99 protein-coding genes and 2 pseudogenes (1 of these 101 running past the window's edge) are annotated in these 115,343 nt (G+C 71.9%); 40 read left to right on the top strand and 61 right to left on the bottom strand.

The window, feature by feature from the left end; all coding sequences use genetic code 11:
• A partial coding sequence (locus BLS95_RS45185; protein WP_143044155.1) for a Clp protease N-terminal domain-containing protein occupies positions 1–877 on the bottom strand: 877 nt, incomplete at its 3' end.
• 452 nt (positions 878–1,329) lie between these two features.
• On the opposite strand from BLS95_RS45185, the gene BLS95_RS45190 reads away from it, so the two are divergent.
• The 4 genes from BLS95_RS45190 to BLS95_RS54950 all read left to right on the top strand — a co-directional run bounded on the left by BLS95_RS45190 (position 1,330) and on the right by BLS95_RS54950 (position 6,649).
• Positions 1,330–2,079: a carbonic anhydrase gene (locus BLS95_RS45190; RefSeq protein WP_176993727.1), complete on the top strand. Its 750-nt coding sequence runs from the start codon at positions 1,330–1,332 to the stop codon at positions 2,077–2,079.
• Between the two features lie 243 nt (positions 2,080–2,322).
• The gene (locus tag BLS95_RS45195; RefSeq protein WP_245765681.1) at positions 2,323–5,118 is read left to right on the top strand and encodes a glycosyl hydrolase family 95 catalytic domain-containing protein; all 2,796 of its coding nucleotides are present in this window, start codon (positions 2,323–2,325) and stop codon (positions 5,116–5,118) included.
• A 209-nt stretch (positions 5,119–5,327) separates the two neighbouring features.
• A complete protein-coding gene (locus BLS95_RS45200) occupies positions 5,328–6,080 on the top strand; it encodes a helix-turn-helix transcriptional regulator (RefSeq protein ID WP_090945798.1) in 753 nt (250 codons plus the stop codon).
• A 377-nt stretch (positions 6,081–6,457) separates the two neighbouring features.
• On the top strand, positions 6,458–6,649 hold the full coding sequence (locus BLS95_RS54950) for a hypothetical protein (protein ID WP_143044156.1): 192 nt from the start codon (positions 6,458–6,460) through the stop codon (positions 6,647–6,649).
• 58 nt (positions 6,650–6,707) lie between these two features.
• Here the strand turns inward: BLS95_RS54950 and BLS95_RS45205 are convergent, their stop codons facing one another.
• The 10 genes from BLS95_RS45205 to BLS95_RS45250 all read right to left on the bottom strand — a co-directional run bounded on the left by BLS95_RS45205 (position 6,708) and on the right by BLS95_RS45250 (position 19,452).
• A complete protein-coding gene (locus tag BLS95_RS45205; RefSeq protein WP_218136298.1) occupies positions 6,708–7,136 on the bottom strand; it encodes a VOC family protein in 429 nt (142 codons plus the stop codon).
• A gap of 111 nt (positions 7,137–7,247) precedes the next feature.
• Positions 7,248–8,387 (bottom strand): thiopeptide maturation pyridine synthase, encoded by a 1,140-nt coding sequence (locus BLS95_RS45210; RefSeq protein WP_090945800.1) that lies wholly within the window; start codon positions 8,385–8,387, stop codon positions 7,248–7,250.
• A 6-nt stretch (positions 8,388–8,393) separates the two neighbouring features.
• Positions 8,394–9,530: a lantibiotic dehydratase C-terminal domain-containing protein gene (locus tag BLS95_RS45215; protein ID WP_090945801.1), complete on the bottom strand. Its 1,137-nt coding sequence runs from the start codon at positions 9,528–9,530 to the stop codon at positions 8,394–8,396.
• A complete protein-coding gene (locus tag BLS95_RS45220) occupies positions 9,527–12,115 on the bottom strand; it encodes a lantibiotic dehydratase (protein WP_143044157.1) in 2,589 nt (862 codons plus the stop codon). The genes BLS95_RS45215 and BLS95_RS45220 overlap by 4 nt, the downstream gene beginning before the upstream one ends.
• 110 nt (positions 12,116–12,225) lie before the next feature.
• A complete protein-coding gene (locus tag BLS95_RS45225; RefSeq protein ID WP_090945803.1) occupies positions 12,226–12,405 on the bottom strand; it encodes a thiopeptide-type bacteriocin in 180 nt (59 codons plus the stop codon).
• Positions 12,406–12,450: 45 nt separating this feature from the next.
• The gene (locus BLS95_RS45230) at positions 12,451–14,127 is read right to left on the bottom strand and encodes a SagB family peptide dehydrogenase (RefSeq protein WP_090945804.1); all 1,677 of its coding nucleotides are present in this window, start codon (positions 14,125–14,127) and stop codon (positions 12,451–12,453) included.
• A gap of 43 nt (positions 14,128–14,170) precedes the next feature.
• On the bottom strand, positions 14,171–15,979 hold the full coding sequence (locus tag BLS95_RS45235; RefSeq protein ID WP_176993728.1) for a TOMM precursor leader peptide-binding protein: 1,809 nt from the start codon (positions 15,977–15,979) through the stop codon (positions 14,171–14,173).
• A gap of 214 nt (positions 15,980–16,193) precedes the next feature.
• A complete protein-coding gene (locus tag BLS95_RS45240) occupies positions 16,194–18,143 on the bottom strand; it encodes a hypothetical protein (protein WP_143044158.1) in 1,950 nt (649 codons plus the stop codon).
• A 336-nt stretch (positions 18,144–18,479) separates the two neighbouring features.
• Positions 18,480–18,809 (bottom strand): cupin domain-containing protein, encoded by a 330-nt coding sequence (locus BLS95_RS45245; protein ID WP_090945807.1) that lies wholly within the window; start codon positions 18,807–18,809, stop codon positions 18,480–18,482.
• 157 nt (positions 18,810–18,966) lie between these two features.
• Positions 18,967–19,452, bottom strand: a complete 486-nt coding sequence (locus BLS95_RS45250) for a winged helix-turn-helix transcriptional regulator (RefSeq protein WP_090945808.1) — start codon at positions 19,450–19,452, stop codon at positions 18,967–18,969.
• Positions 19,453–19,512: 60 nt separating this feature from the next.
• On the opposite strand from BLS95_RS45250, the gene BLS95_RS45255 reads away from it, so the two are divergent.
• The gene (locus BLS95_RS45255) at positions 19,513–20,934 is read left to right on the top strand and encodes an MFS transporter (RefSeq protein WP_090945809.1); all 1,422 of its coding nucleotides are present in this window, start codon (positions 19,513–19,515) and stop codon (positions 20,932–20,934) included.
• 122 nt (positions 20,935–21,056) lie between these two features.
• Here BLS95_RS45255 and BLS95_RS45260 read toward each other — a convergent pair whose 3' ends face one another.
• Positions 21,057–21,683, bottom strand: coding sequence for a LysE family translocator (locus BLS95_RS45260; RefSeq protein WP_281250114.1), 627 nt, complete (start codon positions 21,681–21,683; stop codon positions 21,057–21,059).
• Between the two features lie 194 nt (positions 21,684–21,877).
• Between BLS95_RS45260 and BLS95_RS45265 the strand changes: the two genes are divergently transcribed.
• Positions 21,878–23,557, top strand: a complete 1,680-nt coding sequence (locus BLS95_RS45265; RefSeq protein ID WP_176993729.1) for an MBL fold metallo-hydrolase — start codon at positions 21,878–21,880, stop codon at positions 23,555–23,557.
• Here BLS95_RS45265 and BLS95_RS45270 read toward each other — a convergent pair.
• Both BLS95_RS45270 and BLS95_RS45275 read right to left on the bottom strand, forming a co-directional pair.
• Positions 23,515–24,024 (bottom strand): winged helix-turn-helix transcriptional regulator, encoded by a 510-nt coding sequence (locus BLS95_RS45270; RefSeq protein ID WP_245765682.1) that lies wholly within the window; start codon positions 24,022–24,024, stop codon positions 23,515–23,517. The genes BLS95_RS45265 and BLS95_RS45270 overlap by 43 nt on opposite strands.
• A gap of 184 nt (positions 24,025–24,208) precedes the next feature.
• Entirely contained in the window at positions 24,209–24,457 is a 249-nt protein-coding gene (locus BLS95_RS45275) for a hypothetical protein (protein ID WP_090945813.1), read from the bottom strand.
• Positions 24,458–24,685: 228 nt separating this feature from the next.
• On the opposite strand from BLS95_RS45275, the gene BLS95_RS45285 reads away from it, so the two are divergent.
• Positions 24,686–26,935, top strand: coding sequence for an SCO7613 C-terminal domain-containing membrane protein (locus BLS95_RS45285; RefSeq protein WP_176993730.1), 2,250 nt, complete (start codon positions 24,686–24,688; stop codon positions 26,933–26,935).
• Between the two features lie 68 nt (positions 26,936–27,003).
• Here BLS95_RS45285 and BLS95_RS45290 read toward each other — a convergent pair whose 3' ends face one another.
• Genes BLS95_RS45290 through BLS95_RS45315 form a run of 6 tightly spaced genes read right to left on the bottom strand, consistent with a single transcriptional unit; the run spans position 27,004 to position 34,575 of the window.
• Entirely contained in the window at positions 27,004–27,807 is an 804-nt protein-coding gene (locus BLS95_RS45290) for an HpcH/HpaI aldolase family protein (protein ID WP_090945815.1), read from the bottom strand.
• Entirely contained in the window at positions 27,792–28,577 is a 786-nt protein-coding gene (gene hpaH, locus BLS95_RS45295) for a 2-oxo-hept-4-ene-1,7-dioate hydratase (RefSeq protein ID WP_090945816.1), read from the bottom strand. Before hpaH ends, BLS95_RS45290 begins: the two co-directional genes overlap by 16 nt.
• A gap of 37 nt (positions 28,578–28,614) precedes the next feature.
• Positions 28,615–29,775 (bottom strand): 3,4-dihydroxyphenylacetate 2,3-dioxygenase, encoded by a 1,161-nt coding sequence (hpaD, locus tag BLS95_RS45300; RefSeq protein WP_090945817.1) that lies wholly within the window; start codon positions 29,773–29,775, stop codon positions 28,615–28,617.
• Between the two features lie 41 nt (positions 29,776–29,816).
• Positions 29,817–31,325, bottom strand: coding sequence for a 5-carboxymethyl-2-hydroxymuconate semialdehyde dehydrogenase (hpaE, locus tag BLS95_RS45305; RefSeq protein WP_090945890.1), 1,509 nt, complete (start codon positions 31,323–31,325; stop codon positions 29,817–29,819).
• 41 nt (positions 31,326–31,366) lie between these two features.
• On the bottom strand, positions 31,367–32,839 hold the full coding sequence (locus BLS95_RS45310) for a fumarylacetoacetate hydrolase family protein (RefSeq protein ID WP_090945818.1): 1,473 nt from the start codon (positions 32,837–32,839) through the stop codon (positions 31,367–31,369).
• Positions 32,840–32,880: 41 nt separating this feature from the next.
• Entirely contained in the window at positions 32,881–34,575 is a 1,695-nt protein-coding gene (locus BLS95_RS45315) for an FAD-dependent monooxygenase (RefSeq protein WP_090945819.1), read from the bottom strand.
• Positions 34,576–34,787: 212 nt separating this feature from the next.
• Between BLS95_RS45315 and BLS95_RS45320 the strand changes: the two genes are divergently transcribed.
• The 5 genes from BLS95_RS45320 (at position 34,788) to BLS95_RS45340 (ending at position 41,599) form a co-directional block, all read left to right on the top strand.
• Positions 34,788–35,744: a LysR family transcriptional regulator gene (locus tag BLS95_RS45320; protein ID WP_090945820.1), complete on the top strand. Its 957-nt coding sequence runs from the start codon at positions 34,788–34,790 to the stop codon at positions 35,742–35,744.
• Positions 35,745–35,953: 209 nt separating this feature from the next.
• Positions 35,954–37,027 carry a histidinol-phosphate transaminase gene (gene hisC / locus BLS95_RS45325; protein ID WP_090945821.1) on the top strand — a complete coding sequence of 358 codons (1,074 nt, stop codon included), beginning with the start codon at positions 35,954–35,956 and terminating at the stop codon, positions 37,025–37,027.
• Positions 37,028–37,063: 36 nt separating this feature from the next.
• Positions 37,064–38,380 carry an MFS transporter gene (locus BLS95_RS45330; protein WP_090945822.1) on the top strand — a complete coding sequence of 439 codons (1,317 nt, stop codon included), beginning with the start codon at positions 37,064–37,066 and terminating at the stop codon, positions 38,378–38,380.
• 99 nt (positions 38,381–38,479) lie between these two features.
• Positions 38,480–40,090 carry a thiamine pyrophosphate-binding protein gene (locus tag BLS95_RS45335; protein ID WP_090945823.1) on the top strand — a complete coding sequence of 537 codons (1,611 nt, stop codon included), beginning with the start codon at positions 38,480–38,482 and terminating at the stop codon, positions 40,088–40,090.
• 66 nt (positions 40,091–40,156) lie between these two features.
• Positions 40,157–41,599 carry an aldehyde dehydrogenase family protein gene (locus BLS95_RS45340; RefSeq protein WP_090945824.1) on the top strand — a complete coding sequence of 481 codons (1,443 nt, stop codon included), beginning with the start codon at positions 40,157–40,159 and terminating at the stop codon, positions 41,597–41,599.
• A 3-nt stretch (positions 41,600–41,602) separates the two neighbouring features.
• On the opposite strand, the gene BLS95_RS45345 is transcribed toward BLS95_RS45340, so the two are convergent.
• The 15 genes from BLS95_RS45345 to BLS95_RS45415 form a co-directional block, all read right to left on the bottom strand.
• On the bottom strand, positions 41,603–41,863 hold the full coding sequence (locus BLS95_RS45345; RefSeq protein WP_218136290.1) for a GH12 family glycosyl hydrolase domain-containing protein: 261 nt from the start codon (positions 41,861–41,863) through the stop codon (positions 41,603–41,605).
• Between the two features lie 143 nt (positions 41,864–42,006).
• Complete coding sequence (locus BLS95_RS45350) at positions 42,007–43,071, bottom strand: glycerophosphodiester phosphodiesterase family protein (protein WP_090945826.1); 1,065 nt, start codon at positions 43,069–43,071, stop codon at positions 42,007–42,009.
• Positions 43,072–43,176: 105 nt separating this feature from the next.
• Positions 43,177–43,824: a peptide chain release factor H gene (prfH, locus tag BLS95_RS45355; RefSeq protein WP_090945827.1), complete on the bottom strand. Its 648-nt coding sequence runs from the start codon at positions 43,822–43,824 to the stop codon at positions 43,177–43,179.
• Positions 43,821–44,993: an RNA ligase RtcB family protein gene (locus BLS95_RS45360; protein ID WP_090945828.1), complete on the bottom strand. Its 1,173-nt coding sequence runs from the start codon at positions 44,991–44,993 to the stop codon at positions 43,821–43,823. Before BLS95_RS45360 ends, prfH begins: the two co-directional genes overlap by 4 nt.
• Before the next feature lie 226 nt (positions 44,994–45,219).
• Entirely contained in the window at positions 45,220–45,648 is a 429-nt protein-coding gene (locus tag BLS95_RS45365) for a GNAT family N-acetyltransferase (RefSeq protein WP_245765683.1), read from the bottom strand.
• A 69-nt stretch (positions 45,649–45,717) separates the two neighbouring features.
• Positions 45,718–48,108 (bottom strand): DUF4132 domain-containing protein, encoded by a 2,391-nt coding sequence (locus BLS95_RS45370; RefSeq protein ID WP_090945830.1) that lies wholly within the window; start codon positions 48,106–48,108, stop codon positions 45,718–45,720.
• Between the two features lies 1 nt (position 48,109).
• Positions 48,110–48,502 carry a hypothetical protein gene (locus tag BLS95_RS45375; RefSeq protein ID WP_090945831.1) on the bottom strand — a complete coding sequence of 131 codons (393 nt, stop codon included), beginning with the start codon at positions 48,500–48,502 and terminating at the stop codon, positions 48,110–48,112.
• 84 nt (positions 48,503–48,586) lie between these two features.
• Positions 48,587–49,894, bottom strand: coding sequence for an aspartate aminotransferase family protein (locus BLS95_RS45380; RefSeq protein ID WP_090945832.1), 1,308 nt, complete (start codon positions 49,892–49,894; stop codon positions 48,587–48,589).
• A 71-nt stretch (positions 49,895–49,965) separates the two neighbouring features.
• Positions 49,966–50,925 carry a hypothetical protein gene (locus BLS95_RS45385; protein ID WP_090945833.1) on the bottom strand — a complete coding sequence of 320 codons (960 nt, stop codon included), beginning with the start codon at positions 50,923–50,925 and terminating at the stop codon, positions 49,966–49,968.
• Position 50,926: 1 nt separating this feature from the next.
• Positions 50,927–51,337 carry a hypothetical protein gene (locus BLS95_RS45390; protein WP_090945834.1) on the bottom strand — a complete coding sequence of 137 codons (411 nt, stop codon included), beginning with the start codon at positions 51,335–51,337 and terminating at the stop codon, positions 50,927–50,929.
• Entirely contained in the window at positions 51,334–54,048 is a 2,715-nt protein-coding gene (locus BLS95_RS45395) for a CHAT domain-containing protein (protein ID WP_090945891.1), read from the bottom strand. The genes BLS95_RS45390 and BLS95_RS45395 overlap by 4 nt, the downstream gene beginning before the upstream one ends.
• 23 nt (positions 54,049–54,071) lie before the next feature.
• Positions 54,072–55,040, bottom strand: coding sequence for a hypothetical protein (locus tag BLS95_RS45400; protein ID WP_090945835.1), 969 nt, complete (start codon positions 55,038–55,040; stop codon positions 54,072–54,074).
• A 1-nt stretch (position 55,041) separates the two neighbouring features.
• Positions 55,042–56,085, bottom strand: a complete 1,044-nt coding sequence (locus BLS95_RS45405) for a TRAFAC clade GTPase domain-containing protein (protein WP_090945836.1) — start codon at positions 56,083–56,085, stop codon at positions 55,042–55,044.
• Positions 56,082–58,283: a hypothetical protein gene (locus BLS95_RS45410; protein WP_090945837.1), complete on the bottom strand. Its 2,202-nt coding sequence runs from the start codon at positions 58,281–58,283 to the stop codon at positions 56,082–56,084. Before BLS95_RS45410 ends, BLS95_RS45405 begins: the two co-directional genes overlap by 4 nt.
• A 104-nt stretch (positions 58,284–58,387) precedes the next feature.
• Complete coding sequence (locus tag BLS95_RS45415) at positions 58,388–58,894, bottom strand: MarR family winged helix-turn-helix transcriptional regulator (RefSeq protein ID WP_218136291.1); 507 nt, start codon at positions 58,892–58,894, stop codon at positions 58,388–58,390.
• A 112-nt stretch (positions 58,895–59,006) separates the two neighbouring features.
• Here BLS95_RS45415 and BLS95_RS45420 point away from each other — a divergent pair, with 112 nt between their 5' ends.
• Positions 59,007–59,576, top strand: coding sequence for an NADPH-dependent FMN reductase (locus tag BLS95_RS45420; RefSeq protein WP_342742829.1), 570 nt, complete (start codon positions 59,007–59,009; stop codon positions 59,574–59,576).
• Positions 59,577–59,838: 262 nt separating this feature from the next.
• Here the strand turns inward: BLS95_RS45420 and BLS95_RS45425 are convergent, their stop codons facing one another.
• The gene (locus tag BLS95_RS45425; protein WP_090945840.1) at positions 59,839–61,062 is read right to left on the bottom strand and encodes an MFS transporter; all 1,224 of its coding nucleotides are present in this window, start codon (positions 61,060–61,062) and stop codon (positions 59,839–59,841) included.
• Positions 61,063–61,554: 492 nt separating this feature from the next.
• Here BLS95_RS45425 and BLS95_RS45430 point away from each other — a divergent pair, with 492 nt between their 5' ends.
• The 13 genes from BLS95_RS45430 to BLS95_RS45480 all read left to right on the top strand — a co-directional run bounded on the left by BLS95_RS45430 (position 61,555) and on the right by BLS95_RS45480 (position 75,526).
• Positions 61,555–62,379 carry a S1C family serine protease gene (locus BLS95_RS45430; protein ID WP_245765684.1) on the top strand — a complete coding sequence of 275 codons (825 nt, stop codon included), beginning with the start codon at positions 61,555–61,557 and terminating at the stop codon, positions 62,377–62,379.
• 25 nt (positions 62,380–62,404) lie between these two features.
• The gene (locus BLS95_RS45435) at positions 62,405–63,394 is read left to right on the top strand and encodes an AAA family ATPase (protein ID WP_090945842.1); all 990 of its coding nucleotides are present in this window, start codon (positions 62,405–62,407) and stop codon (positions 63,392–63,394) included.
• Between the two features lie 3 nt (positions 63,395–63,397).
• Positions 63,398–64,282 carry a DUF58 domain-containing protein gene (locus BLS95_RS45440; protein ID WP_090945843.1) on the top strand — a complete coding sequence of 295 codons (885 nt, stop codon included), beginning with the start codon at positions 63,398–63,400 and terminating at the stop codon, positions 64,280–64,282.
• Between the two features lie 40 nt (positions 64,283–64,322).
• Positions 64,323–65,273 (top strand): VWA domain-containing protein, encoded by a 951-nt coding sequence (locus BLS95_RS45445; protein ID WP_090945844.1) that lies wholly within the window; start codon positions 64,323–64,325, stop codon positions 65,271–65,273.
• Complete coding sequence (locus tag BLS95_RS45450; RefSeq protein WP_090945845.1) at positions 65,273–66,328, top strand: VWA domain-containing protein; 1,056 nt, start codon at positions 65,273–65,275, stop codon at positions 66,326–66,328. Before BLS95_RS45445 ends, BLS95_RS45450 begins: the two co-directional genes overlap by 1 nt.
• A 325-nt stretch (positions 66,329–66,653) precedes the next feature.
• Positions 66,654–68,003 carry a sugar transferase gene (locus BLS95_RS45455; RefSeq protein ID WP_143044160.1) on the top strand — a complete coding sequence of 450 codons (1,350 nt, stop codon included), beginning with the start codon at positions 66,654–66,656 and terminating at the stop codon, positions 68,001–68,003.
• A gap of 2 nt (positions 68,004–68,005) precedes the next feature.
• Complete coding sequence (locus BLS95_RS57260) at positions 68,006–69,295, top strand: O-antigen ligase family protein (RefSeq protein WP_218136292.1); 1,290 nt, start codon at positions 68,006–68,008, stop codon at positions 69,293–69,295.
• Complete coding sequence (locus BLS95_RS57265; RefSeq protein WP_218136293.1) at positions 69,292–70,800, top strand: lipid II flippase MurJ; 1,509 nt, start codon at positions 69,292–69,294, stop codon at positions 70,798–70,800. The genes BLS95_RS57260 and BLS95_RS57265 overlap by 4 nt, the downstream gene beginning before the upstream one ends.
• A 5-nt stretch (positions 70,801–70,805) precedes the next feature.
• Complete coding sequence (locus BLS95_RS45465) at positions 70,806–71,498, top strand: polysaccharide deacetylase family protein (protein WP_218136300.1); 693 nt, start codon at positions 70,806–70,808, stop codon at positions 71,496–71,498.
• Positions 71,495–72,595, top strand: a complete 1,101-nt coding sequence (locus tag BLS95_RS45470) for a glycosyltransferase (RefSeq protein ID WP_090945892.1) — start codon at positions 71,495–71,497, stop codon at positions 72,593–72,595. Before BLS95_RS45465 ends, BLS95_RS45470 begins: the two co-directional genes overlap by 4 nt.
• Positions 72,592–73,152 (top strand): YveK family protein, encoded by a 561-nt coding sequence (locus BLS95_RS54955; RefSeq protein WP_143044161.1) that lies wholly within the window; start codon positions 72,592–72,594, stop codon positions 73,150–73,152. The genes BLS95_RS45470 and BLS95_RS54955 overlap by 4 nt, the downstream gene beginning before the upstream one ends.
• Positions 73,149–74,282 carry a GNAT family N-acetyltransferase gene (locus BLS95_RS45475; protein WP_143044162.1) on the top strand — a complete coding sequence of 378 codons (1,134 nt, stop codon included), beginning with the start codon at positions 73,149–73,151 and terminating at the stop codon, positions 74,280–74,282. The genes BLS95_RS54955 and BLS95_RS45475 overlap by 4 nt, the downstream gene beginning before the upstream one ends.
• Positions 74,273–75,526, top strand: a complete 1,254-nt coding sequence (locus BLS95_RS45480; RefSeq protein ID WP_176993731.1) for a glycosyltransferase — start codon at positions 74,273–74,275, stop codon at positions 75,524–75,526. Before BLS95_RS45475 ends, BLS95_RS45480 begins: the two co-directional genes overlap by 10 nt.
• Positions 75,527–75,744: 218 nt before the next feature.
• Here BLS95_RS45480 and BLS95_RS60040 read toward each other — a convergent pair.
• A pseudogene (locus BLS95_RS60040) lies at positions 75,745–76,101 on the bottom strand (glycosyl hydrolase); the annotation flags it as partial.
• On the opposite strand from BLS95_RS60040, the gene BLS95_RS56330 reads away from it, so the two are divergent.
• The 4 genes from BLS95_RS56330 to BLS95_RS45495 all read left to right on the top strand — a co-directional run bounded on the left by BLS95_RS56330 (position 76,046) and on the right by BLS95_RS45495 (position 80,290).
• Positions 76,046–76,213 carry a hypothetical protein gene (locus BLS95_RS56330; protein WP_176993726.1) on the top strand — a complete coding sequence of 56 codons (168 nt, stop codon included), beginning with the start codon at positions 76,046–76,048 and terminating at the stop codon, positions 76,211–76,213. The pseudogene BLS95_RS60040 and the gene BLS95_RS56330 overlap by 56 nt on opposite strands.
• A 341-nt stretch (positions 76,214–76,554) precedes the next feature.
• The gene (locus BLS95_RS45485) at positions 76,555–77,715 is read left to right on the top strand and encodes a carboxylate--amine ligase (protein ID WP_090945849.1); all 1,161 of its coding nucleotides are present in this window, start codon (positions 76,555–76,557) and stop codon (positions 77,713–77,715) included.
• 24 nt (positions 77,716–77,739) lie between these two features.
• Positions 77,740–78,936 (top strand): NAD(P)-binding domain-containing protein, encoded by a 1,197-nt coding sequence (locus BLS95_RS45490; protein WP_176993732.1) that lies wholly within the window; start codon positions 77,740–77,742, stop codon positions 78,934–78,936.
• Between the two features lie 52 nt (positions 78,937–78,988).
• Positions 78,989–80,290, top strand: coding sequence for a GEVED domain-containing protein (locus tag BLS95_RS45495; RefSeq protein ID WP_143044163.1), 1,302 nt, complete (start codon positions 78,989–78,991; stop codon positions 80,288–80,290).
• A 33-nt stretch (positions 80,291–80,323) separates the two neighbouring features.
• Here BLS95_RS45495 and BLS95_RS45500 read toward each other — a convergent pair whose 3' ends face one another.
• Both BLS95_RS45500 and BLS95_RS45505 read right to left on the bottom strand, forming a co-directional pair.
• A complete protein-coding gene (locus BLS95_RS45500; RefSeq protein ID WP_143044164.1) occupies positions 80,324–80,920 on the bottom strand; it encodes a hypothetical protein in 597 nt (198 codons plus the stop codon).
• Positions 80,921–80,933: 13 nt separating this feature from the next.
• A complete protein-coding gene (locus tag BLS95_RS45505) occupies positions 80,934–81,296 on the bottom strand; it encodes a hypothetical protein (protein WP_090945853.1) in 363 nt (120 codons plus the stop codon).
• Between the two features lie 197 nt (positions 81,297–81,493).
• Here BLS95_RS45505 and BLS95_RS45510 point away from each other — a divergent pair, with 197 nt between their 5' ends.
• Positions 81,494–81,745 carry a hypothetical protein gene (locus BLS95_RS45510; RefSeq protein WP_143044165.1) on the top strand — a complete coding sequence of 84 codons (252 nt, stop codon included), beginning with the start codon at positions 81,494–81,496 and terminating at the stop codon, positions 81,743–81,745.
• Between the two features lie 21 nt (positions 81,746–81,766).
• On the opposite strand, the gene BLS95_RS45515 is transcribed toward BLS95_RS45510, so the two are convergent.
• The gene (locus BLS95_RS45515) at positions 81,767–82,711 is read right to left on the bottom strand and encodes a GH25 family lysozyme (RefSeq protein ID WP_090945855.1); all 945 of its coding nucleotides are present in this window, start codon (positions 82,709–82,711) and stop codon (positions 81,767–81,769) included.
• Positions 82,712–83,113: 402 nt separating this feature from the next.
• On the opposite strand from BLS95_RS45515, the gene BLS95_RS56335 reads away from it, so the two are divergent.
• Positions 83,114–83,281 (top strand): hypothetical protein, encoded by a 168-nt coding sequence (locus BLS95_RS56335; RefSeq protein ID WP_176993733.1) that lies wholly within the window; start codon positions 83,114–83,116, stop codon positions 83,279–83,281.
• Positions 83,278–83,997: a CHAP domain-containing protein gene (locus tag BLS95_RS45520; RefSeq protein ID WP_090945856.1), complete on the top strand. Its 720-nt coding sequence runs from the start codon at positions 83,278–83,280 to the stop codon at positions 83,995–83,997. The genes BLS95_RS56335 and BLS95_RS45520 overlap by 4 nt, the downstream gene beginning before the upstream one ends.
• A 175-nt stretch (positions 83,998–84,172) precedes the next feature.
• On the opposite strand, the gene BLS95_RS45525 is transcribed toward BLS95_RS45520, so the two are convergent.
• The 14 genes from BLS95_RS45525 to BLS95_RS45590 form a co-directional block, all read right to left on the bottom strand.
• Entirely contained in the window at positions 84,173–85,063 is an 891-nt protein-coding gene (locus BLS95_RS45525) for a Pvc16 family protein (protein ID WP_090945857.1), read from the bottom strand.
• Positions 85,060–87,453 (bottom strand): hypothetical protein, encoded by a 2,394-nt coding sequence (locus BLS95_RS45530; protein ID WP_090945858.1) that lies wholly within the window; start codon positions 87,451–87,453, stop codon positions 85,060–85,062. Before BLS95_RS45530 ends, BLS95_RS45525 begins: the two co-directional genes overlap by 4 nt.
• A complete protein-coding gene (locus BLS95_RS45535; protein WP_218136294.1) occupies positions 87,446–89,500 on the bottom strand; it encodes an ATP-binding protein in 2,055 nt (684 codons plus the stop codon). Before BLS95_RS45535 ends, BLS95_RS45530 begins: the two co-directional genes overlap by 8 nt.
• Complete coding sequence (locus BLS95_RS45540) at positions 89,500–91,503, bottom strand: hypothetical protein (protein WP_090945859.1); 2,004 nt, start codon at positions 91,501–91,503, stop codon at positions 89,500–89,502. The genes BLS95_RS45535 and BLS95_RS45540 overlap by 1 nt, the downstream gene beginning before the upstream one ends.
• Before the next feature lie 17 nt (positions 91,504–91,520).
• Positions 91,521–93,071 carry a phage tail protein gene (locus BLS95_RS45545; protein WP_176993734.1) on the bottom strand — a complete coding sequence of 517 codons (1,551 nt, stop codon included), beginning with the start codon at positions 93,069–93,071 and terminating at the stop codon, positions 91,521–91,523.
• A complete protein-coding gene (locus tag BLS95_RS45550; protein ID WP_090945861.1) occupies positions 93,068–95,173 on the bottom strand; it encodes a baseplate J/gp47 family protein in 2,106 nt (701 codons plus the stop codon). The genes BLS95_RS45545 and BLS95_RS45550 overlap by 4 nt, the downstream gene beginning before the upstream one ends.
• Positions 95,170–95,550 (bottom strand): GPW/gp25 family protein, encoded by a 381-nt coding sequence (locus tag BLS95_RS45555; RefSeq protein WP_218136295.1) that lies wholly within the window; start codon positions 95,548–95,550, stop codon positions 95,170–95,172. The genes BLS95_RS45550 and BLS95_RS45555 overlap by 4 nt, the downstream gene beginning before the upstream one ends.
• A gap of 2 nt (positions 95,551–95,552) precedes the next feature.
• Positions 95,553–95,939 carry a hypothetical protein gene (locus BLS95_RS45560; RefSeq protein WP_143044166.1) on the bottom strand — a complete coding sequence of 129 codons (387 nt, stop codon included), beginning with the start codon at positions 95,937–95,939 and terminating at the stop codon, positions 95,553–95,555.
• Positions 95,936–97,498 carry a phage baseplate assembly protein V gene (locus BLS95_RS45565; protein ID WP_090945864.1) on the bottom strand — a complete coding sequence of 521 codons (1,563 nt, stop codon included), beginning with the start codon at positions 97,496–97,498 and terminating at the stop codon, positions 95,936–95,938. The genes BLS95_RS45560 and BLS95_RS45565 overlap by 4 nt, the downstream gene beginning before the upstream one ends.
• A gap of 3 nt (positions 97,499–97,501) precedes the next feature.
• Positions 97,502–98,119 (bottom strand): CIS tube protein, encoded by a 618-nt coding sequence (locus BLS95_RS45570; protein ID WP_090945865.1) that lies wholly within the window; start codon positions 98,117–98,119, stop codon positions 97,502–97,504.
• 2 nt (positions 98,120–98,121) lie between these two features.
• Positions 98,122–98,988: an eCIS core domain-containing protein gene (locus BLS95_RS45575; RefSeq protein WP_090945866.1), complete on the bottom strand. Its 867-nt coding sequence runs from the start codon at positions 98,986–98,988 to the stop codon at positions 98,122–98,124.
• 71 nt (positions 98,989–99,059) lie between these two features.
• On the bottom strand, positions 99,060–99,512 hold the full coding sequence (locus tag BLS95_RS45580) for a hypothetical protein (RefSeq protein WP_218136296.1): 453 nt from the start codon (positions 99,510–99,512) through the stop codon (positions 99,060–99,062).
• Positions 99,513–99,514: 2 nt separating this feature from the next.
• Positions 99,515–99,958, bottom strand: a complete 444-nt coding sequence (locus BLS95_RS45585) for a phage tail protein (RefSeq protein ID WP_090945867.1) — start codon at positions 99,956–99,958, stop codon at positions 99,515–99,517.
• Positions 99,959–99,964: 6 nt separating this feature from the next.
• Positions 99,965–101,854 carry a phage tail sheath subtilisin-like domain-containing protein gene (locus BLS95_RS45590; RefSeq protein WP_176993735.1) on the bottom strand — a complete coding sequence of 630 codons (1,890 nt, stop codon included), beginning with the start codon at positions 101,852–101,854 and terminating at the stop codon, positions 99,965–99,967.
• 220 nt (positions 101,855–102,074) lie between these two features.
• On the opposite strand from BLS95_RS45590, the gene BLS95_RS45595 reads away from it, so the two are divergent.
• Positions 102,075–103,163: a zinc metalloprotease gene (locus BLS95_RS45595; RefSeq protein ID WP_218136297.1), complete on the top strand. Its 1,089-nt coding sequence runs from the start codon at positions 102,075–102,077 to the stop codon at positions 103,161–103,163.
• 14 nt (positions 103,164–103,177) lie between these two features.
• Positions 103,178–103,495 (top strand): hypothetical protein, encoded by a 318-nt coding sequence (locus BLS95_RS45600; RefSeq protein WP_143044167.1) that lies wholly within the window; start codon positions 103,178–103,180, stop codon positions 103,493–103,495.
• A gap of 41 nt (positions 103,496–103,536) precedes the next feature.
• Here the strand turns inward: BLS95_RS45600 and BLS95_RS45605 are convergent, their stop codons facing one another.
• The 4 genes from BLS95_RS45605 to BLS95_RS45620 all read right to left on the bottom strand — a co-directional run bounded on the left by BLS95_RS45605 (position 103,537) and on the right by BLS95_RS45620 (position 106,495).
• Positions 103,537–104,121 carry a carboxymuconolactone decarboxylase family protein gene (locus BLS95_RS45605; protein WP_090945870.1) on the bottom strand — a complete coding sequence of 195 codons (585 nt, stop codon included), beginning with the start codon at positions 104,119–104,121 and terminating at the stop codon, positions 103,537–103,539.
• Between the two features lie 105 nt (positions 104,122–104,226).
• A complete protein-coding gene (locus BLS95_RS45610) occupies positions 104,227–105,003 on the bottom strand; it encodes an Fpg/Nei family DNA glycosylase (RefSeq protein WP_090945871.1) in 777 nt (258 codons plus the stop codon).
• A 72-nt stretch (positions 105,004–105,075) separates the two neighbouring features.
• Complete coding sequence (locus tag BLS95_RS45615) at positions 105,076–105,996, bottom strand: NADP-dependent oxidoreductase (protein ID WP_090945872.1); 921 nt, start codon at positions 105,994–105,996, stop codon at positions 105,076–105,078.
• 124 nt (positions 105,997–106,120) lie between these two features.
• The gene (locus tag BLS95_RS45620; RefSeq protein WP_090945873.1) at positions 106,121–106,495 is read right to left on the bottom strand and encodes a nitroreductase family deazaflavin-dependent oxidoreductase; all 375 of its coding nucleotides are present in this window, start codon (positions 106,493–106,495) and stop codon (positions 106,121–106,123) included.
• 161 nt (positions 106,496–106,656) lie between these two features.
• On the opposite strand from BLS95_RS45620, the gene BLS95_RS45625 reads away from it, so the two are divergent.
• Positions 106,657–107,292, top strand: coding sequence for a TetR/AcrR family transcriptional regulator (locus tag BLS95_RS45625; RefSeq protein ID WP_090945874.1), 636 nt, complete (start codon positions 106,657–106,659; stop codon positions 107,290–107,292).
• 65 nt (positions 107,293–107,357) lie between these two features.
• Here the strand turns inward: BLS95_RS45625 and BLS95_RS45630 are convergent, their stop codons facing one another.
• Positions 107,358–108,725, bottom strand: coding sequence for an MFS transporter (locus tag BLS95_RS45630; protein ID WP_090945875.1), 1,368 nt, complete (start codon positions 108,723–108,725; stop codon positions 107,358–107,360).
• Between the two features lie 384 nt (positions 108,726–109,109).
• On the opposite strand from BLS95_RS45630, the pseudogene BLS95_RS60045 reads away from it, so the two are divergent.
• The 3 genes and pseudogenes from BLS95_RS60045 to BLS95_RS45645 form a co-directional block, all read left to right on the top strand.
• Positions 109,110–109,595, top strand: a pseudogene (locus BLS95_RS60045) (acyl-homoserine-lactone synthase); the annotation flags it as partial.
• Between the two features lie 77 nt (positions 109,596–109,672).
• Complete coding sequence (locus BLS95_RS45640) at positions 109,673–110,089, top strand: STAS domain-containing protein (protein WP_090945877.1); 417 nt, start codon at positions 109,673–109,675, stop codon at positions 110,087–110,089.
• 130 nt (positions 110,090–110,219) lie between these two features.
• A complete protein-coding gene (locus BLS95_RS45645; protein WP_176993736.1) occupies positions 110,220–110,597 on the top strand; it encodes an ATP-binding protein in 378 nt (125 codons plus the stop codon).
• A gap of 62 nt (positions 110,598–110,659) precedes the next feature.
• Here BLS95_RS45645 and BLS95_RS45650 read toward each other — a convergent pair whose 3' ends face one another.
• A complete protein-coding gene (locus BLS95_RS45650) occupies positions 110,660–110,983 on the bottom strand; it encodes an STAS domain-containing protein (protein ID WP_090945879.1) in 324 nt (107 codons plus the stop codon).
• Positions 110,967–115,127, bottom strand: a complete 4,161-nt coding sequence (locus BLS95_RS45655; protein ID WP_245765685.1) for a SpoIIE family protein phosphatase — start codon at positions 115,125–115,127, stop codon at positions 110,967–110,969. The genes BLS95_RS45650 and BLS95_RS45655 overlap by 17 nt, the downstream gene beginning before the upstream one ends.
• Before the next feature lie 201 nt (positions 115,128–115,328).
• On the opposite strand from BLS95_RS45655, the gene BLS95_RS45660 reads away from it, so the two are divergent.
• A protein-coding gene (locus BLS95_RS45660) for an RNA polymerase sigma factor (RefSeq protein WP_090945881.1) crosses the window boundary here: on the top strand, positions 115,329–115,343 show its start. Its footprint extends 534 nt past the window's final position; 15 of the gene's 549 nt are visible here — the first part of the coding sequence; it begins with the start codon at positions 115,329–115,331; the stop codon falls past the right edge of the window.

Here is a 115,343-nt window from a genome sequence, read left to right on the forward strand (position 1 = left end):
CGCCCGCACCCACGAGCGTGTGCAGCTCGTCGATGAACAGGATGATGTCGCCGCGCGTGCGGATCTCCTTGAGCACCTTCTTCAGGCGCTCCTCGAAGTCACCGCGGTAACGGGAGCCGGCGACCAGGGCGCCGAGGTCAAGCGTGTAGAGCTGCTTGTCCTTCAGCGTCTCGGGCACCTCGCCCCTGACGATCTTCTGCGACAGGCCCTCGACGACGGCGGTCTTGCCGACGCCGGGCTCGCCGATGAGAACGGGGTTGTTCTTGGTCCTCCGAGAGAGGACCTGCATGACCCGCTCGATCTCCTCCTCACGGCCGATGACCGGATCCAGCTTGCCCGCGCGGGCCGCCTGGGTCAGGTTGCGGCCGAACTGGTCCAGCGTTGCGGAGGTCGCCCGGGCCGACTCCTCGAAAACGACGGGCGTCGCCGTCTCGTCGTCGCCTCGGCCGGCGAGCGACTGCAGGACCCAGTCCCGCAGGCGTGTGGGATCGGCCTCCATCTTGACCAGCACCTGAGTGGCCACCCCCGCACCCTCGCGGACGAGTCCGAGCAGGATGTGCTCGGTGCCGATGTAGTCGTGACCCAGCCGCGCGGCCTCACGAGCCGACAGCTCCAGAACCTTCTTGGCCCGCAGGGTGAACGGAATGTGCGCCGACTCGGCCGGCAACCCCGTGCCGATGATCTCCTCGACCTGGTGGCGCACACCCTCAAGGCTGACTCCGAGGCTCTCCAGGGCCTTGGCGGCCAATCCCTCACCTTCATGGATCAGACCAAGAAGGATGTGCTCGGTGCCGATGAAATTGTGGTTGAGCGTCCTGGCCTCTTCCCGAGCCAGGACCACGACATGCCGCGCTTGGTCGGTGAACTTCTCGAACATGTCAAGCCTCCTGGCGGAGCGGGATATGCCGGAGGAGCCTGACCAGAACGCCCAGACCGGGGCACCGTCCGGATTTCCCGAGGCGTGACCGTCGTCACCGCGCCGGCCGTCGGCCATGATGCCCCCAGGTAGATCCCACGCGTTCCACGGAACGGGCGGTGTGATCACCGCTCGACATCGTCCGGCGTACTGAGTCGGCGACTGCTGGCCTTCGCATGGGTCTGCGTGGGCGACCTCGTCGGGCTCCGGCGGATTTCCCCGCCTAGTTACCACCCTAGTACTGATTGTGGTGATTCCTCCGAATTCCGCCACCGGCCGAACGAGCCAGATGCGCACCGACACCGAATTGCTTGGTCGAATACTTAGCGTTACATTATCCTTACTTTCAGTTGTCGAGGACGGCCCTTTGGCGGTTCATGTGCCGTCAGCGTGATCCTTGGAGACGGCAGGTCATGAGCATTCGAGCCGATGGTCCGGGGCGGCGAGCGCTGCTCACGGGAAGTGCGTCCCTGGCAGCGGCCTTCCTGGCCGGCTGCTCATCGACCGAGCCGATCGACGGGACGTACAAGGCGGGGCTCGCGCCTTCCGCAGGACCGCCTCCCGGCACGCCGAAGGCCGCCTACGAACGGCTGATGGAGGGCAACGGACGCTGGGTGACCAACGCGCTCCGGCATCCGGACCGCGACCCCACCCGCCGCCAGTTGCTGGCCACCAGCCAGCAGCCCTATGGAGCGGTGCTGTCATGCATCGATTCCCGGGTGCCGCCCGAGCTCGTCTTCGACACCGGCCTGGGCGATCTGTTCGTCATGCGTAGCGGCGGGGCGGCGGTGGGGCCCGTCATCACCGGCTCCATCGAGTACGGGCCGATGACCAGCGGGACCCCGTTGATCGTCGTTCTCGGTCACCAGCGGTGCGGCGCGGTCTCCGCTGTGTACGAGGCCCTGCGGGAAGGTAAGCAGTTGCCGGGCAACCTCCAGGCGATCACGGAGGCTCTGCGCCCGGCCTACGAACAGTCCGTACGGGAGAGCCACGCCGACCCCGCAGAGGCGATGGCCAAGGCCCAGGTGAAGCTGACCGCGGACGCCCTGCGCGGCAACCGGGACCTCGCGCCGCTGGTGGGCAAGGGAGCCCTGGCCGTGGTCAGCGCGTACTACTCCCTGGACACCGGCGTGGTCGAGGTCCTCAACGGCGCACCTGCATGAGCCGGCCTTGAAGTGCGGGATGCATCCGATCTATCTTTCGTGATCATCACTCCGATCCACGGGCCGAAGGTCGAGCAGCGCCCTTTCTGGCTATTTCATCTGCGCGGATTCCCTTTGGCGCGGCGTCGGGCGAAATATCGACCTCATTCGCGAGGCCACAAAACATCGGATGTCGGGTCTTGTTTCGTACTGATTTCGGTGTTATTTCCTTGCTTAAGCCCTCACTGATCGGAGGACTCTGTGGTGAACAAGTACCCGTGCCCCAGATTGCGCATCGCCCTGTTAGGCATGGTCGTGATGCTCGCCGGCATGACCATGCCGACCTCGGCGCAAGCTCTGGCCCTCCCGCCGACCGACGACCTGACCCTCTGGTACACCTCGCCGGCAACCGACTGGGAGACCCAGGCACTGCCGATCGGCAACGGCCCTCTGGGAGCCAAGCTCTTCGGCGGCGTCGCGACCGAACAGATCCAGTTCAACGAGAAGACCCTGTGGACCGGCGGCCCGGGTTCCTCCGGCTACAACTTCGGCAACTGGACCTCGCCGAGGCCGGGCGCGATCGACGCCGTTCAGGCGCAGATCGACCGGGACGCCAGGATGGCGCCGAGCAGCGTCGCCTCGGCGCTCGGCCAGGGCAAGACGAACTTCGGTTCCTACCAGACCTTCGGTGACCTGTTCCTCGACTTCGCCAACCCGCCGTCGAGCACCAGCCAGTACCGGCGCGAGCTGAGCCTGCGTGAAGCCGTGGCCAGGGTCGGCTACACGGCGGGCGGGGTCGAATACACCCGCGAGTACTTCGCCAGCAACCCCGGCAACGTCATCGTCGCCCGGCTGTCGGCCAGCCAGAACGGCCGAGTCTCGTTCACGCTGCGGCACACCTCGCCGCGCAACGACAAGTCCGTCACCGCCGCCAACGGGCGGCTTACCATCCGCGGAACGCTGGCCAACAACGGCATGAGGTTCGAAGCCCAGGTGCAGGTGGTCAACCAGGGCGGCACCCGCACCGATTCCGGAGATCGGGTCACCGTCTCCGGGGCCAACAGCGTGATGCTGGTGTTGTCGGCGGGCACCAACTATTCCGACGCCTACCCGACCTACCGAGGCGGCGACCCGGCGAGCGCGGTCACCTCCCGGGTGACCACGGCGGCGGCCAGGAGCTACGACGAGTTGAAGGCCGCGCACGTCGCCGACTACCGCAACCTCTTCGACCGGGTCAAGCTGAACATCGGGCAGACCAACCCCACGATCCCGACAAACCAGCTCCGCAGTGGCTACACGGGCGGGTCGTCATCGCAGGACCGGGCGCTTGAGGCGATGTTCTTCGCCTACGGACGGTACCTGCTGATCTCCTCGTCGCGGGAGAACGACATCCTGCCGGCCAACCTCCAGGGCGTGTGGAACAACGTCACCAATCCTCCCTGGGACGCGGACTACCACGTCAACATCAACCTGCAGATGAACTACTGGCCGGCCGAGCAGACCAACCTGCGCGAGACGACCCGGCCCTATGACCGCTACATCTCCAGCATGGTCGCCCCCGGCCGGGTGACGGCCGGCAACATGTACGGCGCCCGGGGCTGGGTGGTGAACAACGAGACCAACCCCTACGGCTTCACCGGCGTGCACAACTGGGCGACGTCGTTCTGGTTCCCGGAAGCCGCCGCCTGGACGACCCAGCACATGTACGACAGCTACCGGTTCAGCCGCGATCTGAACTACCTGCGTAACACGGCCTACCCCGTGATCAAGGGCGCTGCCGAGTTCTGGCTGGACTTCCTGCACACCGACCCCCGCGACGGGAAGCTCGTCGTCTCGCCCAGCTACTCCCCGGAGAACGGCGACTTCTCGGCCGGCGCGTCGATGTCGCAGCAGATCGTCCGCGAGGTGTTCACCAACGCCCTGGCCGCCGCCCGGGCCCTCAACGTCGACACCTCGTTCCAGAACGAGGTGAGCACCGCCCTGTCGCGGCTCGACCCGGGCCTGCGCATCGGCCGCTGGGGCCAGCTCCAGGAGTGGAAGAGCGACTGGGATTCCCAGACCGACACCCACCGGCACGTCTCGCACCTGTTCGCCCTGCACCCCGGCAACCAGATCCTTCCGGGTACGGCCGAGGCGCAGGCCGCCCGGGTCTCGCTGAACGCGCGTGGTGACGGCGGCACCGGCTGGTCGAAGGCATGGAAGATCAACTTCTGGGCCCGCCTGCTCGACGGCAACCGGGCCCACAAGCTGCTTGGCGAGCAGTTGAAGTCGTCCACCCTGGACAACCTGTGGGACACCCACCCGCCGTTCCAGATCGACGGCAACTTCGGCGCGACCTCGGGCATCGCCGAGATGCTCGTGCAGAGCCAGCACGACACCGTCCACGTGCTCCCTGCGCTGCCGAGCGCGTGGCCGACCGGGTCGGTGACCGGGCTGCGGGCGCGGGGCGACGTGACCGTGGACACCACCTGGAGGTCGGGCGCCGCCGAGACGATCACCTTGCGGACAGGAAAGTCCGCGCCGATCAAGGTCAGGACCGCCGCGGCCACCGGCGCCTACCATGTAAGGGACGAGTCGGGCGCCACCGTCACCGCCACCCGTACCGGTGACACGCTGGGCTGGAACGCCACGGTAGGCAAGACCTACACGGTCACCTTCCAGACTTCCGGCGGGAACGGCCAGACGGTGGAGGGCGAGGCGTTCACCTCGCAGTCCGGCGTCCAGCGAGCCGACCACCCGGGGGCCAGCGGCGGCGCTTCGGCGGGCTACATCCAGAACGGCGACTGGGCCGCGTACTCAGGGGTCAACACCGCCGGGCTGCGGAGCTTCAGCGCTCGGGTGTCATCCGCCGGATCCGGCGGGACGATCCAGATCCGTTCGGGGTCGGCTACCGGCACGTTGCTGGGGTCGGTCGCGGTGTCGCCCACGGGTGGCTGGGACACCTACGCGACGGTGTCGACGACCTTGAGCGGGTCGGCGTCAGGGCCGTTGTACCTGGTCTTCGTCGGCAGCGGCACCAACTACCTGTTCGACGTCGACACCTTCACCGTCAGGACATGAGATGACGGCGGGCCATCCTCGGGCGGTCGCCGCCCGGGGATGGTGCCCGCATCTGCCGCATCCGTCATCATCGCGACCGCGAGCGTTCTGGGACATAGTCGTTCGAAACCGGATCATTGGCCAAGTAACAGATAGTCAGCCGGGCGTTACGGAATGCTTGGGGTGAGGCGAGAACGACGCAGCCCGCCGTACTGGCTGCCCCCGAAGCGATGAACGAGCGCGATGGCGGATCCGTGGAACAGCTGGAATACCGAAAGCTCATCAAGGTGCTGGAGCAGGTGGCCGCGGCTCGGCAGGAGGCGCTCTATCCCGCGCTGGCCGAGGCCCTGGCCGTCCATCTCGGGTGGATCGACGCGTTCGTGGCCGAGAATCCCGCGTATCTGGCGCCGGGGCGCGATGGCGAGGAGCAGTACCTCACCATGTTCCGGCCGGCCTTCGTGGAGGAATACGTCGAGCGGTGGCGCTGGAACAATCCGTTCGCCTCGCGCGACGGGGTGACCTGCCTGACCCGCCACGGTGTGGCGACCCTCGGACGGCTCCGCCTGCGGGCAACCGGTCCGGAGCGGGACTTCGCCGACCAATTTCTGCGCCGCAACGGCATCGACGACATGCTGAAGATCGTCATCAGGTCCCCGGCCACGGGTGCGGTCAGCACGCTGGGGATACCGTTCGACGGCGCGCGGCGCGCCATCGAGCCGGGCGACCGGCTGATGGCGGCCACGCTGGGCCCTTTGCTGAGCCCGTACTTCGGGACGGAGCTCGTGCCCGTCTCCGCGCCGGATCTCACCGCAGGCGAGCGCGACGTGGCCGAACTGGTGGCGCTCGGGCTGGCTCACACGCACATCGCGCGGCGGCTGAACGTCAGCGAAAGCGCGGTCGAGAAACACCTCACCCTCATCCTGGAGAAGACGGGATGCGGCAACCTGACTGAGCTGACCGCCCAGTGGAAACGCCGTGGCTGAGGTGGAGGCCCGCGCCACGCCGACGTGTCGCAGCCTTCGAGATTTTGCATGTGACCCTCGCCACAACGGCCCTGTCGCGCTCTGTGACGGCTCGGTAGCGGACGATAGACGGAGGGCCATCATGCGGTGCATGACAAATACCACCAGGTCATCACCATTGATGCATTCCTATCTAACCGACAAAGTCGCTGGTCAGACAGGTAGGCGCCGCCGTCACGGGAACACGCGATCGGAGGTCGGGTGGGACGCAGTAAGTTCAGTTTCGTCACTTCAAGTGACGGCCTCTGCTCACGACAGGGGATCACCAACGACTAATCCATGACAAGGACGTCGGCATGAGCTCACAATCGGGTCAACCAGCTCCAGAGACTCTCGGCTTGAACAACGCCTCAGGTGAGAAAGCCCTGCTGTCCGTTCGCTCGGCCCTGATCTTCACGATCGCGGCTATGATCGGCGCCGCCGCGGGCGTGCTCAGCCTGTGGGCCGAGTTCTCCACTCCTGTGTCGATCATCGCGGCGTGCACCGCGTTCAGCTCCGCCGTGGCCTTTCTCAACGCGATCATCAGTTGACGTGCCTCGGCCGCTCCCGCAGAAGGCTCCCCCCATTGTGCGGTCCCTTCGGCGGCCTTCAGGTGAGCTGCTGGGCCAGCCCGACGATGATGCCCTCGGGGCCGCGGACGTAGCAGAGCCGATAGACGCCCTCGTACTCCGCCAGTTCGCCGACGAGTTCGGCGCCGTGGGTGCGCAGGCGGGCGACCACGTCCTCGATGTCATCGACGGCGAACATGATGCGACGAATGCCCAGGGTGTTCGCCGGTGCGTCTTTCGGCTCGGTGCTGATCGCCTTCGGCGTGTGGAACATCGCCAGCTCGATCCGGCCATGGCCGTCGGGGGTCCGCAGCATTGCGACGTCCTGCCGGACGTCGTCGATCCCGATGACCCGCTCCACCCAACGTCCCTCGATCGGCGCCTTGCCGCCCTCCAGCTCCATGCCTAGTTCGACGAAGAACGAAATGACAGCGTCAAGGTCGTCGACCACGATGAGCACGTTGTCCATCCGCTGGATCGTCATGCCGTGTCCTTTCGGTGTGGTGTGGCCACGGTGGCCGCATCCATTCCTGGGACGGAGCCGCAGGCTCGTTCTCGACATCCTCCGCGACCCCTTCCTCTAGAACCTCTCCGGGTCACTCGCCTGGTTCTTGCCGCCGGCGAACTGGCGCAGGGCGTCCAGGCCCGACAGGTCATAGACGTCCTCCACCGCGTTCGCCAGCAGGTGGCAGGTCCTGAACCGGTCGAGGGGGGTGAGCCCGAGGCGGGTCAGGTGCAGATAGGTGTAGTTGAGGAGGACCCGGTAGCGCAGGAAGCGCGGGTCGTTGAAGACCGCCTCGTGGTAGGCCGGGTTGTCGTAGATCAGGCGTTGGAGCTCGTTCGGCTCGCGGTGGGGAGCGGGCGGGTCGCCTGGCCGCGCTCGGAACGCGTCGCCGGGCTCGAACGTCGGCTGCACCAGCCGGCCGCTGTCCAGCAGCGCTCCGGCCCGTCGCCGGTACTCCTCCAGCAGCGCCGCCCATTCCCGTACGAACGGCACGGGTGGGGCGGCGGGGTCGTCCAGGGCGGCGACGGCGTCCCGCACGCGCTTCGTCAGCGCGGTGCGCCGGTCCCGGAAGTCCCGCTCGAAAGCCGCGCGGGCGCCCTCAGGGTCGGCCGCCCACGTGATGAACCCCTCCGCGTGCATCCGGTACGACAAGTAGCTGCGCCTGATGTGCTGCGAGGTGTGCGCGACGGTCAGCATGAGGCTCAGCGCCAGCCCGACCTTGCCGTCACCGCCCGCGCGCACGTGCTCCAGCATGCCGAACAGCAGCGGGGTGGCATCGGCGTAGAACGCGGTGAGCAGGTCCACCGCCTCGTCACTGCCGAGTACGTGCCGGCGGGAGTCGTACGGGGCGTCGCGGATGGAGTTGTCCGGCGGCCACGGCGTGAGCGGCCCGCGTTCCTGTTCCCGTACGGCGAGCAGGCGGTGCCTGGCCAGGCTCGCGGCCGGGTCGAGCGCGGCGGTCGAGGGGTGTTCGCGCAGGTAGGCGCCGATGACCTCGTCCACCCGCGGGCGCACGACCTGCTCCCAGACGGCCGGGGCCGCCTTGACGTTGATCCGCAGGTGCGGGCCCTGCCGCCAGTGGCGCAGCACGTACGCCGCCGCGACCTGGCCGCGCAGTCCGTCGAACAGTGGCCGCACGGCGTCCAGCAGCAGGCCGTCCTTGTCGGCCGCATGGTAGTGGACGTGCACGCAGTGCCAGGTGGGAGCCTCGGGCACGGGAGATCACCTCCGGGAGTCGGCGAGGCCCGCGATGCCGCGGGCCGCCAGGTACGACACGTGACGCTCGGTCCCGGCGCGCAGCCCCAGCCGGTTGTGGAACAGGTGGACGCAGCGCATCAGGATCAGGGACACCGTGCGCCGCTCCGGCGGCGCGACCAGGGCGAGGGACGCGTGCGGCGAGCCCGAGTCGAGCGGCGCGCACCGGCCGGCGGCGTGCAGGAGGTCGAGGTCGTCACGCAGCGCACGCAGCGACGCCGCCCACGCGGCCAGCAGGTCGCCGCCGGAGTCGGGCGCGTCCCACAGCCTGCGCGTCTGGGCGAGCACGGCACCCTCCCGGCGCCGCCAGTCGTCCTCGCTCGCCGCACTGTTCTCGGCCTTCCGCGTGACGTGGCGTGGCAGGTCGTCCTTGCTCGCCGCGCTGTTCTCGCCCTTCGGGGCGTCGTGGCGTGTCCGGTCGTCCGTGCTCGCCGCGCCGTTCCTGGCCTCTTGCGCGTCGTGGCCCTTGTTCACCTTGCCGTTCCTGGTCTCCTGCGCGTCGCGGGCGGCTGCGGCCAGGCGGTGGGCGGCGGTGGGGAGGTCCGGCTCGCACACGGCGGCCGCGGCCGTCAGCGCGGCCAGTCCGATCGCCGCGCGCCGGCCCATCTCCGTCCGGGCCCGTAGCACGTCCAGCGCGAGCCGGCTCGACACGGCGAAGTGCCGTTCGGCGGCGGCCACGCAGGCGGCGTCGCCGTACGCCTCGTACTCGGGCCGGTAGCCGAGGAACGCCACCGAGCCGGCGGGATGCAGCCGATCGTCGTAGGACGTACGCCGCTCGCCCGCGGCCATGGCGGACGCGAACGCGCGGTAGGCCGCCGCGTCGACCGAGGGCGACGGGTGCGTGGCGAAGTGCGCCGCCGCCCGCTCACGCACCAGGTCACGTACGCGCGGCGCCCGCGCCGGGTCCGGCACCTCCAGCCGCAGGCGTACGTGCTGGCCGCCCTCCCAGTAACGCAGGAAGAACGAGCGGCCCGCGGTGCCGTCCGCCGCCAGCTCCCGCGTCACCGGGTCCACCACGTCGGTGATCAGCGGGTCGAGGTCGCCGAAATGGAACAGGTGCGCGCCGATCCAGTGACCGCCCGTGTCCGTCTGCGCCGCCGTCATCGGGCCGGCCGCGCGGAGACCTGGACGACGTACTCGGTGACCCGCCGGCCGGGGCCGTACCGGGGCGCTTGGGAGGGGTCGGGCAGGGCCTCCTCGATCACCAGCAGCGCGCCGGGGTCGCGCAGCGTGCGCAGAAACCCGGTCAGCAGCAGCGTGTCGGTGACGTCCACGTACATCGGCTTGCGGTCCTTGCTCAGCAGCCCCACGTGCAGGCCCTCCCGCAGGCTCACCACCCGGGCGAAGAACCTGCGTGGCACCTCGTGCAGTGCCAGCCACCCGGCCAGCCTGGGCAGGTACGCGGCCTCGCCCTCGCCCTTGGCCGGCACCGGGAAGGCACCGGCCCGCAGCCGCCACGCCGCCCGGGCGAACGTCACCCGCCCGAGGTCCATCCGCGGCCACCGTTCGACCACGCCCGCATCCGGTCCCTCGCCCCGGGTGCGGAACACCCAGCCGGGCACCATCGCCGTGGACGGCTCGCCGAACGTCCGCACCAGGAACTGCAGCCACGGCGGCAGCCAGTACTGGGCGGTCATGCCCAGGTGGACCGGCCGGACCGGGCGGCCGGCGCCGTCGAACAAGGTCAGCCGGTCACCTCCGGCGTCGTAGCCGACCATGAGCTCCGCCGGCGAGACGTGCGGGAGCCGCGTGTCCGGGGCGGTGAAGGGATGCTCGAGGGCGAGGTCGGCCGTGGCCGGGCGGGCGTTGAGACCGCCGCCGACCAGCCCGCGGCACTCGGCCACCAGAACGTCGCCCTGCGCGGCGCGGAGTTCGTCGGCGGGCGGCGCCTCACCGCCGGCCAGCACGACCAGCCGGTGCAGCCGCGACAGACCGCGCCCGTACCCGGCGGAGATCGAGTTGACGACCGCGCGCATGCCGCCTGGCCCCGGCACCGCCTGGAGGTAACAGCAGATCGACCCCGGGGGCCGGACGAAGCTCGGCCAGTCGTCCGCCATCGCGGCCAGGCGGGCGGGCGTCAGGTCGACCACCGGCTCCCGCGCGCCGGCCTGTTCCCAGAAGGTCCGCCGCAGCTCGGTGAGCCGTACCAGGCCGGGTGGGGGTTCGGCGTCCGGGATCGCCCGCGTGCCCCCGATGGGGTCGCGCAGCATGCCGCGCAGCAGCGCCCCGCCCTCGCCCGGGGCCTCCCGGTGGATCTCGCGGTAGAGGTCCAGAGCGGGAAGCCGGCCGCCGGGGCCGTACCGGTCCAGGAAGAACGCGGTGGCGGCGACCTTGACGGGCAGGTCCGGGTCGAACAGGCCGAGCAATCCGCGCAGTTTGTCGAGGTCGTCGCACACGCCGCGCCAGGCCGTCGCGCTCAGCCGTCCCGCGACGCCGGGGATGACGGCGCTGTGCCAGAGCAGGTTCCTGTCGGGCAGCGACGGCCCGGGCGGCAGCACCTCCCGCAGCGCCTCCCGTACGACCACGGCCGCCTGCTCGCCGTCGCCGGGCCGGGTGACGCCGTCGCGCAGTGCCGCGGCGACCCGGCCGACGGCCTGTGTGTACGGCGCCTGGCCGTCCTCCGCCAGCCAGGACGCCAGCCGGCCCACCGGGTCGTCGCCCTGCTCGTCATACGGCGCGACGAACTCCAGCAGCCCCGCGTCGGCCAGCGGCTCGATCCCCGGGGCGGCGGCGAGAGTGGGGAAGGGATGGCCGCGTACCCAATCGAGGGCCGCCCGCACCTCCGGGCTCGCGGGCACCCCGGACAGGGGCTCGCCCTGGCCTGCGCCGAGGAACCAGATCCGGTCGCCGTCGTCGGAGGCGGACGGGTTGACGCGCAGGCGGGCGCGCTCCCGTACGCGCCGATGCCGCGTGAGCGCCGCCCACAGCGGGCGCAGGACCGCCCGGTCCAGCTCGACCACGACGTGCCAGGCGGGTTCGCCGCCGGTCCGCACCGCGGGACCGTCCGCCTCCCACCGGCCCAGGCCGCTGAGGGTGAACGTGGCGTACGGGCTGGTTTTGACGGCCGCCCGGGCGAGATAGCGGGCCAGCCGCAGCAACTCCTGCCGTTCCGGCGGGCGGTCGGCGGGGCCGGCGAGCCAGGCGTCGAGGCGGCCGGCCAGCACCGGGCTGCCCTGGGCCAGGCCATGCCGGAAACCGGCGTCGGACACCGTCTCGCGCAGCAGCGCCGTCTTCTCCCGTGATTCCTCCGCCAGCACGGCGGGCAGCGCCGCGCGCAGCTCGTCCGCGCGGCGCCGCACGGCGGTCCACGCGCCGACGCGGGCGGCCAGGTCCTCGGGGAGGGCCGCCAGCACCTCGGCGGAGGCGGCCCCGCCGCTCAGGCGGCGTCCGGAGAACACCGCGCGCCGCAGCGCCAGCAGCCCGGACCTGAGCGGTCCGGGCGCCGTGCCGCCGATCACGTCGTGCAGCGGATCGGACAGGTCCGCGCCCTCGGTTCGCAGCCAGGCCGAGACGTTCACGAGCTCGTCCACCAGCCGCCACGTCCGGGTGCAGCGCATCCGGTCCAGCCCGGCCACCGGCAGCCCCGCGACGCGGACGGCGAAGACAGGCGACACGGCATAATCGGGATCAGCGAGCCTTGCCAGGTCGCCGTCCCCGGCGACGGGGACGGCGGGCGTTACATGGGTCAATCGAACGCGCTCCTCGTGAGGGTTCGCCAGGGGCCGAGGGCGCCCACGGCACGGGCGCCCTCGGCCCTGCTCGTCATACCGGTTTCACCGGCGGGCCGACGACGCCGGCGTTACTCTTCCGGAGCCCAGCAGCTGGTGGCCGTCAGGTAGGACGAGCAGTAGCCCAGGGCGGAGGAGGCGCCGGTCTCGATGGCGCCGTGGCCCTCCACCACGATGGAGTCGGCCGACACGACGTCAATGGAGTCGACGTCCAGGCCGCGCAGGTCGAGGGTGAAGTTCTCAGCGGACATGTGTGTCTCCTTCTGATGTGAAAGGGATTGTCGATTCCGTACGGGTCACGATGTCGTCGGGACGGGCATCACCTCCTCGCGTACCAGGGCCGGCACGGGGCGGGCCACCAGCGGCCCGCCGGTCGGGGGAGTGCCCAACACCAGGAAGGACAGGCTCCGCAAGGGGGTTCCCGCGAGGGTGAGCACCTCGTCGGTGGTCTCGTTGGCTCCGTCGGAGTGGATGCGCGCGGCCAGGCCCAGCGCGACGGCGGCCAGCGTGGCCCGCTGGGCGACCAGGCCCGCCTCCATCTGCTGCATGCGATACCACCGGTCGCCGAACAGACGCGCGCCCGCGACCGGATCGCCCACGGGGACCAGTACGGCGGCTGCCCCGCGCAGCGCTACCCGGGTGTTGGCCAGCAGCCGGCCGGTGGCCACGGCGTCCACCTGCTCGGCGCCGGCCAGCTCGTGGAGGGTGTGCCGGGCCGGGTCGTACCAGTAGGCGCCGCGCGGCAGGCCCTCCACCCGCAGCGAGAGCAGGCACAGCGCGGTCATGGCGGGGCCCGCCGCGGCGCCCGGCAGGTCGGCCGGGTAGCCGCCGCCCGCGGCGGCGAGCACGGCGCCGAGTGCCGCCCCCATGAGCGGAACCGGCCGGTAGCCGGCCAGCGGGGACGTGCGGCGCGGCACTCCCGAGGCGGCTGCCTGGATTCCGGTGGCGGGCCCGGGAGCCGGGACGGCCCGGCCTGGCCGCGCCGGCAGCCTCGGGCGCAGCGCCTCTGCCTCGGCCGGCTCGGGTGGGCCCGTGGGGGAGGTGGGGGAGGTGGAGGTGCAGGCCCGGTGCAGGGCCGCGGCGAGGCCGTCGGGCATGGCCTTGGGCAGCGGCGTGCTCTCCCCGGCCACCGGGCGCGCCATCAGCTCGCCGGCGGAGGGGGAGGGCGGGGGTGGCTCGGCGTCCGGGGGTTCGGCGTCCGGGGGTCTGGCGTACGGAGGTCCGGCGTCCGGGGGTTTGGCGTTCGGGTGCCGCGTGTTGCCGGGTGGCAGGGACAGTGTGAGTACGGCCAGCGCGGCCTCCCGGGTGCCGTCGAGCCCAAGGAGGCGGTTCACCTCGCCGTCCGGGAACCGGAGGCAGGCCCGGCCCGCCAGCCCCAGCCGCCCGCCCACGGCCAGCGCCTGGGCGATGAGCACGCCGGTCTCCTGGCAGATCAGGCGGTAGCCGAAGTCGCCGTACTTGAACATCGACCGCCAGAACACCCCGGACAGGACGACCACCACGTCCGCCACCGGGCCGTCCGCGAGCAGGCCGGCCAGCGCCGGGACGTGGTCGCCGCCGCGTACGCGCTCCAGCACGTGGTGTACCGGGTCGTAGTGGTACAGGGCGGAGGGCAGGCCGGGCACGCCCGCGGCCACGTACGCCTCGATCGGGTACAGCCCGCCGCCCGACGGCGCCGGCCGGCCGGTGATGAGCATGGGGGGCCGCCCCAGCGGTTCGCCGCGGTCGTCCAACTGGTGTGACCACACGAGCCTGGTCATGCCGAGCAGGTCCCGGAGCAGCTCGCCGATCAGGCCGAGGGCGGAGCCGTCGCCGGCGGCCCAGGGGAGCCGCGCGCGTGCGGCGCCCGGGTAGCGCTTGTGCCTGGTCGGCGCGCCCGCCCAGTCGATGACCAGCGGCCCCCGGTCCCGCATGGCGGCCAGGTAACGGCGGGTGGCCGCGCCGGCCTCGCTCGCCGCCGTGGTCGTGTGCATCCGGGTCTGCCTCGCTTCCTGCGTCGTGCCCGTGGAACCGGGGTCAGGGGAACGGGTGAGGGTACGGGTTCAGCTCTTCGGGCCTCAGGTCGCGGCCCTGGTGACCGAGGAGCCGCGGCAGGCTCAGCAACCGTGGCAGGCCGTGGACGCGCCGATAGCGGTGCCCGAACGTCATGGGCGTCGTACCCGGCACGATGACCTTCGCGGCGGACATGCCGCACGCCTTCGCCTCGGGCGAGGTGATGTCGACGGCTATCACGTCGAGCCCGCCGGCCAGGAAGCGCCCGGCCAGCTCGGCCACGTCCGCGCGGAGGTCGTCGTGCTCGGGCCAGCCGACCCGGGCCGTCACCTCGGCCACGGTCAGCGCGGGCCCGTCCAGCGGCAGGAAGTCCAGCCGGTCGTACGCGTCCGGGTGGCCGTAGGTCAGCGGATGGTGCTCCAGCAGCCGTACCTGCTCGGGGTCGGCCGCCAGCGGGGCCGACACCGCCGGGTCGTAGCGTTCGACGTGGCCCGCCAGCATCGGGCCCAGGTCCTCGAGTGCCCTGCGGAGCGCCCGTTCCGGCGCCAGGTGCGAGGCGGAGCCGCACAGCACCCGCGGCCGGTCCGGCCGGCCCAGCGCGTCCACGGCCATCACCCAGAACACCGGCACCCGCTGCTCCAGCAGCGCGGCGAACGCGTGCACGTCGTAGCCGAGCCTGTCCCGTACTCGCTGGGCGAGCATCGGGATGCGGCGGTCGGCCGCCGAGCTTAGGTCCACTCGCGGGATGGGCATCCGGGCATACCACGTGGCCAGGGCCGCGTCCCGCTCGGCCACCTCCAGCAGGCCGTACAGGATCGCCTCGGCCGGGTGGCCGCCGAGGGCGCAGCCGTTGGAGCACTCGTAGGCGAATCCGAGGTCGTCCGCCGGGCGGGGGCCGAAGAAGGCGTAGCTCTCCGGCACCAGCAGCGGCGCGTCCCGAGCGAACGAGTACGCCCACACCCAGGACGTGGGCCGATCCGGACGGAAGCGGGTGAACAGGAAGCCGGGCCGGTCGTACCAGTCGTCGGGGTAGAGGCCCAGCAGGCGCGGGTCGAGGGCGTGGTCGGCGACGTCGTCGTAGGCGGCGTGCACGACGGTCCGCCGGCCGCGCGGGGCGATGCCGGCGATCCGCTCCAGGGCCTCGGCGACGGCGGTGGCCCTGGCGGATGCGAAGTCGTCGCTGCGGCCGTAGCCATGGTGGCTCTCGTGCTGGGTGCGGGCCGGGCTGAGCCGGGCGACGGCGATCGCGCCGCCTCCGCGCTCATGCGCGACCAGGGCCTGGACGATGCCGGTCTCGGGGTCGACGAATCGTTGTTCCAGCTCCGCTGCCCGGTGGCTGATGCCGCCCACCCGGAAGGTCATGGGGTCCGGCTTGGGCGCGGGGCGGGGGAGGTACCGCCCCGCATGCGGACCGTCGTCGGGCCGCGTGCCGCAGTCGGGGCAGAACGGGTCGGGGAGGAACGGGTGGCGGCGTACTTCTGCGGTCGGCAGGCGGACCTTCAGCAGCGCGCCGGTGGTACGCGCTGATCCGGGGTCGTGACGGAGCCGGTGCACCTCATCGGCGACCAGCGCGGCGACCGTATGCGCGACGAGCGGTGTCAGCAGCGCGCTGGGGCGGGAGTCGAGGTCCGCGGCCCACCGCGCACGCAGCGCGTCACGGGCCACCGCGTCCGGCCGGTTGGCGGCGCGCCTGCGTTCGACGCAGGTCGGGCAGCCGGGCAGGGGCGGGCGCGCGGCCGGGCCCACCAGCGCCCAGCCCGCCTCGACGCGTACGGGCAGCCACGGCACGCCGCGTTCGGCCGCGCACCGCGCCACCACCGGGTACGACCGCACGTCGTCAGCATCACTCGCGACCACAATCGCACCGCCTCCCGGAGCCACGCCGCCTCCCGGAGCCGCGGTGTCTCCCGGAGCCGCGGTGTCTCGTGGAGTCGCGCCGCCTCCCGGAGTCGCGGTTGAGGCGAGGGCCGCGCGGATGGCCATGTGCAGGCGGCCCTCACCCAGCACTGTCACCGGGGCGGGGTGCGCGGCCGTGGTGATGGCGGTCTCAGTCATCGAGCAGCGCGACGTAGGTGACGAAGGGAAGCAACCGGGCCGCCTCGGGGTCCTCGTCGAGTGGCACCGCCACCGGCACCTTGCCCGCGCGGCGCAGTGCGCCGGCCATCGTCCGTACGGCTTCGGGGGCGTCGCCGTCCGGTGGCCAGAAGGGGCGGGCCTCGGCGTACGCGTGCTGCCGGGCGGTCCGGGACTGCCAGCGGAGCAGCAGCCGTTCCAGACCGTCGCGCAGCGCCGCCGGGGCGGTGGCGGCCACGGACACGACCGTCTCCTGGCCGGGGACGGTGAGGGAGAAGGCGGGCACGCCGAGGACGGGCGTGTGATCGCGTACCCACGGTGGCTCGCCGGCCAGCACGAGCTGCCGCAGCAACGCTTCGGCGATCGGCCCCACCGGCGCGCCCATCCCGTTCGCTCCCTCCGGGCCGGTCGGGGCGGCGTGATCGGCCCGCGTGGCCAGCAGGTGCTCGCAGCGGGCCCGCAAACCGGCGGCCAGCGCCTCCGTCCAGCTCAGCCCGGCACCGGTGCCCACCGGCGGACGGGATGTGCCGAGGCCGGTGAGCCGGAGTTCGGATGCCGGCACGGGACGCGGCCGGCCCTCCGGCAGTTCCACGCCCCATACCACCCCCTCGTCGGCGTCGGGACCGACGGCGAGCACCCCGTACGTGCCCAGGGCGGCGAGCAGACAGCGCAGCCGGGCCGTCCGCTGGTCCGGCCCCCAGCCGAACACCCGCGGCGGCGGCGCCCAGCCGGGCAGCGCCCCGAACGGGTCGGAGACGGTCGCCTGGCACACCGCCAGCGGGGACTGCGCCAGCGCCTGCTCGTCCAGCATGCCGAGCAGCCCCAGCCGGGAGTCGACCAGCTCGGTGGCGAGGCCGAGCAGGCTCTCCGCCTCGATCGGCGGGGCCGTCGCCAGGGCCGCGGCCCGTTCCCTGATCGCCTCCTGGCCTGTGCCAGGACGGGCGCCCGTACGCGGCCGGGCCAGGAACCGGTGCGGGAGCGTGTCGAGATTGCGCAGGTCCACCCGGGTGAGGAGGAGCTCCTGGTCCGTGTCGAGCCCGGTCACGTGTGAGAAGCAGGCGAGCGCCAGCATGGCGGCGACCACCGTGGGCACCGGCCCTGTCAGCCAGTCCTCGTCCGATGAGGCCGGACCCGCGGCGGGCAGCGCGGCCAGCCGGTGCCAGCCCGACGCCGCGGCCGTCACGGAGGGCCTTCCCACCCTGCTCAGCCAGACCTCCGCCGGGCCGACGAGGGCCTGCCCCAGCACGACGTCGCCCGCCTCACCGGCGCGGGCCGTCGCCACCAGCTCGTGGAGATCCGCACTCACCTGGAGCACGACGTCGGCGTCCCCGGCGATCGCCCGGCCGAGCGCGTCGCCGTCGGGGGAGAGCGTCCGGATCTGCTGGCCGGGGTCGCGACGGGCGGCGTTCGCGGCCCGGCCGGCCGCCGCGCCGTCGGGAGAGATGACGGTGATGCTCCGCCAGCCCGTGCCGGCACACGCTCCCGCCAGCGCCTCCAGCAGCGGACCCGCACCCGCCAGCACCAGGCGGGCGCTGCGGATTCGCTCGAATCGCGCCTCCGGCGAATCCAGGGCGTAACCGATGAAGGCGATCTCCTCCGCGTACGCACGCAGCTCCGCGCCGGTCAGCCCGTGTGGCCGCGCGTGCCGGTCATCCACCACGAACCGCTGCTCGGCGAGCCGGCTCACGAGGCTCTCGACCATGGCCCGCTTGTCGCCGGGGAGGTTCGCCGAGAGCTCGGCCAGGGTGTGCCGGCCGGTCAGCGCGGGCGCCAGCCTGGCGAGCCAGTCGTATGCCTGCCGTCCACGTAGTGTGCACGCCCCGTAGTCGCTGTGCACGTAGGCCCCGTCGGGGCATTCCACGAACCGTACGTCATCGCGTAGCCGCGGTCTCATCGCCGCATCGAGGTTTGGGAGCGCTCCCATGGCCCCGATCGTATGAACTGAGGCCATTTATGTAAACCCAAAATCGGCCCTATTCTGGACGCCAATTCGTAGCTATAATTCCAAAATTCCCCGGTTGAATTACGGATTGTCACTTACCCGATGAATTGCCGCATGGCTCGCTTGTAGTCATTAGCGGCGCGACTTCAGTTGCATGCCAATGACGGTGACGCCGCCTTGGGCTTCAGGCTCTTCGGGAACAATGACAAGCGGGGCAGTTCCGCGGAAGGGTGCTGCTGATCTCCGCTTGGCGCTGATTGCGCGGTCCCGGCGCCGTAGCCTTCGTCGAGATCGGTCAGAGGGTCGGCCGGCTGAATGTCACTCCCGCGAGCCGTAGGCGGGGCCGAACACCACCAGCAGCGCCAGATCCTCGGTGATGTCGACGAAGCGGTGCTCCTCGCCCGCCGGGACGAAGACGACCGCTCCGGGCCCGACCTCCGCCTCGCCGCTCGCCGCCACGATCCGGGCTCGACCGGCGGTCACCACGTAGATCTCGTCCTCGGTGTGCGGGCTCTGGCCGTCGACCCCGCCGGCCGGGATGCAGTACGTCCCGACGGACAGGTGCGGCACTCTGAGCTGCTCCACCCAGTCGCCCTCGGCCCCGGGCGCGGGCTGTGCCCACGTGCCCGCACCCTTGATGATCTCCATGGCGGTCAGCGTACCCGCGAATCCGGTGGTACTGAACGGCAGCTGAGGGCGCGCGGACAGCCGCGACGGCGGGCGCGCACGGCCAGGTCAGGGTGTCTGCCGCGCCACCGCTGCCGAGGCGCGGCGAGAGCGGCCACGCGCCGAGGAGGGCCCGGCCTCATGCTGCGGGCGGTTCGTGGCCGGCGTCGGTCCAGTGGGGGATTCGGGTCTCGCGGGTGAGGTCGGCGGGGTCGGCGAGCTCGCCGCAGGTCGTGCAGATCGTGGCGGGCGCGAGCGGGTGGTCGTGATGCAGCATGCGCATCGGCGGTGAGGTCACGGCCCACCTGTCGCCCCATGCGAGCAGGGTCCGCAGAACGGGGGCGAGGTCCCGGCCGGCCTCGGTGAGGTGGTAGCCCTCGTACCGAGGGTCGTGTTCCGAGGGGCGCCGCTCCAGCACGCCGGCTTGGACCAGGCCCTTGAGGCGCGCCGACAGCCGGTCGCGCGGGGCGCCGGTGTTGCGGGCGATCTCGCCGAACCGGTGGTTGCCGAACATCACTTCCCGGATCGCGAGAAGCGACCATCGGTCGCCGACGATCTCAAGGGCCGAGGCGATGGAGCACGGGCGTCCGGGCAGCGAGGTCGGGTCGATAGGTGGACGGGGCATGTCTGAAGCTTGCCAGCTGACGGTTTGCTTATCAAACCACGACCGGGCTATGGTCCCAGCATGCCTGAAGCAGTTGGAGTATCAAACCGCTCCCGCGTCGCGGCCGTCATCGTGTTGGCGGCCGTTTTCATGACGAACCTGGATCTGTGGATCGTCAACGTCGCCTTGCCGGCCGTGGGCGCGGACTTCTCCCGCGACGGGCATCCGACGTCCCTGGCCGACCTGTCCTGGGTGCTCAACGCCTACGCGATCACCCTGGCCGCGCTGCTCGTCCTGGCCGGGCGGCTCGGCGACCGCTTCGGGCAGCGGCCGGTGTTCCTGGCAGGCGTCGTCGTGTTCACCGTCGCCTCGATCGGCTGCGCGCTCGCCCCGGATCTGTGGTGGCTGGTGCTGGCCAGGGTGGTTCAGGCGGCCGGCGCCGCCGCGCAACTGCCGACCTCGCTGGCCCTGCTGCTCGCCGCCGTTCCCGAGGGGCGTCGGACCGGCGCGACCCGTACCTGGGCTGCCGTCGGTGGACTGGCGGCGGCCGCCGGTCCGGTCGCGGGTGGGCTGCTGGTGCAGGTCGACTGGCGCTGGGTCTTCGTGGTCAACGTGCCGATCGGCCTGATCACCGTACTCGCCGGCCTGACCGGGCTGCCACGACCGGCGGCCCGGGAGCGGGGCGCGTTGCCGGACCTGTGGGGTGCGGTGCTCGTCACCGTGGCCATCGCAGCCCTGTCCGGAGCCCTGGTGCAGGCCCCCGAGTGGGGCTGGGGCTCATGGCGCATCCTCGCGCTGTTCGCGGTGGCCGCGGTGGGTCTGGCGTGGTTCGGCGTCCGCTGCGCCCGGCACGCGCGCCCGCTGCTGGAGCTGCACCTGCTGCGCCTGCCACGTTTCGGTACGGCCGGCGCCGGCACCTTCGTCTTCGGCGTGGCCTTCGCGATCATGCTGCTGTCGAACGTGCTGTGGTGTCAGGAGGTCTGGCACTGGGACGCCCTGACCACCGGCCTGGCCCTGGTGCCCGGCCCCGCCCTGGTTCCCGTGGTGACCGCGCTCACCGCCCGGACCGCCGGCCGCTACGGGCACGGCCCGCTGATCGTGGCGGGCGGCCTGCTGTTCGCCGCCGGGATGCTCTGGCGTACCGTCTTCGCCGCCACCGTCCCCGACTACGCGCGTGACCTGCTGCCCAGCCTGCTCCTCGGCGGCGCGGGCGTTGGGCTGGCCATCGGCACGCTGATCGCCGCCGGCGTGCAGTCGCTCCCCGCTGGCCGGGCCGCGACGGGATCGGCCCTGGTGAACTCCTTCCGGCAGATCTCCTCCGCGCTCGGCGTCGCCGTCCTGATCACCATTCTCGGGAGCCGGGTGAACGCCGGATCGGTCGGCGACTTCCACCTCGCCTGGATCGTCGCCGCCGTGCTCGCGCTGGCCACGTCGGCGGTCGGCGCGCTGCTCATGCGGCCGGCGGCTGCCGTGCCCGCACCCGCCGCCGACCCGGCGACGTGACCCCGGCGCCGACCTGGCGACGTGACCCCGGCGCCGGCCCGGCGACGTGACCCCGGCGCCGCCGTCACAGGGAGGGCTCTGCCGGCATGTCCGTCGCCTCGCATGCCAGGTGGGAGTCCCGCTCAGCGGTCGGTGACGGCCAGTCGTGCTCCGAAGGCGATCAGCAGGCACCCGCTCACTGCGTCCAGGGTTCTGCGCACACCCGCACGGGCGAACCACGCCCGCGCCCGGCCGATCGCGAGGCTGTAGAGCGCCAGCCAGGCAAAGGTCAGCAGGCAGAACAGCAGGCCAAGCCCCAGCATCGCGGCGAACGCCCCGCCGCCCGCCGGGGCGAACTGCGGCAGCAGGCTCATGAAGAACGCCGCCATCTTGGGGTTGGCCAGGTCGTTGATCAGTCCCTGTCGCAGCGACCGGCCGGCGGTGAGCCGCTGCTGGACGACTTCGGGCGCGTGCGGCGCGCCGCCGCCGCGCCAGGCGGAACGCAGCGACTGCAGTCCCAGGTAGCACAGGTACGCGGCGCCGGCGTACTTCAGTGTCAGGAACGCCGGCGCGGAGGCGTGGACCAGGCCGGCGACGCCCAGGCTCGCGGCAACCGTCCAGACGGCCTGCCCCAGTGCGACCCCCGCGGCGGTCCAGATCCCACTGCGCTGGCCGCCGGAGAAGGCGTTGCGCATGGTCAACACGGTGTCAGGCCCAGGTGTGCAGATGACGACAACGGAAACGCCGATGAATGCGATCAAAGCTGTCACCGTCAGAGTATGCGTTCACACCCGGCCCTCAGGTAAGCCCAGCGGGGATGAGCTTGGACGGGCGCAGCAGGCGCAGCACGGCGGAAAACCACCGATGGCTAGCCGATCCTGCTCGATTGCATGATGCAAGTAACAAGCTCTATGGTTGCTTGCATCACGCTATTTACTGGGCCTCCCTACCTGAAGGAGATGCCGTGAAACAGAGCAGGGCATTGCTCCGCGCCACCCGATGGCCAGGCGTATCCGATCGGCTGCTGGCCTTGCTGGCCGTTCAGCTGCTGTCGGCGCGCCGCTACCGTGAAGGGCTTGAGCACTTCGCCGCTCTCAGTGCCGAGCGGCCGGATTCCGCTCTGGCTCAGAGCCTGACCGGCGTCTTCAAGGCCCACCTCGAAGGGCCGGTCGAGGAGGCGCTCGCCGATCTGGATCGCGCGACCGAGCGCGACCTCGGCCTGCCGCACTTCTTCAGGGGCACCACGCTGGCGGGTTTCCCCGACTGCGCCGGCCGGGCCGAGACCGTCATCGCGGACCTGGAGTTCGTGCTCGCGGTGCGCGACCAATTCCCCCCGGGGTTCATGCACGCGGTCCACCGGTCGCTGGCCCGCGGCTACGAGTGCGCGGGCCGTACGCAGGACGCGCTGGACGCCCAGGAGCGGGTGGGGCACGGCTATGACGTGGCGCTGGTCACCGACTATCTGGCCGACGCCGACCACGGACTGCGCTTCGGCCCGCCCCGCCTGGTGGAGGCGGCACCCGGGGTCCATGTCGCGCAGGGGTACGACTTCGCCGACTTCGCCTTCGTCATCACCGGCACGGGCGTCGTCGCGATCGACGCCGGGAGCGATCCCCGCCACGTGGAAGCCGCCTTGAGGGACCTGCGCGCGATCACGGAGGAGCCGATCACCCACGTGATCCTCACCCACGCGCACTTCGATCACGTCGGCGGCCTGGAAGCGCTCACCAAGGACGGTGGCCAGGTCATCGCCCAGGCCGGCTTTCCCGACGAGCTCAGGCTGCAGGCGGCGAGCCCGCCGCCGTTCCCGTACCTTCTGCCGCGCGACACGGATCACCGCAAGCAGGTCGTGCCGGACCGGCTCGTGAGCCGGGCCGAGGCGGTGACCATCGGTGGGGTCGAGTTCGGCCTCATCCCGATCCGCGGCGGGGAGAGCGCCGACGGGCTGCTCATCCACCTGCCGGGTCAGGACGTGGTGTTCACCGGAGACATGTGCATGCCCTACCTCGGCGCGCCGTTCTTCCCGGAAGGCTCGGCCGAGGGCCTGTTCGAGGCCATCCAGACGGTCCAGGACCTGCGGCCCCAGGTGCTGGTCCACGGGCACACCGCGCTGACCGTCAACTTCACGGCCGAGACCTTCCCCGGCCTGCTGGCCGCCCTGCGCGACCTGCACGCCGCCGTCCTGGCGGGCATCGCCGACGGACGCCCGCTGGTCGAACTGCTCGACCTCGACCACCTGCCCGAGGTCCTACGCGACCACCCCGCCGCGATCAACCCGTACCTGGTCATGCGCGACGGCTTCGTCCAGCGCGTGCACCATCAGGCGACGGGTTACTGGCATTCCGACGGGACGGGGGTGGAGCACTTCTCCGCCGAGGAGTGGGCCGGCGCGCTGGACCTGCTGGGCGGCGGAAACCCGGACGCCTTCGCCACAGCGGGCGAGGAACTGCTGGACCGCGGTGAGCCCGCTCTGGCACTGCGGATCACCGAGTACGGGCTGCTCCGCCACCCGCTCGCCCCGGCTCTCGCCTCCCTGCGGGAGCGGCTTCTGCTCGCGCTCGTCGAGCGGAACCAGTTTTTCGACCCGTTCAAGTTCGCCTACTACGCCGGGCTCGCCGGGCTGACGCTGGCCCCCGCCGGCTGAGCTCCCGGTCCCGGCTCCATGTCGCAGTCCAGCGGCCCGAGCGGCTTGCCGCAGCGGCCGCAGGTGAGCCCGGGCTGCAGCGGCCCGCCGCAGCCTCGGTGCAGCACCAGCAGCGGCGGGCCGTCGGGCGCCCGGTGCTGGTCGCCCCACAGCAGCAACGACATGATCACTGGCCACAGGTCCAGGCCGGCGGAGGTCACGCGGTACTCGTAACGATCCGGCCTGGTCTGGTAGAGGCACCGCTCCAGGATGCCCGCCTCGCAGAGCTTGCCGAGGCGATCGGACAGGATGTTGTGCGCGATGCCGAGGGCGGCCCGGAAATCCTCGAACCTGCGGGTACCGCGCAGCGCGTCGCGCATGATCAGCAGGCTCCAGCGCTCGCCGACCACCTCCAGCGTGCGGGCGATCGAGCAGACCTGTCCTTCGTAGGTGCGCGGCAACATGCCCTCATCGTACGTCGATTGCATCACGCAAATGTTGGGGCCAGGGGTGTCTTCGTCCACTTCGCGCAGGGTGGTGGCGGTGGTGGTCGCTCATGGATCCCCGTGATAGCGCTTCGCAAGGGTGTCGCGGTGATATGTGGGTCATCTCGACACGGTGAACGGAGTGTTGGTGCGTGGAAGCATGAGATGTCCGGACTGCGGTGCGGACCTATCCGCAGCCGGGTCCCAGGAGCCGGAGTTCAGGTGCCCGGGGTGTGCGCTGCCGCTGCGGGGTCCTGTGGCGCACGAGCTCTGGCAGGTGGACCAGGCTCTCGCCGGGCTGAGCGATCAACAGGCGCGGCTGCAGGCCCGCCGTACGGAACTGATTCGCGCCCTGCGTGCCGGCGCGGATGCCGTGGGTGAGGCGGCGCCAGGCGCGGATGCGGCGGGTCAGGCGGCGGCGGGCACGGTGGGTCATCGGGCGGCGGGCACGGTTGCCGGGGGTCAGGGGGCGGCGGGCGCGGACGCTGTGGGGCAGCGGCCTGCGGGGGCGGTGCCTCCTGGTGCGGGTGCGCCGCCGCCGTACCCGGCGGCGGTGGCCGGGTCCGGGGTTGCGGGGCCCGGGGTTGCAGGGTCGGGAGTTGCGGGGGCCGGGGTTGCGGGGGCCGGGCCTGGGGTTGTGGGGGCCGGTGGGCCGACGCGGGAGGTGTCTTCCGGTGCTGCGAAGAATGTCCTGCTCATCCTCGGTGGTCTGCTGCTGACGGTGGCGGCGGTGGTGTTCACCGTGGTGAGCTGGGGGCGGCTGGGCATCGGCGGGCGCGCGGCCGTGCTGGCCGCGTTCACCGCGCTGGTCATGCTGGCGCCGGTCCTGCTGATCCGGCGAAGGCTCACCGCGACGGCCGAGACGGTGGCAGGGCTCGCGGTCGTACTGTTGCTGCTCGACGGCTACGCGGCCAGGCGGGTGGGGTTCCTCGGGATCGACGCCCTCGACGTGCTGCACTACACGGCCGGGGTGCTCGGGCTCACCGCGCTCATCCTGGCGGCCTATGCCCGGGTCACCCGGCTTCGCGGGCCCGCTCCGGTCGCCGTGGTGCTGGCGCAGCCGATCCTGCCGCTGCTGGCCGGCGACTGGTCGGAGACGTGGCTGCTGGCCATGCTGGTGGCCACGGCGGCGCTGGACGTCGCACTGGTCCGCTACGGCCGGGAAGCGGTGCGGGTGACGGCCGCCCTGGCCGGCAGCGGGGTCACGACCCTCGCCCTGCTCGGCGGCGTGCCGTACGCGCTGGGGTCTCCGTCCGTCGATCAGGCCCTGGTCAGATCGGCGCCGCTGGTCGCGCTGGCTCTGCTCGGCGGGTTCGTGACATGGCTGCTGGCCAGGCCGGGCAGGGCCGAAGGGGAGACCTGGGCCGCCGGGGTCACCGCCGGAACCGCGCTCACGCTGATCGCCGTGCCGGCCGCGCTCGTGCAGCCGATGCTGGACGGTCCGGGCACGGACTGGCGCCCTCTGGCCTACCTCGTCCCGGCACTCGCGGTGGTGCTCGCCGCCGCCTGGCTGCCCTGGCGAAAGGTACGGCTGGCGGCCATGGCCACCGGCGGACTGGTGGCGCTGCTGACCACGCTGACCCTGCTGCCTCGGCTCGCGGTCACGCTGGCGGCGCCGCTCGCCTGGCTGGACGTGCTCTGGACGGGCACGTGGAACGGACGGCAGTGGGAGCCGTTCGAGATGGCCTCACCGGCGGACGTGGTGCTGCTGGGCACGGTGGCGGCCGGCCTCCTGGCTGCGGCGGTCGTGCACGGCACCCGCGGGTGGCCGGTGAGGGCGGCGGCGGTCGGGCCGGGGACCGGCGGGCCGGTGAAGGCAGCGGCAGCCGGGTCCGGGGCTGGTGAGTCGGGGAAGGCGGCGGCCGGGCCCGGGACTGGTGAGCCGGTGAAGGTGGGGGCGGTCTTGGGCGGCGCCGGTGGGTGGCCGGTGAGGGCGGCGGTGGTTGGGGCGTTGGGGTTCGGGGTGCTCATGGTCGCGGTCGCCACCCATGCCTTCGTGACGCCCTACCCGGCCGCGGTGGTGGTGCAGGTGGTGCTGGCCGTCGGTCTTGCCGTGGTCGCCACACTGAGCCGAGCGCCCTGGTGGGGGATGGCGTGCGCGATCGTCGCCGGTCCGGCCGCGGTGCGGGCGGCGGCGTACGCGTTCGGGAGTGAGCCGGCGACGCTGATCGTGCTGCCGATCCTGGCGGTGGCCGCCCTGGCCATGGCGCTGGGGGGCAGGCTGAAGGAGCTGCGGGTTTGGGGGCTGGGCTTCGCCGCGCTGTTCCTCGGGCTGGAGGCGGTGGCAGCGGGCTTCTCGCTCGGCCTGCGCGTCCTGGTCGCGGTGAGTGTGGGATTCGCCGTGGCCGGGGTGCTGGTGCTGCTCATGTCGCCGCGGACGGGTCCGGTCGTCCGAGGCGGCGTGAACGGCCTCAGGTACACCGGCGCGTTCCTGCTGTTGCTGGCCTCGTGGCTGCGGCTGGGGGCGGACGAGGTCACCGTCGTCGAGGCGTACACGGTGCCGTGCTCGCTGGTCCTGCTGGGAGCCGGCTGGTGGCGGCGGCGCGGCGGCGCACCGGTCTCGTCCTGGGCGGCCTACGGCGCGGGACTCTCCTTCACGATGCTGCCCAGCCTGGTGGCGGTCTACGCGGACGTGGAATGGCGACGGTCGCTGGCGCTCGGCGTGCTTGCGCTGGCGGTGCTGTTCGCCGGGGCCCGGTTCCGGCTCCAGGCGCCCACGGCGGTCGGAGCCGTCGTGGTGGCCGGGGTCGCGGTGCGGGAGCTGGCCCCGTACGTGTCGGAGATGCTCCTCACGGTGCCGCGCTGGGTGCCGATCGCCGTGGGCGGGCTGCTGCTCGTGGTGGTCGGGGCGACGTACGAGGCCCGCATGCGGGACCTGCGCCGGTTGCGCGACACCCTGACGAGAATGGGTTGACGATCCGACGGCCCGCCGATGACGAGATCCGGTGCCGGCCACCAGAGTGGCGCGGCACGGATATGTGGTCAGTACGAGGCGCGTGCCGCGTCGGCCGGGCCGTGGATAAAGGTGGCCGCGAGGGCCTCGGAAGCGCGGGCGACCAGGGCGACGTCGGCGCCGACGAGCACGAAGCGCGCCCCGGCGTCCGCGTAGGCGCGTGCCGTGTCCGGGTCGAAGGCGTTGACGCCGACCGGCTTCCCCGCGGCGGCGACGCCGTCGAAGGCGCGGCGGACGGTGGCGACGACGTCGGGGTGCGTCTGCTGCCCCAGGACGCCCATGGAGGCGGCGAGGTCGCTCGGACCGACGAAGACGCCGTCGATGCCGGGGGTCGACGCGATCGCCTCCGCCGCCGCGGCGCCCTCGGCCGTCTCGATCTGCACGAACACGGAGACGTGGTCGGCGGCGTTCTGGAGGTAGCCGTCGACGCGGTTCCAGCGGGCGGAGCGGGCGAGGGCGCTTCCGACGCCGCGACGGCCCGCGGGCGGGTACTGCGTCGCCTCCGCGACGGCTCCGGCCTCGTCGGGGGTCGAGATCATCGGCACGAGGATCGTCTGGGCGCCGAGGTCGAGGACCTGCTTGATCATCACGGGGTCGGCGGCGGGGACGCGCACCACGGGCGTGACGGGGTAGGCCGAGACGGCGTACAGCTGCGCGAGCGTGGACTCCAGGCCGTTGGGGGAGTGCTCCATGTCGATGAGCACCCAGTCGAGGCCCGAGCCCGCCATGATCTCGGCCATGACGGGGGAGCCGGAGCACACCCATCCGCCGAACAGCGGACGCTCGGCCGCGGCGAGACGATCGCGGAGGGTCGGGTTCAGACGAAGCGGCATGAGATGGTCCCCATCGGTCCGTAGTCGGCCAGCACGGTGTCGCCCTTGTCCACCCATACGGGACGGGTGAACGAGCCGGCGAGGATGATCTCCCCGGCTTCCAGGCGATCGCCGTGCCGGTGCGTCTTGTTGGCGAGCCACGCGACCCCCGACGCCGGGTGGTTCAGGACCCCGGCGGCCACGCCCGTCTCCTCGATCGTCTCGTTGCGGTAGAGGAGGGCCGCCACCCACCGCAGATCGACCGCGTCGGGCCGCACCGGATTGCCCCCGAGTACGAGCCCGCCATAGGCGGCGTTGTCGGAGATGGTGTCGACGATCGTGCGGCCTTCGAGCTCGATGTGGGAGTTGAGCACCTCCAGAGCGGGCGTGACGTACTCCGTCGCGCGCAGGACGTCGAACAGCGTGCAGTCCGGGCCCTCCAGCGGCTCCTTCAGGACGAAGGCGAGCTCGACCTCGATGCGGACGTTGGAGAAGCGGTCGTGCGGGATGCGCGCGCCGTTCTCCCACACGGTGTCGTCGAACATGACGCCGTAGTCGGGCTCCGTGATGCCGGTCGCGGCCTGCATGGCGCGGGAGGTGAGCCCGATCTTGCGGCCGACGAGGCGACGCCCGGCCGCGAGGTTCTTCTCCTTCCACACCGCCTGGATGGCGTAGGAGTCCTCGATCGTGGCCTCGGGGAACCGCGCGGTGATGCGCGGTATGACCCCGTGCGTCCGCTCCGCCTCCGCGAGCTCCTCCGCGAGGGACGTGATGGTGTCTTTCGTCAGCATGATGACTCTTCCGTGAGAAGGCGGCGCGGGGGACCTCTTAGAGCTGGTGGCCCAGCTTGTACTCGCCCTGCTTGTACTCGGGCATCCCCTCGGTGTCGTCCTTGCGGGTGTAGGAGAAGCCGTCGGCGCCGATCGTGACCGCCATCTCGCTCGCGTCGGTACGGGCGACGACGGGCTGCGGGTTGCCGTCGAGGTCGAGTACGAGCGAGGCTTCGGTGTACCAGCTCGGCACGACCGGGTTGCCCCACCAGTCGCGGCGCTGGTTGTCGTGCACGTCCCACGTGATGACGGGGTTGTCGGGGTCGCCCGTGTAGTAGTCCTGGGTGTAGATCTCGACGCGGTGGCCGTCGGGGTCGCGCAGGTAGAGGTAGAACGCGTTCGAGACGCCGTGCCGGCCGGGGCCGCGCTCGATGGCGTCGGAGCGGCGCAGCGCGCCGAGCTTGTCGCAGATGGCGAGGATGTTGTGCTTCTCGTGCGTGGCGAACGCCACGTGGTGCATACGGGGACCGTCGCCGCCCGTCGTCGCGGTGTCGTGGACGGTGGGCTTGCGGCGCATCCACGCGGCGTAGACGACGCCGTCGGAGTCCTGGATGTCCTCCGTGACGCGGAACCCGAGGTCCTGGTAGTGCCGGACGGCCTTGGGCACGTCGGGCGTGACCTGGTTGAAGTGGTCGAGGCGGACGATGGAGGCGGGCGTGTGGAGGTCGTAACGCCAGGCGAGGCGCTCGACGTGCTCGACGGCGTGGAAGAACTCGTACGGGAAGCCGAGCGGGTCCTCCACGCGCACGGAGTCACCGATGCCCTTGACGAAGCCGTCCGCCCGGCGTTCGACGCGGCATCCCAGCTCGCTGTAGAAGGCGACGGCCTTGTCCAGGTCCTCGGGGGTCCGGACCCGGTACGAGAACGCCGCGACGGCGGCGACGGGCCCCTTGCGCAGCACGAGGTTGTGGTGGATGAACTCCTCCAGCGAGCGCAGGTAGATCGCCTCGTCGTCCTCCTCCGTGACGGTCAGGCCCAGCACGTCGACGTAGAACTCGCGGGAGGCGGCCAGGTCGGTGACGACGAGCTCCATGTAGGCGCAGCGCAGGATGTCGGGCGCGGGCGAGGAGGGCGTGGGGACGGGGTTCTCCGCGTGGATCGGAGCTTCCTGGCTGACGGAGAAGCCGGAGGAGGTCGGGGTACGGTCGTGGACGGTCATGTCAGCGTCCTTGCTTTCGTGACGGATGGGGGGCGTGCTGCCTACTTGCCGAAGGTGGGGTTGTGGACCTCGCCGAGCGTGATGTGCACGGCCTGCTGGTCGGTGTAGAAGTCGATCGAGCGGTAGCCGCCCTCGTGTCCGAGGCCCGACGCCTTGACACCGCCGAAGGGCGTACGCAGGTCGCGGACGTTGTTGGAGTTGAGCCACACCATGCCCGCCTCGATGGCCTGGGCGAAGTTGTGGGCGCGCTTGAGGTCATTCGTCCAGACGTAGGCGGCGAGACCGTATTTCGTGTCGTTCGCGAGCGCGAGCGCCTCCTCCTCCGTGTCGAAGGGCGTGATCGCGACGACCGGGCCGAAGATCTCCTCCTGGAAGATGCGGGCGCCGGGGGCCACGTCGGCGAACACGGTCGGGGCGACGAAGTTGCCGGACTCGAAGCCCTCGGGGCGTCCGCCTCCCGCCACCAGGCGGCCCTCGCCCTTGCCGAGCTCGACGTAGCTCATGACCTTCTCGAAGTGCTCGGGGTGCACGAGCGCGCCGACCTCGGTGGCGGGGTCGTGCGGGTAGCCGACCTTCACGCGCTTGGCCTGCGCGGCGTACCGCTCGACGAACTCCTCGTACACCTCGCGCTGGACTAGGATGCGGCTGCCCGCCGTGCAGCGCTCGCCGTTGAGCGAGAAGACCCCGAAGATGGTCGCGTCGATCGCGGCGTCGAGGTCGGCGTCGGCGAAGACGATGGCGGGCGACTTGCCGCCGAGCTCCATCGACAGGCCCTTGAGGTGCGGGGCGGCGTTGGCGAAGATGATCTGCCCCGTACGGCTCTCGCCCGTGAACGAGATGAGGGGCACGTCGGCGTGCCTCACGAGCGCGTCGCCGGCGTCCTCCCCGAGGCCGTTGACCAGGTTGAAGACGCCCTGGGGAAGCCCCGCCTCCTCGAAGATCCCCGCCCACAGCGAAGCCGACAGCGGCGTGAACTCGGCCGGCTTGAGCACGACGGTGTTGCCCGTCGCGAGGGCGGGGCCGAGCTTCCAGCTCTCCAGCATGAAGGGCGTGTTCCACGGCGTGATCAGTCCCGCGACGCCGATCGGCTTGCGGTTGACGTAGTTGATCTGGCGGCCGGGGACCTTGAAGGTGTCGTCGGCCTGCGCGACGACCAGGTCGGCGAAGAACCGGAAGTTCTCGGCCGCGCGGCGCGCCTGGCCGAGCGCCTGCGTGATCGGCAGACCCGAGTCGAACGACTCGAGCTCGGCGAGGCGGGCGTCGCGGGACTCGACGAGGTCGGCGATGCGGTGCAGCACGCGCGAGCGCTCGCGCGGCAGCATCCGGGGCCACGGGCCCTCCCTGAACGCCCGGCGGGCCGCCGCCACGGCGCGGTCGATGTCGGCCTTCTTGCCGGCCGCGGCCTGCGCGTACACCTCGTTCGATACGGGATCAAGCACGTCGAACGTGTCGCCGTCGAGCGAGTCGACGAACTCTCCGTCGATGTAGTGCCGGATGCGCGCGGGCAGGTCGGCGGGGACGTGCCGGACGGAGGTCGCGGTGTCGGTCATGTGATCTTCCCGTTCGGAGGTGAGCTGAGAGTGGACGGTCATCAGGCCCTGGCCCTGGCGGCTGCCTCGTACTTCGCGCGCCATTCCGCGTTCATGGGGAACAGGCCGTCGACGGGGTGACCGGCGGCGACCTGCTCGGCGATCCACGCGTCCTCGGTCTCCTGGGCGAGCGCGGCGTCGGCCACCTCCTCGGCGATCGCCGGGGGGATCACCACGACCCCGTCGTCGTCACCCACGACGATGTCGCCCGGCTGGACCGTGGCGCCGCCGCACGCGATCGTGAGGTCGGCGTCCCACGGCACGTGCCTGCGGCCCAGCACGGCGGGGTGCGGCCCCTGGCTGAAGACGGGCAGGTCGATGCCGGCGACCGTCGCATAGTCGCGTACGCCGCCGTCCGTGACGACACCCGCCGCGCCGCGGGCGAGGGCGCGGAGGGCGAGCACGTCGCCGAGGGTGCCGGAGCCGCGCTCACCGCGCGCCTCGATGACGATGACCTCGCCCTCCCGCACGGCGTCGAACACGCGCTTCTGCGCGTTGTAGCCGCCGCCGTGGCTGGCGAAGAGGTCCTCGCGGTACGGGACGAAGCGCAGCGTCCTCGCGACGCCGACGAGCTTCGTGCCCGGCCGGGTCGTGCGCACGCCGTCGATCGAGACGTGGTCGAGGCCGCGCTTGCGCAGCTGCTGCGACAACCCGGCGACGGGCGCCTTGAGCAGCTTCTCGCGCAGCTCGGGGGACAGGGCCGGACCGGTCGCCGCGGCGGGGAGCCCCGCGGCCTCGCGCGAGCCCCACGCCTCCTCGCGCTGGCGGTCGTCGACCGAGGGGAGCGAACCGAGGGCGGGATCGAAGCCGCCGGGACCCTCGACCACCCGGCTCGTCAGCCGGCCCGAGCTCGGCCCACCCGGCACATCGACCTCGACCTCGACGACGTCTCCCGGGACGGCCACCGACGCGCCGGCCGGAGTTCCGGTGAGGATGAGGTCGCCGGTCTCGAGCGTGAGGTGCTGGGAGAGGTCGGCAATGAGCTGGGAGAACGGGAAGATGAGGCCGGCGGTCTCGCCCTCCTGGACCAGCTCGCCGTTGAGCCACGTCCGCACGCGCAGCGCGGTGGGATCGACCGTACGCGCGTCGATGAGCCGCGGGCCGACGGGTGTGTAGCCGTCGCGGCCCTTGTTGCGCACGTTCGAGCCCTTGTCGTTGGCGCGCAGGTCGTACAGTCCCCAGTCGTTCGACGCCGTCACCCATGCCACGTGTCTCCAGGCCTCGGCGGGGGAGACGCTTCGCGCGGGTGAACCGATGACGAGGGCGATCTCGCCCTCGAAGGCGAGCAGCTCCGTGCCCTCGGGACGCTCGACCGGGTCGCCCGAGGCGCCCAGGGAGCTCGACGGCTTGAAGAAGTACGAGGGAGCGGCGGGCCGGCGGCCCCGCTGCGCTGCGCGGGACTCGTGGCTGATGTGGACGGCGATGATCTTCCCCGGCGTGCTGGGCAGGGAACCGGGTGCGGGTGCGGTGCTCATAGTGTGGCCTTCGCGTCTACCTGGTCGCGGTACAGGGGGTTTCAGCGGGTGGAGGTGGTCAGAACGTCGGAGCCCTGCTCGCTGCGGGAGCGGTTCGCGGCACCGAGCCGGGCGGCGAAGGCGGCGACATCCGATGGCAGTGCCGTCCCCCGCCACGCCACGTGCTGATCGCGACGGGCGATCACGAACGGCGTCGTGTACGCGGGATCCCCGGCGCCTTCTGGCAGCCTGACCACGGTGACGGGCAGGCCCGCGGCGCGTGCCTCCTCCGCCCACCTCTCCGCGGCGTCGAAGTGATCGAGCACCACGAGGGTGTACCACGGACCGAGGTGGTCGTACAGCGACGAACCATCCGCGAGCCAGTGGTGGGGCAGGCGGCACCCCGGCACCGTGGAGGGCGTGTACGTGCCCATCGTGTACTCCGGCGCCGGGCCGTCCGCGACGATGATCGGGCTGTCCGCGTAGCTGTAGCCGAAGTTGAGGCCCGCCGCCGCGAACTGCTGGACGTTCAGGTCGTAGGCGAGCTTCCCGAAGGCCGCGCGGGCCGCGTCCCCCTCGGGGCCCTCGGCCTCCAGGCCGGCGGGCACATCCGTGTCGGAGATCTTCCGCAGGTGGGACATCGCGAAGCGGGACACCTGGTCCGTGATGGGCTGGCGCTCGGCCTCGTAGGCGTCCAGGATCGACTCGTCCGCCCAGCCGGCGATCACGGCGCTCAGGAGCCACGACAGGTTGAGGCCGTCGGCGATGCCGGCGTTCATGCCGTATCCGCCGTAGGGCACCCAGAGGTGAGCGGCGTCACCGGCGAGGAACATGCGGCCTTCGCGGAACTTGTCCGCCACGAGACGGCGAGCGATCCAGTCCTCACGGGAGACGAACTCGTAGGACTGGTCGTCGGAGATGCCGAGGATGTCGCGGATCGCCCGGTCGCGGTCGACCTCCTGGCGCTCGGCCTCCTCGGCGCTCAGGTACGTGTGGATCAGGAACGTCTCGACGCCGTCGATGGAGTAGACATGGCCGTTGCGGCGGTCGTTGTAGACGTAGTAGCCCCACGCCTTCCCCGCCGGCATGCGCTCGTACAGGTCTGGCACCTTGACGCACGTCGACTGGACGTGCTGCAGGACGGGGTCACCGTGGAACGAGGACCCGATCGCCTTCCGCACGAGCGAGCGGCCACCGTCCGCGCCGATGAGGTAGCGACCGCGAAGAGCCGTCCTCTCCTGCGAGCCCACCGGGGTGACCTCCACCGTCACGCCGTCCTCGTCCTGGGTGACCGCGACGGCCCTGACCTCGTTGCGAAGGCTCACGTTCGCCAGGGAAGCCACGTGCTCCTCGAGGATGGGCTCAAGGAAGCGCTGGTTCACGCGGTGCGCCGGCTCGGCGACCGCCCAGGTGGTGTCGGGACCCTTCCCCGTTCCGTCGCGACGGGCGGCGGCGGAGGGGATCGGGATGCGACCGAACTCCGTGCCCGTCACCGAGGTGAGGAAGACGACGTCCTGAGGGTGGTCGGAGGGCAGGCCCGCCGAGCGGACCCTGTCGGCCAGCCCGAAGCGGCGCAACGCCTCCATCGTGCGGGCGGCCACGTGGTTGCACTTGACGTTCGGGGGGTCCAGGTAGGGGTTCTCTTCGATGACGATCGTCGAGACTCCGCGCGAGTCCAGATCCATCGCGGCCAGCAGGCCGACGGGCCCTCCGCCGACGATGATGACCTCGGCGTCGAAGGTGGCGGAGTTGGTCACTTACTGGGACTCCAATCGGTCAGCGGATCGCGGTGAGATCGCGCCCCGGCGTGGGGATCGGTCGTGGGACTGGCGGTCATCGTCGAACTCCCCCGTAACGAGATCTGGACGCTCTGTAGCGAACCCTCCATGGACGGAACACCACGAGTGTGCGGGGGCTGGTTAAATCAGGCAATGACAACTATCATGATTGATAGTTCAAGGAGATTGAAGTGAACGGAACCTCGGCGCTCTCGCTCAGGCAGCTGCAATACTTCTGCGCCGTCGTCGAGAGCGGATCGGTCACCGAGGCGGCCAAGAGGCTGCACGTGTCCGCGGGCGGGGTCTCGCTCGCCATCACGCAGCTCGAAGAGCTCCTCGACGTCCAGCTCACGCTGCGCACGCGCGGCAAGGGCGTCGAGATCACCGACGCCGGCCGCAGCGTCTACGAAACCGCGCGAGTGATCGCCCGCTGCGTCGATGACATTCAGGAGCTGGCCGGGACCATCCGCGGCAGACTGCGCGGCCCGCTGCGGGTCGGGATCTTCACGACCCTGTCCCCCTGGCTGTTCCCGCAGATGGCCGAATACTTCGCGAAGCGTCACCCGGCGATCGATCTCCAGCTGGAGGAAGGAGCGTCGGCGGCGCTCCAGACCCTCCTGGTGGAGGGGAGGCTGGACGCGGCCCTGCTGTACGAGAACCACATCGTCTCCGAGGTCGACGTCCAGCGGCTCGTCCCTGTCCGGCTGCAGCTCGCCGTCTCGCCGAGCCATCCGCTGGCCGGCCAGGACAAGGTCTCGCTCAGCGCCCTGCGCGACGAGTACGCCGTTCTGCTCGCCATGCGCCCGGCCACCGATCACGTCGAGGAGATCCTGCGCAACGCCGGCATCACGCCCCGGGTGCGCTGGCGGAGCGCGAACGTCGAGACGATTCGCTCGCTCGTCGCGCGAGGTCTCGGCTACACGATCATCATGGGCCGTCCCCACGGCGACCTGACGTACGACGGGAAGCCGATCGTGTACCGCCCCATCGCGGACGACATCCCCGCGAACCACGTCGTGCTCGCCACCGCGCCCGGTGCCCGGCGCACGGCCCGGGTGGAGGCGCTGCGGGCCTACTGCCGTGAAGCGGTCGCGGGGCAGTTCGCCTCGCTCGACGGCACGCCCGTGAGCAAGACCGGCACGCTCTGAGGGGCGGCCGGCGCGGCCGTCCTGTCCCTGATGGCGACGGGGAAACGGACATTCCGCGGGGGGCGGCGGGCGCCAGAAGTTCAGAATTTCTGAACTGTTTAGCCCGATATTTGTGATTGCCGTAATCCCACTGGTGGGCGCAATGTAGTGCAACCGGCCGCACACGACCGGACAGCACGCGATCGGCGAACGCTCACGGAAGGAGACACGTGGGATCACTGAGGATCGCCCACCGGCTTGAGGGGTTGCCTCCGTACGTGCCGGGGCGACGTCCCGAAGCCGGAGAGACGCGCAGGCAGGCGCGCCTGGCGTCGAACGAGGTCCCCTGGCCTCCGCAGGCGGCGATCGTGGACGCGATGAAGGACGCGCTGGAGCACGCGCACCGGTATCCGGACATGCAGTACGCCGAGCTGCGCGACGCCATCGCGGCGCACGTCGGCCGGCCGTCCGACCGCATCGCGGTCGCCAACGGATCCACCGCGCTGCTGCGTGACATCGTCGGGGTTCTCGTCGAGGCCGGGTCCGAGGTGATCTTCGCCGAGCCGAGCTTTCCGTACTACCGCACCGCCGCGATCGCCAACTCGGCGGTGCCGATCGCTGTTCCGCTGCTGGCATACGCCCATGACCTCGACGCCATGCGGGGCGCCATCACGCCCCGCACCCGGGTCGTCATCATCTGCAACCCGAACAACCCGACGGGCACGGCGTACACCAACGCGGAACTCAAGGAGTTCCTGGCGCGTGTGCCCGAGGACGTCGCGGTCATCCTCGACGAGGCGTACGTCGAGTTCGCGCGGGACGTCAACGGCCTGGAGCTCATGGACGATCACCCGAACGTGATCGTCGTCCGCACGCTCAGCAAGGCGCACGGTCTCGCGGGCCTGCGCGTCGGCTATGCCATCGGCGACAGCGAAGTGATGAGCTACGTGTCCCGGCTGGGAGTGCCGTTCCGCATCGACGGCGTCGCCGTCGCGGGCGCGCTGGCCGCGCTCACGCCGGAGCAGGTGGCCGAGTCCCGGCGTCGCGTGGCCTCGATCGTGGAGGAGCGCGCGGTCCTCACCACGGCCCTCCGCTCTCGCGGCTGGAACGTCGTCGAGTCCGCGGCGAACTTCGTCTTCCTTCCGCTGGGCGAATCGACCGCGAGCGTGGCCGCCGAATGCGCGGCGGGCGGCGTGCTCGTGCGCCCCATCGGCGGCGGCATACGAGTGACCGTCGGCTCCCCGCAGGACACCGAGCACCTCCTCGGCGCCCTGCCCGTCCTCGCCAACGAACCCCCCCGCTGACCGCACTCCCGTGCGGACATACCCGAAAGACCTCCCATGGACATCACCGAGAACACCCCACCGCAGGAGCGATCCGACTCGCTGTGGCACGGCCCCATGCGACGCATCCTGCTGTCCAGCTTCAGCGGAAGCGTGATCGAGTTCTACGACTTCGTTCTGTACGTCATAGCGGCCGCGGTCGTCTTCCCGCACGTCTTCTTCAGCAACCTCTCGCCGACCATGGCGACCATCGCGTCCTTCGTCACGCTCGCCGTCGGCTATGTCGGACGACCGCTCGGAGGCGTGATCTTCGGCCACTTCGGCGACAGGCTCGGCCGCAAGGGCGTGCTCGTCACCACCATGCTCCTCATGGGCGTCTCCACCATGGCGATCGGGCTCCTCCCCACCGCCGACCTGATCGGCGCCTTGGCGCCGATCCTCCTCGTCCTCTGCCGGGTCCTGCAGGGTGTGGCCGTCGGCGGCGAGTGGGGCGGCGCGATGCTCATCGCCCTGGAGAACTCTCCCGGCGCGAAGCGCGGTTTCGCGGCCTCGTTCGCGAGCCTCGGCGCGCCCGCCGGCGCGATGCTGGCCACCGGATCCATCTCCCTGGCCTCCACGCTCCCGCAGGACCAGTTCCTCGGGTGGGGATGGCGGATTCCCTTCCTGCTCAGCTTCCTGCTCGTCCTGGTCGGCATGATGATCCGGCTGAAGGTCAGCGAGAGCCCGCTGTTCAAGTCGCTGAACCAGGAGGCGGAGAAGCGGAGGGTGCCGATCCTGGAGGTCCTGCGCCGCTACCCGATGCAGGCCGGGCTCGGCATCATCGTCGCGATCAGCCAGCTGACGATCGACGGCATCGCCACCTCGTGGGCGGTCAACTACAGCGTCGAACTCGGTGCAGACCGTACGACCATCCTGAACCTGAAGATCCTCGGCTCGGTCGCCCTCCTCATCGCGGCCATCATCAGCGCCCGGCTGAGCGACCGTTGGGGGCGCCGCCTGCCCCTCGCCGTCGGCATCGTCGCAGCGCTGATCTTCGTCTTCCCGATGCTCAACCTGATCCAGACCGGAACCGCCGGAGGCTTCGCGGGCGCCGTCATCGTCGGCCAGTTCATCCAGGGCTTCATCCTCGGTCCGCTCGCCGCGTTCCTGGCGGAGTTGTTCCCCACGCGCCTGCGTTTCACCGGTGCTTCGCTGTGCTTCCAGACCGCTTCGGCGCTCGGCTCGGGCTTCACACCCCTCATCGCGACCTCCCTGGTCGCCGTCGGCGGCGGAATCGCCGTACTGGGCTGGGTGTGGATAGGGGTGCTCGCCGTCTGCCTCGTGGCGATCCTGATCGCGGCGGAGGGGAGAACGCGGGACCTCAGCGCCATCTAACCCCGCGGAGCCGGAGGTTCAAGCGACACGTAAGAATGACGCGAGGTTGAAGGGGACAAATGCCCCATATCAGCCTCGAACAGGAGGAAAGGTAAGCCAATGACGAAGACCGGTGGAGAACTTCTCGCCGAACAGCTGATCGCGGAGGGCGTTCAGACGATTTTCGGCGTGCCCGGGATCCAGCTGGACTACGCGTTGGACGGTCTTGCGCAGAACCGCGAGGCGATCGACTTCATCTCGGCGCGGCACGAGCAGGGAGCCGCGTACATGGCGGACGGCTATGCGCGGGTGGCCGGCCGGCCCGGTGTCTGCATGGTCGTGCCCGGTCCTGGCCTCCTGAACGCCGGTGCGGCGTTGTCGACCGCGTTCGCGACGAACAGTCCCGTCGTGTGCATCGCCGGTCAGATCCCCTCGCCGGCCATCGGCCGGGGTCTCGGCCTGCTCCATGAGATCCAGGGGCAGACGGACCTGCTCCGCTCGCTCACCAAGTGGAACGGGATCGCGAAGTCGCCCGACGAGATCCCCGGCCTGGTCCGCGAAGCGTTCAGGCAGGTCACGAGCGGACGCCCGCGGCCCGTCGGCCTGGAGATCCCCCCGGACGTGCTCCAGGCGACGACGACCGCCGGGGTGGTGAATCCCCCGGGTGACCGCACCGGCGAGATCGACGAGGACTCGGTCAGCCGTGCCGTCGAACTCCTCGCCGCCGCCGAGCGGCCGGTGATCGTCGCGGGCGGTGGCGTACGCGATGCCGCGTCCAGCGCCGCGCTCCAGGCCCTCGCCGAGCGCCTGGGCGCGCCCGTCATCACCAGCCGGAACGGTAAGGGCGCCATCAGCGACCGGCACCCGCTCGCCCTGTCGCGCCTGGCCGGTGCGGAGGTCCTGGAGAACGCGGACGTCGTGCTCGCCGTCGGCACTCGCTTCCTCACCATGACCGGGCAGCCGGTCGTCCGGCCCGGCCGCCACCGCCTCGTCGCGATCAACGCGGACCCCGCCGATGTGGGCGCGCCGCGCGAGTTCGAGGTCGCGGTCATCGCCGAGGCCAAGGTCGCACTGGAGGCGATCGTGAACGCCCTGCCCGGCGGCAACCGGGAAGCGCCGGTGCTCGACGGCCACCGCAAGCGCGAACGCGATGCGCTGAGCGTGATCGCGCCGCAGGTGGAGTGGCTTCGGGCGATCCGCGCGGCCCTGCCGGACGACGGCATCTTCGTCGAGGAGCTCACGCAGGTCGGTTATGCGGCGCGGCTGGCGTTCCCGGTGTATCAAGCGGGCACCTACGTGACGCCGGGATACCAGGGCACGCTCGGCTACGGTTTCCCGACCGGCCTCGGCGCCGCCGTCGGGGCCGGGGGCCGGCAGGTCGTCTCGATCAACGGTGACGGCGGGTTCGGGTGGGCGCTTCAGGAGCTGTCCACCGCCGCCAAGTACGGCATCGGGCTCGTGACCGTGGTGTTCAGCAACGACGCGTTCGGCAACGTGCAGCGCATCCAGAGCGAGACGTTCGGTCGCAACATCGGCGTCGAGCTCAAGAACCCCGACTTCGTGGCCCTGGCCAGGGAGTTCGGCGTCGCGGGGGAGCGGGTCACCACGCCTGAGGGGCTCGGGGACGCCATCCGCAACGCCCGCGGAACGGACGCACCGGTGCTCATCGAGGTCCCCCTGGGCGACGTTCCCTCCCCGTGGAAGCTCCTGGCGGAACAGCCCATCGGCTGAGCAGCGGCGCGAGGAGGCGTTCTCGGCCCGCTTCGCAGGCCCGACAATCGTGATCTAAGGAGAAGCATGGCAGCACCCAGGGGCATCGTCGACGATTCGTTGTGGCTGGACAATGCCCGGGTCGTTCCGTCGGGGACGTCGTACGAGCCGGTGGACGACTCCGCGACCGGTGAGGAGATCGCCAGGCTGCGCTCCGCCACCACCGAGGACGTCGACCGCGCCTTCGACTCCGCCGCACGCGCGCAGAGGCAGTGGGCGAACGTGTCGCCCGCTGATCGCGTCGCCGTGGTCGGGAAGGCCGCGGACGTTTTGGCGGGCATGGCGGACGACCTCGCCGCCACGATGCAGGCCGAAGTCGGCACCGTGGCGAGCCAGGTCCACGGAGCGCAGGTGGGCCTGGGCCTCGCGGCCATCCGTCTCACGGCGGCCTCGGCACTTGACGCGATCACGGAGCGCGAGAGGATCGGCGGCTCGGACGTCGTCCGCGAACCGGCTGGCGTCGTCGGAGCGATCACCCCGTGGAACTACCCGCTGTTCCAGGTGGCCTTGAAGGTGGCCCCGGCGATCGCCGCCGGTTGCGCCGTCGTCCTCAAGCCGGCGAACGTCGCCCCGCTCACGACGTTCCTCGTGGCGGAGGCCTTCGCCGAGGCCGGGCTGCCCGCCGGCGTACTGAACGTCGTCTGCGGAAGCGGCGGGAGCGTGGGCAGCGCGGTCGCGGGCCACGCACGCGCCGACTTCGTCTCCTTCACCGGCTCCGTCGAGACCGGGCGCAAGGTCGCCATGTCCGCCGCTCAGTGGGGGACGCGCACCTCGCTGGAGCTGGGCGGAAAGAGCGCCGCGATCGTGCTCGATGAGGACAAGGTGCGGGCCGCGGTGCGGCACACGATCGCGAGCTGCTTCGCCAACGCGGGCCAGACGTGCGCGGCGCTGTCTCGGCTGATCGTTCCGCGCCACCTGCTCGACGTGGCCGAGGACGTGGCCCGCGAGGCGATGGCGCAGGTCGTCGTGGGCGACCCCGCCGATCCGGCCAGCACCGTCGGACCGCTGGCGAACCAGGACCAGCGGGACAGGGTGGCCGAGCACCTCCGGGTGGCCGGTGAGACCGCGGGGGTGCGCACCGTCGCGTCGCAGGACGTCTCCCACCTGACCCGCGGTTGGTATGTCCCGCCCACGGTGCTCGTGGCCGACGACCCCGGCGCGCCGATCGTGCAGGAGGAGGTGTTCGGGCCCGTGCTCGTGATCCAGCCTGCCGACGACGAGGCGCATGCGATCGAGCTCGCCGAAGCGACGCGGTTCGGCCTCATCGCTCGCGTGTGGACCGATGACGCCGAGCGCTTCGAGAGCGTCGCCCGGCTGCTCCGGGTCGGCGGCGTGATCCAGAGCGATGCCCCGACGGTGTGGGACGCGCCGTTCGGAGGGGTCAAAGACTCGGGTTACGGGCGCGAGCGGGGTGCCTACGGGGTCGAGGAGTACCTCGTACCGAAGTCGCTGCAGCCACTCGTCAGGTAGGGGCTACGAGGACGACACCGAGAAGCTGTTGGTGACGAAGTCCATCCCCCCGCTGGACGAGGTGATCTCGTAGCCGAACTGCACGTCGCCGAGCGTCACGTCACCCATCCAGCCATTCGTACGCAGCCAGTTGAGCACCGCCTTGATGTCCACGGTGCCGGAGTTGGTGTTGCCGGTCCTGACGAAGGAGAAGACCTGGTTGGCGCCGTTGCTGCCACGGTAGACGTCCCAGCTTTGTAGCCGCCGTTGGACCAGGTGCCCCACCGGTCGGTGGAGGACCAGGCGGCGGCCTGCGCGGGCGGGCTGAGGAAGCCGATGACGATCGCCGACACGCAGACGGGGACGGGCCGGCGGGGCCCGGTATGCGCGCATGCGTCGCTCGCGGCATAGCGGGCCCCGACCAGGTGTTACCTGTCATAGGCCCTCGGCAGGCGCATGCCGCGCTCGGCCATGATCTGCCGGACCCGGTTCGGGTAGTCCGTGATGATGCCGTCGATCCCCATGTCCATGAGGGCCTCGATGGTGGCGGGGTCGTCGCAGGTCCACGGGATGACCTTCAGGCCACGCCGGTGCGCGTCCGAGACCATCTTCTTGTCGACGTAGAAGCGGAAGGCCGGATCGCTGATCGTGCCGTTCTGCGGGAAGCCGTACACCGGAGACAGGGCCGTGACGCCCGGGATGGCGGCGGCGGCCCTGACGAAGTCGCCGCCGAAGTCGTCGGCGTCGATCCCGCCGAGCCACGGAGAGGCGCCCGGCTTGCCCACTTGGAGGAAGTCGTAGTTGGTCAGCGCCACCAGCGGCCACTTCCGCGCGAGCCGGTGCATCTCCATCAGCGCGCCCCAGTCGAAGGACTGGATGGTGACCTGGTCCTCGATGCCCGAGGCGCGGATCTCCTCGAACACCCGGCGGACGAAAACCTCGCGCGGCGCGGTCTGCTCCGGCGCGCCGGCCTCGACCTTGGTCTCGATGTTCAGCTTGACCCGCTTGGCCTTGAACGTCTTGACGAGGTTCAGCACGTCCTTGAGCTCGACCATCCGGAAGCCGGGGACGACCTCCTGCTCGGGATAGCCGGGCAGCTGCTGGTATCCGCAGTCCATGGTCTTGATCTGAGCCAGGGTCAGATCCTTGATGAACTTGCCGACGTAGGGGAACATCGGGTCTTCGGGGGTGACCGGCGCGGTGTCGCGGCACTTCTGCGCGCTGATCTGCCGGTCGTGGTTGACCACGACCTTCAGGTCCTTGGTGACGTGGGTGTCCAGCTCAAGGGTGCTGACTCCGAGACGCAGGGCTTTGGCGAAACCCTCCAGCGACTCCTCGGTCGTCATGCCGAGCCCGCCACGGTGGGCTTGCAGGTCGAAGTGGTTCTTCTGGCTCTGTACGCCGTGGTCATCGGCCGCCGACGCGTGGGCAGCCTGCGGCACGACGAGTACGGGAGCGAAGGCCAGACTTACCAAGGCATGGCGAAGGTGCACGGGATGCTCCGCTTGTTAGGTCGAGATGACCTTGGCGACGCTAGAGGCCCACCCGCCCCCTCGCTGCGGCGATGGCGTAATGAGGCCATGAACGTTCGCGAAACGCTACCTTCGCCGGGAGAACCCCGGGTCCGGCTGCGGCGTTTCCGGGCGTTCGACGCGGGTGGGGTTGCCGCGTACGAGCTCGTCGTGGATGTGCCGGCGGGCGGTGGCGACGGCGCGCTCCGCCGCCTCGTCACCGCGCTCGATGCGCTCACGCAGCAGCCGCATGGCGATGCGGCGGTTGAGGGTGAACTGCCGCTCGGTGTCGACCACGACGACGATCCCCGTGGGCCGGTGGGTCGCGCGCACGGCCGTACTGGCCTTGTTGCGGTGTTGCCCGCCGGGGCCGCCGGTGCGGCAGGCGACGATGTCGACGTCCGCTTCGGCGAAGCTCGTGCGCGGGGAGCCGACCTGGCACGGCTGGGCGATGACGTACCAGTTCTTCCGGCGACTGCTCGCCCGGTACGGGCTGGGGGCCTGCCAGCAGAGGGTTCCCGACCACGAGGCGGCGAACTCCTCGGCGCCGGCTCCGGTGATCTGGACCAGGGCGGAGCGGTAGGTGCCGGGGCGGTCGCCTGGGACGGTCTGGGCGCGATGGGTCTCCAGGCTCTGCCGGGTGGCGTCGGCTTCGAGGCGATGCAGCAGCCGGGCCAGCGCCCAGGTGCACTCCTGCGGGCCGCGCCCGGCCGACAGGAGCAGGTGGACGCTCACGACCGCCCCCGCTTACGGCGGTTACCGGGCGTGGACCCGAGGTCGGGCGTCTTGTACGTGACCAGCGGGACCGTGGTGGCCACGGGCGTGGCCAGGTCATGGGCGACGAGGTCGGCGATCACCTGCTCGATGCGCTTGTAGGCCGTCGGCGCCTCCTCGAAGAGCAGCTGGCGGTCGCCGCACACCACCAGCGACCCCACCGGTGTGCGGCGCAGCTCCTCGACCGTGTGCTTGGCCCGCCCCCGGCGCAGGGCGTCGGCACGCGACATCTTGCGGCCCGCGCCGTGCGCCACGGAATGACCGGCGTCCGGCCCGGCGTGGGCGGCCACGAGGTAGGAAGGCGTGCCTCGGGTGCCGGCGATGAGCACGTCGCGGCCGTCACCCGGCGCCGCCCCCTTGCGGTGCAGGTAGCCGCCGTCGCGGACCTCGACCAGGTTGTGGCACTGGTCGACGATCGGCTCGGTGGGCTCGGTGCCCAGGGCGTGGGCGACCCGGGCGGCCAGCAGCCGCCGGTTGAGCGACCCCCAGCGTACGGCGTCGTCGTGCATCGCCAGGTAGGCGCCGGGATCGGGGGCGGGGCCCGCGCCGTGGACCTCGGTGTGCGCCCGCAGGATCCGCTCGCCGAGCCCTCGGGAACCGCTGTGGACGACGAGGACCAGGTCGCCGGCGGCGAGTCCGAGCCGGCTCGCGTGGTCCGGCTCGAAGACGGTCCCGATCCGCGCCAGCTCGACGAAGTGGTTGCCCCGGCCGACCGTCCCGAGGCCCTCGATGTGACCGGCGGGAATGTCGCCCTTCACCACGGCCCAGGCCGGGTCGTCGGCATCCTGCTCGGGATGCAGCGCGCGGTCGAGATCGGGGAACCGGGCGGCGAGCCTCTCAGGTACGGCGCGCTTGAGCCTGATGGGGAACACGGCGATGCCGCAGCCGATGTCGGAGCCCACCAGGAACGGGTAGAGCCTGGTCGAGGCCATGGCGGCGCCGATGGGGGCGCCCTTGCCGGGGTGCAGGTCCGGCATCGCGGCGACGTGCGTCATGCCGTCGAGGGCGGCCACCTGGTGGCACTGCGCGAGGGCATCGGACTCGATCCAGCTCGCGGGAGAGGCGAACACGGCGACCGTGGCCGGGGCGGACGGCAGCGGGGAATCCTGCCGGGAGGGTTGCTGCGACAAAGACGCTCTCTTCGCTGAACAAGGCATGGGCGGGCGGGCATGGCGGCGCGGGTCGGCGCCGTGGCATCTCAAAGAGCGGGGTGATGTCCGTCAACGCGTCATGGACACCACGTTCCCCTGAGCCCGTCACCCGAGGCAAACGATTTTCGCCCGTACGGGGCGCCCACTCGATCGTGCGCCTGCGGCGGCCAGGTCAGGCCGACCGCCGCGTCACGGCACCCGTCGATCAGTCGTCACGCGCGGGCATGACCGGCCCGCGCACCATGAACACGTCCACCGGATCCTCGGCCTCCAGCGTGAACCCGTGCCGCTCGTACAGTCGCCGGGCCGCACTGCCCTGCAGCACGTTCAGCCGGACCAGGGTGCCGTCGCGGTCGCACCGTTCCAGCAGCTCGCGCAGCACGGCCGCGCCGATGCCCCTGCCCTGCAGGTGCGGGGCCAGGTAGAAGTGTTCCAGCCAGTGGGCGTCTTCGGCCGGCCGCAGCGACACGCAGCCGGCGAAGGCGCCGGCCACCTCCAGCACCCAGGTGTGCGCCGGGGCGAACCTGTCCCGCAGTCGCTGCCGCACCCGCCGCTCGTCGTACCGCCCGAGCCGCTCCAGGTCCGCGCGCAGCACCACGGCCCGTAACTCGGCCACCGCCTCGACGTCCGCCATCGAAGCCGGCCGAATCCTCCAGTCCGCCATGACGCGCCAGGTTACCGGGCCACGTTCGCTCGGTTCTCGTCAGAGGTGGAGTTGGCGGGTGATGGACGGGTCGGTGATGGTGGTGTCGGCGGCCAGGAGGAAGGCTTTGGACAGCACGATCGACAACATGCCGCCGTCCTCCTCGAAGGGCAGGAAGACCTGGTCGCCGGAGTTGCGGGGGACGATGCACAGGTAGGCGTCGTTGGGCTCCATGAGGATGTTGCCCGAGCCGAGATGGATCTTGTAGGTGCGCAGGTCGCCGCGCACCCGCAGGAACCGGTCCGCCAGGGAGCAGCGGTCCGCGATGGCCAGGCGGGGGAGCAGCCGGGACAGGGCGTCGCGCCGGACCTGGGCGCTCTCGGTCAGGTCGCCGAAGCCGTAGGACTGCCAGTAGTCCCCGTGGCCCTCCGGGTCCAGGCCGGTGGAGGTGACGCCGACGGCCAGGTCGGCGTCGCGCAGCGCCTCCGACAGGACGAGCGGCGGGACCTCGGCCAGCGGCACCGGCGAGGTGCCGGTGTGGAAACGAAGGTCGCCGCTGACGCAGATGGAGGCGGTGGCGCCGTAGCCGTCGCGTTCGTAGGCGTGCTCGTCCAGGTGGAAGCCCCAGGTGGCGGTCAGGCCGCCGGGCAGCTCCTTGGTGGCCTCGCAGAAGCCGGACCCGCCGGCCGGGTCCCAGTGGCCCAGCGTCAGGCCGGTCCAGCCGCGCTCGGTGAGCAGCGCCTTGGCCTGGCCGTAACGGAGCAGGTGGCCGGCGAACCGGCGCGAGTGGTCGCGCGTCTCCTCCTCGGCGGGGGTGAGCAGGTAGACCTCGCGGAAGGCCTGCTTGAACGGCTGGCGCAGGCCGATCTCCAGCAGGTGGTCCCGCCAGGCACGGACCTCGTCGGCAGGGTGGGAGAGGGGATGCCACATGCGGACCGAGGCGTCCTGGCGGGGCCGGACGCGGTGCCCGGCCGGGTCGGCCAGCTCCCAGCCTCCCTCGACGCGGACGGGCAGCCCGGCGGGACCCTCGGCGAGCTCCCAGATCAGCGTACGGGCGAAGGCTCCGGTGACCGGGTGGTCGAGGTAGAACTCGCACACCTCCCCCCAGGTCCAGCCCCGCCCGGTCGAGAGGGCGCGCTCGACGCGGAAACGCTCGGCAGGGACCGCCTTCTTCAGCTCCTTGGCCAACGCCCTGAACTCGGCCAGCGACTCCCGGTCGACGCTCTTGGGAATGGTCTTGCGGCCGTTGTAGGTGATCGCGCCGGTGAGCGACACGGTCAGCCCGTCGGCGGTGCGTGTCCCGTCGTGGCCCAGGCCGAAGGTGGGGACGGTACGTTCGAGCAGCTGCTCCGGAGACAGACCGGTTTGTACGGCGATCGCCTCAAGAATCCGCTGGACCTTGGCCAGGATGCTCTTCTTGCGCACCTTGGCCTGGACGCGGGCGAGCGGGGCGACCACCTCCGTGCCGCCGCGCCGGGCCAGCACGCCGAGGGCGGCGTTGGCCACGCGCTCGCTGCGTGAGTTCGGGCCCGAGCCGCCGATGCCGGTGCCGGTGGCCAGGGCCACGTCACCCAGCAGCCCGATCACCCAGGGCTCGTCGATCAGCTCGCAGGTCCAGATCATCCCGCGCACGAGCTCGGCGGTGCGCCCGTGGAGGTAGGTGACGACGTCGCGGTAGCCGTTGTGCCAGGGGCTTTCACGGTAAGCCGTCAGGCGGCCCAGGATCTCCCGGACCAGCTCGACGGCGTGGGGCGTGAGCAACTCACCCGCGCGTGCCGTCCACTTCGGTGCCGGGTTGGCCGACGTCGCCGTCACCCAGTGCCTCAGGAGCGGGAGGATGTCGGCCTCGCCCAGGCGCTTGCCGTAGTCTTCCCGCAGCAGCACGGCGAAACCGTCGCACTCGGGCACCAGGGACCGCGTGGCCTCGGCCGGGTCACCGGCGAGATGCTCGGCGAGGAGGTCGTCCAGCACCCGCCTGCTCGGCCAGTCGGCCGAGTGGGTGACCGCCTCGATCTCCCGCCGGGCCTGCATGAGGTGCGGCAGGAGATGCTCGCGCTCGCTCGCCGGCAGCTCCTTGATCGCGGAGATCGGGATGCGGTAGACGATGTCCTTCCCGGGCCGCGAGGGCCGGCTGAGCGTGGTCCGCCACAGCAGCTCCCGCTCCTGCGGGGTCCAGCGCAGCTTGCGCTGGGCCAGCCTGGTGAGGAGCGTCTCGCCGGCGATGCTTCCGTCGGTGGTCCGCGTCACCAACTGCGCCCACAACGCCGTCCACCGCCACGCGGTCTCGTCCCACCCGGCGGAGAGCTCCTTCAGGCGCGACTCGTCGGCGAAGTGGTGCTCGTCACGGTGGCGGAGGGAGGAGTCGAGGCGCCGGAAGTGCGCCAGGGCCGCCTCGTCCAGCTCGTCGAGCCAGCCCCGGAGCTCGGGCGGAAGCCCGTCGAGAACGCCCATGTCAGCCTCCGACCAGCGGGACGAGCTTGACGAAGGAGACGACGGGGTCGGCGAGCAGGTCGATCTCGAAGTCCAGGTCCTCGATCTGCCGGTCGCCGACCAGCAGCAGGAAGCCGTTGCGGGCGAACGCCGCCTCGGCCGCGTCGGCCTGCTTCTCCCAGTCCAGCCTGCGCGCGGTGCGTAACCGGTAGCCGTTGAGCTCGGCCTCGGCGTCGGTCGGCTTGATCAGGCCGCGGAAGTGGTGGCTGGGGGAGGCGTTGTGACGGGCCACCTCCTCGCGCACGCGCAGCCGCACGAGCTCGCGGGCCGAGATCCGCTCGGGCAGGTCGGGCAGGGTGAACTCCTCCAACGCCCGTCCGGTCGCGGTCTCATCGCGGAACGTCACTGATGCCATGGAACATCCCTGTATCGAGGAAGGTCAACTGGTGGGGACATCTTTAGCAGCAGCGAACGACAGAAACGCGGCCCGGACTTCGGCTCACCCGGCGGCGTCGTCGAGCACGGCCTTGAGGGACGCTTCGAGGATGTCCACGCCGGTGTGCAGTTCGTCGTCGCTGATCGTGAGGGGCGGGGCGATGCGGAAGATGCCGCCCATGCCGGGTAGCTGGACGATGTTCAGGTGCAACCCTCGTTCGAGACAGGCCGAGGTGACCGCGTGGCCCAGTGCGTCGGCGGGCGCCTTGCTCTTCTTGTCCCGTACGAGCTCCAGCCCTTGGAGCAGGCCACGGCCGCGAACGTCGCCGACGACCTCGTAGTCGTCACGAAGCGCGAGCAGCCGGTCGCCCAGCCGGCGGCCCAGGTGCGCGGCACGGTCGACGAGGTTTTCGCGGTCGATGACGTCAAGGACCGTCAGCGCGACGGCGGCGGCCAGCGGGTCGGAGACGTGCGTGGTGTAGAAGAGGAACCCCCGGTCGTGGCAGACCTGCTCGATCTCCGCGCTCGTGACGACGGCCGCCACCGGCAGCCCCGCTCCGAGGGTCTTGGACAACGTCAGGAGGTCAGGGGTGACTCCGTCGCGTTCGAAGGCGTACATCATCCCGGTGCGGCCCAGCCCGGTCTGCGCCTCGTCGAGGATGAGCAGCATCCCGCGTTCCTCGCACATCTCCTTGAGGCGGCGCAAATATCCGGGTGGCAGGTCGATGATCCCGCCGGAGGACAGGATGGGCTCGACGAGGCAGGCGGCGAGACTGCCGGCGGACTGCTGGTCGACCAGGGCGAAGCCGTAGGTCAGCTCGGCCTCCCAGTCGTGTGACCCGTCGGAGGACCGGAACGGCGAACGGTAGGCGTTCGGTGCGGGCAGGGCGAGGTTTCCCGGTGCCGGCGGGCCGTAGCCGCGCCGCCCGGCGGAGAAGGTGGCGGAGGCCGCCCCCTGGGTCATGCCGTGCCATGAGCGGTCGAAGGAGACGATCTCGTAGCGGCCGGTGGCGAGCTTGGCCATCTTGATCGCGGCCTCGTTCGCCTCGGCCCCCGTGGTGAGCAGCAACACCTTGCCCAGCGTGGGGGGCAGGGTCGCGGTGAGCCGGTCGGCGAACTCCAGCACCGGAGCGCTGAGCATGCCGCTGTAGAGGTGGTCCAGCGAGGCGACCGCGGACGAGACCGTCGCCACGATGTCCGGGTGCGCGTGGCCGAGGATGGCACTCATCTGCCCTGAGGTGAAGTCGAGGATCCGCGTGCCGTGGCGATCATAGACATAGGCGCCGGCGGCACGGTCGATCACCCGCGGGCTGAAGCCGACTCCGTAGCGGATCAGGAGGCGGTCCGCCTCGTCCCAGAACGTCGTGTCCATCGCCGGTCCTCCCTGATCGCATCCGAGATCACGCCGACTGTATTACCGGATGCCATCGTCGCGCCGGGACATCATGGGTCGCCGTTCGGGTCCGCGGCGGGGTCGCCGGGCCGGTCCGGGTGGTGGTATCGCTCCGGTGCCGCGCCGCCTTGGCGCAGCCAGGTGCTGAGCCGCTGGTTCTGGCCGCGCTCATTTTCGATGCCGCGGGGCAGCGGCAGGTGCAGGGCGGTGAGCAGATCGAACCGGTGCAGGTCGAACGCGACCCGCAGAGCCTCCCCGAAGGCGACGGCGGCGGCGACGGCGGCCCGGTAGGCGAGCACCGCGAGGCCCGACGCCGCGAGCGGGACCAGCCACCAGGTGGGATGCCGCCACAACAACGCACCCGTCACCACCGCCACCAGCGCGAACGTGGCGCTCATCCGGACGGCGAGGTCGACCTGGTCGCGGCGGTCCTCCACCACCGCCCGCTGCCTGTCGGACACGAGCGGATACAGCCGGGGCCACACGACGACCGCATCGAGCCCGTACGGCCGACCGGCGCCCTGCTCGGCGGCCCGCAGGGCGTTGCCGAGCGCCGTGGGCAGGAGCGGCTCGTTCGGGTAACGAGCGCGGCGCAACCGGTCGGCGTCGGCGGCGTCGGCGGGCACCGTGGTGGCGTCCGGATCGAGCTCGGCACGCTCGGCCAGCCGCCGCCGCGCGAGACGTTGCCGGTGGGTCAGGAGCGCGGCGAGCCAGGCGGCCGGCCGGCTTCCGCCCCAGTAGCCCTCGAAGAGCCGCACGAGCCGCAACTGCATCGGATGGAGCAGCACGGCGAGCACGAGGACCGCCACGGCCAGCAGCCCCACGTCCGCGGCGTCCATGCTCCGCGCCGTCCGCACGGCCCGATCCCAGCTCGGCTCATCCGCAGGGGCGCCCGCCGCCACGACGAACGTCACCACCAGCGCGCCCGCCGACATCGGCAGGGACGAGACCAGTGAGAAGCGGTTGCCCAGGGCGCCGCCGTCCAGCCCGGCCAGGGATGGCAGGCCCATCTCAGCCCTCGACCCGCAGCGCCACGTGGTGCACGCCGCACTGAGGCGGGTCGTACGGGTCGTACGAGACGGCGGCGGCGCGCACGCGGCACCCGGGCGCCGGACACGACAGCCGCAACGGTATGTACTCGGTGCTGTGGCCGGGCAGCATGGCATGGTCACCGCTCCCCAGCCCGCCACGGTCGGAGGTGCGGGCCAGGGAGTAGGCGGCCGACCGCCGCAGCACGCCCCGGTCGACACCGTCCAGCACCAGGCGCAGGGCCATGCGGGCGTCGTCGCCGCCGAACCAGTCCTGGACGAGACCGATGACGGCCTCGGCACGCGTTGAGGAGGCCACGACCAGCAGGTCGTCCTCCGTCGTGGCCGGCCGGTCCGGATCGGTGAGTTCCAGCACGTCGTCCCAACCGGTCATGTTCTCCTCCAGGCCACCAGTGGCTCTCCGACGACGAACAGCGGGGCCCAGTCGTACTCGTGCCCGTACGGGCGGTCGGGTTCGAGCCGGGCGGCCGCGGCCTCCAGCAGGAACCGGGTGCGCCCGGCCGGGGCGAACGAGCGAAGGCGGTGGACGCGCCGCGAGACCTCCTCGGCCGTCATGCCGGCCAGCCGCGACCGCACCTGCCGCACCAAGAGGTACAGATCCACCACGCCGTTCCGCCGCGAGCACAGGAGCTCCCAGAAGAGGTCGGCCGAGACGGCGCTGAGAACGTCATCGACGGTCCACGCGGTGCACACGATCGAGCGCACTCCCGCGAGCATCATCGCCGCCGGCAGGCCGCCGAACTCGTCGCTGCCGAGGTCGAGCCCGCCGCCGCCGCTCTGGCACGCCGACAGCACGGCTAGGCGCAGATCCCGCAGCGTGCCCGAGACCGCCATGTCCCCGGCCGACCACAGCTCCGCCAGCCGGACCAGGCGGTCGCCGACGTAGGCGGCGAGCAGCGTACCGGTCGGGCTGTGTTCGAGGTGACGCAGGGTCACCGCCCCCAGCGTTTCCTCGCGCAACAGCCCCGGCCGTGCCCGCCCGTCCGCGCGGGGCGGTTCCACCTCGGCGGTACGGACGCCGTCCGCGGGTTCGGACCACCGCGCGGTCGCGGCGAGCGAGCGCAGTTCGCCGGCGATCTCCGGCGCCGACCACCGCGCGTCCGGGCGCAGGTGGAGGGCGGAGCGCGTGCTGTCGGTCAGCTCGGACGTGGCATGGCCGCTGAAGTGCAGGATCCTGGCCCCCGAGGTGGCCGCCACGACGGCATCCTCAGTGGTGTCCGCGGGCAGGACCGCGGCGGGAAGCCCGCGGCGCCGCAACCGGTCGGCGACGGCGTTCACCTCGGCCTCGGCCGCTGGCAGGTCCCCGGTGGCGTTGCCGAGCAGGACAGCCGGTTCGGCCAGCCTCGCCCAGCCGCGGGCGCGGGGCAACAGCGCCAGCGCGGGCACGGGCCGTACGTCGATGGCGCTCAGGCTCGGCACCGCCCACCAGGGCAGCAGCCCGAGGAGGCCATGCGGGACCAGCCACAACGTCCGGATCGTGTGCCGCCCGGCCCACTCGGCCAGGTACGGTCCGACGTCGGCCTCGGCGTCGAGGAGCCCCTGTCGCAGAGCGGTGCGCCGGTCGGCTCCCGGCATGCCGTCGTATTCCCACGGTGCTCCCACGACGTAGGCCCAGCCGGGCGGGCTCTCAGGCCCAAGGGAGCGCAGCCAGCTGCTCAGCGGCTTGTCCAGGATCGTCCCCTCCGGCATCCCGCCGGGTCCTCCGGCGGCGCCGGCACCGCGTAACAGCAGCACGGCCGTGCCCCACTGACCCGTTCCGAGCACCGCGACACCGTGGCCGGCGGGCAGCCGGGCCACGACATCGCGCGGGTCCGGTGTCTTCAGGGCCTGTTCCTGCCGCCGCGCCTCGATGCGGTGGGCCTCCCGCAGCCGGGCGGTCACCGTGAGAGAGCGGGCCGCCCGGCCCTCCGTCCTCCTGACAGCGGCGGGCTCCGAGCCGAGCCCGCGTTCGGCACTCCACAGAGCGGCTTCGAGCCGCCGGATCCGCGGGCCCTGCCGGCCTGCGCGAATCGTCATCCGATGCCGTAACCGCGCGCTGCCGGTGGCTTCCAGCGCCCACAGCAGCATGGCGCGGTCGTCCGTCGCGGCGCAGCTGAGGCCCACGTTGTTCAGGGCACGGTCGAGCTCCACCCGGTACTCCGCCGCGCGCCGGGGGTCGGGTTCCGTGGCGTAGAGCGCCACCAGCGCGTCAAGCGCCTCGTGAGCGAACCGCAGCACCTGGTCGTGCCGTCCCACCAGCGCACCGGTCCGCAACACCCCGCTCAGCGTGAGCCGGCGGCGTTCGTCCGCCACTCCGCTGCCGAGCGCCTGAAGGTACAGCTCCAGCGCCCCTGGCAGATCATCGTCGATCTCGTGCACGAACCCGCTGAGGCTGAGCCCGTAGGAGTCGCGCTCGGCGGCCAGGTCGTCGACGACGGGGTCGATGAACTGCCGCGCCCGCCGGGCGAGGGCCCGCATGGCCGCTTGGTCACCGCGGTCCCGTGCCTCGATGGATCGCCTGGCGAAGGTCCCGCCGGCCGCGATGCGGAAGGTCCGGCCCGGCCCGGTTCCGGTGGCCTGCCGCAGCAGTTCCTCGCCCTCCCGTATCAGCGCGTCGGCCTGCTCGCGCGACGAGGCCGACGCGAGCATCGTCGCGGTCGCGGAAAGCCGGGCGCTGTGGTCGCCGGCCTGCCCGTGCCGGCTCAGCAGTGCCAGGGCGGAGTCCATCCGGGCGCGCCGCAACGGGTGCTGTTCGGGCAGCTTCCGCAGGGCCAGGACCGCCAGTCGGGCCAGACCGGGTGCCCTCTCGGCGAGAGCCGTCGCCGCCAGCGCACGGCGCTCGTCCTCGTCGGCCCGGCGGGTGAGGGCCTTGCCGGAGAGCCAGGATTGGTGAAGCTCTTCCGCCTTATCCCTGATCGGGTGAAACACCGGGCTCCGCTCGGCCGCGTACGACAGCGCGCTGATGAACTCGTTCCCCCAAGCGACGATTCCCTCCCCGATGGCGGCGTCCCGCTCACGTTCCGAACCGGCCGCCAAGATCGCCTCCAGGTGGGCGAGGATGGCTCGGGCCTCTCTCACGTTGATGGGGTCGCTCGCCTGGGCCATGACGCCTCCTCCTTCGGCGGCGTTCAGGTACCGGTGGGGGTCTTCGTGGGGGTCTTGGCTTTCGTAGGAGTTTTGGTCGCGGTCCTCGTAGGGGTCCATGTAGGGGTCTTGGTGGGGGGCTTCGCCGGTGAGAGCAGCGTGGGGTGGGGTGAGGAGGAGGTCGCGGGCGGCGGGACCCCGCTCTGCGGCGCCGACCTGACGGCCAGGACCGTCAGGAAGACCACCGCCACCAGCCCGGCGATCACGAAGAAGACCGACGGGCCGTTGCGCAGGAGCCGGTACAGCGCCTCCGCGGGCTGGAAGCCGGCCCTCGGATTCGCCGTCTCGGTCTGCGGCGCGTCGGAGATGGTGCGCCACGGCTTGAGTTTTGCCAGCTCCGGATAGCCCAGCGTGCCGGTGCGCAGGACGATGATCTGCTTGGAGAGGCGGGCGAGCGCGTGGTGACGGTGGTGGATCGCCGCCAGCTGGGAGGCCGCGCGTTCCAGCCCTCCCGGAGTGTCGGGATGCTGGGTCGGCCTGAGGCTGAGCTGCCCCGGGAAGTCGAGGTCCAGTGACCGCTGCCGGACCTCGTCCACCAGGGTGACCCACTCCTCCTGCGGTACGTCGAACCCCTCCGCGTGCCCGTAGACCACCGGCAACCTCGGCGCCAGCTCGTCCAGCAGGGCCGCGCAGGCCATTCCGACGAGATCGTCCTGGCCGGCCCCGGTCGTGGCGATTCCCAGCACGGCCGCCCGGATCGGCCGTTTGCGCACGTCGGCGGGCTCGCCGGGCGGGCGCAGGCCGGTGACGTAGAGCACGGTTCCGGTGTCGGCGGCTTCGTACAGCATCAGTCCCGGTCGCTCGTCGTCGACGAGGGTGCGGCAGGAGCGTCCCCGCCAGCCCGCCTCCACGACCTCGGCGGCGATGCCCGGATCCTCGTCGCCGAGGGCGCGCCACGTGTAGTCCTCGGAGATGCCGCGGCCCCTGGTCTTCACGAACCAGATCGCTGTCACGTCATCCCTGCCGCAGGTACGGATGCGTCTGCAGGACCGCGAAGCCGTCGTCGCTCTTGCGGCCCGCGCCGAACTGGTCGACCGCCCGGGTGAGGACGGTGTCCGTCCCGATGGCGCGCTCCCACATCGTCCTGAGCACCCCGCGGTGTGCGTTGTCGCGGTACTTGTTCACGACGAAGCTCAGGGCGTAGCGCAGGAGCTGATCGGTGTCCAGGGGCGCGTAGGAGGCGTCCACCTCCTTCAGCCGGAAGTGGAAGACGGGATTGCGCTGTTGCGGGTCCTCCTCAAGGCGGTGGAACACCACCGACCCGACCGTCTGCACGGGCGTGACCACGCACGCGGTCCGCCCGCGTACGTCGCCCGAGCCGATGTGGTTGATCAGCGGCCGGTACTCCTCGTCGATGCGGGCTTTCAGCTCGCGCCGCCCCGCCGCCGTGGTGACGTACTTCTCGCATTTGAGCGGCGTGAGGATGATGAGACGGGCCATGTCCCTCTGGAGCATGCGCTTGATGGTGTCCGTGACCATCTGCGTCTTGTTGATCATGGTGTGGTAGTAGCCGTTCCGCTCCATGAGAGCGGGAACGTCGATGGCGACCAGGATCACGTGCGCCCGGTTCAGCGCCCGCTGCAGCATCTCCCCGTCCGTACGCTGCGAACCGAGCAGGTACTTGCCCGGATAGTCGGTGAACCGCAGGGTGAAGAGCGGGTTGTGGCCCTTGCGCCCGACGCCGAAGGCGTACTCCTTCGGCTCGCCCGTGCCCGGGATGCCGCCCTCCACCCGCAGGCCGTGCGCGATGCGGCGCAGGTCCTCGATGTACTCCTGGAGCTTGACCGAGGTGGGGTGGTCCACCGGGGTGACCTGCAGGTCGGTGGTGCCGATGACCTGGCCGAACTGCTCGTACATCGAGGCGAGGAGGGTCGTCTTGCCGACGCCGACGGAGCCGAGCATGGTCACGTCGATGACGGCCTCCTCACCGATCTTGCCGGTGAGGGCGGTCACGACCTCCCGCGCCTTGGCCCTGATCCGCCTGGGCTCGTTGTTCACGTGGTCTCCCCTTCCGGCAGCAGCGAGCTCACCTTGCGCACCGCCTCGTTCCAGGTCCTCAGATGGACCGTCTGCTCGGCCAGCGCTTCGAACTGGTCGGCCCAGACCTGCGCGCGGATGTCCTGGTAGAAGGCCCGCCACTCGTCCTTGACGCCCTCCGAGCGCAGGACCCGGTCCCGGAACTCCTCGACGATGGCGAAGACGGCGCCGCTGGGCTCCGCGAGCAGGTCGTTGAGCGCCGCGTCGCAGCGGTCCAGCGCCTCCTCGTAGGTGATCTCCAGCATTTCCCGCATCGTCTTCTCGTCCACCCGCGAGGCATCCTTCGGGAAGGGCATGGTGGGCGTGTCCCCGTGTACGCCGTCGAGGCAGGGCCGGATCCTGTGCTGGATGAAGCCGCGATAGCTCAGGTCGAACTCCGTCAGGATCAGGATCGCGAACTTCAGCTCGCTCTCACCCTCGGGACGCACCGACGGGTGCACCCTGTCGGCGACGGCGAGCAGGAAGTCCTTGCCCGCCTGCGCGGACAGGGGAGCGAGCAGGCCCGGCCCGGACAGCACGCCGGCGACGTTCGCCCACATCGCGTACAGCCGTTCCTGCAGGGCCGTGTGCAGGCCCAGGAAGTGGCGCGAGAGGTGCGCGCGGACCTCGTCGAGCACGTGGGCGTAGGTGGCCTGCCGGGTGCCCTCCAGGGCGAACCGGGTGCGGAGGTCCTCGGGGGAGGGGATGCCGTTGTCGTCGCGCGCTCGACGCAGCACCTCCTGCACGGCCTCCGCGAGTGCCGTGTCGGGGCGGGCCCGCTCCTCCCTGAGCTGCTCGACCAGCAGGTCCAGCCCGACGGAGAGCTGCTCGTACGCGTTGTTGAACAGCGCCAGGAACGCCGGGAACCACACGGTGGCCGGCTGCGCGAGCGCTCCCAGCGCGGACGCCTCCCGGATCAGCAGCTCGGCCTGGCGGTAGATCTCCGCCACCCGGCGGCGCCGCGCGTCGAGCAACAGCTGATCCAGCTCGCTGATGTGGTCGAGCAGGTAGTCGATGACCGGCTCGAACGCGGCCGCCACCTCGTCCGGTTGCGAGCAGTCCACGATGGAGGCGCCCACGGTCCGGATGGACGAGGTGCCGAGAGCGGCGTGGTAGGCCCGCGCGTTGGACAGGTTGTCCTGGTCCACGCTGCGACGCCGGTTGAGGAAGAAGAACGACCTCTTCTCCATGGGGATGTCCGGCAGGGCGCTCTGCGCGAGGTCGTACAGTGCGTTGTCGATCTCCTGGATGCCGTCCCCTTCCGGTGCCGGGCGACGGATGAACAGGACGATGTCGACGTCGCCCTCCAGCGCCGACAGCAGCAGGCGGGAGTCGCCGAGGTTCGTGTCGCCCAGGCCCGGCAGGTCGATGGTGCCGATGCCGGCCAGATCAGCCTGGGGGAAGGACGTCGTGATCTGCACCCGGCGCACGGCGCGGAAGGCATGGAAGCGGCGCTCGCCCCGCAGGTCGTCCTGGGCCACGTAGGCGCGGATCTCCTCCGCGCCGACGCGGCGGGGAGACGGCTCGGCCAGCAGGTCCCGGTAGTGGGGCAGGGAGGTGTGGTAGGCGGCGAGATGACCGTACGCGCTGGTCCGCTCCGCCTTCCTGGCATCCTGCGGATCCTCCGGCAGGTCGGGCAGCAGCTCCGCGAACCGCGCCAGGCTGTGTGGCGGCGGGCCCAGTTTCAGCCGCTCGTAGTAGGGGGCGATCACGTCGTTCAGGAAGGACTCGGCCGTGTGGAAGAACACGTCCGCGTAGGTCGCGTTTCCCGGCGAGTGCCTGACCAGGCTGGGGACCCCGGTGCAGAAGCCGCCGTCACCGTCAGGGATCTCCTGGCCCGTCAGGCCGGTGAGGCTCTGCAGCAGCCTGCTCTTGCCCTGCCTGGCCCGGCCGACGACACCGATGTTGAGCGTGAGGCGGCGCAACCGGGTCAGGACCCGTTCGAGCTCCTTCTGCTCGACGGCGACGCTGTCGATGAGGTCCTGCAGGGGGACGGCGAGTGCCGCGATCGTGTCGAACGCGTCGTCGTCGACCCGGGTCGCCAGCTCACGCCGGGTCCGATCGAGCTCGCCGAGCGCCTCGGCGAGCTCGCCGAGGTCACCCTCCAGCAGCTCCGCCGCCGCGACGTCGTTCTCGCGTTGGGCATGGATGGCCGCAATCTTGGCGCTTCGCGTGGTCACGGACCACCAACCTAGGAGGCGCGACCCCAGGGACGCTTCGGGTGATGCCTTAGGGTTTTCCCTAGTCTCGCCGTGCCGCCGGCTTTGACGTCGCTGACGGCCTTTCACGCCTCCTGGTCGATGGTGGCGACGTAGACGGACTTGCCGGGTGCCAGGGACTCCTTGGCGATGCGGGACAGCACCCGGTAGGAGATCGTGGTGAGCGCGTCGATCTCCTCGGGGGTGAGCTGGTCCACGAAGAGCCGGCGTACGGTCTCGACGTGGCCGGGCGCCGCCGCCTCGATCGCCGCGCGCCCCTCGGGAGTGAGGTGGACGGTCACGCCCCGGGCGTCATCGGGGCAGTCCTGGCGCTTGAGGAGGCCGCGCTGCTCCATGCGCCGGAGTTGGTGGGAGAGCCTGCTGCGGTCCCAGTGGACGCTCCGGCCGAGGTCACGGGCGCGCAGGCGCTGCCCGGGTGCTTCGGAGAGCGGAACCAGCAACTCGTAGTCGGCGCTCGACAGCCCCGTGGCGGCGAACTGGCGGTCCAGGGCCTGGAGGAGGTATCGGCACATGTCGACGTAGGCGCGCCACATGCGCTGCTCGCTATCGCTCAGCCACCGAGTCTCCGTCACGTTTTGATCGTACCAATGTTGACGTGACAACAAAGAGGCTCTAATTTTGCTGATGTATCAGCAACGAGGTCTGGCCAGGGCTCTTATCGTTTCCTGAAAGGTTTTCCCGATCATGAAGATCGCCATCATCATCGGCAGCACGCGCCCCGGGCGTAAGGGCGAGGCCGTCGCCCAGTGGGTGCGCGACATCGCCGCCAAGCGCGGTGACGCGCACTACGAGATCGTCGATATCGCCGACTACGCCCTGCCGCACATCGACGAGCCGGTCCCGCCGATGATGGGCCAGTACAGCCGGCCGCACTCCCACGTGTGGGCCGAGAAGATCGCTTCCTACGACGGCTTCGTCTTCGTGACCCCGGAGTACAACCACGCGCCGAACGGCGCGCTGAAGAACGCGATCGACTTCCTCTATGCGGAGTGGAACCACAAGCCCGCCGCCTTCGTCGGCTACGGCGCCTCCGGCGGCGTGCGCGCGGTCGAGCACCTGCGCCTCATCCTCGCCAACGTCGCCGTCGCCACCGTGCGCCCCCAGGTGGAGCTCTCCCTCATCCACGACTTCGCCGAGTGGACCCACCTCACGCCCGGCCCGCACCAGGAGGCCGCGGTCGGCGCGATGCTGGACGATCTCGCCCTGTGGGCCGGCGCGCTTAAGTCCGCCCGCGAGCCCGGAGTCGCCGCCTGAGGCTCGCCCGCGAGCCCGACCCCGCCGTCTGAACCCGCGCCCGCGGCACTCTGCCGCAGGCGCCGGGATCAGTCCGAGAGTGCCGCCTTGACGCGGTCGGCGGTGAAGGGCAGGGTACGGAGCCGCTGGAAAGGCGACACCGGTGCCGGGTGCACGATCCGCACTGCGAGACGCCGCATCCGAACCGCGGTCCCTTCTGCTCGAAGCGCTCGCGAAGCCAGTACAGCAGGCGGCGGATCCGGGCGGATCCGGTGGCTCCCACTCACACGGTAACGTTCATCGAACGGGACCGGGCGCGCCGCCAGCCCAGCGCGGGGAAGAGCCCCACGAGACACCCCACCACCCCGGCGAGTACGAGGGTCCGCAGGACGCCGACGTGGTCGGCCAGGAGTCCGCTGAGGAGCATGCCCGCGCCCTGCGCGGTCACCAGAAGCGACGACGCCACCCCCAGCGCCTGGCCACGCCGATCATGCGGCACGAGCCGGACGAACTCGGTGTTGGCGGTCACCTGGTAGGCGCTCAGCAGGCCCACGAGAGCCCACGTCGCCAGCGAAGGGAGAAATCCCGGGATGAGTTCGGAGAAGACCAGCGGCAGGCTGGAGGCGACGGCCATCGGCGCCATCCAGCGCAGCCGCCGGGCCGGGGGAACGAACCTGGTGAACAAGTAGACCCCCGCCAGGTTGCCCACCGGCATGGCCGCCATGAGCAGGCCGATCTCGGTGGTGCCCAGGCCCAGTTCGGCGGCGTACGGTGTGGCCAGTACGTCAGGGACCACGTAGAACCCGGCCAGCAGCGCGAGCGCCAGCAGATTGCGCAGCGGCGGGCTGGCGAGGATCAGTCGCACGCCTCCGCCCGTGCCGCGGTTCCGCGTTCCCCGCCCGTCGTCGCGAGCGGCGGGACGCCTGCGGAGCCGCCACTTGGTGATCAGTCCCATCAGCACGAAGGAGGCGGCGGTGAGGAGGAGGGTGTTGTTCGGCCCGAGCGTGCCGACCAGCGCGCCTCCCACGGCGAACGCCAGAAGGGTGACGATCTGCGAGGTGAGGGTGACGGCCGCCACTCCCAGCGCGTACAGCCGGTCGGGGAGGAGGTCCGGGAGCAGCGCCATCTGCGCGGCCTTGGCCGGTGAGTCGAGCAGTTGCACGACGAACAGCAGGGCGCACAGGACCGGCAGCGGGATGCCCGGGATGGCGATCAGCGCGATCAGGCCGGCCCGTGAGAGGGCGCATGCGACCAGGACCTCGCGGCGCGGGTAACGGTCGGCGAGCCCGCCCAGGAACGACCCTCCGACGATCGCCGGAAGCAGGGTCAGCGCGTAGACCAGCGAGGTGACGACCGGCGATCCCGTCCGCTGGAAGGCCAGGATGGCCAGGGCGACCCGGGCCAGTTGTGTCCCGCCGCGCGACAGGGCCACAGTCGACCACAACGCCCGGAACTCCGCGACCTTGAAAAGGGCGGCATAGGTCTCCTGGCGGGTCTCGCCGGTCATCTCCGTGATCTCCTCTCGGACCGGGCGGTGGATCGGCGATGCCAGCCGTACATCACCGAACCACCGGCCGGCCCGTCACGCGGCGGTTCACCAGGCTCCGCCGGCGGCAACGGTCAGCGGAGCCGGCCCGGCGACGGCCGTTTCAGCGGCCGGAAACCGCGGATCAGCTCCACTCGAAGTCGCGACGCATGTCGGCACCTCCTCCTCGCAGTTAGTGACGTGGCATCGCGTTCGCGGTGAGCACCACGACTCAGCCGTACGAAGAAATGCCGCCTAATGATCACATGGGTGGGTTCGTGGTGCCTTGATGGTCAGCGTCAGTTTGTTGATGATGCGTGCCACTCTGGGCCTTCCGTCACCGGGGTCGCGCTTGCTCCGGACCGTGAGGTCACAGCCGCTGGGAGGAGCCCGCGCGGCACGGCCGGCGTCTGGCCGGTCCGCGCGTGCGGGGCGGCCGGGATCGGGTTCTCAGCGAGTTCTTAGGCCGTCTTTATGGCACTTTTCGCCGATTTTTATGACTATGGGGCGGTGGAGCACGTGCCGCAGGAGGCCGATGCGGCCGAGGCTCGGGGAGCCGTGGCCGGGAAGGCTCGGTGGCTTGTCGCCGGGGGCGGCGCACTCGTCGTCGTGGCGGTGCTGGCGTACTGGCTGGGTGGCGGCGGTGGGAACGGCGAACGGGCCGCGCCCGGGCCGAGCGCGACGCCGACGCCCAGTGCGACGCTCACCGTGCCCGACGTCTTCGAGCGGGTCGGGCCGTCGGTGGTGGTCATCCAGGCCGGGCGGTCGCTCGGAACCGGGGTGATCGCGGCCGAGGACGGGACGATCCTGACGGCGCACCACGTCGTCAAAGGCGCCAAGGACGTCACCGTGACGTTCGCCGACGGCACCAAGGCGAAGGCCGCTGTCGCGACGGCGAATCCCAAGCTCGACGTCGCGACCCTCAAGCCCGCGAAGCTGCCGGAGATCGTCGTACCGGCGACGCTCGGCGGCGGCGTGGCCGTGGGCGCGCCCGTCGTGGCGATCGGCAATCCGCTGGGCCTGACCTACAGCGTCTCCACCGGCGTGGTGTCGGGCCTGGACCGGACCACCGAGGAGAGCGACCTGAGCGGGCTCATCCAGTTCGACGCCTCCGTCAACCCGGGCAGCTCAGGCGGCCCCCTCCTGGACGCCCGCGGCCTGGTCGTCGGGATCGTCATCTCGATCGCCGACCCGGGAGGCGACGAGGCGTTCGCCGGCATCGCGTTCGCGGTGCCGATCGGCCTGGCCCTGGGCGGCGGCGAAGGCGACGGCCCCCCGGGCGACGGGCCACAGATCTGACCGAAGCTTCACGAAAAGGAACCTCATGACCTCGACCAAGCCCACCGAGTCGGCCCACCCGCTCGAACACGTGCTGTTCGAGGTCAAACGTACGATCGTCGGGCAGGACATCCTGCTGGAGCGCATGGCCGTGGCGCTGATCGCCGACGGGCACCTGCTCGTCGAGGGCGTGCCGGGCCTGGCCAAGACGCTCGCGGTGCGGTCGCTGGCCGCCGCGATCGCCGGGAGCTTCCAGCGTGTCCAGTTCACCCCCGACCTGGTGCCCGCCGACCTCGTCGGCACGCGGGTCTACCACCAGCACTCCGGGGAGTTCCGGACCGAGCTCGGCCCGGTGTTCGCGAACCTGCTGCTGGCCGACGAGATCAACCGTGCCCCCGCCAAGGTGCAGAGCGCCCTGCTGGAGGTGATGCAGGAGCATCAGGTGACGATCGGGCGTGAGACGTTCCGGGTGCCCGAGCCGTTCCTGGTCATGGCGACGGAGAACCCGATCGAGTCGGAGGGCACCTACCCGCTGCCCGAGGCGCAGGTCGACCGCTTCATGATGAAGGTGGTCGTCGACTATCCGACGCAGGCCGAGGAGCAGGCGATCGTCGCGCGGGCGCTGCGCCCGCCGGAGCCGCCGCAGCCGATGATGACGGCCGAGGACCTGATCGCGATGCGGGCCCGCGCCCAGGCGGTCTACGTCGATCCGGCCATCGTCGACTACGCCGTACGGCTGGTCTCCGTGACGCGTTCCCCGGCGACGGCCGGCCTCGGCGAGCTGGAACGCTACGTCACCTACGGGGCGAGCCCGCGGGCGTCCATCGCGCTCGTCACGGGCGCCCGGGCGCTGGCGTTCCTGCGCGGCCGCGACTACGCCCTGCCGCACGACCTGTCGGAGCTCGCGCTCGACGTGCTGCGTCACCGCCTCGTGCTCTCCTACGAGGCCCTCGCGGACGACGTCGACGCCGACACGATCATCACCAGGGTGCTCGGGGCCGTCCGGGCGCCCAACGTCGTCCTGCAGAACCGCTGAGCCATGGCCACCGCCCCCGAGAGGCTCCTGCTCCGCCTGGAGTGGAAGGTCGTCCGCAGGCTGGACGGCCGGCTCCAGGGCGCCCACCGCACCGCGCACCGCGGCTCCGGGCTCGACTTCACCGGGTTGCGCGCCTACGCCGACGGCGACGACGCCCGGCACATCGACTGGAACGTGACCGCCCGGCTGGACGAGCCGTACCTGCGGGTGTTCACCGAGGACCGCGAGCTGACCGTGTGGCTCGTGCTCGACCGGTCGGCGTCGATGGCGGCCGGCCGGCCGGGACGCGGCAAGCACGACGTGCTCGCCGAGCTGGCGCTCGTCCTCGCCCGGCTGTTCGGGAGGGGCGGCAACCGCGTCGGCGCCCTGCTGTTCGACACCGGGGTGCTGCGCGTCGTACCGCCCGGCACCTCCCGGCGGCACGCGCTGCGGATCGGCGCCGAGCTGGAACGCACGTCCGCGACCCGCGGCGGCGCCACCACCGACCTCGCGGAGATGCTCGACGCGGCCGGGCGGCTCGCCCGCCGCCGCGCGCTCATCGTCGTGCTGTCGGACCTCATCGGCGACGGCGACTGGGAGCGCTCGCTCCAGCGCCTGGCCCGCCGGCACGAGGTCGTCGCCCTGCGGATCGTGGACAGGGCCGACGACGCGCTGCCCGAAGCCGGGCTGATCGTGGTCGAGGACGCCGAGACCGGCGAGCAGCTCGTCGTCGACTCCGCCGACCCGCTGCTGCGGGTCCGGTTCCGCGCCGCCGTCGACTCCCGCGAGGCCCGGATCGCGGCGGGCATGCGCCGGGCCGGGGTGCCCGTCCACCGCATCGACACCGACCGCGATCTGGCCGAGGCGCTCGTCGAGGTCGTCGCCCGAACCCGGGACCGGCCGACATGACGGGGCTCGCCGAGGTCGTCAACGGACACGGAGGAGGCTCATGACCCTGTCCTCCCCGCTGCTGCTGGCCGTCGGACTGCTCGTCACGGCGGCGCTCGCCTGGGCGGCCGTCGTCTCGGCGCGCCGGCGGGCGGCGGCGCTCGCCGCGGCCGGCGTCGCCGTGCCGGGCGCCCGCCGGGCGTACCTGGGAGTCGGGCTGACGGTCGCCGGCATCGGCGTGCTCGCGGTCGCCGGCGCGGGACCGGCGGCCATGGTGCCGGTCCCGCGGACCGCGGGCACCGTCATCCTCGCCATCGACGTCTCCAACAGCATGGGGGCCGACGACGTCGCGCCCAACCGGCTGGCGGCGGCGCAGCGGGCGGCCCGCGCGTTCGTGGCGGCGCAGCCCGACACCGTGGACATCGGCGTCGTCGCGTTCCAGCGGGGCGCGTTCACCACCGCACGCCCCGACGCCGACCACTCCATCGCGCTCAAGGCCATCGACCGGTTGAAGATCGCCGGCGGCACCGCGCTGGGGACGGCCATCACCGCCTCGCTGTCGGCGATCACCGGCAGGCAGGTGGCCGTCGGCCGCGACGGCACCGCGCCCGACATCGGCTACTGGCCGTCGGCGACGATCGTGATGTTCTCCGACGGCCAGAACAGGGACGGGGAGATCGAGCAGGCCGCCGCCGTGGCCCAGAAGGCGGGCGTCCACGTCCACACCGTCGGGATCGGCACCACGGCCGGGGCGACGGTGCAGGTCGACGGCTACCACCTGCAGACCTCGCTGGAGGAGGACGCCCTCACCTTGATCGCGCAGACCACCGGCGGCGCCTACCACCCCGCCTCCGACGCCGCGCGGCTCGACGGGATCGCCGACACGATCGACCTGCGGCTCACCGTCTCCGACGAGCCGCTGCCCCTGGCCGGCGGGCTGATCGGGTTCGCCCTCGTGCTGCTCACCGCCGGAGCGGCGCTCACCGTACTGCGGTCTGGACGGGTGATCTAATGGTGTTCTCGTGGCCGTGGGCGCTGCTGTCCGTCCTGATCATCCCGCTGATCTTCGTCATCCGCGAGTGGGCGCGGCGCCGCCGCCGGCGGGCCGCCGTGCGCGTCACCTCGATCGCGCTCGTGCGGAGCGCCCTGCCCGGCCGTACGCGCTGGACCCGGAAGATCCCTCCGGCGCTGTTCGTCACCGGGCTCGCGCTGCTCGCGGTCGGGGCCGCGCGACCGCAGGCCTCCGTGCCGGTGCCGCAGACGTCGGCGACGATCCTGCTCGCGCTCGACACCTCCGGCTCCATGTGCTCCACGGACGTCGACCCGAACCGCATCACCGCCGCGAGGAAGGCCGCCGCGGAGTTCATCGAGTCGCAGCGGGGCGGGCCGCGCATCGGCCTGGTCACCTTCGCGGGCACCGCGGGCCTGCTCGTCCCTCCCACCGATGACACCGACTCGCTGATCGAGGCCCTGGACGGCCTCACCACGTCCCGCGGCACCGCGGTCGGGCAGGCCATTCTCGCCTCGATCGACGCGATCGCGGACGTGGACCCGTCGGTGGCCCCCACCGGGGCGAACCCCGGCGACGGCGGCGGGGAAGGGTACGCCGGTGCCGCGATCGTCGTGCTCACCGACGGCGCCAACACCCAGGGCGTCGACCCGAGCACCGCCGCCCAGGAGGCGGCCCAACGCCGCGTCCGCGTCTTCACCATCGGCTTCGGCACCACGAACCCGGCCTCGATGGTCTGCGACAGCTCCCAGTTCGGCGGCTTCGGCGGCTGGGGCGGCGGCTTCGGAGGCCGCGGCGGCTTCGACAGGGGCCGCAACATCCGGATGATCGACGAGCCCTCACTCAAGCAGATAGCCCGGACCACCGGCGGCGCCTATCACCGCGCCGAGAACGCCGACCAGCTCCAGAGCGCCCTCGGCAGCCTCCCCAGCAGGTTCACCGTCATCCGGCAGCGGGTCGACACGGCCGCCGCCTTCGCCGCCGGCGGCGCCGTGCTCGTCACCGCGGCCCTGTCCCTCTCGCTCTGGTGGAACCGTCCCCGGACCCCGGCCCGCTGACGGCCCTTCCCGCGGTGCGGAGCGGGTCGTCGCCGGCGTGGCGCACCCGCCCGCCAAACCTGGGAGCGGCATTCATCTGGCCAACAATTCACCAATGAAATCTTGCGTGACGGCTTGAGCCCGCCACCCGTCACGTTCTCGATTTCCGTGGTGCGCGGAGCTACGATCAAGGCTCCGTTGCGGGATTGTTCACATTTCTCACAGGAAAATGTCCACTCAATTTATTAAGGGCAAGCCAACCGAAGGGCAACTATCGCTTTCTTGGGCTTATCAGATCGGCTGATCGCGCGCCAATCTTCTTGAATCGGCTATTTCCGGAGAATCGGTGTCTGTTAGTGTTACCGGCGACGACCGGGTCGTGCGGCGGGGGAGACGCCGGAGGTCCAGGCTCTGGGTGCACCCCCAGCCGCTTGCCCTGGTCAGCGTGGACCTGATCTGCATGGCGTTCACCGCGGCCAACGCGGGCCAGCAACTCCAGCGCATCGCGCTGGCGGGCATGCTGGTCGTCGCGTTCAACGGCCTCGGCGGCGGCTACGCGCCGCGCGTCCTGCCCTCCAGCCTGGATCGCGGCTTCTGGCTCGCCGGATCGGGACTCGTGGCCGCGCTCGCGGCCTTCTGGGAGGCGGCGACGCTCGCGGTCGTCGCGCTGAGCGCGCTGCTGTTCACCTTTCTCGCCCTGTGCGGCAGGAGCGTCGTCCACTTCGTCGTCCGCAGGGCACGCCGGCGCGGAAGGTCGGTGCCGGCCCTGGTGATCGGCGCGGACGCGCACGGGCACAGGCTGGCGGCGAGCCTGCTCGCCCATCCCGACTACGGCCTCCTCCCGCTGGGCTTCCTCGACGAGGGCGCCGGCACCGGCTCGGGCCTGCCCGTGCTCGGCAGGCTCGGTGACGTCGTCCACATCGTCCAGACCCACGGCGTACGTGCGGTGATCTTCGCCGGGCAGGGACAGCAGTCGATCGCCAGAACGGCGCGGGCGCTGGGCTGCGAGGTGTACCTGGCGCCCGACCTGGGCGAGCTGGTCGTCGACTTCGTCACTTTTCGCGAGCACGTACGCAGCCTGCCGCTCCTGCGGATGCGCTCCGAGGCGCGCCGCCGCCTCTCCTGGCCGCTGAAGCGGGTCCTCGACGTCACGGTGGCCGTGACGGGCCTGGTCGTCAGCGCGCCGATCCTCGCGATCTGCGCCCTGCTGATCCGCTCGGAGATCGGCAGCGGGCCGCTGTTCAGGCAGCGCCGCGTCGGCTATCTGGGCGCGCCGATCGAGATGGTCAAGCTCCGGACCATGAAGCCGGTGGACGCGCACGAGTCCGCCACCCTGTGGAGCGTCGCGAACGACAGCCGGGTCGGCCCCAGGGGCAGGCTGCTGCGCAGGACCTCATGCGACGAGCTGCCCCAGCTCTGGAACGTTCTCAAGGGCGACATGAGCATCGTCGGCCCCCGGCCGGAACGCCCGCACTTCGTCGAGGAGTTCTCCCGCACGATCCCCGGTTACGACCTGCGGCACCGGATGCCGGTGGGGATCACCGGATGGGCCCAGATCCACGGGTTGCGCGGGGACACCTCGATCGAGGAGCGCGCCCGCTTCGACAACTTCTACATCGACGGGTGGACCCTGCGATCAGACGTCAAGATCATGCTGCGCACGTTGTGGGCACTGCTCCGGCGAGGTGGGAGCTAGGCATGGGTACCGTCCGTCCGCGGCCCAGCGTGGCGGCCGCATGCACCGTGCTGCTCGCCTGCCTTCCGGCGTCGGGCCGGGGGGATCTGTCCACCGGCGTGCACGTCACCGCCGCGGACCTGGCCTCCGTCCTGCTGATCGCCGTCGCGGCCCTCGTCCTGCTCAGGAGCCGCCCGGCGGCCTCGCTGCCCGTCCGTGCCCTGGTGCTCGCGCCGGTCGCGGGCATGGTCAGCCTCGCGGCGCTGGCCTCCCCCGACCTGCTCGGCGGCCTGCCGGGCTACGCCAGGTACGTCCAGGTGTTCGTGCTGGTCCCGCTGGCCGTGCTGGTCACGGTCCGGAACCGTGCCGACGTCCTGATCGTGGGGGGCGCGCTCGTCGGAGCGGCGGCCGTGGAGGGGCTGGTGGGCTGCCTCCAGGCGTTCACCGGCACCGGCGCGTCGTATGCGGGCGAGCGGGTGCGGGCCGTCGGCACGTTCGGCGCGCCCGACGTCATGGGCATGGCGAGCGTGGTCAGCTATGGCGCGATCATCCTGCTGGCAGTCGGCCTGCGCCTGCGCGGCAGGCGGCGGGCCGCCGCGCTCGCGGGCGCCGCGCTGCTCTGCGTGCCCCTCGTCCTGTCGCTCAGCCGGGGCACCTGGCTCGCCCTGCTGTGCGCGGTGCTGGTCATGCTCTTCCTGTACCGCCGCGCGCTGGCCGCCCGGCTCCTCCTCGCCGGCGCCGTCGCGACGACGGTGCTGGCCTTCGGGCCGGGCACCGGCTGGGACCTGCTGGACCACCGGCTGGCCTCGATCGGCTCCGCCGTCTCCCAGCCCGACCGGTCCGTCAACGACCGGTACAGCCTGTGGCTGACCGCCACGGGCATGTGGATGGACCATCCGCTGACCGGGGCCGGGCCGCGTGGCTTCGCCCGGTTGCGGGACATGTACGCGCCCATCGAGCTGTCGTCCGGCAGCGACACCGACGACCCGGCGCACGGCTTCCAGCGCCGGCCCCTGCTGTCGCCGCACAACATGTACCTGCTGACGCTCAGCGAGCAGGGACTGCTCGGGCTGTCGGCCCTCCTGCTGTTCCTGGGGGCCCTGGCCAGGTGGGCCGTCCGGGGCGCCGCCCTGGCCGCGGCCGGGCTGCTGACCTGGCATCTCGTGGCCTTCTGCTACGGCGACATCGGCGGCCCCTCGACGGTCGTCATGTCCGTCGTCCTCGGGCTGGTGCTGTCGCTCGTCGCACGGCCCGCGGCGGTGGGACCGAGCGGTGGCATCCCGGTCCCGGCCGGCGGGGGAGTGGCGCCATGACGACGGCGACGTCACCCGCCGCCAGGGCCGTCAGCGTCACCGCGCTGCTCATCGGGCTCGGCTCGCTGCTCGGGTTCGCCCGGGACCTGCTGGTGGGCACGGTGTTCGGCGCCGACGCCGGCACCGACGCGTTCCTCGTCGCCTGGACGATCCCGGAGACCGCGGCCCCGCTGCTGATCGAGGGCGCCATGGCCTTCGTGCTGGTCCCGCTGTTCAGCCGGGCGGTGGAGGCGGGCGACGACGTGCGCGGCCTGGTGTCCTCGACGCTGCCGCGGCTGTGCCTGGGCCTGGCGGGGCTGGGCGCCCTGGTCGCCGTGGGCGCTCCTTACCTGGTCGGCCTGCTCGCGCCGGGCATCCCGCAGGCCGGGCTCGCCGCCGACTGCATGCGCGTGGCCGCCGTCACGATCCCGCTGTTCGGCCTGGCCGGATACCTGAGCGCCGTGCTGCGGGTGCACCAGGCGTTCGCGCCCCCGGCCGCCATCTACGTCGCCTACAACGTGGGGATCGTCGCCTGCGTGTGGACGCTGCGGGACCGGGGCGTGTACGCGGCGGCGCTCGGGGTGGCCGCGGGCGCCCTGGGCATGGTGCTCGTCCAGACGCCGGCATTCCTGCGGCGCATCGGGCCACCCCGCCGGCCCGCGCGCGGCGTGCCGCTGCCGCTGGCCGCGTTCCTGCCGGTCGCGGTCTTCACGCTGGTACGCCAGTGCCAGGTCTTCGTCGAGCGGTTCGTCGGCTCGTCGCTGCCCGAGGGGTCGATCTCCCACCTCAACTACGCGCAGAAGATCGCCCAGGTGCCGATGGTGCTGTCACTGATCGTGGCCACCGTGAGCTTTCCGCAGCTCGCCCGCTCCATCGCGGCGGGCGACACCGGGCGGGCCCGCCGGCGGATGGCCGGTGACCTGGCCGTCGCCTGCGCGGTGGTGCTGGCCGGCACCGCGGCGTTCCTCGCCTGCGCCCCGGACATCGTGGCCGTCCTGCTGGAGCACGGGGCGTTCACCGAGGCCGACACCGCCGCCACCGCGCACATCATGCGGGTGTACGCGCTCGGGCTGCTCGGCCAGGCGGTGGTCGGTGTCGCGTGCCGGGCCTACTTCTGCGGCGCCCGCGCCTCCTGGTACCCGGCCCTGGCGATGGCCGCAGGGCTGATCGTGACCGCCGTACTGGCCCGCCCGGCGTGGGGGGTCACGGGCATCGCCGCGGCCAACGCGGCCGGGATCACGCTGACCGCCGTACTGCTGCTGACGGGGCTGCGCAGCCGGGTCATGGCCCTGCCCTTCCGGATGGCTGTCGCGCCACTCCGCGGCCTGCTGCCGGCGGCCGCGGCCGCCACCGCGGCCGGCTGGGGAGCACGATCGCTGCTGGCGGACCTGCCGCGGCCGATCGCGCTGGCGCTGGCCGGGGCCGCGCTCGCCGCCACCTTCTGCGCCGTCGCGGCCGTCTCGGGCACCGCGCTCATCGGAACCACTCCGATCACCCGCCTGATCAGGATGCGAGGTCGTGCGTGAACGCCATGCCGTTCGTGCTCATGTACCACTCCGTGGAGAAATACGACAGCGACCCGTTCCGGGTCACCGTCTCTCCCGACCGCTTCGCCGGGCAGCTGCGCTGGCTGGCCGGGCGCGGCCTGACCGGCGTCTCGATGGGCGAGCTCCTGCGCGCCCGGGCCACCGGGAACGCCCGCGGCCTGGTCGGGCTCACCTTCGACGACGGGTACGACGACTTCCTCGGCGAGGTCGTGCCCGCCCTGCTCAGGCACCGGTTCACGGCCACCGTCTTCGTCCTCTCCGGCCTGCTCGGCGGGCACAACACGTGGGACGCCGGCGGGCCGCGCAAGCGGCTCATGGACGCCGACGGCGTGCGCCGGGCCGCCCGCCAGGGCATGGAGATCGGCTCCCACTCGGCCGGGCACCGCTCGCTGCCCGGTCTGGGCGAGGCCGAGCTGCGGGAAGAGGTGGCGACCAGCAAGGCGGTGCTGGAGGACATGCTCGGTGACCGGGTGAGCGGATTCTGCTACCCGTACGGGCACGTCACCGGTCGCGAGGTGGCCGCCGTCCGCGACGCGGGCTACTCCTACGCCTGCGCGATCTGGAGATCCGAGCTCAGCGGCGGGCACGCGCTGCCACGGACCTACGTCGGCGACCGTGACGGCGCCCTGCGGCTGCGCGCCAAATGGCTGCGCCACCGGGTCCGGTGGGGCCGATGAAGGTCCTGCACGTCATCACCGGTCTGGCGGCGGGCGGGGCGGAGCAGCAGCTGCGGTCCCTGCTGCCGCACCTGGGCGTCCGGAGCGAGGTCGCGGTGCTCACCGGCCGCGGCGTGGTCGCCGACGCCATCGAGCGCACCGGCGTGCCCGTCCACTACGCGGGCATGCGCGGCAACAGGGATCTGCGGGCCGTCGGGCGGCTCGCCCGGCTGATGCGCTCCCGGCGCTACGACGTGGTGCACACCCATCTCTACCGGGCCTGCGTGTACGGCCGGCTGGCGGCCCGGCTGGCGAACGTCCCGGCGATCGTGGCGACGGAGCACTCGATCGGGTGCGAGCACATCGAGGGACGCCGCCTCACTCACCCCATCAGGGCCCTGTACCTGGCCAGCGAGCGGCTGGGACACCTCACCGTGGCCGTCTCGCCGTCCGTGGCCGACCGGCTGGCCAGGTGGGGGGTGCACCGCTCGCGCATCGTGGTGATCCCCAACGGCGTCGACGGTACGGCGTTCGGCTTCGACGCGGCCCTGCGCCGGCGTACCCGGAAGCGGCTGGGGCTGGCGGACGACGCGTTCGTGATCGGCGGGGTGGGCCGGCTGGAGCCGGGCAAGCGCTTCGACCTGCTGGTGGAGGCGATGCCCTCGCTCGAACCCGCGGTCCTGCTGCTGGTCGGCTCCGGCTCGTGCGAGCCGCGGCTGCGGGAGCTGGCCCGCGCGGCGGGCGCCGATCGCCGGGTGATCTTCGCGGGCGAGTCGCTCGACGTGCGGGCCATGCTGTCGGCGATGGACGTGCTGGCCGCGCCCTCGGCGGAGGAGACGTTCGGCCTGGCGGTCGTCGAAGCGCTCGCCTGCGGCCTCCCGGTCCTGTACGACACCTGCCCGGCCATCGACGACCTGCCGCCCGGCTCGGCCCCGGGAGCCCGCCGCGTCGCGCCGGACCGGCTGGCCGCGGAGCTGTCCGCCCTGGTCGCCCGCCCGCCGGGCCGGCTGGCCCCGCCCGACGCCCTTCGGCTCTACGAGATCCGCCGCCAGGCGGGGCAACTGGAGTCGCTCTACCTGCGCCTGCTGGGCGCCGTACCCACGGAGGAGTACCGATGACCTGGATCATGGGCCTGATCTCGCGATGGTGGCTGCCGCTGTCGCTGGCGTTCGGGATGCTGGGCGGGCTGGCGTACACGCTGGCCAGGGACACCGTCTACGCCGCCGACGCCTATGTCATGGTGGCCGGCGGGGACCCGGCCAGGGCCGCCCACTTCGCCTCCGCCTACGCCCGGATCGCCGGCCATCCGGGACTGATCACCAGCGGTGAGGCCGAACAGGACGCGCTGAGCGTGGCGGCCACCCCCGACGCCCCGATGCTCCGCCTCACCTTCATGGCCCCGGAGGCGACGGAGGCCGCGGAGCGCGTCAACCGGGCGGCGGCCGCGCTCGTCCACTACGCCAACTCCCATGCCGCCCAGACCGACGTGCGGCTGGTGCCCTTCGCGACCGCGACGCCGCCGCTCCACCCGGCGTCCCCCGTGCTGCTGATCTGCGTGGCCATCGGCGGCTGCGGTGCCGTCCTGGTGGCCGGCCTCGTACGCCTGGCCGCCCCGCCGGCCCGCCAGGCCGCGCCCCGCGCGCCGGAACCGGCGTTGACCGGGGCGAACGCGTGAGCCGGTCCCCCTCCGCGCAGAGCTCACGAGCGGGACTCACGCTGCGGGTCGTCAGGGAGGCTGCGGAGCTGGCGGCGTTGTCGGCGGACTGGGCGGATCTCTACGCGCGCAGTTCGGCCGCCACGCCCTTCCAGTCGTTCGGCTGGCTCCGCTCCTGGTGGCGGGTCTACGGGACCCCGGGGCGGCTGCGCGTGTTCCTGGCCCACCGGGGCGGGCGGCTCGTCGCGGCGGCGCCGTTCCGGCTGGAGTACCGGTCGGGCTGCCGGGCGCTGACACCCGTCGGCGGGGCGCAGTCCGACTTCACCGACATCGTGGTGGACGACTCCGAGGGCGACGCCGGGCTGGGCGAGCTACGGGCCGCGCTGCTCACCCAGCCGGGCTGGGACGTGATCGACCTGCCCGAGGTGCGGCCCGGCGCGGCCGCCGGCCGGCTGGCCGAGCTGTGGGCGGGCAGGACGTGGACCCTGCCCGCCTCCACCTGCCTCCAGCTGCCGGGCCGCCCGGTCGACGAGGTGCTCGCGGGGCTGAGCACGCGGCGGGCGCGCCGGCTGCGGTCGGCGCTCCGCAAGCTCGACGCCTTGGACGTGTCGGCGGTGTCCGTCGGGCCTGATCAGGTCGAGCGGGCGATGACGGAGCTGCTGCGCCTGCACGCCCTGCAATGGGCCAACCGGCCGATCAACGCCCAGCACACGCAGCCGCGTTTCATGGACCACCTGGTGAGGGCCGCGCGGGCGATGGTGGCCGACGGCCACGCGGCGCTGACGGAATACCGGATCCGCGGGCGGCTGCTGGCGTCGGACTTCGTGGTGGTCGGCAAGGACTTCGTGGGCGGTTACCTGTACGGGGTCCACCCGGAGCTGCGCGCCGAGGTCGACGTCCTGACGATGCTGCTGCGCCAGAACCTGGGCATCGCTCACCGGCTCGGCAAGCCGGTGCTCAGCATGCTGCGCGGGGACGAGCCGTACAAGGCGAAGTGGGAATGCCTGGCCGTCGCCAATCGGCGGGTGCTGCTGGGGCACGGCGTCCGCGCCTCCGGATACGCGGCGACCGCCGGCATGCGCAGGGCGACCAGGGACCTGTTGCGGCGGCGCTGCCCCCGCCTGGCGGAGAGGGTTGCGACATGGCGTTGAGGCCGAGCGTGCTGCACGTCACGCAGCCGGTGGACGGCGGTGTCGGGGCGTACGTGGCCACGGCCGCGGCCGACCAGGCCCGGCGGGGCTGGCGGGTCGCCGTCGCCTGCCCGCCCACCGGCCGGCTGGCCGACGACCTGGACGGCCTGGGCGTGCCCCGGCTGGACTGGACGGCGAGCCGGGCGCCGGGACCGGCCGACGTCGTGCCGGCGGCCCGGTTGCGGCGCATCGTCCGCGCGTTCGGCCCCGACGTGGTGCACCTCCACTCGTCCAAGGCCGGGCTGGCGGGCCGGCTCGCGATCAGGGGGCGGGTGCCCACCCTGTTCCAGCCGCACGGCTGGTCCTGGCCGGCCGCCCGGGGCCCGGTCGCCGCGGCGGCACTGAGCTGGGAACGGCTGGCCGTACGCTGGACCGCCCGGGTGATCTGCGTGGGCGAGGGAGAGGCCGAGCTGGCCAGGCGGCACGGAGTCACCGGCGATCTCGTCGTGGTGCGCAACGGCGTCGACCTGCGCCGCTTCCGGCCGGCCGGCCCGCGCGAACAGGTCGCGGCCCGGACCCGCCACGGCGTCCCCGCCGAGGCGCGGCTGGCGGTCTGCGTGGGCAGGGTCACCCGGCAGAAGGGGCAGGACCTGCTGCTGGCGGCGTGGGAACGGGTCGCCGGGCGCGACGCGCGGGCCCGGCTGGCGATCGTCGGCGACGGGCCGCTGCTCCCCGCGCTGCGGTCACGGGCCGTGCCGCGCGTTCACTTCGCCGGCGCCGTGGCCGACCCCCGGTCCTGGTACGCCGCGGCGGACGTGGTGGTGTTGCCCTCCCGCTGGGAGGGCCTGCCGCTGACCGCGCTGGAGGCGCTGGCCACGGGCAGGCCGCTGGTCGCCTGCGCGGTTCCGGGCCTCGCCGAACTGGTGGCCGGCGGGGTCGGCGCCGCCGTCGCGCCCGGCGACGAGGCGGCGCTGGCCGAGGCGCTGCTGCTCAGGCTCGGGCAACCCGCGCTGGCCGCCGCGGAGGGCGTGGCCGCCGCCGCGCTGGCGGGCGCGTTCGACGTGGACGACTCGATGGACTCGCTGGCCGGGCACACGCTCGGGCTGCTGGGCGGGGCCACAGGGGCGGAAGCCGAGATCGGGACCGGAAAAGGAGCCGGGGCGGGCACCGGCGTCGGGATCGCCCCCGGCGACCTGGGCCCGCGCAGCCGCCTGCGGAAGACCTCCGACGAACGCGGGTTCGACGAGCACTGCCAGATGCCGTGAGGACAGTAATCGGTGATCGAGTGATAGGCCACGTTGTGACTGCTGATCCAGTCGAGCATCCGGCGCACGAAGGCGGGCCGGTCGCCGTGGCGGAACAGCCCCCACTCCGGGAAGGACATGGGCTTGCCGTGCTGGGCCGCGAAGTCGGCATGGGCGCGCAGGCCGTAGGGCTGCTCGACGTAGTCGGCGAAGTTGTGTCCCGGCCCCTGGTCGTAGGTGTCCATGCCGATGATGTCGACCGCGTCGTCACCCGGGTAGCACTGCGTCCAGGGGATCGCGTCGTGGCCCCGGCTGGGGGCGAAGTCGAACAGGAAACGCTGTCCGGGCGTGGCCCGCATGGTCGTCACGATGCGCCGCCAGTACTGCTTCCACGCCTCCGGGTTGGGCGCGCACCGGCTGGAGTAGGTGGTGCCGTTCATCTCCCAGCCGAGCACGATGATCGTGTTCGCGGCGCCCGAGGAGACCAGCTTGCGGGCCAGCCGCCGGAAGTGGCGGTCATGAACGCCCTGCGCCCCCGCGATGAGCTGCTGCGACACGGCCGGGTCGGGCATGCCGGACTCGTTCGGCGCGACCATCGGCACGTTCAGCGCCAGGATCCGGTCCGGGCGGGCGGCTCGCCAGCGGGTCCACGGGTCCAGGATGAACGGCGCGCCCTCGATCGACTTCCAGCGCTCGCCGGGCAGGTAGGTACGCCCCACCGTCACCTCGCTCCGCAGCCACGACTCGAAGCCCGCCAGGAGTTGGGGACCGCGGGAGTCCGAGGCGAGGAAGACGCCGAGCGCCGCGTGCGGACGGGACCGGCCGTCAGGCTTTCTGCCGGTGTGCTTGGCGAGGCCGAGCCCGGTCACCGTCACCGAAGCCACGACGATCACCAGCGACCCGTGCCGGACAATGTTTCGCGCCGCCATCGCACATCCCCGATTGCTGCCTTTGTATCCCTCCCTATACCCCAGGTAACGGCAAGCGGAATATCCGACTCGCGACTTGCCGATCCCATAGCCGGTCGCGAAGGAGGAGGACGTAAAAAGATGCTCGACTGCACAGTCCCGGCGCTCGTGGTGCGGCTGGACGCCAATATCTTTCACCATGGGACGCTCGGCGCCATTCGCTCCCTCGGCAGGGCGGGGGTCGAGGTGCACGGGCTGATCGCGGGCGGGCACGCGCCGACCTCCTGTTCCCGATACCTGACGCGGATCCACGGGTGGCCGTGCGATCGCGACGTCGTGCAGGCGCTCAAGCAGGTCGCCGACGACATCGGGCGCCGGGCCGTCCTGCTGCCACTGGACGACGAGACCGCCATCGCCGTGGCGGAGCGCGCCGCCCAGCTGCGCCCGTACTACCTCCTGCCCGACCAGGAGCCCGGCCTGCCGCGCACGCTGGCGGACAAACACCTGCTGTCCCAGCTGTGCGCCACGCTCGGGATCGCCCAGCCGGAGACCCGCCTGATCACCGGCGAGCGCGACGCCGCCGCGGCCGTCGCCGACTTCGGCCTGCCGCTGGTCGCCAAGTGGGCGCAACCCTGGCTGCTGCCGGCCGGCAGCGGGCTGCGCAACACCACCCTCGTGCGCAAGGCCGGCCAGGTGGCCCGGCTGCTCCGGCACGCGGAGGGCCGCGACCTGCTCTTCCAGCGATTCGTACGGGGAGGCCGGCGCCCGGACTGGTTCTTCCACGGCTACTTCGACGAGAACTCCCGCTGCCTGTACGGCGGCGCGGGACGCAAGGAACGTGCCTGGCCGAAGGGCGCCGGGCTCACCACCTACGGCCGGTGGCTGCCCAATCCCGTCGTCGAGGGCACGGCTCGCGAGCTGGCGACGACGCTGAGGTACCGCGGGCTCCTCGACCTCGACTTCCGCCACGACCCGGCGGCCGACACCTACTACCTGCTGGACTTCAACCCCCGGCTGGGCGCCCAGTTCCGGCTGTTCAGCGACAGCGGCGGCCTGGACCTGGTACGGGTCGCGCACCTGCACCTGTCCGGCCGGCGAGCGGTGCGGGGACGGGCCGGTCACGGCCGGACGTACGTGGTGGAGAACTACGACGTCCTCACCGCCGGGCCGAGGAGCCTGCGCGCCATGTGCGCGGCCGACGAGTTCGCCTGGTTCGCCGGCGACGACCCCCTCCCCTTCCTGGCCATGGCCCAGCAGACGATGAGGCGCGGGTTCACCCGGCTGACCAGGCCATGGAACTAGTGCCCGGCGATCATGGAGGAGAATGTGCGTACCCCGGTCATTGACGTGGCTGTCGTCGGCGCGGGCCCGTACGGGCTCTCCGTGGCGGCGCACGCCCTGCACGCCGGGCTGGACACCCGGGTGTTCGGCACGCCGATGCGGGCCTGGGAGTTCCACATGCCCCGGGGCATGCTGCTGAAGTCCGAGGCGGCCGCCTCCCATCTCGGCGACCCCGGCCGGCGGCACGGCCTGGACGCCTTCCACCGCTGCTCCTTCGGCGAGCCGGTGCCCGTGGAACGGTTCGTCGCCTACGGCAGGTGGTTCCACGCGCGAGCGGTCGGCCCGGCCCTGCACGAGACGGAGGTGACGTCCGTCGGCCGCGAGGGCCCGCTGTTCGCGCTCTCGCTGGCGTCGGGGGCGTGCGTGCTGGCCAGGACCGTCGTGCTGGCCGTGGGCTTCCTGCCGTTCGCCCATCGGCCCGGCGTCCTGGCCGGGCTGCCGCCCGAGGCGGTCACGCACAGCTCCGACCACCATGACCTGAGCACGTTCGCGGGCCGGGACGTGACCGTGGTGGGCGCGGGCCAGTCGGCCCTGGAGACCGCGACGTTGCTGGCGGAGGCCGGGGCGCGCGTCCGGGTCGTCGCCCGGTCCGGCGCGCTGGCCTGGAACGACGTCCCCGCCGAGCGGCGCTCGCTGCTGACGCGCGTGCTGGCGCCCCGGTCGGGGCTCGGTGCCGGCTGGCCGTCCGTGGCCTGGTCGCGGATGCCGGACGCGGTCAGGTACCTGCCGGGGCCCGCGCGCCGCCACATCGTACGCACCGCGCTCGGACCCGCCGGGTCCTGGTGGTTGCGGGAGCGGTTCGAGGGCGCCGTCACGGAGGTCCTGGGCCGGCGGCTGACCTCGGCCGAGTACGGCGACGGGGTCCGGCTGCGGCTGCGGGACGGCGCGGGAGCGGTCACCGTACTGGAGACCGAGCACGTGATCGCGGCGACCGGCTACCGGGTGGACGTGGCCAGGATCGGGATCCTTGAGGACGGTCTACGCCGGGCGCTGGGGGCGTCCGGTCCCACGCCGCGGCTCGGCCGTGCCTTCGAGACCCCCGTCGCCGGGTTGTACCTGGTCGGGCTCGCGGCGGCGGCGACGTTCGGGCCGGCCATGCGGTTCGTGTACGGCTGCGGCTTCGCCGCCCGGCGCCTGACCGGGGGCCTCGTGAGCCGCCTGCACCGGCCGCGGCGGTCGTGACCCGGCACCTGTCCACATTCAGCCCAGCAACCACTACTCGGGGGTAACAACTATGGCATTCGCTGCGATAGCGGCCGGTACGGCCATCGTGTTCGCCGGCGCTTCGGGGACCGTCGTTCCCGCCGCGCCCGCTGAGGAGGCGGCATCGTCGTCCTTCACCAACTCGGCGAAATCGGCCGTGGGCCGGATGCCGTCCGGCGTGACGGTGACCGTGCGCAAGAAGATGATCGGCCGGGCACGGGTGGCCTCGGCCGCGGCGTTGCCCGCGGACCTGTCGGCGCCCGCCGACGACTATCTCGTCCCGGCCAACGCCAAGATGATGCCGGGGTTCATCGACCTCTATGAGAACTTCGCCGTCAAGCCGGGCGCCTGGACCGACGTGGCCAGGCTGACGTTCACGTTCTCCAGGCCCGTACGGGATCCGCACCTGCACCTCTACGGCACCGGCGGCGCCTCGGGCCGCTCGGCGAACCGCCGCGACGACTACTGGCCCGCCGTGGACCTGATCAAGGGGGTCCCGGCCAAGCCCGCCTTCTCCCGGGCGGCCGGCTTCCCCGGCTACCGGGTCACCCCCGGATCGGTCGAGCCGGAACGGGTGTACCGCGCCAAGTCCACCTCGTGCGGCGTGGTGTACACGTGCGGCACGATCAAGGTGAACGGCACCGTCAGCGCGTTCACCGTCAAGCTGCGGGCCCACGACGTGCGCTACGGCTCCGGCGGGTCGACGCCGCAGCTGTGGGCCGCGTTGAAGCTGTCCTTGACCGAGGACGACTCCGACGCGCCCGCCTCGTACGGCGCGGCCTCCCACACGATCGGCGACTCCCATCTGGGAAGCTCCGTCAGCGCGGACCACACCGACGCGGTCAGCATGACGCCACGCGCGCTGCCCATCGGCACGGACGCCGACGACGCGGTGGCCACCTCGTCGTCGTGGGTCGCGAGCGGCGGCCGGGGCTACGCGCTGGCGGTGCCCGTGACGGCCGGATCGCCGTCGACGGTCGCCGGCTGGATCGACTTCGACCACAACGGCCGTTTCGACGTCGGCGAGCGCGCCGTCGCGGAGGTCGCCACGGGCGCCACCACCGCCCTGCTGCACTGGACCGTTCCCTGGACGTGGTACGCCGCCCCCACCTGGATACGGCTGCGCCTGGCCGCCGGGTCCGAGGCCCTGGACTCGCCCGTGGGCTGGGCCGGGAGCGGCGAGGTCGAGGATCACCGGATCCAGCTCGCCCCCGACCCCGCGTTCGCGGGGGTCACGGACGCGAGCCCGCACGACGTGCTCTTCTGCACCAATCCCACCTGCTTCATGATCGACCGGGCGCTGCGCGGCTCGGGCCACGCGTTCTGGTGGTAGCCGCCCGCCCCGGGCAGGCACGTGCCGGCCGGGTCATTCCAGGCGGACGTCGTCCAGTTCGACGACGAGCAGCTTGCCGAGCAGGTGCGGCAGGTCGCCCTCGGCGGGCAGCGGAACGCGGAGGTTGAGCTCGCGGGGAGTGAGCCGGCCAGGTTCGTAGGCGTCACCATGGACCGCGGCGGGTCTGACCCTCGCCACGGACGCCGCGACGGCGCCGACAGAGCGCAGGTGCGGGCAGAGCCGGAGGGCGATCGGCCGGCAGGCCCGGCAGCACGGCGGGGTCACGGTCCACAGAGGGCCGGCCGGACGGTTGAGCGGGTCCCACTCGTCGCAGGGGATCAGCCAGCCGATCCGGCCGTCGCCGCCGACCGCGGTGCCGCCACAGACCTGGCAGCGACGGTCGGTCATCGCGGCGAGGTGCCGGCCGGTGTGGACGGTGGCGAACTGCGGCCGGCCGTGGCCGATCCGATCCCGGTGCCACAACACGCCGAACCTGCGGTCGCCGGGCAGCTCGTCCCGGTAGGAGAGGCGCTCACCGCGCCAGCACATTCCCAGGCCGGGGCCGGCCGGATCAGCGCTCCAGCGTACGACCCAGGGAACGGGCAGCCCCCGCCACACCTGGCCCGCCACGGGGACGCCACCGTCATGAGGACACTTGGGACACCGCGCCTGAGAGCGGCCGGACGTCGTAGTGCTGCCGTACGGTCGAGTCGTTGGTCTCCGTGATGACCGCCACGCCGGTGGCCGGCTCGCCCGCCGCCCCGTCCTGCAAATAGGTGTTCGGCAGCAGCAGGGTCAGGATGACCTCGGAGCCGCTGCGGTTGATCGGGACGAGCTCCGCTGTGACCAGCCGGCCGATGCCGACGGAGGACTCCTCCAGTTGACCGTCTCCGGTGAAATGCCGGTCCTGAAGGTAGGGCTTGTCCCCGTTGAGGGAGAGGTCGCCCTGCCGGTAGGTGATCTCGATGCCGGGGCCGCGGAGTTCGTATTTCGTGGTGTCGCTCATCGAAAGTCCTCCATGACGGTTGCAGCGGAATGCGCGACCTGCGGACGGTATTCACCTCGCCAACGGATCGCCAAGGAAAAATTGCGTCAGCACCCGCGCCCGCACGCCGTCACGTTTCTCGATTTCCGTGGTACGCGAGGCTACAATCGAGGCGCCAACGGGAATTGTTCGGGTATTCCAGCGGGAGGGGGAGCACCATGCGTTCCTCTACCTCCACGTCGAAATCCTGGCTTCCCACGCGTAAGTGGTGGTCCATGCTCGTGGTGGCGGTCGGAGCCCTGGCCGTCAACTGGATCAACACCGGCCAGTTCACCAAGGAGATCGCCATCGCCCTGGTGGGTCTCCTCGTACAGGCCGCCACCACCTACCTCATCCCCAACCAGGACACACCCGGTGGGGTGCCCATCGCCAGGCGCGGCACGACCTCCCCTCACAGATTTCCCCAGTGATCCGATGCGTGGCCCGCCGGTTCAGGCGGACTTCCGCAGCGGGCGCTTCCGCCGCGGCGGCTTGAGCGCCGACTTCAGCGCGGCTTCCGTCTCCTCGCCGTATATGCCGGTCTTGGCGATGCCCGCCTTTCCCTGCAGCCACTTGACGGCTGCCTCGGTCAGCGGGCCGAAGTCCCCGTCCACCATCAGTTCCGGAGAGCGCCCGGCCGCGTTCAGTGCCCGCTGGAGCTGCGAGACCGGTAGCCCCGCCGAGCCTGCGGACAGCGGGGGAGTGCCGTCAGGGATGACCAGCGTGGAGGTCCCTCCCAGGGCGAGCGTCCGGAGTTGCGAACGGTCGCCCAGGTAGACGTTGACGTCGCAGAGCCCCTCGGGGAATCCCGGTAGCTTGCCGCAGTCGCTGAACTGGAGGATGGAGACGGACTCGTCGCCGTAGCCCCGCCACCACGCGGCGGGCACGCGGTCGTACAACGTCCCGGGCGCCCCCTCGCCGGAGACATAGTGCGACTCCCACAGCGTGTCGAAGAAGGACAGGTCGCCCTCCCCGGTCTCCCTCCAGTACCAGCGGGGGAAGTAGCCGAGCACGGGATGCCCGCCGGTGTGGTTCTTGAACTCCGTCACCCACTTCCGCGCGTCCTCGGCCGTCGCCTGCCTGCTGACGCCGTCCCGTCTCTCCACGTCCAGCGCGATCATCAGCGGGGACACGTCGCCGACGGTCTCCAGGAAGAGCTCGACCTGTCGCGTGATGTCGGCATCGCCGCGCAGGTAGCAGTACGCGCCGGGCACGAACCGCTCGCCCAGGGCCAGCATGCCGGCGCGGTTGCGCGGCCAGGTGCGGTCCTTGAAGTGGACGCCCTCGGTCGCCTTGGCGAAGGCGAACTCGACTCCCGCCGCCGCGACGGCGTCCCAGTCCACCTTGCCGTTCCAGTTGGATACGTCGACCCCGAACATGGTCACCACCTGCGCCATTGTCGTAGTTTCCACGGTCGCCTATGCGGTTGTTCTTCCGGTTATTGCGCGATATTTCACGACGTTTCATGACAAGGATATCGGGAGCGGAAGTCCAGCCGCTCAAGGTGCGGGTCAAAGTCGCCTGGCAAACCATCCAACTGCTCCGCGATCGGCGCAAATCAGGAATTAAGTATGTTTGGTTTTCTTGAGGTGATATGTCGGGCCGGAGGGGGCAGGCCCACGAGTCAGGTACGTACCCGTGCCGTGGCCTGATGGCCCGGCCGCTGGAGCCGGTGGCGGTGCCGGCCGGCTTTCCATGCCGCCAAGTCGCGGCGTTCAGGGCGTCTCTTGGGTGTCGTTCGCCGATCGTCATTCATGCCTGGCGTCAGGGACGTCGCGTCCCGACCAGGAAGGCTGATCATGAGCAGGAGACCGGAAGCGGAACTCGTGGCGGAAGCCGTGGACGTCCATGCCTGGGGTCCCACCGAGCTGGACGAGGAGCAGGTACTGGTCTCGCTCGGCTACGTCCTCAACCCGGAGACCGGCGTGTACGAGCAGGGGCCGAACGGAAGGAGGAGACCGTCATGACCGCCGAGAAGATGGTGAAGCGGGCGAGCGACGACCTCGGCCTGTCGGGCCGGCCGAATGTCATCACCCGCTGGTACGCCGATCGGAACGGGTCGGAGTTCCTGACGGAACCATGGTGCGACATGTCCATCACGTACTGGGCACGGCACTCCGACAACGGCGCGGCGGTCCTGCCGAACGGGGACCGCGCCTACACGGTGTGGCACGCCCAGGACGGCGAACAACTCGGCCGCTGGCACGAAGGCACCGTGGCCAACATCAAGCAGTACGCACGGCCCGGCGCGCTGGTGTTCTTCGACTGGGGCGGCACCAACTCCATCGGCCGGATCGACCACATCGGCCTCGTCGAGAAGAACCTCGGCGACGGCAGGCTGCAGACGATCGAGGGCAACACCGATGACGCCTGCAAGCGACGCGTACGCGACGCGTCGGTGATCGCCGGGTTCTGGAACCCGGACTACGAACGGAACGAGAGCTGGACGGAGGCCATCGTGAGAGAGCTCCCGATACTCAGTCAGGGCGACCAGGGCCCGCACGTGCGCACGATGCACCACCTGATGCTCGCCAGGGACGTGCCGGGGCTGGAGGGCGTCAGCGACGCCATGTTCACCCCGGCCCATTCCGCGGGCATCCGCGACCTTCAGGCGGCCGCGGGGATCGAGGCCGACGGCGTCGTCGGGCCGCAGACCTGGCCGGTGCTGCTCGCGGTGCACTGACAACCGGCCACGAACCGAGCTCGGTCCGGCCGCCGGGTGAGCGGCGCCGGGCAGCACGTGAAGCACCCCGCCCACCCGGCTCCGGCCCGGGGGCGGCGCCGGGCAGCATGTGAAGCACCCCGCCCACCCGGCTCCGGCCGGGGGGCGGCGCCGGGGAGCGCATGGGGCACTTTGCTCAGCCGAAGGTCACGTCATGGTCTCCGGCCGCGCCGGGGAGCTCGATCTCGCGGACCCGCTCGCCGAGGCCGGTGACCCGGACCCGGAGCCGGTACCGGCCGGCGGTCAGGCGGCCGACGGTGTAGCGACCCTGGACGGTGGTCTCGGTGGTGTGCCGCGGGGAGCCGTCCGGGGTCTCGACGCGCACCCAGGCGCCCGGGACCGGGACGCCGCCCGCGTCCAGCACGGAGCCGCCAATGTGGAAGACGACCTCGGCGCCCGCCTGCCCCGGCTGCTCGAACCCGGTCATCTGGGTGGTGACCAGCGGGCCCAGCTCGCCGGGGCCGAAGCAGACTGGCACGGTGACGGTGAGGTGGACGCCGGGTCGCCACGGCGGCCGCCCGTCCATCGTGCCCCAGAACTCGGCGTACTTGGAGAACCCTTCGGCCGGCAGCACGCTGGTCGGCAGCACGGCGTCCGCGAGCGGCTCAGGGAAACCGGTGGGCAGCGGCCCCGGCCGATAGATCTCGGCCGGGTTGAGCGGCTCGGCGGCGACCAGCGTGGCGGCGGCCCGGTAGAGCAGCGCGTGCTCGTCGAGGGTGGGCTCGATCACCTGGCTCGGGGCCGCCGCGCTCCACGCGGTGATCAGGTAATGCAGGTCGACCCGGCGCGGCGCGAGTTCGCCCGCCACCAGGCCGGCGGCCGTGCCCCGGGAGCGCTCGTTCGTGCGCAGCGCCCTGTTCTCGCGCAACTCCAGCAGGTAGACGTTGAGCGCCAGGTGGGAGAGGTTGGCGACGTACGTACGCCAGTCCGCGTCCGGTGGCTGGAACCGGACCTGGGCCTCGTCGGTGAGGTGGTCGATCCGCGAGATCAGGAGATGCCGCAACATGCGGTCGATGTGCTCGATCATGGCGCCTTCGTCACCCGCCGGTGGATGTCGTGGAGTTGGCCGGAGGTGATGCCCATGGGCTGGACACGTTCCTGGATCCGGGCGATGTCGTCCGCGAGGGTCGGCCCCGGCACGAGCTCGTACGCGCCGGGGTCGCGCAGGGCCTGCTCCCCGATGAACTTCCGCACCTGGGGAACGTGGTCGTCGGGGATCACCAGGATGCTCCTCTCGTTGATGTACCTGGCGATGCGCTCGGGGCCGGCGTCCGGGGCGAGGTCCCGGGGCCAGGCCTGGGCGGTCTGGATCTGGGCCCGGTTGGCGGCCAGGAGGTCGGCCGCCACCTCCGCCGGGACCGGGGCGTAACCGGGGCCGCCGGTCCTGAGCATGGCCTTCATGTCCCGGGCGTAGCGGCGGAGCGTGTGCGGGGACAACTCGCCGGTCCGGCCCATGGCGTAGTTCTTCACGGAGGCGACGACGCCCGGCTTTCCCGCCGGTCCCTTGGAGATGAGGTCGAGCAGCGGGAAGTTCTTGCGCACGCGGTGGAGGTCGATGCGGAGCTTGTTGAGGTCGAAGACCTCGTGCCTGGTCTCCCGCAGGGAGGACAGGGCCGCCGCTTCGCCGGCCGCGCCGACCGTGCTCAGCGGCGTTTCCTTGATGCCCTGCTCGACGGCCGCGACCATCTCCGGAGACGGGCCTTTGCCGGTCGCCGCCGGCACCGGACCCGAGGGAGGCACGGGCGCCTTGGGCGGCGGGGTGGTCACGGCCGCGGGACCGGTGGCCGTCACGCTCGTGGGCGGCGCGGCCTGCGCGGTCTTCGCGGTCTTGGGAGTCGCGGGTTTGGGAGGGGTGGCCGCCGGGCGGGGGGCGGTCAGTGCCGACTTCTTCTTGAGTGGTGTGGCGGGTTCGGCTTCGAGCACGCCCACGGGCTCGGGCTGCTGCTCGGCGGCGATCCGGGAGCGCTTGGCCGGATGGGCCTCGGCCGCGGACGGGACGTGCGCCGGCGACTCCTGCGCGGCTCCGGCGGTGACCCGCTTCCGCACCGCCGGCTCCGGCACGGTCCCGGGCGCGCCCTCAGGCGCGACCTCGGGTGCGGCCTTAGGTGCGGCCTCGGGTGCGACAGCGGGTGCGGTCTTGGGCGCGACTTCGGGTGCGGCCTTGGGTGTGGTCTTGGGTGGCTTGGGTCTGGGTCTGGGCTTGGGTTTGAGCTCGGGTTTGGCGGCGGGTGGACCGGGGGCGGCCGGTGGTGCGGCGGCCAGCCCGGCGGCGCCCTTCTCCACGGCGGTGACGGCGGCCTTGGCGGCGCCCTTCTCGGCGATGCCGAGCAGCTTCCGCAAGAACCCGCGCAGCCGCTCCAAAAGCTGGAAGAACGGCTTCATGGCGGGTTCGAGCCACTTCATGGGCTTGCTCACCAGCGCGCCGATGAGCGCCTCGATCGCCGCGATGGCCTCGCCGAGCTGCCGGACGACGTTCCCGGCACGCGCCAGCAGGCCGCCCAGCCTGCCCAGTTGCGCGCCGATCGCGGCGATCGCCTCCCCGGCGCCGAGGCCGAAGACGAACAGCAGCGTGTTGCTCACCGCGGCCCCGACGTCGTATCCGACGTTGTAGCCGAGCCTGGACCACTGGGTGCTGGTCAGCTTCTTCCGCGTCTCGGTGGCCCAGTGTTCGAGCTGCGCCGCGGGACCGGCCGGGGCCGCCGCGCCGGGCCGCATGGGCCGCTCCTCCTCCTTGCCGGAGAAGTGCAGGACCACGGAGTGGGCGGCGCCGCTGCCCGCCGCGGCCGCGGCCCGCTCCGCGGCGGCGCCCAGCTCGGGGAGATGCTTGAGCAGCTCGGCCGCGGTGAGGTTGGTCCGTACGTCGGTCAGGAAGGTCCTGAACTGGGTGGTCAGGGCGTTAGCCTCGGCGATGACCTCGTCGGGGTGTTCCCAGGCGGCCCGGCCGATCTCGGCCGCGATGCGCTGCGTCTGCTCGGCGAGCACCAGGATGCCGAACAGGTCGGTGACCGGGCTGACGAAGCCCAGGATCACCCCGGCCTTGTAGCCCAGCCTGAACTCCCCCATGTTCTCGTCCTTGGCCAGCTCCTTGACGCCCGACTTCACCGCCTCCCAGGTGGCCTCCTTGACCAGGGTGAAGACGAAGCCACGGATGGCCGCCGTGGCGATGCGCTCCTGCGGGCCCGAGCCGGTGAACTCCCGTACGAACATGCTGATGACGGCGTTCGCCAGGAAACCCGCGACGCCGGACGGCTCCGGTGGCTGGGCGGCGGCGCCCACCGCCTGGTTGCCGGCCGCGCGCTGGGCGGCCAGCGTGTCCGCGGCCGGGCCGCCCAGCGCGGGCGCCCTGGCCTCGGGGGCGGGCCCGCTCGGAGCGGCATCCGTCATGACGGGCGCACCGGCCTTGGCGGGGTCAGCCATCGCCCCTCCCGAGCTCGTCCTCGGTGAGCGCCTTGCCCAGCTTCTGGTACTCCCGGCGTACGGCGTGCACCACGTGCGCCATCGTCACCACGCCCGCGTCGGCCAGGAAGGCGGCGGCCAGGGCGACGTTCTTGATGTGGCCACCGCTGAGCGCGAACCGCTCGGCCAGCGCGTCCAAGTCGACGTCGGCGGCGAGCGGGGTGCCCGCCGGCCAGATGCCGCGCCAGATCCGCCCCCGGCTCGCCGCGTCGGGGAACGGGAACCGCACGGTGAAGGCCAGCCGCCGGGTGAACGCCTCGTCGAGGTTGTGCCGCATGTTGGTGGCCAGCAGGGTCACGCCCCGGTACGCCTCCATGCGCTGCAGCAGGTACGCCACCTCGATGTTGGCGTACCGGTCGTGGGCGTCGCGCACCTCGCTGCGCTTGCCGAGCAGCGCGTCGGCCTCGTCGAACAGCAGGATGGCCACCCCCCGCTCGGCCGCGCAGAAGATCCGGTCCAGGTTCTTCTCGGTCTCGCCGATGTACTTGCTGACCACGCCGGCCAGGTTGATCCGGTACAGGTCGAGGTGAAGCTCGCCCGCGACGACCTCGGCGGCCATGGTCTTGCCCGTGCCCGGCGGCCCGGCCAGCAGCACCCCGACCCCGGTGCCCCTGCCCAGTTTCCGGCCGAACCCCCACTCGCGCAGGACGCGGCCCTGCCCGGCGACCCGCGCGCAGACCTCGCGCAGCGCGCCGATCTCGTCCTCCGGCAGTACCAGGTCGTCCCAGCCGGCCCTGGGCTCGATGCGTTCGGCCAGCGCGCCGAGCTCGTGGCCGGCCCCGGACCGGGCCGCCGCCGTCAGCGCGGCCAGCGTGTCGCCGCTCGCCGCGCCGGCCGCCTCGCCGATCGCGCGCGGGGTGAGCGGGAAACGCTCGGCCAGCACGTCGATGTCCGCGGTCGCGACGGGCCGCCCGGCCAGGGCCGCGACCCAGCACGACCGGCGCTCGGCCGCGTCCAGCGGCGCGAAGTCGACCGCGTTGACGGCGAGCGGAACCGCGGCCGGTGCCCAGGGCGCGGTCCCGGCCAGCACGATCGGCCCCGGCGCCGCGGCCAGGGCACGGACCGCCACCTGCCACCGGTGCCCGCCGGGTCCAGGCGGCCCGGGGGCGTCGGCCAGGTCCAGATAGGGCACCGCCCCGTACAGTTCGGCCTCGCGCAGGAAACAGCGCAGCGCCTCGTCGAGCCCGGCCGGGTCGGCCGGGGCCGAGGCGAGGTCGCCGTGGAGCAGCGGCCTGCCCAGCCGGGCCGCGGCGAGCCCGGTGACCTGACGTCGTCCGGAGCCGGGCGGGCCCCGCAGGTAGAGGCGCTGCCCGCCGGCGAGCAGGTCACGGAGTTCGGCCACCCGCTCCGGTCGCCAGTCGAGCCCGGGGGCGTCCGCTTCCGGGGCGGTGATGAGCCGGCACCACGCGCCGAGCCGCCGGTCCAGGCCCGAGACGCCGGCGAGCACGTCGGCGATCTGCTCGTCCGGGACCACGTAACGGGCCAGCAGCGGGGGCTCGACCTGGTGGGGGTCGGCGACCAGCCGGACCAGCCGGTGCCGCAGCAGCGGGGCGTCGGCGGCGAAGGCGGCCCGCCGCCGTAGCTTCTCCGCGACGTCCTGGCAGAGCAGGTTGAGCGTCAGCTCGACGGTCGGCCGGCGCCGGGTCACGTCGTCCTGGAGGTAGCCATAGAGGCGCTCGTAGCGCAGGTCGATCTCCGGCGCGGTGGCGACGACGAGCACGTTCAGCTCGAACGCGGACAGCCCGTACCGCTCGGTGAGCCAGGCCGGTCCGGGAACGTCACCGACGCTCCCCGGGCCGATCGGGGACTCGCCCGGGGCCCGCCGCAGCAACCGGCTCGCGTCGCCGGCCGCGATGTGCAGGCCGCGGAACGGGTCACGCCCGCTCTCCGGCCCGTACGACGCCTGCGCCGCCGCGACGGCCTCCGCCAGCCGGACGTCGAGCACGGCCAGCAGATCGAGCATCCCGCCACCGGCCGGCGCCACCAGGACCTCGCCTTCCTGTGTCATCACGTTCCCGGCGGCTGGTCCGCCTGGCGGGCGAGCGGCGGCATCCACCTGAGGGCGCGCTCGGCGGGTGCTCCGTGCGGCTCCGGATGCAGGTACGTGCCGTGCTCGGCCGCCTCCTTGGCGGTCTCGACCACCAGAGGGTTGGCCAGCGCGTAGGCGTCGTGCCTGACCCCGGTCACCTGCCAGCACACCTTGAGCCCCGGCTCGCCCCCGGCGACGGCGAAGGCGTTGCCCGACAACTCACTGGCCACGTACAGGTTGGGGGCGGGGGCGCCGATCGGGGTGAGCTGGTAGCGGAACCGCTCGTTGAGCGCCTCGAACCAGTCCGGCAGCGTGATCTCGGCCGCGCCGCGATCGTCCAGGACGACCTCGCCGTCGTAGACGTTCTTCATCTCGTCGCTCTCGACACCCGAGTGGCTCAGGTACCGGCCGGCCGGGTCCAGCGGATGGTCGATCTTGAAGCGGAGGTCGGTCTTGGTCAGCGTTCCGCGCACGTCGACGTTCCCGGAGATCCAGGCGGCGTTGGGCTTGCCGCCGATGATCAGCGGGATCCCCCCGCCCTCGCTGAACGTCCAGATGCCGACGGCCTGCTGGGTCTCCACCTGCACCGCGACGTCATTGACGGTCGGCCCGCCCACCACGTGCAGGCGCGCGCCGGGGTTCCTGTGGCCGACGGCCAGGTTGCCGTTCTTGATGCCGAACGCCAGGTGCCAGTTGCCGTCGTACTTGTCCCAGAACGCGGGCACGCCACGCGCGTTGTTGGTGCCCCCGTCCTCGTCGATGCTGAGCGCGAACGCTGGCCGCCCGTTGCTGTTCAGCGCGCCGATCGCCGTCTGGCCGTCGGTCCTGGCCTCGGCCAGCAGCGGGATGTTGCTGGTGGTGAGCTTGCCTTCGCCGTCCTCGGCCTCGAAGCCGCCCTGGTCGACGGCGTGCACCAGGGCCCGCGGCCCGCCGCGCCCCACCCCCACCCGTCCCCGGATGAAGGCACCGCCGTTGACGTCCAGGGACGTCGTGGGCATCGACGCCGAGCCGATGCCGAGGAAACCACGGACCTGCGCGAACCCCCGTACGTCCAGGGTGCTCTGGGGGACCGTCGGGTCGGGGCCGGGCGGGCGCTGCAACACGGTGCTGCCGAGCACGTCCAGCGTCGCCTGCGGGTTCCGCGTGCCGATCCCGACGCCGCCCCGCAGCACGGTCGTGCCGTCCACGTCGAGGGTGGCGCCCGGCACGGTGGTGTTCACGCCCATCCGGCGGGCGACCGGGTTCACGATGAGGAACGACGACGCGCTCCGGGCGGTGATGTCCACCCGGGACGCCTCCAGAATCACCCCGCCGGTGTTGAACGCGCGCAGTTCGGCCGCCTGCTGGTCGAAGACGGTGACGGCGGTCCCCGGTTCGGCGTCGAAGGAGTCGAAGCTGCCCAGCAGCGTGATCCGGTCCGTGGAGAGCCCGGTGGTCCTGCGCTGATCCGCGGAGGTGTTGACCACGACGCCGTCCGCGCCGATCTCCACCCAGGCCAGGATGACCTCCTCGCCGTCGTCGGGGGCGTTGACCTGGCGCAGCCGCAGCGTCGGCGTGGTCTCGGTGTTGAACACGCCCGACCCCACCCCGGTGAAGTCGAACGTCTCGGCCCAGCCGATCGTGAGGTGGTACTCCCCGCTCGCCACCGCCGTCTGCAGCGGCACGCCCGTCTCGGTCACGGGGATCAGGGTGTCCTCGTCCGGCTTGACGTGGCCGCCGACGGCCAGCGGGAGCAGCCGGCCCCGTACGTCCAGCGCCACCCCGGGCAGCACCCGCAACCCCGGGCGGCCGATCGTCGCGCTGACCTGGAGCCCGGCGGCCACCCCCCAGCCGTGCAGTGCGGAGCCGTGCATGCGGTGCAGCGGCCCGAAGTAGCCCTCCTGATCCTGCCGGCTCTCATGCAGTCCCGTGTCCCCCTGCCGCGGTTCGGGCGGGTTGACCGTGGGATCCACGTAACTGGTGCGGATCAGTCTTTCGGTCATGCTTGGCTCCCAGGGTGCTAGTCCGTGCCGATGGCGGAGAGCAGGGTGTGCTGAGCGGAGGCCGGCCGCTCCCGGTCGAGGGCCTCGCCGACGCTCCGCAGCACGGCGCGCTGGTCCTCCTCGGTGGCGTTCGCACGGGCGAAGTGCACGATCGCCGCCAGTTCGTGCGGTGCGGCCCGGAAGTTCCGCCTGGGCACCCCGCCGCTCGCCTCGTTGCGGCTCAGGGGCTCCCCGCCGTCGCAGAGGTAGGCGGTGCCGTCGTCCCACACCATGCCGCGAGGGAAGACCAGGTTGCCGGGCTCGGTGACCCGGGTCACCGTCGGCGGGCTCACCTGCGGATCGACCTCGTAGAGGGCGGCCGGCCGCATGGTCCGGCGCAGGTACGGGTGCGCGGGGTCCTGGTCGGGCTGGAGCCCGGTGTCGAGCACGAGCAGCCGCCGGTCCTGCCGCCGCGCGATCCCGTACGGCGCGAGCAGCGGGTTGGCCGCTTCGGGCACGGCCGCCAGCAGCGGTCGCACACTGCCGGTGGCCCGGTTGACGAGCAACAGTTCGGCGGGCCCGTCCGCCCGCGTGTCACCGACGATCAGGTCGCCACTCTCGTCGATCATGAGGGATCGCGGGCCGGCCGCACCGGGCAGGTTGATGACCGGCGGCGGGCCGGCGGCGGAGGCCGGGTCGACGTCGACGATCTGCCTGGCCTGCCGGTTGAGGATGAGCAGGCGCCCCCGGTCGCAGACCGCCGCCGCGGGCACGATGCCGCGCACGCTGGCGTGCACCTGCACCGTCTCCTCCTGGAAGGGGGCGGCCGAGGTGACGCGGAACACCCGCAGCCCGGTCAGCTGCACGTCGAGCACGTACAGCCGCCATCCGGGCGGGGTCGGATCGACGGCGAGGGCCAGCGGCGACGTGAGCGCCCAGCCGGGGGATCCGAGGGGGCGCGGGGCCGGTGGCGCGCCGGCCAGGTCGGCGTACGCGCCGGTCCGGGTGATCCGCCAGAGGCCCGCCCTGGGCTTGCCGCCGATGCCGCCCGCGTCCCCGACGACCAGGTGACCGTCGGGAGTGAGGGCCAGGCACTGCGGGCTGACCAGGCCGGAGGTGGCGAGGGTGCGGTCGGGGGGCGGCCGGAGGCAGGGCCCCTGGGAGAGCAGGGTGTGCACGCCCGGTTCCCTGTCCGGCCGCGCGAACAGGACCTTGGCGCCGCTGTCGATGGTGATCCGCTGCCGGTCGGTGGCCGCCACGGCCAGGTCGAGCAGCCCGGCCAGCCCCGCGGTGGTGCCCCGTCGCCGGTGCAGGCTCATGATCTCGGCGACGACCCGGCGCCGCTGGGCCACGGTCCAGCCGGGGCGCAGCTCGAACCCCAGCCAGCCGGCCAGCCAGGGCAGGAAGTCCTCGGGGGCGCGGGCGGGGTCGTACAGGTCGGGCAGCCGGTCGATGAGGCCGGCGATCGGGGCGCCGCCCGCCGGGACGTCGTCGTGGATCCCGGAGAGCACCTTCTCGAAGACCCGCAGCAGGTCGCCCAGTTGCGGCGAATGCAGCACCGGAGGCAGGTGGTCCAGGTAGCCGCTCACTCCTCCTCCCCGGTTACCTCGCACGTGCCGCTGAAGCAGATCAGCTCGTAGTCGGTCAGCTTCACCTGCGGGGCGAACGCGGTGGGCAGCGGAAAGGGCCGGAGCAGGTCGTTGTTCCAGTTACCGCCAGGGCCGATCGGCGGCAGGTGGTACGGCGGCGGCGTGACCGGTCGCATGCGCAGGTCGGCGAGGTAGCCGATCTCGTCGCGGGGCCGTACCGCCTGGTAGATGTCGGGCAGGTACAGGCTCTGGCCGACCTGCCAGCCGGTGCCGCCGGGCCCGCCGCGCACCGGGTGCAGGAACGCCGCGACCCGCTCCTTGACCTCCGCCTGCACCTCCGCGAGCCCGCTCGTGAGGTGCAGGTCCTTGGCCCGCGTGAAGACCCGTACGTCGGCCTTGACCTCGATCGGCAGGTAACGGGGCCCGGTGACCCGCAGATCGGCGGTCACCTCGCGGCACGGGTCCAGCGCGGCGATCACGTCCTGGATGAGGGAGACCGGCGGTTCCGGCCGCGGATCGGCCCACTCCGAGTCGGGCACGACGATCAGGTTCACGTGGCCGGGGGCGCGGGTGAGGGAGCCGAACAACCACGGGTCGCCGGCCAGCCACGCGCCGCCCGGCCCGGCCTCCTTCTGCGCCCGGGGCGCCAGGCAGCGGGTGATGGCGACTCCCGGCTGCCGGCGGGCGAGGAACTCGTAGTCCTCGGCGGTGATCGCGCGGTCGCGCACGCGCAGCAGCTTCGGGGCCCGGTCCTTGGTCTCCTCGATCGGCTCCTCGTCCGCGCCGCCGCCGCCGGGCACCTTGTTGGTCACGGAGACGATGCCGCGTACGCCCTCGGCGAGGGTGGTGACCTTGCCGCGCAGCACGTTCCCCGCGGCGCCGGTGGCGACGTGCCGGTAGACGGCGCTGATCGTGGCGCCGGCCGGCGGCACCGTTCCCACGTCGCCGAAGACGACCTCGCCTGTCACCGGATCGAGCCGGACGGCCTGGTCCCGTCCTTCCACCCGTTCCTCGGCGAGCACCCACGGCACGCCGTCGACCAGGATCTCGACGTGGTCGAAGTGGGAGCGGCCGGGTTGCCGGTACACCGGCCGGTTGCGCAGCTCGAACACCTGGCGGGGGGCGTGGCCGGCGGTGCCGAGCAGTTCCGGCACGTCACGGCCGGCGGTCAGCGCGGTCGTCGCCGGGACCGTGCTCGGCAGCAGGTGCCGCACCCTGACCAGCGCCTCCCGCGCGGGCTCGCCCGGCTCGGCCTCGTTGCGCAACCGCAGCCCGAGCCAGCGACGCGGCCGGCCCGCCGCGGGTGCGGACTCCGGCGGCTGGAACGGCCAGCCGGCCGGGTCCACGCCCGTCCACGCCGGGGTCGCGGGCAGCTTCAGCCGGACCTGGCCCGCCTGGGCGAGTCCGTGGCCGGTGTCCCGCTCGGGGGGCAGGTCGGTCCAACCGGCCGGGTCGGCGCCGCCGGTGGAGAACACCCAGCCGACCGAGGTGGGTTCCCCCGCCGCCGGGTGGTCCGGCTCGCCGTAGAGCTCCACGCGATCGACCGGCTGGGTGAAGCCGGGGTCGAAGCCGAGCAGCAGGTAGGAGGTGCCGCCGTCGGGCACGTGCAGGTCCACGCCGTCCGGTGCGCCGGTCACGTCGGCGCAGCGGGCGGTCGCCGGGCCCGGCGGCACGTCGTATCGCACGACCATCGACAACCCGGCGGGCAGGGCCGTCAGCTCGGACTCGGTCTGGAAGACCACGGGCGGCTGGGACTCCGTGCCGGCCGTCTGCGCCCACGTCCCTGCGGGCACGGTGGCGGTCTGGCCGCTCTGCGCGGTGAAGGTCAGCAGGGTGCGGGCCGGGGTGGCCGGGTCGCGGGTGATGCCGAGCAGGTTGAGGAAGGCCACGTAGTTCTTCTCCGGCACCTGGTTGAGCCGGTAGATCAGCCCCTCCACGAGCCAGGCGAACAGCTCGATCAACGTCCTGCCGGGGTCGCTCGGGCTCCGGTCGGTCCACTGCGGGGCGTAGTGGTCGATCAGCGCGACGGCCTCGTCGACGAGGTCCTGCCAGGTACGGTCGTCCAGGTTCGGCGGCAGCGGCCGGCCGCGGTGGGAGCTCATGCGGGCTGCTCCAGCGGGAAGGGCAGGACGAGGCTGAGCTCGTCACGCGTGCCCCTGACCCGGTAGGTGACGTTGATCGCGAGCGCCGCCGCCAGGAGGTCGTTGCCGACGTCCACGCCGGTGACCTCGATCCGCGGCTCCCACCTGGCCAGCGCGAACTCGACGTAGTGCCGGGCCAGGTTGGCGGTGGCCGGGGTGTTGGGCGCGAAGGCCAGGCTGTGCAGCTCGCAGCCGAAGTCCGGCCGCATGATCCGCTCGCCGGGCCGGGTGCCCAGGATGATCAGTATCGACTGCCTGACGCGCTCCGCCCCGGCGGACTCGGCGATGCCCCCGGTATCGTCGGCTCCGACCGGGTAGGCCACCCCCCTGTCGTCCACCTTCACTCTCCCCTCAACCAGGTCTGGTTCGCGGTCGCGGACAGCTTCGGAGGCAGCGAGGGTTGCGGTGGGTCCGGCGGCACGCCCACGTCCAGGCCGTCGGTCTTGGCCACGAAGCCCTGGTCGAGGAGCACCCCGGCGCCGTTCACGGTCAGCCTGACCGCCTCGCCGCCGTTCCACGACGTCACCTTCGTGCACGTCTTCGTCTGGGGCGGCCCCTGCGCGACCGGCAGCGCGCACGCGGGCAGCACGTCGCGGCCGACGACGTCCGCCTTGGTGAGCACGCTCGCCCCGGCGACGGTCAGCGGGTGCGCGGCCGGGGGCCGGACGGCTCCCGGCGGGTGCGGGCAGGTGAGGGTGCTCGCCGTGGTCAATACTCGGGCGCTCACGTCGGTCCGCTCACATCCATCGTGCCCTTGACCTTCACCCGGACGTTGGTGGCGGAGATCTCCAGGTCGCCGGTGGGGGTGAAGGTGAGCGAGCTGCCCGTCCTGTGCTCGACGACGACCTTCTCCATGCCCGGTGTGTCGTCGAGGGTGATGGTGTGCCCGGCCGGGGTCCTGATCCGGCGTACCGTGGTGACGCCCGGTGGGGCGGTCACCGGCTTGGCGGTGGTGTGACTCCACAGGGAGCCGATCACGTACGGCCGGCCGAAGTCCCCGTGCTCGAAGGCCACCAGCACCTGGTCACCCGCGCCCGGCAGGCAGAACAGGCCGGCGCCAGGCCCGGCCATGGGCGTGGCGACGGGCGCCGCCACGACGTCGGGAATGTCGGAGAACCAGGGGAAGCGCAGGGCCACCTCGTAGCGGACCGGGTCCGCGGCGACCACCTCGGCCACCACGACCCCCTGGGCGGACTCGGGCCGGTCCGGCGGCGGGTTCTCCGAGACGGCCTTGCGCAGCAGTTGCAGCACGTGTGCCTGGGCCCGCTGGGTCACCTCGAACTCGCTGCGGTAGCCGTTGGAGTCGAGCGTGTGGATCACCCTTTTGAGGCGGTACATCCCGCTGAAGCGCCGCCCGACCCCGCGTACCGCCACGAAGCGGCCCGCCCGCAACTCGGGCAGGCCCAGGCAGGAGCCGCTCGCCTCGTACATGCCCTCCAGGAGCTGCTGCAGCAGCGACTTGGCCAGCGCCGTCGCGTCGAGCGGGGTGGTGACCGGCCTGCCGCGCACCACCCGGCGGCCCAGGGTGGTCAGCGCGCCCACCGCCGCGCTGCCCAGCTGCTCCACGATCGCGTCCAGGTCCAGCGCGGTCGCGCTCATGACGCCCACGATGCTCTGGGCCAGCTCCTGGCTGTAGCCGCGCACCACCTGGAGCCCGGCCATGCCCGCGTTGGCCACGCGCGGGCTGAAGGCGGACAGGTTGGCGCCCCACTCCAGCACCGGCGCCTCGGTCTGCGGGCGGGGAAAGCGGAAGAACAGCTTGTCCCACCAGACGTAGACGTCGAAGAAGTTGGCGGCGGCGCGCTGCTTGAGCAGCGCCATGTCGGTGGTCGCCCGGTGCAGCACGGAATGCGTGAACGGGGACGGGTCCACGACCGGGATCAGCCCGGCCTCCAGCGCGATCTGGGCGGCGATGGCGCTGTCGTTGGTGAAGCGGAACGCCGGGCGGTCCGGCATCTCGTGCCGCAGCCGGTGCGACCTGTCGTAGCCGCGGACGGTGAACGTCGGAGCGCCGTGCTCGGGGAAGGCGGGCTCGATGGAGGCGATCTCACCGAGCATCATCGGCTCCAGCCGGTCGCCGTAGCCGAGGTGGATCTCCACGCTCTTGCCGAGGTCGAACAGCGGGGAGTCGGTGAAGCGATTGCCGCCGTTGTCGAGGACGACGGTGAACATGTCGGCCAGTTCCAGCGAGTTGTCGTAGCGCACGCTGAGCACGTGGCGGCTCACGTCCGCGTCGAGCGTGACGCCGCTGATCCTGATCTCGGCCCGGGGCGCGAAGGTGTCCACGGCTCACCGCCCCGGGATGACCAGCGGCCGGCCCGGGGACAGCCGCAGCGGGTCGGGCAGGTTGTTGGCGTCGGCGATCTCCCGCCAGCGGGCCGGGTCTCCGAGGTACGTCGCGGCCAGACCGGGCAGCGTGTCCCGGTCGGTGAGGTTGTGCACGGTCGGCGGGCCGGCGAGGAACCCCTGCCGCACCTCCAGCTCCACCTCGGTGTACTCGCGGAAGGTGACCGACAGCCGGGCCCGTACCGGGGTGCCGTCCGGCAGGAACATGGTGAACCGCTGGTCCGCCTGGGCCAGCACGCACCGGAAGGAGAACCGGCCCATGACGAACAGCAGCACCGGCGGGGTGAACGTGCGCTGCGCCGGGCGCAGCAGTCCGACCAGCCTGCGGGTGAACGTCCGGACGTCGGCGGCCTGCTCGTAGGTGTCGAAGAACAGGTCCATGGTCAGGGTACGGGCCCGGCCGCGTACGTACTGGACCGGCGAGGCCGCCAGACCCGGTATGCCGATCTCGGCGAGCTCGTTGCCCTGCTCGATCCGGTATTCCTCAGGGTTGTACATGACCGGGATGCGCTCGCCCGTACGGGTGTCGACGATCAGCGCCTTGGCCAGTTGCGGGGCCATCGTCAGGCCCCCCGCTCCAGTTCGATGGCCAGGTCGGCCCTGATCTGGCGAGCCGCCTCGTCACGCAGCACCTCACGGACGACCTGGCGCAGCGCGCCGGGGTCCAGGACCTCGGCGGACGTCTCCTGGTGGCGGTCGGGCCGGGCCGCCATGGGCCGGGCCGCGGGCGCGGACGGCGCGCCCGGTGTCCCCGGCACCGCCACGGGCCGGGCGGGAGCGGGACCGGCGGGCGGGTGGACGGGCGGCACCGCCGGGCGCGGCGCCCCGATGGGCGGGCTCGGCACGCCGGCCGGGCCGTCGAGAAACGCGCGCTCACGGCTGAGGGCGGCGTTCTCCTCGGCTGCCATACCCCACGCGGTGGCGCGATGCGCGGCGCCGCCGGGACGCCCCGGCTCGGTGGCGTGCCAGGCCTCATGGACGAGCAGCGCGAACCCTTCGGGCTGGTCGGGCCGGAACCGGCCGCTTCGGAAGTAGATCTCCTCTCCGACGGTGACGGCGTCGGCGCCGTGCGCCGCCGCGAGCCGGTCGGCGTGTTCGCCGTGGTGGATCCGGAGGCGTTCCGTGCCGGGGCCGATCACCGGGGCCAGCCGTTCCCGCAGGTCCGCGCGGACGGGCTGCGGCGCGGCCGGGGCCGGGGGCGGGGCAGCCGGCGGGCGCGGCCACGCGAGGTCCTGCGGCCCCGGCTCGTGCACGGGCGGCAGGCGCACCTCGACCCGGCGGCGCGGGCTCCTGTCCGGGGCCGGCAGCGCACCTCCCCGGGCCAGCGCCGGCGCCAGTGCCGCCGTCCAGCCGAACACCGGCCTCCTGCGGGCGCGCAGCGCGCGTGCCTGCGCCGCCAGGCGTTCACCGAGCGTGGGTCCGCCCTGCATCGATCACTCCCTCTCCGCCTGCGCGAGCACCGTACGCAACCAGTGGCGGCGCTCGGCGTGGTCGAAGTTCATCAACTCTGTGTGGGTCCAGTGGACGTGGCGTCCGAGTCGGGCGACCTCCTGGTAGACCCGTTCCAGGGGGTAGCCGCGGATTCCCCCGGCATCGGGGCCTCCAGCTCGAACCCGGCCTCGCAGCGCGGGCAGGTGACGGCCACCGTGGGCGGCGACAGGCCGTTGACGCGGTTGTAGAGCTCCTGGAGGTAGGTCAGGTCCTGGGAGAACAGGCCCTCGACGACGGCGGGATCCACCTGCGGCAGCGACCCGAGCCGGACCACCACCCGGGCGAGCAGGATGACGATCAGGTAGGTGGGCAGGGCCTGCACCCGCGGGTCCTTCATCGGCAGGATCTCGTCCGCCGCGGTGGCCAGCCGCATCACGCCGTCCCGGTGCAGCGTGCCCGAGGCGTCGAGGTAACCGAGCGGCAGCGTGAACGCGTGCTCCGTGCTGAACGCCGGGCCGGTCACGGTCAGGCCGTCCTGGTGATGCCCTCGTGCACGAGGACGAGGGTCTCGACCGCCACCTCGTGACCGGTGGCGTTGAACGCGGGGCCCTCCCACTTGGTGGGCCAGGCGTTGACGAAGTTCCAGCGCACCACCTCACGCCGGTTGGCCAGGTCGTAGACGACGATGGAGCCGCTCTTGCGCAGCACCCGTCCCTCGACGATGGCCTGGCGCCACTGCCACAACTCGGTGGAGTCCGTGAGCCCCCACTTGAGGGTGATGTCGGAGAACGTGGTCTTGCCGGGTCCCTTGCGGACGGTCGTGTTGTGGCCGCCCTCCCTGTTCTCGACCACCTCGGTGACCGACTCGATCCCGGAGCACTCCATGAAGCTGGCCTGGGCGATGCCGTCGAGCTCGACCAGGAAGTTGAAGTTCACATACGGATCGATCCGCATGCCTGTCTGTGCCATCGCGGCCTAGCCTTCCTGCACCTGGGTGCCGCCCTGCGACATGCCGATCCGGACCACGACGAACTCCGCGGGCCGTACCGGCGCGACCCCGATGTCCACCACGAGCCTGCCGAGTTCGCGGATCGCGGCCGGGTTGTTCTCATCGTCGATCTTGACGTAGAAGGCCTGGTCGGCGGTCGCGCCGAACAGCGCGCCGGCCGTCCACACCCGGGTGAGGAACTCGCTCACCGTGCGCTCGACCCGTTTGCGCAGGGACAGGTCATTGGGCTGGAAGACCGCCCAGCGCAGGCCCTCCTGGAGGGATTCCTCGATGAACAGGAAGAGCCGCCGGACGTTGACGTAGCGCCAGGCCGTCTCGTGTTTGGGCGCGGTGGTCCTGGCCCCCCAGACCATCGGGCGGGCGCTGCCGGCGAACGCCTGCAGCACGTTCACCCCGGCGTCGTTCAGCTCGCCCTGATCGGCCAGGCCGAGGGCCCTGCTCACGCCGAACGCCCCGGCGATCGGCTCGTTCGCGGGCGCCTTGTGCACGCCGTGCCGGCTGTCGCTGCGCGCGAAGACGCCGGCGACGTGGCCCGACGGCGGGACGGCGAACGTGCCGCGCCCCGCCGGATCGGAGATCGTGATCCACGGGTAGTAGAGCGCCGCGTAGCCGCGTTCGGACGTCACCTGCTCCCTGCGGGCCAGCACTCCGCCCTCCCCGAGCGGCGCGGCGGCGTCGGGGGCGTCCAGGACGGCGAACCTGTCGCCCAGCTTCTCGCAGTGCTCCACCAGCCGCTGCTGTACGGCGGGCAGCGTCACGGCGTCGGGCGCGCAGACGAGGTTGACGTCGTCGACCTGCTCCAGCCTGGCCAGCGCCGTCTCGTAGGCGGGGGCCTCGATTCCCTCCAGGGTGTCCGGCAGGCCACCGGCCAGCGGCGTCGCGGCGAGGACCGCGGGCAGTCCGGCCGGTGGCGCGTGGAGGCCGGGTTCGCCGGGCGGGGTGACCTCGACCAGCCTGGAGGCGACCTGGTCGGCGAAGTACCTGCTGTGCCGGGGGTCCAGCGACAGCTCGTCGAAGTGCTCGACCCCGTCGGGGCCGGTGACGTCGAGCGAGAACTCCGCCGAGGTGATCGCGGGTGGCGCCGGGTAGGCGTTGGCCAGGCCGGCGGCGAGCTCGATCACGTCTCCGCTCACCCGCTCGACCACGACCCACTCGCTGATGTCGCCCTGTTCGAGGTGGAGCACGCTGCCGCGTTCGACGCCCCGGGGCCGGTCGATCCGGAGGCGCCGCTGGCCGGCCTTGGGCGCGGCGGTGCGTACGGGCTCGTCCCGCACGTCGCGGGCCAGGGCGGCGGTGAGGAGCAGGTCCCTGCCGCGTACCCGGTCGACCTCGGCGAGCTGACCGTCGATCTCGATCAGGTCACCCGGCACGAACTTCCTGGCGTCCTCGGCCGACGGCAGCGTCACCGTGTCGCCCCGCGCGTCGGCATGCTCGACCTGCACCTGGAGCACGCGCGCGTCCCGGACGATCCGCGCGTCGCGCACCGCGACCTTGATCGCCTCCCCGGCGGGGCCCTCCTCCACGGCGCGGACCACCAGGGCGACGCCCGGGGGATCGGCCCGGTCGCCGAGCTCCAGGAACGCCCTGGTGGCGGTGCCCACCCGGACCACGTAGGCGACGGTGCCGCCGTTGTCGAAGAACCCGCGCACCGCGTGCGCCAGGTATCTCCGGGGAGCGTTGACGTACTCGCCGAACAGCGTCGTGAACTGCGTCCAGTTGGTGATCTTCGTCGGCTGCCCCGTGCGCCCGCGCAGTGTCGGTCCGATGAAGGCCGCCGTGCTCGTGCCGGCCCCGGAGATGGGCCCGGTGGCGGTCATTTCCTCGACGTAGACGCCTGGCGCCCGGTAATCAGCCATCCCAACCCCCTGGCGTGCGCTGGTCTTGGCGCCCATTAGAACGGGGAGGTCGCCGCCGAAGCCCGAGCCGCTCTGCCCCATGTCCAATGAGAAGGCGTTGTTTGCGAGTTCCTGAGCTTGACCGGCCAATAAGTACGGGTATATGCGCCGAAAAGCACATAAAACGTACATGTGTGCTTCGAGGCGAGCCACCCGGTTCGAGCTCCGGAGGTACAGCTCCATGTCCGAATATGGATCTCCAGCACCCACCCGTGACCTGTGCGGCACCATGCTCGTGCACCGCAGGCTGCTCAACGAGAGCATGACCTACCGCGCCCGGCGCGCCACGATCGAGGAGCGGGCGCTGCAGTACGAGCAGGGCATGCGCATGTCCGTGCGCACCGGCGTGGTCACGTTGCCGGTCGTCGTCCACGTGGTGCACAACCCGCAGGCACCGGAGCAGAACATCTCCGACGAGCAGATCCACAGCCAGCTGGCCGTGCTCAACAAGGACTTCAGGGCAGCCAATCCCGATGTGCGGAACGTGCCCGACGTCTGGAAGCCGCTGGTGGCGGACGCCAGGGTCGAGTTCCGGCTCGCGACGCGGGACCCGCACGGCGAGGCGACCGACGGGATCGTCCGCGTGGAGACCGAGCGGCGCAGCTTCACCTGGGACGACGCCGTCAAGGCCGGCGCCACCGGCGGAGCGGACCCCTGGCCGAGCGACCAGTACCTCAACATCTGGGTCTGCCTGCTCGGCGGCGGCCTGCTCGGCTACGCGCAGTTCCCCGGCGGCCCGCCGCAGACCGACGGCGTCGTCATCCTGCACACCGCCTTCGGCACCACGGGCACGGCGAGCAGGCCCTTCGACGGCGGCCGTACGGCGACGCACGAGATCGGCCACTGGCTGGACCTCTACCACATCTGGGGCGACGACGACGGCGCCTGCAGCAGCGACGACAAGGTCGCCGACACGCCGAACCAGGCCGGCGCGAACACCGGAAAGCCCACCTTCCCGCGCGTCACCTGCGACAACGGTCCCAATGGCGACATGTTCGTCAACTACATGGACTACACCGACGACGCGGCCATGTACATGTTCACCCGGGGCCAGGCCACCCGGATGGACGCCTGCCTGGAGGGTTCCCGGGCGTCGTTCCTGGTCGGGCAGGAGGCGCGGGCGGTCTCCGCGGCCGTGCTGGCACAGGCCGGTCCCGCGTTCGACGGGGAGGTGGCGCGGCTGCTGCACGACACCGAGCGCCGGACCACGGAGGTCCTCAACGACATCCGCTCGGCGCTCGGCCTGGTCACCCGCCATCCGGGCGGCTGACCAGAGGGCGAAGGATGAGCTGCGCCCCGTCGGGCCTCGTCGGCTGCTGGTTGCACTCGTACGAGGAGGACGGCGAGACGACGGCGGTGTACCGGCCGTCCGACCACCCGTTCCCGCCCTCGCGGCGGGTGCGGCGGGGGCTGGAGTTCCGGGCGGACGGGACGTTCGTCGAGCTGCGTCCCGGCCCTGACGACCGTCCGCGGCCGGTCACCGGCCACTGGCGAGCCGGGGAGGGCGGCCGCGTCCGGGTCGCCTTCCCGCCGGGGCAGGGCGCGCCGATCGAGCTCACCGTCGTCTCCTGCGCGGACGACAGGCTCGTCCTCGCCAAGTGACCCCGGGTCGCGCGGGAGAGGCAGCCGAAGCCGCGTCGCCGCTAGTCCTCGATCGGGCGGCCGAAGGTGACGGCGTCCCGTACAGACTGCGGTGCCGTGGTGCGGAGGGCGGCGTCGGGACGTGCGCCGAGCGCGTCGTTGACGGTCGAGAACGCGATCCGCAGCGCCACGAACACGGTGATCGCGAAGATCCGGCCGTCGTCGAATCCCGCCTCCCGCAACGCGCGCACGTCGGCCTGGCCGATCGCGTTGGGATCGCGGGCCACCTTCCGCGCCCAGTCCGCCAGCGCCCGCTCCTCAGGCGTCAACCCGTCGTCGTCGCCCCGCAGCACCCCCGACGCCGTACGGGCGTCGGCGGCCTCGGCCAGCTTGCCGCCCCAGGCCAGCGAGCAGTACGAGTCCCCGAGGGCCGACGCGCAGGCGGTCACCAGGATGCCGCGGGTGCGCAGGTCGAGCCCTCCTGCTTCGACGCACTGCCGCAGCAGGCCGAACAGCCCCGTCATGGTGTCCGGCTGGTGGGCCCAGAGCTTCGTGACGTTCATGACGTAGCCGAGTTCGGCCAGGTCCTCGTCGAACAGCCGCCGCGCCTCCGGAGTCTCCTCCGCAGGCTGAAGGAATCCGCTCATATGTATTCTCCCTCTCCCAGAAGGAGAATCTTCGACCGCGCTTGCCAAACGATTGCCGGCCGCTCACAGCGGTTCATGGCGGCGCTCCCGGCCACGGGCGGGGCTTCAGGCGGGTTGGCAGCCGGGGCACCAGACGGTGGTGCGGCCGGTGATGCGGCGGCGGGACAGAGGGGTGCCGCAGCGCGGGCAGGGGCCGTCGGGCTCGTCGCGGGCACCGGTGAGCCAGGTGTCACGCGGGGGCACGCGTTCTGCCTTGATCGACTCGCGCAGGACGCGGCGCATCGCCTGGTACAGCGCGGCGCGTTCGGTTTCGTTCAGGTCGTTCGCGGCCCGCTGGGGGTTGACGCGGGCGCGCCAGCAGATCTCGTCGGCGAGAAGGTTGCCGAGGCCGGCGAGGACGGTCTGGTCGGTCAGCACCGATTTGAGCCGTCCCCGGCGGCGCGACAGCAGGTCGTCGAAGCGCTCGCGTGACACGTCGCGCGCGTCGGGGCCGAGGTCGCCGATCACCCGCTCGGCCTGGCGCTCGTCGTCGGCGAGGCGGATGCCCTGGAGTTTGCGCATGTCGCGGAAGCGCAGCTCGCCGTCGTCGAACTGCCAGACGACCCGGTCATGCCGGTGCCGTGGCTCGTGCGGGGGATGCCAGGACAGCGAGCCGGTCATGCCGAAGTGCAGCATCAGCACCGGCCCGCCGGCGGGCGCGATCAGCCACTTGCCGTGCCGTCTGGGCTGCTCGAACCGGTGCCCTCGCAGCGCGGCGGCCAGGCGCCGGGCGCTGGTGCCGCGCAGGATCCCGGGGTCGTGCACGCGTACGGCCCTGATCGGCTCGCCGGTGTGCTCGGACAGCACCCGGCGGAAGCCTTCCACGTCCGGCAGTTCCGGCATACGGCATGACCTCCCCACATTGCCCAACCTCATCCCCGGTCCCCGCCCGCTGCGGGGACACCGGATCGTGGGTCAGACGGTCAGGACGATCTTTCCGCGGGTCCGGCCGGAGGCGCTCAGCCGCCACGCCTCCGCGGCCTCGGCGAGGGGCAGGGCGCGGTCCACGTGTACGGTCAGCTTGCCCTCGTCGGCGAGGCTCGCCAGCGCGGCCAGGTCGGCGGGGTCGGGGCGGACCCATACGTAGTGGCCGCCGTGCTTCTCGGCGGCGTCGGTGGTGATGGACACCACGCGCTGCGGCCGGCGTACCAGTGAGAGGGACACCTCCATGGCGTCCCCGCCGGCGAAGTCGAGGGCCGCGTCCACGCCGCCGGGCGCCAGCGCGCGCACCCGGTCGGCGAGCCCCTCGCCGTAGGTGACGGGCTCGGCTCCCAGGGAGCGGAGGAAGTCGTGGTTGCGCTCGCTCGCGGTGCCGATCACCCGGGCGCCGAGCGCCGCCGCGATCCGCACCCCGAACGACCCGACGCCACCCGAGGCGGCATGGATCAGTACGGTGTCGCCCTCCGTCACGCCGGCCCGCCTGATCGACCGGTACGCGGTGAGCCCGGCCAGCGGCACCCCGGCCGCCTGCTCCCAGCTCAGGGACGTGGGCTTCTTGGCGAGCATGCGTACGTTGGCCGAGACGAACTCCGCGTACGTGCCGTACTGCACCCAGTCCTTGCGCACGTAGCCGTATACCTCGTCGCCGACCGCGAACTCCGGGGAGTCGGGGCCGACGCGCTCGACGACCCCCGCCACGTCCCAGCCCGGGATGAGCGGGAAATCGGTGTACATGATCGGATCGAGGTAGCCGGCGGCGAGCTTCCAGTCGACGGGGTTCACGCCCGCGGCCTTCACCCGGATCAGTACCTCGCCCGGAGCGACCTTGGGATCGGGAAGGTCAACGAGGTGAAGATCGTCGGCCGAGCCGTACTTGTCCAGAACGATTGCCTTCATGTAGGGAACAACCGACGCCGGGTCTGATCGCATTCCGCGCGGTCCGGGCGTCGTGCCAGGTCAGCGGCGCCGTGCGGGACTTCGGGCCCGTTCCCCCAGGGCCACCCGCGCTCGGCGTCGATCGTCAGCCGGCGACCAGGTCCATGCGGAGGAACTCGGTGATGCGGAGCAGCCTCGGCGGGCGGGCCACCCCGGCCGGGAGCGCCCGGAACGCCTCGTCCCTCCCGACGAGGCGGGGGGCGGCGAGGTCCACCTCCCTCCCGTCCACCCGGAGCCGTGCGCTGTCGGCGGCCAGCACGTTCCGCACCCAGTCCGAGCGCGATCCGTACACCAGGACGAACAGGTAGCCGCCGTCGACCGGATGGGCGTCGAGCGGTGTGCGGTACGTCGCGCCGGAAACGCGCCCGACGTGGATCAGCACCGGCCACTTGCCGCCGTTGATCGCCAGCGGGTTGAACACCCGCTTGTTCACGTGCCCCCACCACATGGGCATCGGCATCGGGATCTCTCCTTCTCGTCCGGGCAGGCGTCGTGGTTCGCGAGACTTACACCAGTAAGGCGACTTACGGTAGTAAGGTTGGCTTACGCTCGTAAGGTTGTCAACCCGCCCACCCCGGAGCCGTCGTGTCACCACCACCCCAACCGCTCAGCAGAGACCGCGTGCTCGAAGCCGCCGTCCGGGTCGCCGACCGCGGCGGCGTGGCGGCGATCACGATGCGCAAGGTCGCGCAGGAACTGGGGGTGGAGGCGATGTCGCTCTACCACCACGTACCGAACAAGGACGCGATTCTCGACGGCGTCGTCGACATGGTGTTCGCGGCGATCGAGCTGCCCGGCGCCGGGAACGGGGCCGCCCGGGGCCGGGACGACGACTGGCGCGACGCGATCCGGGCCCGTGCGTCCTCCGCGCGTGCGGTCCTGTCACGGCACAGCTGGGCGCTCGGCCTCATGGACTCCCGCCGCGACCCGGGGCCCGCCACGCTCCGCCACCACGACGCCGTCCTCGGCGTCCTGCGGAGGGCGGGGTTCACGCTGCCGATGGCCGCGCACGCCGTCTCGCTCATCGACAGCTACGTCGGCGGGTTCGTCCTGCAGGAGGCGAACCTGCCGCTGAAGACGCCGGAAGAGGTCGAGGACGTGGCCGGCGGCATCCTGGAGAACCTGCCGGCGGAGGAGCTGCCGTACCTCACGGAGATGATCGTCGATCACGCCCTGCGGCCCGGCTACGACTATTCGACCGAGTTCGGCTACGGCCTGGATCTGATCCTGGACGCGCTCGAAGCCCGCCGGAAGTAGCGCTCCCAGGTCGCTGTCGCCGGACGGAACCCGTGCCCGGCGGGCGGGGCACGGGTTTCGCGGGGTCAGGAGGTGCGGGCGTCGTCGAGGACCCGGGCCGCCTCCCGTTCGTACGAGCCGCGGGCGGCCAGGACCACCAGGCCGCCGAGGACCATGGGGACGATCAGCGCGTACATGGCGAGCAGGAGGGAGCCGGTGGCGTCGGAGGTCATGCCGACGACGAGGGGGCCGAAGGCGACGCCGATCGTCAGCAGGACCTGAAGGACGGCGAAGCCGACACCGCGCGACGTGGCCGTCACGACGTCGGCGACGCAGGCCGTGCACGTGGGGATCGCGGTGGAGGAGATCGTGACGGCCAGCAGGATGAGGATCACCAGCGCCACGGTGGAGCTCATGAGCAGGGCGACGCCGAGCAGGGCCGAGCCGATGGTGATGCCGGCGCCGCCGACGAGCAGCCTGCCGCCCTTGACCCGCCCGTGCATCCGCTTCCCGAGGTAGGTGCCGACCACGGTGCCGGCCAGCACGCCCACGATGGTGATGCCGCCGCTGATGCTGCTGGCGACGCCGGTCTCCATGCCGAAGACGCGGACCATGAGGGAGGGCAGCCAGTAGTAGACGCCGCCGAGGCCGAAGGTGAGGATCATGATGCCGAGGCCGACGAGGACCAGGGTGCGGATGGCCAGAACCTGGCGCACCTGACGCCAGAAGAGAGGCTTCGCGCCGGCACCGGGCGGCGGGGTCTGCGGGGGTACCGCGGCGGTGGGTGGAGGTGTCGCGGCGGTGGCCATGAGCTTGTCGATCTGGCCGCGCTGGGGCTCGCGCAGCCGCCAGACGAGGACGGCGGTCAGCGCTCCCGGGATCGCCATCAGCAGGAAGGCGGCCCGCCAGCCGTACGCCTGGCCGATCACGCCGCCCAGCAGGGTGCCGACGCCGCCGAGGTAGGTGGTCATCCGGGTCCAGCCGTACACCTGCATGCGGGTGGCGGCGGGGTAGTAGTCGGCGAGCAGGCTGCCCACGGCGGGGTTGTCGACGTTCTCGGCGGCGGCGAGCAGCACCCGCGTGAGGTAGAAGACGGCGAACCCGGCGGCCAGGCCGGAGCCGAGGGTGACCAGGGCCCAGCAGAAGACCACGATCGCAATGATCTTGGTACGGCTGTGACGGTCGGCGAGGTATCCGGCAGGCAGCGCGACGATGGCGGCGGCCAGCGCCGAGGCGGTCGGGATGGATCCGGCGGCGGTGTCGCTGAAGCCCCATTCGGCCTGTACCAGGGGCAGCACGCCGGACATCAGGTTGTGTTCGATGCGATCGACCATGCCGACGATGAACAGCACGACGAACGGCCCCCACCCGAAGGGATTGGGATCGGACGGGCTGATGCCGCCAGGTGGCGGGGATCCGAGTCGGCGGCGTACGCGGGCGACGGTCTTCACCATGACTTTCTCCTCCGCGGTCGGTCCCCCCGGGTGGTGCATGGGATGCGGGTCCACCAGAACGCTGTTCTGGAACAGAGTTCTAGGAAGAGTGTCGTACATCACATCCAGATGCACCAGTGCGAAGCGGTGCCGGGTGTTGCCGGGTTCGTGCGATGTGACGAATGCGATCCCGCGCCGCGCCCCGATCTTGCGCGATGTCACGAAGACACCGGCCGCCGGCCGCCCCTATCGTCCAGAGGTCTCGGGTTCCGCGGGCACCGGCAGGCAGGCGGTCGCGGAGGAGTCGCTTGACGCGCGGGGTGCTCGTGGACGAGGTGCCGGGGGAGAGGTGCGCGCAACGCATCGTGGCCGGCGGGGCGGGCGAGCTGCCGGGAGGTCACGGGATGCTGCCGGCTGCTGCCCACCGACGGTCCCTACATGCTCCGCGACGTCTTCGCCGGGATGCTGCGTGGTGGCCCGGCCCCCCGCGATCCGGCCGTCTGGGAGATCAGCCGGCTGGCGACCGGTCACGCCCGCTCCCGTACCGGGCCGTCGGGGCGGCTTGCGGGGCCCGGGGGGCTCGGGCCGCTGGCTCGCGCGCTGCTCCGGGAGGCGTTCCGCTGGGTCGACCAGCGCGGTGACACGGTGGTCGCGGTTTCCAGCGTGGCCCTGGAACGCAGCGTGAACGCCATGGGCGTGGACACCCGCCGCCTCGGCGACGGCGGGCGACGCGCGTCGGCAAGCTGCTCTGCTCCGCCTACGCCACGTCGACCAGGGATTTCCTGGAGAACGTACGTCCCGCGCCGGAGGCGGAGGTGCACTGCCGGGGTGGTGACGCGACCGGCGGTTGAAGGGCGTCAACCCCGCCTAGCGCCGCCGCCACACCGGTGAATAAGGTGTGGATCACATGTCGCTTCGAGGACCGGAGAAAAGGGGCGGCTCCATCGTCGACGGTGGGATGACTCGCGATGACCATTCTGTCCATCAACGTCACACGCCGGTCGGCTTACCGCCTGATCTCGCTTGAGGGTGAGCTGGACAGGCTCACTCAGCCGAGCCTGGCCGAGCGCCTCGACGAGGCGCTGAGTGACCTGCGGCCGCCGGCCGTGGTCGTCGATGTGACTCGCCTGAGTTTCTGCGACTCCAGCGGCCTGCGGGCCTTGGCGCAGGCGCGTGACCGGGCGGTCGCGGCCGACGGCTGGTTGCGCCTGGTCGGCGTGAACGGCCCGCTGGCCTTGTTGTTGCACGTCACCGGGTTGATCGAGCTGTTGCCCACCCATGACGACGTGGACCAGGCGCTGCGTGGTGTGGCCGCGCCGCCGGGCCCCGGGCGGGCCTCCGGGGAGGACACCGCGACGCACCGTCCGGCGCCACCGGGCGTGTAAGGACGTTTACTTCCGCGTCGTCCGGCCAGAGGCAGGTTCTGGGCTCATAAATCACACCCTGTAGGAGGATATGGGGGCAATGGGGGAGCGGTTGGCATTGGACGTTCCGATCAGTCACGACCTTGCCTTCATGCGCGACCTCGTGCACTGCTTCGCGATGGAGGCGGGCATGACCGAACATCGTGCCGGCTTGCTCGTCATGGCGGTCAACGAGATCGTCACCAACGTGCTGGAGCACGCGGGTGGCACCGGCACCTTGCGCGCATGCGGCGACGAGCGCGGCGTGACCGTGCACGTCACGGACGACGCAGGCACCCTGACAACCGAGCATCTCCAGCGGGTTCCCGGCCCGGTCGCCACGCGCGGGATGGGGCTGTGGCTGGTTCGTCAGGTGTGTGATGAGGTATGGCTCGATCATCCGGGCGGCCGGACCCACCTGCGGCTGTCCATGTTCTTCGAGGACCCGGCCACGTCATCGGCGGACCGGCTCTCCGACGAGCTCCGGTAGCCGGCGCTCGACGGGCGGGACGCGGAACGCCGGACGCGGGATGCGTGAGGTGGTGGGCGGCTTTACGTGGTGTGCGGCTTCTTCGGCTCGGTGTTGTGGACGGTGACCAGGCCGGTGAGTCCGGAGATGGTCAGGACCGGCGCCAGGAGCGGACCGGTGATCACTTCGATGCGCTCGGCATGGTCGAACAGGACCGCCAGCCCGGCGCTGTCGAGGTAGTCGACGGCGGTCAGGTCCAGGACGAGGAGACCCGCGGTCCCGCGCAGCGCGGCGGTCACCGCGTCGGCGAGGGCGGCGGTGTTGCTCATGTCGATCTCGCCGGCGACCGTAAGGAGGGCGGTGCCGTCCGGGCGGCGGCCGGGGGTCAGGTCAAGCGGGGTGGTCATCGGCGATCCTCGTGTGCATGTCGACGGTGGTGCCCTCGGGGCTTGAAGTGATGGTGACGCGCTGCATCATGGCGCGCATCAGGTCGGTGCCGTGCCCGCGGTTGGAGTCGGGCCGGGGCTGCGGAGTCTTCCAGCTGCCGGTGTCGGCGACGGTGAGCCACAGGTCGTCGACGAGGACCTCGGCGTGCAGCCGGACGGTGTCGCCGGGCGTGTCACGGTGCCCGTGCTCGATCGCGTTGGCGCACGCCTCGCCGGCCGCGATCAGCACGCTCTGCTGGGTCAGCACAGGGAGCCGGCACTGGGCGAGCCAGGTACGCAGGGCCTGGCGTACGGGTGCCAGCTGGGAGGACTCGGCGGGAAAGGCCATCCGCAGCGGGGCCGGATGCCGGTACAGCAGCAGGGCGACGTCGTCGTCGTAGCCGCCGGCGGGGGCCATCCGGGTCATGATCCGGGTGGCGAGCTCGTCGAGGGACAGCCCCCTGCCCTCCTGGACGACCTCGCCCGCCTGGTCGATGCCCACGTCGAGTGGGCGCTTGCGGCGCTCGACGAGGCCGTCGGTGTACAGCAGCAGGGTGCCGCGGGCCGGGATGGTGTGCTCGGCCTCGGGGCGGATCCTGCCGGGGCGTACGGCCAGGGGGAGCGAGCGGCCGCCTTCGAGGAGGTGGTGGCCGCCGTCGGGGTGGGCCAGGATGCCCGGAGGATGCCCGGCACTGGAGTAGGTCAGGTGCCCGGTCGCGGGGTCGAGGACGCCGCAGAAGACGGTGGTGTGGATCGCGTGGGGGAGCTGGGCGGCGAAGTGGTCCAGCGCCATGAGGGTCTGGGCGGGCTTCGAGTCCTGCAGCAGCAGGGCGCGGCAGGCGCTGCGTAGCTGCCCCATGACGGTGGCCGACTTCAGGCCGTGGCCGACGCAGTCGCCGACCACGATGCCGATGCGGCCGTCGGGGAGGTCGACGATGTCGTACCAGTCGCCTCCGACCTCCAGGGGGCGGGTGGCGGGTTCGTAGCGGACGGCGAAGCCGTCGGGCAGGCGGGAAGGGCCGAGGATGGCCCGTTGCAGGGCGATGGCGGTCTCGCGCTGCTGGTCGATCTGGTGCGCGCGGGCCAGCCCCTGGGCGAGGTGGCCGGCCAGCAGGGCCAGCAGCAGCTCGTCCTCGCTGGTGAAGGGCCGCAGGTCGCCCAGCTCGATCCACAGGGTCAGCGGGCCGTCGGGGTGGTCGAGCACGATGCCCGCGCCCGTGTGGTCGGTGATCGGGGTGAGCGGGGGCCGGTGGCGCAGGTCGCCGAGGGCATGGCGGTGTTGGGCGGGCAGGTCGTGCCAGGAGAGCGAAAGGTCGGTGGAGGTCAGGGTGGGTTCGTCCCCCTGGCTGAAGAGGGCGGCCAGCACGCGCCGGGCCCGCCACAGGTCCTTCAGCTCGGCCAGCGCGCCGATCAGCGCGTCGGTCTGGCTGGAAGCCCTGGACAGGCGGGTGCTGAGCGCGGCGAGCGCGCTTTCGCGCTGGATGAAGTAGTGCTCGGCGGTGACGTCGCGGAAGGTGCCCACGACCACGCGGCGGCCGGTGTCGGGGTCCTGCGCCTGGTTGCCGTTGACGCTGATCCACAGGCGGTGGCCGTCGCGGTGGGTGGCGGGGACGGTGTACGTGCCCTGGCGCCGGTCGAGCATGGCCGCGAAGGCGTCGGCCGCCTGCCGGTGCGCCTCGGGGTCGATGGCGGGGTCCGGCCACCAGGGGAACACCGGCCGGTACGGCAGGCCGTCGACGCCGTAGCCGAGGATCTCGGTGAACGCGGCGTTGATCTCGATGACCGCCCCGGTCTCGTCGCAGACGAAGAACGCCTCCTGGAGCGACTCCAGCAGGGCGGTGCGCCAGCGGGCATGGTGACCGCGCAGCCGGGCCAGCTCCACCTTCGTCCGCACCCGCGCCAGCAGTTCGGCGGCGGAGAACGGCTTGACCAGGTAGTCGTCGGCGCCGGCCCGCAGGCCCTCGATGGAGGCCTCCTGCCCGGCCCGCGCGGACAGCAGCAGCACGGGCACCGACGCGGTACGCGGATCCGCGCGCAACGCCCCCACCAGCGACAGGCCGTCCAGCCGCGGCATCATCACGTCGCTGATCACCAGGTCGGGAGCGGCCGCGAGGGCGGACTCCAGGGCCGCCTGGCCGTCGTTGACCGCCTGGACCCGGTAGCCGGCGTCGGTCAGGAGGCGGGAGAGGTATTCGCGCATGTCGGTGTTGTCGTCGGCGATCAGCACCCGTACCGGGGAGGCGGACGGCGACCGCGTCCCCTCGGCCGGGTCCGTGACCGGGGCGCCGGCGTCGTCGGCGGGCAGCCAGCGCAGCGCCTCCTGGAGGTAGGGGTCGGCGGTGGTGGAGACCGCGGCGGAGCCGGTGGCCCAGGCCGGCGACTCGGCCGGGAGGTGGGCGGCGCCGAAGGGCAGGCAGATGGTGAACGCGGTGCCCTCGCCCTCGGTGCTCCGCGCCGTGATCGTGCCGCCGTGCAGGTCGACCAGCTCCTTCACCAGCGCCAGTCCGATGCCGCTGCCCTCGTTGGAGCGGGAGCGGGCGCTCTCGACGCGATGGAACCGCTCGAACAGCCGGGACACCTCCTCGGCGGGCACGCCGACGCCGGTGTCCTCGACGGTGACCACGGCGTGGGCGTCGTCCGGCCGTACCGACACCCGGACGGAGCCGTCGAAGGTGAACTTCAGCGCGTTGCTGAGCAGGTTGAGGATCACCTTCTCCCACATGCCGCGGTCGAGGTACACCGGCTTGTCCAGGGAGGGGCAGTCGACCTCGAAGGCCAGGCCGGCTCTGTCGAAGGCGGAGCGGAACACGCTGGCCAGTTCGGCGGTGACCGCGGCCAGGTCGACCGGCTCGTAGCGGGCCTGCATGCGGTCGGCCTCGATGCGTACGAAGTCCAGCAGGCTGTTGACCAGGTTGCTCAGCCGCAGCCCGTTGCGGCCGATGGCCTCCAGTTCCTCCCGCGTCCGCTCGTCCGCGTCGGTCAGCCGGCGGCGCAGCTCCTCCACCGGCCCCATGATCAGGGTGAGCGGGGTGCGGAACTCGTGGCTGATGTTGGAGAAGAAGGCGGTCTTGGCCCGGTCCAGCTCGGCCAGTTCCTCCGCCCGCCGCTGCTGGGCCTGGTAGCTGCGGGCGCTGGCGATCCCCGCCGCGACGTGCCCGGCGACCAGTTCGACGAACCCGCGGTAACCCTCGTCCAGCGGCCGGTACCGGTTCAACGCGGCCACCAGGAAGCCGTACGGCGTGCCGCCCTGCCGCGGCAGCGGCACGACCAGGGCCCGGGTGGGCGGTTGCGGCCAGCCCCCGGCCGGCAGGCCGGTGAACGGGGCGCCGTCCAGGTTCACCAGCACGGACTCCCCCCGGGCCGGCGCCGCCGTCGGCCACACCCCGGCCGGATCTCCGACCGTCAGGGTGGCCGGGACGGCCGGGTGCTGCGGGGAGATCCCCGTCGTGCCCGCCAGGTGCGCGCGCTCGTCGTCGCCGAACAGGTAGGTCACCGTGAACGGGAGATCCTGCGGATTCCTGCCGAGCTGATCGCCGGCGAAGGCCAGGATCTCCTCCTCGGTACGTACGACGCTCGGGTCGGAGCCGAGGTCCCGCAACGTCGCCATGCGCCGCTCACCGATGATCCGCTCGGTGTCCTCGCTGACCACGCACAGCATGCCGACCACCCGGCCGTCGTCATCCCGCAGGGGACTGTAGGAGAACGTGTGGTAGGTCTCCTCGGGATATCCCGACCGTTTCAGGAACAGCAGCAGCGCCTCGTCCCAGGTGGACTCCCCCACGGACAGGACGCTGTTGATCCGCGGGCCGATGTCGTCCCAGATCTCCGCCCACACCTCGCCGGCCGGCCGCCCCAGCGCCCACGGATACTTCTGGCCCAGCGTGTCCCGCCGGTAGGCGTCGTTGCAGAAGAAGGTCAGCTGGGGTCCCCAGGCCATCCACATCGAGAACCGGGACGACAGCAGGATGCTCACCGCGGTCCGCAGGCTCTGCGGCCAGCCGGCCGGCGGCCCGAGTGGGGTCGCCGACCAGTCCACCAGGCGGAGATCCCGGCCGACCGACTCGTCGGCGGCGAACACGTCGGGAGCCGCCGTGGGCTCACGGCCGTCGTCGCTCGCCGGTGTCACCGGACATCCTGTTCGCTCACACCCCACCGAATACCACCAAAGTGCTTTGCAGAGCCATTGCTCTTGCTGCCCAGGAGACGGGTGATGATGCAGTCGGCTCATGACGCGGTCGGGGCGACGGAAATGATGGGCGATGAGCGCACATAGGCGTAGGTGTCCGCATAAATGATCCGATGAGGAGAATCAGCATGGGAACCGCCCGTGGCTGACGAGCGG

Origin of the sequence: Nonomuraea jiangxiensis (assembly GCF_900099965.1) — a bacterium.
Classification (GTDB): Bacteria; Actinomycetota; Actinomycetes; order Streptosporangiales; family Streptosporangiaceae; genus Nonomuraea; species Nonomuraea jiangxiensis.

Coding starts and splice junctions, on each gene's coding strand:
- BLS95_RS45365 (WP_245765683.1), bottom strand. CDS start 45,648: ATGGCGGACGTCGAGGCGGTGGCCGAGTTACGGGCCGTGGTGCTGCGC.
- BLS95_RS45340 (WP_090945824.1), top strand. CDS start 40,157: ATGGCAGCACCCAGGGGCATCGTCGACGATTCGTTGTGGCTGGACAAT.
- BLS95_RS45590 (WP_176993735.1), bottom strand. CDS start 101,854: ATGGCTGATTACCGGGCGCCAGGCGTCTACGTCGAGGAAATGACCGCC.
- BLS95_RS45550 (WP_090945861.1), bottom strand. CDS start 95,173: ATGAGCTCCCACCGCGGCCGGCCGCTGCCGCCGAACCTGGACGACCGT.
- BLS95_RS56335 (WP_176993733.1), top strand. CDS start 83,114: ATGAGCAGGAGACCGGAAGCGGAACTCGTGGCGGAAGCCGTGGACGTC.
- BLS95_RS45505 (WP_090945853.1), bottom strand. CDS start 81,296: ATGAGCGACACCACGAAATACGAACTCCGCGGCCCCGGCATCGAGATC.
- BLS95_RS54955 (WP_143044161.1), top strand. CDS start 72,592: ATGACCTGGATCATGGGCCTGATCTCGCGATGGTGGCTGCCGCTGTCG.
- BLS95_RS45215 (WP_090945801.1), bottom strand. CDS start 9,530: ATGACGGCGGCGCAGACGGACACGGGCGGTCACTGGATCGGCGCGCAC.
- BLS95_RS45310 (WP_090945818.1), bottom strand. CDS start 32,839: ATGAGCACCGCACCCGCACCCGGTTCCCTGCCCAGCACGCCGGGGAAG.
- BLS95_RS45370 (WP_090945830.1), bottom strand. CDS start 48,108: ATGGGCGTTCTCGACGGGCTTCCGCCCGAGCTCCGGGGCTGGCTCGAC.
- BLS95_RS45615 (WP_090945872.1), bottom strand. CDS start 105,996: ATGAAGGCAATCGTTCTGGACAAGTACGGCTCGGCCGACGATCTTCAC.
- BLS95_RS45240 (WP_143044158.1), bottom strand. CDS start 18,143: ATGGGAGCGCTCCCAAACCTCGATGCGGCGATGAGACCGCGGCTACGC.
- BLS95_RS45375 (WP_090945831.1), bottom strand. CDS start 48,502: ATGGCATCAGTGACGTTCCGCGATGAGACCGCGACCGGACGGGCGTTG.
- BLS95_RS45450 (WP_090945845.1), top strand. CDS start 65,273: ATGGTGTTCTCGTGGCCGTGGGCGCTGCTGTCCGTCCTGATCATCCCG.
- BLS95_RS45535 (WP_218136294.1), bottom strand. CDS start 89,500: ATGACACAGGAAGGCGAGGTCCTGGTGGCGCCGGCCGGTGGCGGGATG.
- BLS95_RS45275 (WP_090945813.1), bottom strand. CDS start 24,457: ATGACCCACCGTGCCCGCCGCCGCCTGACCCGCCGCATCCGCGCCTGG.
- BLS95_RS45435 (WP_090945842.1), top strand. CDS start 62,405: ATGACCTCGACCAAGCCCACCGAGTCGGCCCACCCGCTCGAACACGTG.
- hpaE (WP_090945890.1), bottom strand. CDS start 31,325: ATGACCGACACCGCGACCTCCGTCCGGCACGTCCCCGCCGACCTGCCC.
- BLS95_RS45540 (WP_090945859.1), bottom strand. CDS start 91,503: ATGACCGAAAGACTGATCCGCACCAGTTACGTGGATCCCACGGTCAAC.
- BLS95_RS45600 (WP_143044167.1), top strand. CDS start 103,178: ATGAGCTGCGCCCCGTCGGGCCTCGTCGGCTGCTGGTTGCACTCGTAC.
- BLS95_RS45485 (WP_090945849.1), top strand. CDS start 76,555: ATGCTCGACTGCACAGTCCCGGCGCTCGTGGTGCGGCTGGACGCCAAT.
- BLS95_RS56330 (WP_176993726.1), top strand. CDS start 76,046: ATGAGCTGCTGCGACACGGCCGGGTCGGGCATGCCGGACTCGTTCGGC.
- BLS95_RS45380 (WP_090945832.1), bottom strand. CDS start 49,894: ATGGACACGACGTTCTGGGACGAGGCGGACCGCCTCCTGATCCGCTAC.
- BLS95_RS45470 (WP_090945892.1), top strand. CDS start 71,495: ATGAAGGTCCTGCACGTCATCACCGGTCTGGCGGCGGGCGGGGCGGAG.
- BLS95_RS45465 (WP_218136300.1), top strand. CDS start 70,806: ATGCCGTTCGTGCTCATGTACCACTCCGTGGAGAAATACGACAGCGAC.
- BLS95_RS45440 (WP_090945843.1), top strand. CDS start 63,398: ATGGCCACCGCCCCCGAGAGGCTCCTGCTCCGCCTGGAGTGGAAGGTC.
- BLS95_RS45515 (WP_090945855.1), bottom strand. CDS start 82,711: ATGGCGCAGGTGGTGACCATGTTCGGGGTCGACGTATCCAACTGGAAC.
- BLS95_RS45525 (WP_090945857.1), bottom strand. CDS start 85,063: ATGATCGAGCACATCGACCGCATGTTGCGGCATCTCCTGATCTCGCGG.
- BLS95_RS45330 (WP_090945822.1), top strand. CDS start 37,064: ATGGACATCACCGAGAACACCCCACCGCAGGAGCGATCCGACTCGCTG.
- BLS95_RS45225 (WP_090945803.1), bottom strand. CDS start 12,405: ATGTCCGCTGAGAACTTCACCCTCGACCTGCGCGGCCTGGACGTCGAC.
- BLS95_RS45385 (WP_090945833.1), bottom strand. CDS start 50,925: ATGGGCCTGCCATCCCTGGCCGGGCTGGACGGCGGCGCCCTGGGCAAC.
- hpaH (WP_090945816.1), bottom strand. CDS start 28,577: ATGCTGACGAAAGACACCATCACGTCCCTCGCGGAGGAGCTCGCGGAG.
- BLS95_RS45620 (WP_090945873.1), bottom strand. CDS start 106,495: ATGCCGATGCCCATGTGGTGGGGGCACGTGAACAAGCGGGTGTTCAAC.
- BLS95_RS45650 (WP_090945879.1), bottom strand. CDS start 110,983: ATGACCACCCCGCTTGACCTGACCCCCGGCCGCCGCCCGGACGGCACC.
- BLS95_RS45630 (WP_090945875.1), bottom strand. CDS start 108,725: ATGGTGAAGACCGTCGCCCGCGTACGCCGCCGACTCGGATCCCCGCCA.
- BLS95_RS45520 (WP_090945856.1), top strand. CDS start 83,278: ATGACCGCCGAGAAGATGGTGAAGCGGGCGAGCGACGACCTCGGCCTG.
- BLS95_RS45245 (WP_090945807.1), bottom strand. CDS start 18,809: ATGGAGATCATCAAGGGTGCGGGCACGTGGGCACAGCCCGCGCCCGGG.
- BLS95_RS45190 (WP_176993727.1), top strand. CDS start 1,330: ATGAGCATTCGAGCCGATGGTCCGGGGCGGCGAGCGCTGCTCACGGGA.
- BLS95_RS45430 (WP_245765684.1), top strand. CDS start 61,555: ATGGCACTTTTCGCCGATTTTTATGACTATGGGGCGGTGGAGCACGTG.
- BLS95_RS45530 (WP_090945858.1), bottom strand. CDS start 87,453: ATGGCTGACCCCGCCAAGGCCGGTGCGCCCGTCATGACGGATGCCGCT.
- BLS95_RS45480 (WP_176993731.1), top strand. CDS start 74,273: ATGGCGTTGAGGCCGAGCGTGCTGCACGTCACGCAGCCGGTGGACGGC.
- BLS95_RS45575 (WP_090945866.1), bottom strand. CDS start 98,988: ATGCAGGGCGGACCCACGCTCGGTGAACGCCTGGCGGCGCAGGCACGC.
- BLS95_RS45605 (WP_090945870.1), bottom strand. CDS start 104,121: ATGAGCGGATTCCTTCAGCCTGCGGAGGAGACTCCGGAGGCGCGGCGG.
- BLS95_RS45290 (WP_090945815.1), bottom strand. CDS start 27,807: ATGCCGCTTCGTCTGAACCCGACCCTCCGCGATCGTCTCGCCGCGGCC.
- BLS95_RS45570 (WP_090945865.1), bottom strand. CDS start 98,119: ATGGCCCCGCAACTGGCCAAGGCGCTGATCGTCGACACCCGTACGGGC.
- BLS95_RS45645 (WP_176993736.1), top strand. CDS start 110,220: ATGCGCGACCTCGTGCACTGCTTCGCGATGGAGGCGGGCATGACCGAA.
- BLS95_RS45230 (WP_090945804.1), bottom strand. CDS start 14,127: ATGCACACGACCACGGCGGCGAGCGAGGCCGGCGCGGCCACCCGCCGT.
- BLS95_RS45640 (WP_090945877.1), top strand. CDS start 109,673: ATGACCATTCTGTCCATCAACGTCACACGCCGGTCGGCTTACCGCCTG.
- BLS95_RS45495 (WP_143044163.1), top strand. CDS start 78,989: ATGGCATTCGCTGCGATAGCGGCCGGTACGGCCATCGTGTTCGCCGGC.
- BLS95_RS45205 (WP_218136298.1), bottom strand. CDS start 7,136: ATGGACAACGTGCTCATCGTGGTCGACGACCTTGACGCTGTCATTTCG.
- BLS95_RS45610 (WP_090945871.1), bottom strand. CDS start 105,003: ATGCCGGAACTGCCGGACGTGGAAGGCTTCCGCCGGGTGCTGTCCGAG.
- BLS95_RS45390 (WP_090945834.1), bottom strand. CDS start 51,337: ATGACCGGTTGGGACGACGTGCTGGAACTCACCGATCCGGACCGGCCG.
- BLS95_RS45420 (WP_342742829.1), top strand. CDS start 59,007: ATGAAGATCGCCATCATCATCGGCAGCACGCGCCCCGGGCGTAAGGGC.
- BLS95_RS45250 (WP_090945808.1), bottom strand. CDS start 19,452: ATGCCCCGTCCACCTATCGACCCGACCTCGCTGCCCGGACGCCCGTGC.
- BLS95_RS45200 (WP_090945798.1), top strand. CDS start 5,328: ATGAACGAGCGCGATGGCGGATCCGTGGAACAGCTGGAATACCGAAAG.
- BLS95_RS45425 (WP_090945840.1), bottom strand. CDS start 61,062: ATGACCGGCGAGACCCGCCAGGAGACCTATGCCGCCCTTTTCAAGGTC.
- hpaD (WP_090945817.1), bottom strand. CDS start 29,775: ATGACCGTCCACGACCGTACCCCGACCTCCTCCGGCTTCTCCGTCAGC.
- BLS95_RS45445 (WP_090945844.1), top strand. CDS start 64,323: ATGACCCTGTCCTCCCCGCTGCTGCTGGCCGTCGGACTGCTCGTCACG.
- BLS95_RS45585 (WP_090945867.1), bottom strand. CDS start 99,958: ATGGCACAGACAGGCATGCGGATCGATCCGTATGTGAACTTCAACTTC.
- BLS95_RS45510 (WP_143044165.1), top strand. CDS start 81,494: ATGCGTTCCTCTACCTCCACGTCGAAATCCTGGCTTCCCACGCGTAAG.
- BLS95_RS45255 (WP_090945809.1), top strand. CDS start 19,513: ATGCCTGAAGCAGTTGGAGTATCAAACCGCTCCCGCGTCGCGGCCGTC.
- BLS95_RS45595 (WP_218136297.1), top strand. CDS start 102,075: ATGTCCGAATATGGATCTCCAGCACCCACCCGTGACCTGTGCGGCACC.
- BLS95_RS45395 (WP_090945891.1), bottom strand. CDS start 54,048: ATGGCCCAGGCGAGCGACCCCATCAACGTGAGAGAGGCCCGAGCCATC.
- BLS95_RS45270 (WP_245765682.1), bottom strand. CDS start 24,024: ATGCAATCGACGTACGATGAGGGCATGTTGCCGCGCACCTACGAAGGA.
- BLS95_RS45335 (WP_090945823.1), top strand. CDS start 38,480: ATGACGAAGACCGGTGGAGAACTTCTCGCCGAACAGCTGATCGCGGAG.
- BLS95_RS57260 (WP_218136292.1), top strand. CDS start 68,006: ATGGGTACCGTCCGTCCGCGGCCCAGCGTGGCGGCCGCATGCACCGTG.
- BLS95_RS57265 (WP_218136293.1), top strand. CDS start 69,292: ATGACGACGGCGACGTCACCCGCCGCCAGGGCCGTCAGCGTCACCGCG.